Source organism: Pseudomonas sp. MWU12-2345 (genome assembly GCF_023242385.1).
Classification (GTDB): Bacteria; Pseudomonadota; Gammaproteobacteria; order Pseudomonadales; family Pseudomonadaceae; genus Aquipseudomonas; species Aquipseudomonas gingeri_D.
Genome location: NZ_JALLJA010000001.1, coordinates 400,027 through 515,369 on the forward strand (window position 1 = coordinate 400,027; position 115,343 = coordinate 515,369).

96 protein-coding genes, 1 tRNA gene and 4 pseudogenes (2 of these 101 only partly in view) are annotated in these 115,343 nt (G+C 61.3%); 57 read left to right on the plus strand and 44 right to left on the minus strand.

Annotation, left to right across the window (positions count from 1 at the left end; all coding sequences use genetic code 11):
• From M5C71_RS01815 to M5C71_RS01860, 10 genes are all read left to right on the plus strand, one after another.
• Positions 1-377 carry the end of a purine nucleoside permease gene (locus tag M5C71_RS01815; protein ID WP_248767069.1) on the plus strand. The gene continues 661 nt to the left of window position 1, outside the view, so 377 of the gene's 1,038 nt are visible here — the last part of the coding sequence; its start codon lies off the left edge, out of view; its stop codon occupies positions 375-377.
• 67 nt (positions 378-444) lie between these two features.
• Complete coding sequence (locus M5C71_RS01820) at positions 445-1,167, plus strand: dienelactone hydrolase family protein (RefSeq protein ID WP_177099022.1); 723 nt, start codon at positions 445-447, stop codon at positions 1,165-1,167.
• An 82-nt stretch (positions 1,168-1,249) separates the two neighbouring features.
• A complete protein-coding gene (locus M5C71_RS01825; protein WP_248767070.1) occupies positions 1,250-2,731 on the plus strand; it encodes a helix-turn-helix transcriptional regulator in 1,482 nt (493 codons plus the stop codon).
• Positions 2,732-2,872: 141 nt separating this feature from the next.
• Entirely contained in the window at positions 2,873-3,115 is a 243-nt protein-coding gene (locus M5C71_RS01830) for a DUF1652 domain-containing protein (RefSeq protein ID WP_103497467.1), read from the plus strand.
• A gap of 215 nt (positions 3,116-3,330) precedes the next feature.
• Entirely contained in the window at positions 3,331-3,999 is a 669-nt protein-coding gene (locus M5C71_RS01835) for a GntR family transcriptional regulator (RefSeq protein ID WP_103497466.1), read from the plus strand.
• Between the two features lie 72 nt (positions 4,000-4,071).
• The gene (locus tag M5C71_RS01840; RefSeq protein ID WP_248767071.1) at positions 4,072-4,878 is read left to right on the plus strand and encodes an ABC transporter substrate-binding protein; all 807 of its coding nucleotides are present in this window, start codon (positions 4,072-4,074) and stop codon (positions 4,876-4,878) included.
• A gap of 12 nt (positions 4,879-4,890) precedes the next feature.
• The gene (locus tag M5C71_RS01845; protein WP_248767072.1) at positions 4,891-5,667 is read left to right on the plus strand and encodes an amino acid ABC transporter permease; all 777 of its coding nucleotides are present in this window, start codon (positions 4,891-4,893) and stop codon (positions 5,665-5,667) included.
• A 2-nt stretch (positions 5,668-5,669) separates the two neighbouring features.
• Entirely contained in the window at positions 5,670-6,449 is a 780-nt protein-coding gene (locus M5C71_RS01850; RefSeq protein WP_152739156.1) for an amino acid ABC transporter ATP-binding protein, read from the plus strand.
• Positions 6,450-6,479: 30 nt separating this feature from the next.
• Positions 6,480-8,090, plus strand: a complete 1,611-nt coding sequence (locus M5C71_RS01855) for a gamma-glutamyltransferase family protein (protein WP_248767073.1) — start codon at positions 6,480-6,482, stop codon at positions 8,088-8,090.
• A gap of 164 nt (positions 8,091-8,254) precedes the next feature.
• Complete coding sequence (locus M5C71_RS01860; protein WP_248767074.1) at positions 8,255-9,553, plus strand: chloride channel protein; 1,299 nt, start codon at positions 8,255-8,257, stop codon at positions 9,551-9,553.
• A 173-nt stretch (positions 9,554-9,726) separates the two neighbouring features.
• On the opposite strand, the gene M5C71_RS01865 is transcribed toward M5C71_RS01860, so the two are convergent.
• Positions 9,727-10,146 (minus strand): hypothetical protein, encoded by a 420-nt coding sequence (locus M5C71_RS01865; RefSeq protein ID WP_103497461.1) that lies wholly within the window; start codon positions 10,144-10,146, stop codon positions 9,727-9,729.
• Positions 10,147-10,228: 82 nt separating this feature from the next.
• Positions 10,229-11,101 carry a LysR family transcriptional regulator gene (locus tag M5C71_RS01870; protein ID WP_103497460.1) on the minus strand — a complete coding sequence of 291 codons (873 nt, stop codon included), beginning with the start codon at positions 11,099-11,101 and terminating at the stop codon, positions 10,229-10,231.
• A gap of 102 nt (positions 11,102-11,203) precedes the next feature.
• On the opposite strand from M5C71_RS01870, the gene M5C71_RS01875 reads away from it, so the two are divergent.
• From M5C71_RS01875 to M5C71_RS01960, 18 genes are all read left to right on the plus strand, one after another.
• The gene (locus M5C71_RS01875) at positions 11,204-12,325 is read left to right on the plus strand and encodes a muconate cycloisomerase family protein (RefSeq protein WP_103497459.1); all 1,122 of its coding nucleotides are present in this window, start codon (positions 11,204-11,206) and stop codon (positions 12,323-12,325) included.
• 24 nt (positions 12,326-12,349) lie between these two features.
• A complete protein-coding gene (gene catC / locus M5C71_RS01880; RefSeq protein WP_103497458.1) occupies positions 12,350-12,640 on the plus strand; it encodes a muconolactone Delta-isomerase in 291 nt (96 codons plus the stop codon).
• A gap of 53 nt (positions 12,641-12,693) precedes the next feature.
• Complete coding sequence (gene catA, locus M5C71_RS01885; RefSeq protein WP_103497457.1) at positions 12,694-13,599, plus strand: catechol 1,2-dioxygenase; 906 nt, start codon at positions 12,694-12,696, stop codon at positions 13,597-13,599.
• 99 nt (positions 13,600-13,698) lie between these two features.
• Complete coding sequence (locus tag M5C71_RS01890) at positions 13,699-14,667, plus strand: AraC family transcriptional regulator (RefSeq protein ID WP_103497456.1); 969 nt, start codon at positions 13,699-13,701, stop codon at positions 14,665-14,667.
• A gap of 85 nt (positions 14,668-14,752) precedes the next feature.
• Positions 14,753-16,129, plus strand: coding sequence for a Rieske 2Fe-2S domain-containing protein (locus M5C71_RS01895; protein ID WP_103497455.1), 1,377 nt, complete (start codon positions 14,753-14,755; stop codon positions 16,127-16,129).
• A complete protein-coding gene (gene benB, locus M5C71_RS01900) occupies positions 16,126-16,614 on the plus strand; it encodes a benzoate 1,2-dioxygenase small subunit (RefSeq protein WP_103497454.1) in 489 nt (162 codons plus the stop codon). The genes M5C71_RS01895 and benB overlap by 4 nt, the downstream gene beginning before the upstream one ends.
• A gap of 10 nt (positions 16,615-16,624) precedes the next feature.
• Positions 16,625-17,647 carry a benzoate 1,2-dioxygenase electron transfer component BenC gene (gene benC / locus M5C71_RS01905; protein ID WP_103497453.1) on the plus strand — a complete coding sequence of 341 codons (1,023 nt, stop codon included), beginning with the start codon at positions 16,625-16,627 and terminating at the stop codon, positions 17,645-17,647.
• A gap of 10 nt (positions 17,648-17,657) precedes the next feature.
• Complete coding sequence (locus M5C71_RS01910) at positions 17,658-18,419, plus strand: 1,6-dihydroxycyclohexa-2,4-diene-1-carboxylate dehydrogenase (protein ID WP_103497488.1); 762 nt, start codon at positions 17,658-17,660, stop codon at positions 18,417-18,419.
• Positions 18,420-18,594: 175 nt separating this feature from the next.
• Complete coding sequence (locus M5C71_RS01915; protein WP_248745972.1) at positions 18,595-18,948, plus strand: DUF2946 domain-containing protein; 354 nt, start codon at positions 18,595-18,597, stop codon at positions 18,946-18,948.
• A gap of 85 nt (positions 18,949-19,033) precedes the next feature.
• A complete protein-coding gene (locus M5C71_RS01920) occupies positions 19,034-20,059 on the plus strand; it encodes a hypothetical protein (protein WP_103497451.1) in 1,026 nt (341 codons plus the stop codon).
• A 26-nt stretch (positions 20,060-20,085) separates the two neighbouring features.
• A complete protein-coding gene (locus M5C71_RS01925; RefSeq protein WP_103497450.1) occupies positions 20,086-20,589 on the plus strand; it encodes a TlpA disulfide reductase family protein in 504 nt (167 codons plus the stop codon).
• Between the two features lie 335 nt (positions 20,590-20,924).
• A complete protein-coding gene (locus M5C71_RS01930) occupies positions 20,925-22,409 on the plus strand; it encodes a carbohydrate porin (protein ID WP_218171191.1) in 1,485 nt (494 codons plus the stop codon).
• Between the two features lie 110 nt (positions 22,410-22,519).
• The gene (locus M5C71_RS01935) at positions 22,520-23,659 is read left to right on the plus strand and encodes a hypothetical protein (RefSeq protein WP_103497448.1); all 1,140 of its coding nucleotides are present in this window, start codon (positions 22,520-22,522) and stop codon (positions 23,657-23,659) included.
• Positions 23,656-24,960, plus strand: a complete 1,305-nt coding sequence (efeB, locus tag M5C71_RS01940) for an iron uptake transporter deferrochelatase/peroxidase subunit (RefSeq protein WP_103497447.1) — start codon at positions 23,656-23,658, stop codon at positions 24,958-24,960. Before M5C71_RS01935 ends, efeB begins: the two co-directional genes overlap by 4 nt.
• Positions 24,961-25,038: 78 nt before the next feature.
• A complete protein-coding gene (locus M5C71_RS01945; protein ID WP_103497446.1) occupies positions 25,039-26,064 on the plus strand; it encodes an iron ABC transporter substrate-binding protein in 1,026 nt (341 codons plus the stop codon).
• Positions 26,065-27,645 carry an iron ABC transporter permease gene (locus M5C71_RS01950; RefSeq protein ID WP_103497445.1) on the plus strand — a complete coding sequence of 527 codons (1,581 nt, stop codon included), beginning with the start codon at positions 26,065-26,067 and terminating at the stop codon, positions 27,643-27,645.
• A gap of 8 nt (positions 27,646-27,653) precedes the next feature.
• Entirely contained in the window at positions 27,654-28,712 is a 1,059-nt protein-coding gene (locus tag M5C71_RS01955; protein ID WP_103497444.1) for an ABC transporter ATP-binding protein, read from the plus strand.
• Positions 28,713-29,007: 295 nt separating this feature from the next.
• Positions 29,008-29,673, plus strand: a complete 666-nt coding sequence (locus M5C71_RS01960) for an alpha/beta family hydrolase (protein WP_103497443.1) — start codon at positions 29,008-29,010, stop codon at positions 29,671-29,673.
• A gap of 47 nt (positions 29,674-29,720) precedes the next feature.
• Here M5C71_RS01960 and M5C71_RS01965 read toward each other — a convergent pair whose 3' ends face one another.
• Positions 29,721-30,797, minus strand: a complete 1,077-nt coding sequence (locus tag M5C71_RS01965) for an alpha/beta hydrolase (protein WP_103497442.1) — start codon at positions 30,795-30,797, stop codon at positions 29,721-29,723.
• 297 nt (positions 30,798-31,094) lie between these two features.
• Here M5C71_RS01965 and M5C71_RS01970 point away from each other — a divergent pair, with 297 nt between their 5' ends.
• From M5C71_RS01970 to M5C71_RS01985, 5 genes are all read left to right on the plus strand, one after another.
• Positions 31,095-32,081, plus strand: a complete 987-nt coding sequence (locus M5C71_RS01970; protein ID WP_103497441.1) for a universal stress protein — start codon at positions 31,095-31,097, stop codon at positions 32,079-32,081.
• Between the two features lie 95 nt (positions 32,082-32,176).
• A complete protein-coding gene (locus tag M5C71_RS01975) occupies positions 32,177-34,573 on the plus strand; it encodes a phosphoketolase family protein (RefSeq protein WP_103497440.1) in 2,397 nt (798 codons plus the stop codon).
• Positions 34,574-34,602: 29 nt separating this feature from the next.
• Positions 34,603-35,571: a propionate kinase gene (locus M5C71_RS01980; RefSeq protein ID WP_283093891.1), complete on the plus strand. Its 969-nt coding sequence runs from the start codon at positions 34,603-34,605 to the stop codon at positions 35,569-35,571.
• Positions 35,510-35,809, plus strand: a complete 300-nt coding sequence (locus M5C71_RS33630; RefSeq protein ID WP_283093892.1) for a hypothetical protein — start codon at positions 35,510-35,512, stop codon at positions 35,807-35,809. The genes M5C71_RS01980 and M5C71_RS33630 overlap by 62 nt, the downstream gene beginning before the upstream one ends.
• A gap of 227 nt (positions 35,810-36,036) precedes the next feature.
• Positions 36,037-37,014: a 2-oxoglutarate and iron-dependent oxygenase domain-containing protein gene (locus tag M5C71_RS01985; RefSeq protein ID WP_152739086.1), complete on the plus strand. Its 978-nt coding sequence runs from the start codon at positions 36,037-36,039 to the stop codon at positions 37,012-37,014.
• A 54-nt stretch (positions 37,015-37,068) separates the two neighbouring features.
• On the opposite strand, the gene M5C71_RS01990 is transcribed toward M5C71_RS01985, so the two are convergent.
• From M5C71_RS01990 to tkt, 6 genes are all read right to left on the minus strand, one after another.
• Positions 37,069-37,833 carry an ABC transporter substrate-binding protein gene (locus M5C71_RS01990; RefSeq protein ID WP_152739083.1) on the minus strand — a complete coding sequence of 255 codons (765 nt, stop codon included), beginning with the start codon at positions 37,831-37,833 and terminating at the stop codon, positions 37,069-37,071.
• A 136-nt stretch (positions 37,834-37,969) separates the two neighbouring features.
• Complete coding sequence (locus tag M5C71_RS01995) at positions 37,970-39,358, minus strand: heavy metal sensor histidine kinase (RefSeq protein ID WP_248767075.1); 1,389 nt, start codon at positions 39,356-39,358, stop codon at positions 37,970-37,972.
• Positions 39,355-40,026 carry a heavy metal response regulator transcription factor gene (locus M5C71_RS02000; protein ID WP_103497435.1) on the minus strand — a complete coding sequence of 224 codons (672 nt, stop codon included), beginning with the start codon at positions 40,024-40,026 and terminating at the stop codon, positions 39,355-39,357. Before M5C71_RS02000 ends, M5C71_RS01995 begins: the two co-directional genes overlap by 4 nt.
• Before the next feature lie 145 nt (positions 40,027-40,171).
• The gene (locus M5C71_RS02005; RefSeq protein WP_103497434.1) at positions 40,172-40,426 is read right to left on the minus strand and encodes a DUF2790 domain-containing protein; all 255 of its coding nucleotides are present in this window, start codon (positions 40,424-40,426) and stop codon (positions 40,172-40,174) included.
• Between the two features lie 190 nt (positions 40,427-40,616).
• A complete protein-coding gene (locus tag M5C71_RS02010) occupies positions 40,617-40,850 on the minus strand; it encodes a hypothetical protein (protein ID WP_248767076.1) in 234 nt (77 codons plus the stop codon).
• 3 nt (positions 40,851-40,853) lie between these two features.
• Positions 40,854-42,935: a transketolase gene (gene tkt / locus M5C71_RS02015; RefSeq protein WP_248767077.1), complete on the minus strand. Its 2,082-nt coding sequence runs from the start codon at positions 42,933-42,935 to the stop codon at positions 40,854-40,856.
• A 360-nt stretch (positions 42,936-43,295) separates the two neighbouring features.
• Between tkt and M5C71_RS02020 the strand changes: the two genes are divergently transcribed.
• From M5C71_RS02020 to M5C71_RS02065, 10 genes are all read left to right on the plus strand, one after another.
• Positions 43,296-45,950, plus strand: a complete 2,655-nt coding sequence (locus M5C71_RS02020; protein ID WP_248767078.1) for a glycosyltransferase — start codon at positions 43,296-43,298, stop codon at positions 45,948-45,950.
• Positions 45,950-47,389, plus strand: a complete 1,440-nt coding sequence (locus M5C71_RS02025) for a radical SAM protein (protein WP_248767079.1) — start codon at positions 45,950-45,952, stop codon at positions 47,387-47,389. Before M5C71_RS02020 ends, M5C71_RS02025 begins: the two co-directional genes overlap by 1 nt.
• A gap of 12 nt (positions 47,390-47,401) precedes the next feature.
• Positions 47,402-48,205 (plus strand): hypothetical protein, encoded by an 804-nt coding sequence (locus M5C71_RS02030; protein ID WP_248767080.1) that lies wholly within the window; start codon positions 47,402-47,404, stop codon positions 48,203-48,205.
• Entirely contained in the window at positions 48,202-49,365 is a 1,164-nt protein-coding gene (locus tag M5C71_RS02035) for an MFS transporter (protein WP_248767081.1), read from the plus strand. Before M5C71_RS02030 ends, M5C71_RS02035 begins: the two co-directional genes overlap by 4 nt.
• Before the next feature lie 45 nt (positions 49,366-49,410).
• Positions 49,411-50,196, plus strand: a complete 786-nt coding sequence (locus M5C71_RS02040) for a hypothetical protein (protein ID WP_103494135.1) — start codon at positions 49,411-49,413, stop codon at positions 50,194-50,196.
• A 177-nt stretch (positions 50,197-50,373) separates the two neighbouring features.
• On the plus strand, positions 50,374-51,120 hold the full coding sequence (locus M5C71_RS02045; RefSeq protein WP_103494134.1) for a substrate-binding domain-containing protein: 747 nt from the start codon (positions 50,374-50,376) through the stop codon (positions 51,118-51,120).
• A 5-nt stretch (positions 51,121-51,125) separates the two neighbouring features.
• Positions 51,126-51,380, plus strand: coding sequence for a hypothetical protein (locus tag M5C71_RS02050; protein ID WP_248767082.1), 255 nt, complete (start codon positions 51,126-51,128; stop codon positions 51,378-51,380).
• 160 nt (positions 51,381-51,540) lie between these two features.
• Complete coding sequence (locus M5C71_RS02055; protein WP_248767083.1) at positions 51,541-52,323, plus strand: SDR family oxidoreductase; 783 nt, start codon at positions 51,541-51,543, stop codon at positions 52,321-52,323.
• Between the two features lie 404 nt (positions 52,324-52,727).
• Positions 52,728-53,804 (plus strand): DNA/RNA non-specific endonuclease, encoded by a 1,077-nt coding sequence (locus tag M5C71_RS02060; RefSeq protein ID WP_177098998.1) that lies wholly within the window; start codon positions 52,728-52,730, stop codon positions 53,802-53,804.
• 336 nt (positions 53,805-54,140) lie between these two features.
• The gene (locus M5C71_RS02065; RefSeq protein ID WP_248767084.1) at positions 54,141-55,367 is read left to right on the plus strand and encodes an MFS transporter; all 1,227 of its coding nucleotides are present in this window, start codon (positions 54,141-54,143) and stop codon (positions 55,365-55,367) included.
• 30 nt (positions 55,368-55,397) lie between these two features.
• Here the strand turns inward: M5C71_RS02065 and M5C71_RS02070 are convergent, their stop codons facing one another.
• The 4 genes from M5C71_RS02070 to M5C71_RS02085 all read right to left on the minus strand — a co-directional run bounded on the left by M5C71_RS02070 (position 55,398) and on the right by M5C71_RS02085 (position 60,195).
• Entirely contained in the window at positions 55,398-56,318 is a 921-nt protein-coding gene (locus M5C71_RS02070; protein ID WP_103494120.1) for a substrate-binding domain-containing protein, read from the minus strand.
• A 17-nt stretch (positions 56,319-56,335) separates the two neighbouring features.
• Entirely contained in the window at positions 56,336-58,321 is a 1,986-nt protein-coding gene (locus M5C71_RS02075) for a methyl-accepting chemotaxis protein (protein ID WP_248767085.1), read from the minus strand.
• Between the two features lie 246 nt (positions 58,322-58,567).
• Positions 58,568-59,170: a histidine phosphatase family protein gene (locus M5C71_RS02080; RefSeq protein ID WP_248767086.1), complete on the minus strand. Its 603-nt coding sequence runs from the start codon at positions 59,168-59,170 to the stop codon at positions 58,568-58,570.
• Complete coding sequence (locus M5C71_RS02085) at positions 59,167-60,195, minus strand: class I fructose-bisphosphate aldolase (RefSeq protein WP_248767087.1); 1,029 nt, start codon at positions 60,193-60,195, stop codon at positions 59,167-59,169. The genes M5C71_RS02080 and M5C71_RS02085 overlap by 4 nt, the downstream gene beginning before the upstream one ends.
• Before the next feature lie 457 nt (positions 60,196-60,652).
• Here M5C71_RS02085 and M5C71_RS02090 point away from each other — a divergent pair, with 457 nt between their 5' ends.
• The 6 genes and pseudogenes from M5C71_RS02090 to M5C71_RS33720 form a co-directional block, all read left to right on the plus strand.
• Entirely contained in the window at positions 60,653-62,329 is a 1,677-nt protein-coding gene (locus M5C71_RS02090; protein ID WP_103494117.1) for a bifunctional sulfate adenylyltransferase/adenylylsulfate kinase, read from the plus strand.
• A gap of 66 nt (positions 62,330-62,395) precedes the next feature.
• The gene (locus M5C71_RS02095) at positions 62,396-63,451 is read left to right on the plus strand and encodes a sulfotransferase (RefSeq protein ID WP_218171190.1); all 1,056 of its coding nucleotides are present in this window, start codon (positions 62,396-62,398) and stop codon (positions 63,449-63,451) included.
• A gap of 72 nt (positions 63,452-63,523) precedes the next feature.
• On the plus strand, positions 63,524-63,904 hold the full coding sequence (locus M5C71_RS02100; protein ID WP_103494116.1) for a RidA family protein: 381 nt from the start codon (positions 63,524-63,526) through the stop codon (positions 63,902-63,904).
• A 122-nt stretch (positions 63,905-64,026) separates the two neighbouring features.
• Positions 64,027-66,027, plus strand: coding sequence for a U32 family peptidase (locus M5C71_RS02105; RefSeq protein ID WP_248767088.1), 2,001 nt, complete (start codon positions 64,027-64,029; stop codon positions 66,025-66,027).
• Between the two features lie 295 nt (positions 66,028-66,322).
• Positions 66,323-66,679, plus strand: coding sequence for a DUF1640 domain-containing protein (locus M5C71_RS02110; protein ID WP_248767089.1), 357 nt, complete (start codon positions 66,323-66,325; stop codon positions 66,677-66,679).
• Positions 66,680-67,045: 366 nt separating this feature from the next.
• Positions 67,046-67,183: pseudogene (locus M5C71_RS33720) on the plus strand (type VI secretion system protein TssA); the annotation flags it as partial.
• Positions 67,184-67,258: 75 nt separating this feature from the next.
• Here M5C71_RS33720 and M5C71_RS02120 read toward each other — a convergent pair.
• The 4 genes from M5C71_RS02120 to M5C71_RS02135 form a co-directional block, all read right to left on the minus strand.
• Positions 67,259-67,717 (minus strand): copper chaperone PCu(A)C, encoded by a 459-nt coding sequence (locus tag M5C71_RS02120; protein WP_248767091.1) that lies wholly within the window; start codon positions 67,715-67,717, stop codon positions 67,259-67,261.
• A 29-nt stretch (positions 67,718-67,746) separates the two neighbouring features.
• Positions 67,747-68,352: an SCO family protein gene (locus tag M5C71_RS02125; RefSeq protein ID WP_103494112.1), complete on the minus strand. Its 606-nt coding sequence runs from the start codon at positions 68,350-68,352 to the stop codon at positions 67,747-67,749.
• Positions 68,353-68,477: 125 nt separating this feature from the next.
• Complete coding sequence (locus tag M5C71_RS02130; protein ID WP_103494111.1) at positions 68,478-68,888, minus strand: DUF2946 domain-containing protein; 411 nt, start codon at positions 68,886-68,888, stop codon at positions 68,478-68,480.
• 80 nt (positions 68,889-68,968) lie between these two features.
• Complete coding sequence (locus tag M5C71_RS02135) at positions 68,969-69,409, minus strand: hotdog fold domain-containing protein (RefSeq protein WP_103494110.1); 441 nt, start codon at positions 69,407-69,409, stop codon at positions 68,969-68,971.
• A gap of 146 nt (positions 69,410-69,555) precedes the next feature.
• On the opposite strand from M5C71_RS02135, the gene M5C71_RS02140 reads away from it, so the two are divergent.
• Positions 69,556-70,170 carry a TetR/AcrR family transcriptional regulator gene (locus M5C71_RS02140; protein WP_103494109.1) on the plus strand — a complete coding sequence of 205 codons (615 nt, stop codon included), beginning with the start codon at positions 69,556-69,558 and terminating at the stop codon, positions 70,168-70,170.
• Between the two features lie 101 nt (positions 70,171-70,271).
• Here M5C71_RS02140 and M5C71_RS02145 read toward each other — a convergent pair.
• From M5C71_RS02145 to M5C71_RS02180, 8 genes are all read right to left on the minus strand, one after another.
• A tRNA-Sec gene (locus tag M5C71_RS02145) sits at positions 70,272-70,367 on the minus strand.
• Between the two features lie 114 nt (positions 70,368-70,481).
• Entirely contained in the window at positions 70,482-72,407 is a 1,926-nt protein-coding gene (gene selB / locus M5C71_RS02150) for a selenocysteine-specific translation elongation factor (RefSeq protein WP_248767092.1), read from the minus strand.
• The gene (selA, locus tag M5C71_RS02155; protein ID WP_248767093.1) at positions 72,404-73,891 is read right to left on the minus strand and encodes an L-seryl-tRNA(Sec) selenium transferase; all 1,488 of its coding nucleotides are present in this window, start codon (positions 73,889-73,891) and stop codon (positions 72,404-72,406) included. The genes selB and selA overlap by 4 nt, the downstream gene beginning before the upstream one ends.
• 83 nt (positions 73,892-73,974) lie before the next feature.
• Positions 73,975-74,898: a formate dehydrogenase accessory protein FdhE gene (gene fdhE, locus M5C71_RS02160; protein ID WP_248767094.1), complete on the minus strand. Its 924-nt coding sequence runs from the start codon at positions 74,896-74,898 to the stop codon at positions 73,975-73,977.
• A gap of 4 nt (positions 74,899-74,902) precedes the next feature.
• On the minus strand, positions 74,903-75,556 hold the full coding sequence (locus M5C71_RS02165) for a formate dehydrogenase subunit gamma (protein WP_103494105.1): 654 nt from the start codon (positions 75,554-75,556) through the stop codon (positions 74,903-74,905).
• A complete protein-coding gene (gene fdxH, locus M5C71_RS02170; protein WP_103494104.1) occupies positions 75,553-76,494 on the minus strand; it encodes a formate dehydrogenase subunit beta in 942 nt (313 codons plus the stop codon). The genes M5C71_RS02165 and fdxH overlap by 4 nt, the downstream gene beginning before the upstream one ends.
• Positions 76,494-79,559, minus strand: a complete 3,066-nt coding sequence (gene fdnG / locus M5C71_RS02175) for a formate dehydrogenase-N subunit alpha (RefSeq protein WP_248767095.1) — start codon at positions 79,557-79,559, stop codon at positions 76,494-76,496. The genes fdxH and fdnG overlap by 1 nt, the downstream gene beginning before the upstream one ends.
• Positions 79,560-79,735: 176 nt before the next feature.
• A complete protein-coding gene (locus M5C71_RS02180) occupies positions 79,736-80,491 on the minus strand; it encodes a TetR/AcrR family transcriptional regulator (RefSeq protein WP_177098979.1) in 756 nt (251 codons plus the stop codon).
• Between the two features lie 466 nt (positions 80,492-80,957).
• On the opposite strand from M5C71_RS02180, the gene M5C71_RS02185 reads away from it, so the two are divergent.
• From M5C71_RS02185 to M5C71_RS02205, 5 genes and pseudogenes are all read left to right on the plus strand, one after another.
• Positions 80,958-81,662 (plus strand): ABC transporter ATP-binding protein, encoded by a 705-nt coding sequence (locus M5C71_RS02185; protein WP_248767096.1) that lies wholly within the window; start codon positions 80,958-80,960, stop codon positions 81,660-81,662.
• Positions 81,659-82,858 (plus strand): ABC transporter permease, encoded by a 1,200-nt coding sequence (locus M5C71_RS02190; RefSeq protein ID WP_248767097.1) that lies wholly within the window; start codon positions 81,659-81,661, stop codon positions 82,856-82,858. Before M5C71_RS02185 ends, M5C71_RS02190 begins: the two co-directional genes overlap by 4 nt.
• Complete coding sequence (locus M5C71_RS02195; RefSeq protein ID WP_248767098.1) at positions 82,851-84,341, plus strand: TolC family protein; 1,491 nt, start codon at positions 82,851-82,853, stop codon at positions 84,339-84,341. Before M5C71_RS02190 ends, M5C71_RS02195 begins: the two co-directional genes overlap by 8 nt.
• Positions 84,331-85,608: an HlyD family efflux transporter periplasmic adaptor subunit gene (locus M5C71_RS02200; protein ID WP_248767099.1), complete on the plus strand. Its 1,278-nt coding sequence runs from the start codon at positions 84,331-84,333 to the stop codon at positions 85,606-85,608. The genes M5C71_RS02195 and M5C71_RS02200 overlap by 11 nt, the downstream gene beginning before the upstream one ends.
• 365 nt (positions 85,609-85,973) lie before the next feature.
• A pseudogene (locus tag M5C71_RS02205) lies at positions 85,974-86,111 on the plus strand (type VI secretion system contractile sheath small subunit); the annotation flags it as partial.
• 24 nt (positions 86,112-86,135) lie between these two features.
• On the opposite strand, the pseudogene M5C71_RS02210 reads toward M5C71_RS02205, so the two are convergent.
• Positions 86,136-86,465: pseudogene (locus M5C71_RS02210) on the minus strand (LysR substrate-binding domain-containing protein); the annotation flags it as partial.
• 9 nt (positions 86,466-86,474) lie between these two features.
• Here M5C71_RS02210 and M5C71_RS02215 point away from each other — a divergent pair.
• Both M5C71_RS02215 and M5C71_RS02220 read left to right on the plus strand, forming a co-directional pair.
• Positions 86,475-87,212 (plus strand): annotated as a pseudogene (locus M5C71_RS02215) (polysaccharide deacetylase family protein); the annotation flags it as partial.
• A gap of 198 nt (positions 87,213-87,410) precedes the next feature.
• Positions 87,411-88,583, plus strand: coding sequence for an MFS transporter (locus M5C71_RS02220; RefSeq protein WP_248767100.1), 1,173 nt, complete (start codon positions 87,411-87,413; stop codon positions 88,581-88,583).
• Between the two features lie 194 nt (positions 88,584-88,777).
• Here M5C71_RS02220 and M5C71_RS02225 read toward each other — a convergent pair whose 3' ends face one another.
• The 18 genes from M5C71_RS02225 to M5C71_RS02310 form a co-directional block, all read right to left on the minus strand.
• Positions 88,778-90,268, minus strand: coding sequence for an efflux transporter outer membrane subunit (locus tag M5C71_RS02225; protein WP_103494090.1), 1,491 nt, complete (start codon positions 90,266-90,268; stop codon positions 88,778-88,780).
• Positions 90,265-93,372: a multidrug efflux RND transporter permease subunit gene (locus M5C71_RS02230; RefSeq protein ID WP_248767101.1), complete on the minus strand. Its 3,108-nt coding sequence runs from the start codon at positions 93,370-93,372 to the stop codon at positions 90,265-90,267. The genes M5C71_RS02225 and M5C71_RS02230 overlap by 4 nt, the downstream gene beginning before the upstream one ends.
• Complete coding sequence (locus tag M5C71_RS02235; protein ID WP_103494088.1) at positions 93,369-96,470, minus strand: MdtB/MuxB family multidrug efflux RND transporter permease subunit; 3,102 nt, start codon at positions 96,468-96,470, stop codon at positions 93,369-93,371. The genes M5C71_RS02230 and M5C71_RS02235 overlap by 4 nt, the downstream gene beginning before the upstream one ends.
• Complete coding sequence (locus M5C71_RS02240; protein ID WP_177098972.1) at positions 96,467-97,771, minus strand: MdtA/MuxA family multidrug efflux RND transporter periplasmic adaptor subunit; 1,305 nt, start codon at positions 97,769-97,771, stop codon at positions 96,467-96,469. Before M5C71_RS02240 ends, M5C71_RS02235 begins: the two co-directional genes overlap by 4 nt.
• Positions 97,772-97,960: 189 nt before the next feature.
• A complete protein-coding gene (gene tpx, locus M5C71_RS02245) occupies positions 97,961-98,461 on the minus strand; it encodes a thiol peroxidase (protein ID WP_248767102.1) in 501 nt (166 codons plus the stop codon).
• Between the two features lie 194 nt (positions 98,462-98,655).
• A complete protein-coding gene (gene tpx, locus M5C71_RS02250) occupies positions 98,656-99,156 on the minus strand; it encodes a thiol peroxidase (RefSeq protein WP_100943143.1) in 501 nt (166 codons plus the stop codon).
• A gap of 161 nt (positions 99,157-99,317) precedes the next feature.
• Complete coding sequence (locus M5C71_RS02255) at positions 99,318-99,812, minus strand: hypothetical protein (RefSeq protein ID WP_103494085.1); 495 nt, start codon at positions 99,810-99,812, stop codon at positions 99,318-99,320.
• Between the two features lie 186 nt (positions 99,813-99,998).
• Positions 99,999-100,517 carry a GNAT family N-acetyltransferase gene (locus M5C71_RS02260; RefSeq protein WP_177098971.1) on the minus strand — a complete coding sequence of 173 codons (519 nt, stop codon included), beginning with the start codon at positions 100,515-100,517 and terminating at the stop codon, positions 99,999-100,001.
• Between the two features lie 113 nt (positions 100,518-100,630).
• The gene (gene pelG / locus M5C71_RS02265; RefSeq protein ID WP_177098970.1) at positions 100,631-102,001 is read right to left on the minus strand and encodes an exopolysaccharide Pel transporter PelG; all 1,371 of its coding nucleotides are present in this window, start codon (positions 101,999-102,001) and stop codon (positions 100,631-100,633) included.
• Positions 102,002-103,519: a GT4 family glycosyltransferase PelF gene (gene pelF / locus M5C71_RS02270; protein WP_103494082.1), complete on the minus strand. Its 1,518-nt coding sequence runs from the start codon at positions 103,517-103,519 to the stop codon at positions 102,002-102,004.
• A complete protein-coding gene (locus tag M5C71_RS02275; RefSeq protein ID WP_103494081.1) occupies positions 103,516-104,505 on the minus strand; it encodes a HEAT repeat domain-containing protein in 990 nt (329 codons plus the stop codon). Before M5C71_RS02275 ends, pelF begins: the two co-directional genes overlap by 4 nt.
• Positions 104,483-105,853, minus strand: a complete 1,371-nt coding sequence (locus M5C71_RS02280) for a PelD GGDEF domain-containing protein (RefSeq protein WP_248767103.1) — start codon at positions 105,851-105,853, stop codon at positions 104,483-104,485. The genes M5C71_RS02275 and M5C71_RS02280 overlap by 23 nt, the downstream gene beginning before the upstream one ends.
• Positions 105,854-105,858: 5 nt before the next feature.
• Positions 105,859-106,380, minus strand: coding sequence for a penicillin-binding protein activator LpoB (locus M5C71_RS02285; protein WP_177098967.1), 522 nt, complete (start codon positions 106,378-106,380; stop codon positions 105,859-105,861).
• Positions 106,381-106,408: 28 nt separating this feature from the next.
• Entirely contained in the window at positions 106,409-109,999 is a 3,591-nt protein-coding gene (locus tag M5C71_RS02290) for a tetratricopeptide repeat protein (RefSeq protein ID WP_103494078.1), read from the minus strand.
• Positions 109,977-112,787 carry a bifunctional glycoside hydrolase 114/ polysaccharide deacetylase family protein gene (locus tag M5C71_RS02295; RefSeq protein WP_103494077.1) on the minus strand — a complete coding sequence of 937 codons (2,811 nt, stop codon included), beginning with the start codon at positions 112,785-112,787 and terminating at the stop codon, positions 109,977-109,979. The genes M5C71_RS02290 and M5C71_RS02295 overlap by 23 nt, the downstream gene beginning before the upstream one ends.
• Positions 112,788-112,866: 79 nt before the next feature.
• Positions 112,867-113,799 (minus strand): NAD-dependent epimerase/dehydratase family protein, encoded by a 933-nt coding sequence (locus M5C71_RS02300; protein ID WP_177098964.1) that lies wholly within the window; start codon positions 113,797-113,799, stop codon positions 112,867-112,869.
• Positions 113,800-114,130: 331 nt separating this feature from the next.
• Complete coding sequence (locus M5C71_RS02305; protein ID WP_248767104.1) at positions 114,131-115,108, minus strand: LysR family transcriptional regulator; 978 nt, start codon at positions 115,106-115,108, stop codon at positions 114,131-114,133.
• Positions 115,109-115,165: 57 nt separating this feature from the next.
• Positions 115,166-115,343: the 3' portion of a peptidylprolyl isomerase gene (locus tag M5C71_RS02310; protein ID WP_248767105.1), read on the minus strand. Its footprint extends 776 nt past the window's final position; the window shows 178 of its 954 coding nt (coding positions 777-954); its start codon lies beyond the right edge, outside the window; the stop codon is at positions 115,166-115,168.

Below are 115,343 nucleotides of genomic sequence, written 5' to 3' on the forward strand. Positions count from 1 at the left end.
GCTGCGACACCCTGGCGGGCAACACCTGGTTCTCCGGGACACGCCTGAGTGAACGGGCCGAGGTCTGGACCCGCTTGCTGACGGACAACAAGGGCGTCTACTGCACCACCCAGCAGGAAGATAACTCCACCTACGAAGCCTTGCTCCGCGCGAGCAAGGCCGGGCGGGTGGATATCAATCGCCTGGCCGTGGTCCGTGCCGGTTCGGATTTCGACCGGCCGTATCCGGGCTACAGCGAAGTCGACAACCTGCTCAAGTATGCCGACCAGGGCGGTTTTGTCCCGGCCCTGGAAAACCTGTACCGCGCGGGTAACCCGTTGGTGCAGGCGATCCTCGGCAACTGGAAAGCCTGGGAGCAGGGCGTTCCCGAGAACTGAGTGATTCGGTGGGGCGCGCCGCCAGTGCTAAGCTGGGCGCCCACCGATCGCCCGGAGAACCCCGACCATGCTCAAACCCCTGGCCCTGGCCTTGTTGCTGGCCTGCACCGCGTCGGCGGCACAAGCCGAACTGCTCGCCGATATGCCGTTGACCTACCAGGCCCAGGCCAATGCCGATACCCACGACCAGCCGTTGGTGATTTTCCTGCATGGTTACGGCAGCAACGAAGACGATCTGTTCGGCATCAAGGACGACCTGCCGGCCAACTACACCGTGCTTTCGGTGCGCGGCCGCCTGGAACTGGACCTGGGCGCCTACCAGTGGTTCCACAAGAAGGTCGGGGAGGCGCAGTACGACGGCGACAGCGGCGATCTGTTGCAGAGCGCCGCGGCCATCACCGACTTTGTCACCCGGGTCACGGAGAAATACCACACCCAGCCCGACAAGGTGTTCCTGGTGGGTTTCAGCCAGGGCGCAATGATGACTTATGAGGTTGCGCTGCGGCATCCCGAGGTCCTGCGCGGTATCGCCTCCCTCAGCGGCCGGGTGTTGCCGGCGTTGCGTTCGGAACTCAAGGGCGGGGCGAAGTACTCTGGGTTGAAGGTCTTTATCGGTCACGGCACCGCCGATCCGCAGGTGCCTTATGCCGGGGCGACCGAGGCCCTGGGCGTGCTGAAGGGCCTGTCCATCGAGCCGCAGTTTCACTCCTATCCCGGCGTCGGCCACACCATCAGCGCCACGGAAGTCGAGGATCTGAAAAACTGGATCAGTGCTTCGTTGCAACACTGACCGGCCCGACGTTTTTCCAATTGCACTTGCGCGTTGCTCGGGGGTCAGATGTTTGACCTAACCGGGCCACTTGGGATAAACGATGAGCCAGGATGTCCTCGCGACCGAAACCAACCGCCGCCAGTTGCAGCAGATCATCGCCGGCCTGTCCGAAGGCGTGATCCTGATCGAGGTCGACCAGAGCATTCTCTGGGCCAACGATGCCGCACTGGCCATGCATGGCGTCAGCCAGCTCAGCGAACTGGGCGCCAATGCCGAGCAGTATCAGGAACGCTTCAACCTGCGTTATCGCAACAATCATCCCCTGAGCGCCGACCAATACCCCATCGTCCGGGTTGCCAATGGCGAGACCTTTGACGATCTGGTGGTCGAGATGAGTGTCCAGGCCGATGAGCAGACGCCCCTGTGCGTGCTGCGTATCAGCAGCATGATCCTGACCAATCGCGCCGGCGACCCCGAGTCCCTGGTGCTGATCATCAGCAACGCCACCGACTGGGCCAGTGCCGAACAGCGCTTCGAGAAAGCCTTCAGTGCCAACCCGGCACCGGCGGTGATCTGTCGGCTCAGCGACCTGCGCTACGTCAAGGTCAACCAGGGCTTCCTGGAGATGACCGGCTACAGCCGCGAACAGGTCATCGGTCGCTCGGTCTACGAACTGGATGTGCTCGAAAACGCCGAGCGCCGGGACCTGGCCATCCAGCGCCTGGGGGAGGGCGCCACCATTGCGCAGATGCAGGCGGAGATCAGGCTGGCGGACGGTGGCAGCAAACTGGTGATCGTCGCCGGCCAGCCCCTGGATATCCACGAGGACAACTGCATGCTGTTTTCCTTTATGGACCTGGAGCCGCGGCGCAAGATCGAAATCGCCTTGCGCCAGAGCGAGGAGCGTTTTGCCAAGGCCTTTCGCCTGACACCGGTACCGACCCTGCTCTGCAGTGCGGACAACCAGCAACTGATGGACGCCAATGAAGCCTTCCTGAACATCACCGGTTATGCCGCCGAAGAATTGCTTGGGCACAGTGTCCAGGCCGTGGGGTTTATCGAGGATGGGGTGTTGTGCGAACGACTGTTCGTGGCCCTGGAAAAAACCGGACGCCTGGAGAGCCTGGACCTCCGGATCCGCCAGAAAAACGGTGAGCCCATCGATTGCGTGCTGTCGGCCGACACCGTGCTGATCCAGGATGCGCCCTGTTACCTGCTGGTGCTGACCAATATCACCGAGCGCAAACGTTCGGAGCTGGAGCTGGTGACGGCCATCGAAGCGGTGATGCAGGACGCCTCCTGGTTCAGCCAGAAGCTGATCGAAAAGCTCGCCACGGTGAAAAGTGTCAGTGCGCCCAACCTGCCGGGCTTTTCCCTCGCCGACCTGACGCCGCGCGAACGCGATGTGCTGGGCCTGATCTGCGAGGGCCTGGCGGACAAGGAAATCGCCGCACGGCTCGAACTGGCCCTCAATACCGTACGCAATCACGTAGCCACGGTGTACTCCAAGCTCGACGTGCACAGCCGCAGCGAGGCGATTGTCTGGGCGCGCGAACGTGGCTTGTTTGTCACCAGGCGTTGAGGGTGCAAATGCACCAGTGCCACCAGTGCATATACGGGTGTAGAGCTTCCACGGTTTTTCTTAGCATGGTTGCCTGACGCGCGGGCGGGTCGCCCGCGTGACGAATAACCAGGTACGGGACTCACCGGTGTGCTCTCTCTAATGGAATTACGCAGCTTGCTCGAAAGCGGCTTTGCGCCCCTTGCCTGTGAATGCCTGCTGGGCGAAGCGTCGCTGAGTGTCAGGGTCTATGACCCCGAGAGCGGGCGGGTCGACCTGATGGTCACGGGCATAGCCCTGAACCTGTTGCACCGGCGCGAAGGGGCACTGCGGCTACTTGAGGAACTGCGCGAGGAACTTGAGTCCAATACGCTCAAGGTCGAGCGCGCTTCCGGCGCCCGTTAGCCGAGGTGTTACCGGATACTTTGCTTCACCTCTTTGGCGCGTCCCTGCGCTCTTTTGTAGCAGTCAGCCGTTACGCCACGCCCTCCTGAATAGCCCTGTTTCTGACAAAAGCCTATTCCTATCAAACCCTTGAATGCATTTTCAGGAAGCTGGCACGCGTTATGCTTTTTTTGTATTCATGGATAATTGGATACAAAAAGACAAAGGTGCTTCCCATGCAATTCGCTCCCGCTTACGTTGACCGTCAGCCCCGGACCGCCGAGGAGGAGGCCTACACCTTTCTGCTGGAGGCGATCTGTGGCGGTCGTTACCGCAAAGGCGACCGGCTGATCGCCGAGGACATCGCCGGCGAGATCGGCATGAGCCGCATGCCGGTGCGCGAGGCCTTTCGTCGCCTGGACGCCCAGGGCCTGGTGACCCTGCGGCCCAATCGCGGGGCGATTGTCAGCGGCCTGGAGTTCGACGAGCTGCAGGAAGTCTTCGATATGCGCAGTGCCCTCGAAGGCCTGGCGATCCGCGTGGCCGTGCCGAAGATCGGCGAACGCCAGTTGGCGGCCCTGGAACGGATGCTCGACGAGATGGACGACTACCGCGACGAAAGCGCCGAGTGGGTCAGCCGGCATCGGGCCTTCCATGAATACCTGTGCAGCCTCAGCGGCCGGCCACGGCTGATGAAGCAGATATCGGCCCTCTATTCACTGATCGAGGCGCCGATGCGCCTGTGGTTGCAACACAGCGAAAAGCCCTTGAGCGCACGCCAGGAACACGCGGTGATCCTCGACGCGATTCGCGCGGGCAATGCCGCGCACGCCGAGGCCGTGGTGCGCCAGCACATCGAGGGCACGGTGCCGGCGCTGATCGATTTTCTGCAAACGAAAAAATAGAACCGGGCTCAAGCCCGGCCGTGTCTTGACTTTGAGAACTGCCCCGTTATCAACGAACAGGAGTGTCTGGTCATGCATAAACCTCGCGTGTTGTTTGCCGCTGTATCCCTGGTGCTGCTGGTGCAGGGGGCGGTCGCCGCGCCCCAGGTGCCGGAGCGTTTGCAGAAGGTCGCAAAACTGACCTATTGCTCGGGCATGGATTCACCCCCGCTGGTGTCGTTCGACGAGGCCCAGAAGCCCAGGGGCCTGACCGTCGACCTGGGTCTGGAAATTGCCAAACGGCTGGATAACAAGACGGTGCAATGGCGGGTCATTCCCTTCTCCGGGCTGCTGCCGGCGCTGCTGGCGCAACAATGCGACATGATCGTCGACCAACTGTTCGACAAGCCCGAACGGCGGGAAGTGATCGACATCGTCAACTACATGTATTCCAGCCAGTCGGTGGTGGTGCCCAAGGGCAATCCGAAGCACATCAAGGCCCTGGACGATCTCTCGGGGCACAAGGTGGCGGTGCTCAACGGCTCGACCATCAAGACCCTGCTTGACGCCGAGAACGACACCCTGGCCAAGGCCGGCAAGACGCCGATGAAGCTGGTGGTCTACAACACCGACACCGATGCCTTCCAGGCCCTGCGTATCAGCCAGGTCGACGCCTACGGCACCACCGTGGAAACCGCCGGTTACTACGCCGCCATGGCCCCCGATCTGTTCGAAGAGGGCGTGCCGGCCTTCAGCCGGATTCTCACTGGCCTGGGGATTCGCAAGGACGATCCGCAACTGGGCAAGGCCGTGCAGCAGATCGTCACTGATATGCGCAATGACGGCAGCTACGCCCAACTGCTGGGCAAATGGCATGTCGCCAGCGACACACTCGACTGAGGCGGGCGCCCGATGAACTTCAATTGGCAAGTGTTCTGGCAGTACCTGTTGCAGCCCAGCGGGGTCTACCTCACCGGGCTCTGGCTGACCTGCCTGATCAGCGTGCTGGCGATGTCGCTGGGCTGTGTACTCGGGCTGGCCGCGGCATTGCTGCGGCTGTCACGCAGTCCCTTGCTGCACCTGCCGGTACGTTTCTACGTGTGGCTGATGCGCGGCACGCCGTTGCTGGTGCAGATCGTCTTTCTCTACACCGCGCTGGCGGCCGGCGGGATCTTCCGTTTCGAGGACCTGGAACTGTTCGGCCTGGTGATACCGGGCAATATCCAGGCGGCGATCATCGCCCTGGGCCTGAACGAAGGCGCCTATATGGCCGAGATCATCCGCGCCGGGATCGGTGCGGTGGACAAGGGCCAGTACGAGGCCGGACGTTCGCTGGGCATGACCTTCGGCAAACTGATGCGGCGCATCGTCCTGCCCCAGGCCTTCCGGGTGATCGTGCCGGCGCTGGGCAACGAGTTCAACGTGATGCTCAAGAACACCACGCTGGTCAGTGTGATCGGGGTGCAGGAGTTGTTGCTGAGTACACAGATGGTGACCTCGGCGACCTTCCGGGTGTTCGAACTGTACCTGGTGGTGGCGATCTATTTCCTGTTGCTCACTACACTGTGGGGCTTCTTCCAGCGCTGGCTCGAAGCACGCTTCGGTCAGTCGGACCGGCCGTCGTCACCGCCGCCGGCCTCCAGCCGGATGTTTGGTCGCAGTGCCTTTAAACTGCTGAGGGGGCGTTGAACATGGCGCACAAGAGCGAAGAACTGATCATCGAAGCGCTGGACATTCAAAAGTCCTTTGGCGATTTGCAGATCCTCAAGGGCATTTCCCTGCAGGTACGCCGCGGTGAAGTGGTCGTGCTGATCGGCGCCTCGGGCTCGGGCAAGACCACCTTCATCCGCTGCATCAACCTGCTGGAAGATATCCAGGGTGGGCGTATTCGCGTCAACGGCCGGGCCATGGGTTACCGCGAGCGTGCCGACGGCAGCCTGGTGCGTGACTCCGAACGCAATATCGCCCGTCAGCGCCGGGATATCGGCATGGTCTTCCAGCGTTTCAACCTGTTCCCCCATATGACCGCCCTGGAAAATATCATCGAGGCACCGATCCAGGTGCTCGGCATGTCGCGGGCCGAGGCGCTGGAGCAGGCGCGGGCCTTGCTCGCCCGGGTCGGCCTGGCGGACAAGGCGGGGCATTACCCCTCGATGCTTTCCGGCGGTCAGCAGCAGCGGGTGGCGATCGCCCGGGCCCTGGCGATGAAGCCCCAGGCCATGCTGTTCGACGAGCCCACCAGCGCCCTCGACCCGGAAACCGTCGGCGAGGTGTTGCAGGTGATGAAGCAGTTGGCCGAGGAGGGCATGACCATGGTGGTGGTGACCCACGAAATGGGCTTTGCCCGGGAAGTCGCCGACCGCGTGGTGGTCCTTGACCAGGGCGAACTGATCGAGCAGGGGCCACCGGAGCAGATTTTCAGTCGGCCCGCGCATCCGCGTACCCAAGCTTTTCTCAGCCGTGTGTTGTGAAACCAACCCTTGTTTGGAAGAACTTTTGCCATGTTGAAATTTTCTGCCCACGAATATCCTTATCCGTCGCAACGCCAGAGCGTGTTTGCCCGCCGTGGCATGGTGGCGGCCTCGCAACCCCTGGCCGCCGAAGCCGGCATCGAGATCATGCGCAAGGGCGGCAATGCGATTGACGCTGCCATCGCCACGGCGGCGGCGCTGACGGTGGTCGAGCCCACCGGCTGTGGCCTCGGTGGCGATGCCTTCGCGCTGGTCTGGTGCAAGGGCAAACTGCACGGCCTCAACGGCAACGGCCAGGCCCCGGCGGCCCTGAGCATCGAGGCGGTCAAAGCGGCGGGGCATACACAAATGCCGCTGTATGGTTGGACCCCGGTAACCGTACCGGGCTGCCCGTCGGCCTGGGCCGAATTGTCGAAACGCTTTGGCAAGTTGCCCTTTGCCGAGCTGCTGCAGCCGGCCATCAGCCTGGCCCGGGAGGGTTTTCCCGTGTCGCCGGTCATCGCCTACAAATGGCAACAGGCGCTGGTCGAGTTCAGTCCGCAGCGCGACGCGGTGCTTGAGCCCTGGTTCGAGACGTTCCTGATCGAGGGCCGTGCACCCCGGGCCGGTGAACTGTTCCGCAACCCGGCCCAGGCCCGGACCCTTGAAGAACTGGCCGCCACGGCCTGCGAAAGCCTCTATCGCGGCGAACTGGCCGCGCGCCTGGATGCCCATTCCTGTGCCACCGGCGGCTACCTGCGCAGCAGCGACCTGCAGGGTTATCGCGCGCAGTGGGTCGAGCCGATCCATATCAACTACCGCGGTTATGACGTCTGGGAAATCCCGCCCAGCGGCCAGGGGCTGGTGGCGTTGATGGCGTTGAAAATCCTTGAAGGCTTCAGCTTTGACCATCGCGACAGCCAGCAGACCTGGCATCGCCAGCTGGAGGCCATGAAGCTGGCCTACAGCGACGGCCTGCACTACATCACCGACCCCTTGCATATGCGGGTAGCGGTGGCGGACCTGCTCAGCGACGACTACAGCGCCCGACGCCGCGGGCAGATCGGCGAGCAGGCGCTGCCGCCCGCGCCTGGCGATCCCCATGCCAGCGGCACGGTGTACCTGGCCAGCGCCGATGCCGAAGGCAATATGGTTTCGTTTATCCAGAGCAACTATCACGGCTTCGGTTCCGGCGTGGTGCTGCCCGACAGCGGCATCGCCTTGCAGAACCGTGGGCAGGAATTCAGCCTCGACCCGAGCCATGCCAACTGCCTGGTGCCCGGCAAGAAGACCTATCACACGATCATCCCCGGCTTTCTCAGCCAGGGCAGCGAACCCCTCGGGCCGTTCGGTGTGATGGGCGGCTATATGCAGCCCCAGGGCCACGTGCAGATGGTGATGAACCTGGTGGACTTCGCTCTCAACCCCCAGGCCGCCCTGGATGCACCGCGCTGGCAATGGCTGGGGGAGATGAAGGTGGGTATCGAGCAGGGCGCTTCACGGGACCTGGCGATGGGGCTGGCGCGGCGCGGCCATCAGGTGCAAATCACCTGTGACCTCACCGAATATGGACGTGGCCAGATCATTCTGCGCGACCCGCTCAGCGGTGTGCTGTGCGGCGGTACCGAACCGCGTACCGATTCCCATATCGCCGTGTGGTAAAGGTGCTCAGATCCTCAAGGTGACTGCCCAATACCGGAAGGACGGAGGTGCTTGAGGATAGGATGGCTGGCAGAGCGGGATGTGCAGATGTCGCGACAGGCGACATAATCACCTCCGGCGTGCGGCCATCCGGTCGTTGTGCACCAGACCTCGCGGAGTCTTGAATGGCCTTGCCGGAATCGTCGCTACACACTGAAACCAAGGTTCGTTCCAGAGTCCACGCATTATTCGTTCTCTCCCTCGTGGTCATCCTCACCGGCATCGGTGCGGGTCTCGGCGGCACGCTGCTGGCGATGTTGTTGCACGCGATCCAGCACCTGGCCTACGGCTATGGCCAGGACAGCCTCACCAGCCATGAAAGTTTCCTGATCGGCGTGAGCAGCGCCTCGACGTCGCGACGGATCCTGGCCCTGGCGCTCTGCGGTCTGGTGGCGGGCCTGGGCTGGTGGGCGATCTATCGATTCGGCAGTCCGCTGGTCGGTATCAAGAAAGCCGTGGCGCCCGACGGACCGGCGATGCCGCCCAAAACCACGGTGTGCCATGCGCTGTTGCAGATTATCACCGTGGCCCTGGGCTCGCCGCTGGGCCGTGAAGTCGCGCCCCGGGAGGTCGGCGCACTGGTCGGTGCCTGGTTATCGCGCAAGGCGCAGTTGCCCCCCGAAACCCACCGGCTGCTGATTGCCTGCGGGGCAGGGGCCGGGTTGGCGGCGGTCTATAACGTGCCATTGGGGGGCGCGGTATTTGTCCTGGAAGGCTTGCTGGCGGTGTTCAGTTGGCCGGCGGCGATCATGGCCCTGGCGACTTCGGCGATTGGCGCCGCCGTGGCCTGGGTTGGACTGGGCGCGCAGGTGCAATACGTGGTGCCGAGCCTGGCGCTGACACCCGGGCTGCTCGCCTGGTCGATGCTGGCCGGGCCGCTGTTCGGGCTCGCCGCTTATGGTTTTGTGCAACTGACCGGTCGCGCCCGGATCCAGGCTGCCCGCGGCTGGCGCTTGCCGGTGTTGTCCTTGATCAACTTCACCCTGATCGGTTGCGTGGCGGTCTATCTGCCCCAGGTGCTGGGTAACGGCAAGGGGCCGGCGCAGTTGGGCTTTGACAGCGAACTGACGTTGGGGCTGGCGGCCGCGCTGTTGGTGGCCAAGGTGCTGGTGACCAGCGCCAGCTTGCGGGCCGGGGCCGAAGGCGGGCTGCTGACGCCCGCCCTGGCGATTGGTGCGCTGATGGCGATTCTGCTGGGGGGATTATGGAGCCTGGCATTTCCAGGTGTTGCCCTGGGGGCCTTTGCCATTGTCGGTGCGGCGGCATTCCTGGCGGCCTCCATGAGCATGCCGCTCACGGCCATTGTGCTGGTGGCGGAGTTCACCCGGATCGATCACGACTTCCTGGTGCCGATCATTCTCGCGGTGGTGGGCTCGGTGTGCATGAGTCGCTTGTGTGAGGTGATCAACAGGTCTAAGCGCTGACTCCCCTGGCGTCGGTGCCGTAGCTCTGCGGTGAATGGCCGCTTGCAGCGGTTCGCGAGCAAGCTCTGCTCCTACAGGTTCATGTCGTACGCAAGATCTGTATTCAACAGCCCACTGTAGGAGCAGGGCTTGCCCGCGAAGAGGCCCTCAAGGCTGCCAACGCTTCGCTGCTCCTACTCTCGTGGCGCGGCGACTGGGCGCAAGCCGCTGGCAAGTATCTTGCTGGCTCTCTTGGCCTTGGCCAAACCATCCGGATCGCCATTCAACAGGCCTTGCAGCGCACCGGCACACAGCCGCGACTGGAAGTCATCGCGCCCGGCGAATTGCTGATGCAGCAGCTCGACGCCTTGTAGCGCCATGGCCAGGATCGCCTCGATACCGCCCGGACCCTGGATCGAACTGATCATCACATGCCGCAAGGCCTTCTTGTACTGGCTCTGGGTGTGGATCGCGGTGATATCGACGCCGCTATCGGCAAAGACTTTCTCCAGCAGCCCGCGCACGGCGTCGTCCTGCAGAAAGGGTTCGCCACAGTCATCCTCGAACACCAGGCCCTTGGCAGTGAGTGTGACCCCCGTGCTGTGCTCGGTCATTCTGGCTCCTTGTAGATCACGGCAGATTTGCAGTTTGCAACCAACCGTGGGATCAGACAAATGAAAAGCGCTCGAAAAAGTGCTACTCGTCATGACTGTTCAACAGGTTCAGACAACGCTGCAACACCTCCGAGACGTCGCCCGCCCGGTAGCTGAGCACGATGGGCGAGGTGATGCTGCTGTCCTGCAACGAGGTGTAACCAATGTCATCCCGGTGCAAGCGCTGAACCGAGGCCGGTACCAGGGCAATGCCGACCCCGGCGGCCACCAGGCCGATGGTGGTCTGCAGTTCGTTGGCCATCTGCGCCACGTGGATACTCAGGCCATGCCCGGCGAACACCCCCAGGACATGGTCGGCATAGCTGGGGCGCGGGCTGGCGGGGTAGAGGATAAACGGCTGCGCGGCCAACTCCTTGAGGCTGACCGGTCGCCCGAGCAGCGGATGCCCGGCCGGCAAGGCTGCGACCAGGGGATCCTGGCGGAGGACTTTCTGGACGATGGCCGGATCATCGAACAGCATCCGCCCAAAGCCGATATCGATCCGCCCGCTTTTCAGCGCCTCCAGTTGTTGCAGGGTGATCAGCTCCGACAGGCCCAGCTCGATATCGCCAAAACTGCGCAGGCGGCGGATCAGGTCGGGCAGGGCACCGTAGAGGGTCGAAGGCGCAAAGCCGATACCCAACCAGCGCTTGCGGCCGGCGGCCACGCGCCGGGTATCGTCACAAACCCGCTCAAGCTGTTCGAGCAGCTGGCTGGAATGCTCCTGGAAAAAACGCCCGGCCTCGGTCAGGCGCAAGGGCCGCGAACGCTCCAGCAGCGCCACCCCCAATTCATCTTCCAGTTGCTGGATCTGCCGGCTCAGGGGCGGTTGGGCGATGTTCAACAACTCGGCCGCACGGGTGAAGTTCAAGGTCTGGGCGAGCACCTTGAAATAACGCAAATGACGAAGCTCCACGATACCTCCTGGGTATGAAGCGAGACTTATTCAATATTGGACCGGCACCGCCTTGAGCGTCAATCATGGCGGAAAGACCAATACCACGTAGATGGATACGCCATGAGCGCTGTAACGATCGAACACTTCGATACCCAGATTGTCGATTTGCCCACCATTCGTCCTCACAAACTGGCGATGCACACCATGCACGGCCAGACGCTGGTGATCCTGCGTATCCGTTGCAGCGACGGTATCGTCGGCATCGGCGAGGCCACCACCATTGGTGGCCTCGCGTATGCCGGGGAAAGCCCGGAAAGCATCAAGGTCAACCTCGATACCTGGTTCGCGCCGCTGCTGATCGGCCAGGACGCCAGCAATGTCAACGCCGCCATGCAACGGGTCGACCGGGCCATTCGCGGTAATACCTTCGCCCGCTCGGCGGTGGAGACCGCGTTGCTCGATGCCCAGGGCAAACGCCTCGGGCTGCCGCTGGCCGAACTGCTCGGTGGTCGGCTGCGGGACGGTGTGGAAGTGGCCTGGACCCTGGCCAGCGGCGACACCGGCAAGGACATCGAGGAAGCCGAGCGTATGCTCGACCTGCGCCGCCATCGCCATTTCAAACTCAAGATCGGTGCCGGCGAACCGGCGCGGGATATCGCCCATGTCGCGGCGATCAAGCGCGCACTGGGTGACCGCGCCAGCGTGCGGGTGGACGTCAACCAGGCCTGGAGCGAGGCCGTGGCGGTGCGTGCCTGTCGCCAACTGGCCGAGGCCGGGGTCGAGCTGATCGAGCAGCCGCTGTCCCGCCATGATCGTGCCGGCATGGTGCGTTTGAGCGCCCATAGCCCGATCCCGCTGATGGCCGACGAAGCCATCGAGTCGGTGCAGGACAGCTTTGCCCTGGCGCAGATGGGCGCCGCGAGTATTTTTGCCCTGAAGATCGCCAAGACCGGCGGCCCGCGTGCCGTGCTGCGTACGGCAGCGATTGCCGAGGCGGCGGGTATCGGCCTGTACGGCGGCACCATGCTCGAAGGCAGTATCGGCACCCTGGCGGCCGCGCATGCTTTCGCCACCCTCGACAGGCTGGAGTGGCACACCGAACTGTTCGGCCCGTTGCTGCTGACCGAAGACATTCTGGTCGAACCGCCGACCTATCGTGATTTCCAGTTGCTGATCCCGAAGACTCCCGGGCTCGGCCTGGTCATCGATGAAGAACGCCTGGCGCGTTTTGCCCGCCACTGACTTCCTGAACCCAGAGGACACACCATGCTTTTTCACGTACGCATGACCGTCAAACTGCCCACCGACATGCCGGCCGAACAGGCTGCGCGACTCAAGGCCGATGAACGCGAACTGGCCCAGCGTCTGCAACGGGAGGGCACCTGGCGCCACCTTTGGCGCATCGCCGGGTTGTATGCCAATGTCAGCGTCTTTGATGTGCCGGATGCCCAGGCGCTGCACGATACCCTGATGCAACTGCCGCTTTATCCCTATATGGAGATCGAGGTCATGGCGCTGTGCAGGCATCCCTCTTCGGTCCATGACGACGACCGCTGAGCCGGGGTTTTCCAAGGTTTGCATCCACAAGAACAATGATGAGGAACAGCAGCATGACCGTTCGTATTTCCCAAACCGCCGAAGTCCAGAGCTTCTTCGAAGGCGCCGCCGGCCTTGACCAGGCTGCCGGCAATCCACGGGTGAAGCAGATTGTCCACCGGGTGTTGAGCGACAGCATCCGCCTGATCGAAGACCTGCGGATCTCGCCGGAAGAGTTCTGGAAGGCCGTGAACTACCTGAACGAACTGGGCAGCCGCCAGGAGGCCGGCCTGCTGGTCGCCGGGTTGGGCCTGGAACACTATCTCGACCTGTTGCTGGATGCCGAAGACGAGCAGGCCGGTCATGTCGGTGGCACGCCACGGACCATTGAAGGACCGCTGTATGTGGCCGGTGCGCCACTCTGCGAAGAAGAGGCCCGGCTGGATGACGGCCTTGATCCGGGCACCGTGCTGTTTATGCGCGGTCAGGTCCGCGGCCTCGACGGCAAGCCACTGGCCCACGCGCTGGTCGATGTCTGGCATGCCAACACCGGTGGCACCTATTCCTACTTCGATCCTTCGCAGTCGGAGTTCAACCTGCGCCGGCGCATCCGTACCGACGCCGAAGGTCGCTACCGCTTCCAGAGCATCGTGCCCTCCGGCTACGGTTGCCCGCCGGACGGCCCGACCCAGCAGTTGCTCGATCAACTGGGCCGGCACGGCCAGCGCCCGGCGCATATCCACTTCTTTATTTCCGCCCCGGGTCATCGTCACCTGACCACACAGATCAACCTGGCGGGCGATCCCTACCTGCACGACGACTTTGCCTACGCCACCCGCGACGAGTTGATTGCCGAAATTTTCTTCAAGGAAGACGCGAACGGGCGGCATGCCGAGATCGACTTCGATTTTGCCTTGCAGTCGACCGATGCCGCCAAGGAACAGGACAAGGGTGAGCGGGTGCGGGCACTCGAAGCCTGACCCTCGCCGCGTTCCGGCGTTACAGGTCCCGCGTGCGTCTGCCCGCGGGACTTTTGTCGTCCTGCCAGCCTTGATGGAAAAACAAGAGAGGCTTATCCCATGACCACTTTGTTGAGTGAGCGCAGCCGGATTTTCGAACAGGCCGATGCCCATGCGGTCTCCGAGTATGTCAACCAGCATGTCGGCAGCCATTGCATTCGCCTGCCGCCCAGGGGCCGCCCGCAAGCGAGTATCAAGCACCGGACCTTTTCCAGCCTTGACCTGTGCCGCATCAGCTACGGCGCCCGGGTCCAGGTAACGTCGCCGGCCCTGGAAACCATCTATCACTTGCAGATACTGCTGAGCGGACACTGCCGTTCAAGCTTCCGGGGCGAGGAGCGGATCTATACGCCCGGTGAGATCCTGCTGATCAACCCGGATGATCCGGTGGACCTGACCTATTCGGCCGATTGCGAGAAATTTATCGTCAAGCTGCCGGTGCGCTTGCTGGAAAATGCCTGCCTGGATCAGCACTGGCTGCTGCCGCGCCAGGGCATTCGCTTCGACAGCGAGCGCTGCGACCTGGCCGGGCTGGACGGTTTCGTACCGTTGCTGACGCTGATCTGTCACGAAGCCGAGAGCTGTGCGGGGCCTGAAGTGCAGGCGCTGTATGAACGCATCGTTGCCAGCAAGCTGCTGGGCCTGCTGGCAAGCAATGTGCAACGGGTCCGCCCCGAGGCGGAGAGCGCTGGTGGCTTCGAAGCGGTCCGCCAATTTATCGAGGCGCATCTGCACGATGAGATCGGTGTAGAGCAATTGCGCGAGGTGGCGCGGGTCAGCGAGCGCTCCCTGTATTTACTGTTCGAACGGCATGTCGGTCTTTCGCCCCGCGACTATGTGCGCCAGCGCAAGCTGGAGCGGGTGCATGCGCTATTGCAGCTACCGGGCGCCCGCAGTGTCACCGAAGTGGCGCTGGACCATGGTTTTGTTCACCTGGGGCGCTTCTCCGAAACCTATCGCAAACGCTTTGGCGAGCTGCCTTCGCACACCTGGCGCCGCCAGCGGGAGGGGGCTGCACGTAGCGGATAGCGATTTGCAGGGGGCGGATATTGTGACAGTCAGGGCAGGCATAAGGTGAGGGCGCCTGAGACAAGAACAATGGAGGGCCCAGCCCATGACCGACACACTCGACAGACTCGCCTGCCAGATCCGCGAGTCGGTTCAGGAAGACCCCGCCAGCGGAACGTTCCGCTGCCGCCGCGACATCTTCACCGACACCGAACTGTTTTCGCTGGAAATGAAACACATCTTTGAAGGCGGCTGGGTCTACCTGGCCCATGAAAGCCAGGTCCCGGAGATCAACGACTACTTCACGACCTTTATCGGCCGCCAGCCGGTGGTGATCACCCGCGACAAACAGGGCCTGCTCCATGGCCTGGTCAACGCCTGCGCCCACCGTGGCGCCATGCTCTGCCGCCACAAGCAAGGCAACAAGGGTTCGTTTACCTGTCCGTTCCACGGCTGGACCTTCAGCAACACCGGCAAGCTGCTCAAGGTCAAGGATGGCAAGACCGGCGCCTACCCGGACCGCTTCGACTGCGACGGTTCCCATGATCTGCGGCGCCTGGGGCGCTTCGAAAACTATCGCGGCTTCCTGTTCGGCAGCCTCTCGGAGCAAGTCCCGACGCTGAACGATTACCTGGGGGAAACCCGGGTCATCATCGACCAGATGGTCGACCAGGCACCCGAAGGCCTGGAGGTGCTGCGGGGCAGCTCGTCCTATGTCTACGACGGCAACTGGAAGCTGCAAATCGAGAACGGTGCCGACGGTTACCACGTCAGCTCCGTGCACTGGAACTACTCGGCGACCATGCAGCGGCGCAACTACGAGTCCCAGGGCACGCGCACCGTGGATGCCAACGGCTGGTCGAAAAGCCTGGGCGGCGTCTACGCCTTCGAGCATGGCCATATCCTGCTCTGGACCCGCTTGCTCAACCCGGAGGTCCGTCCGGTGCATGCTCATCGTCAGGCTCTGGCTGAGCGCTTGGGTCAGGAACGTGCCGACTTTATCGTCGATCAGACCCGCAACCTGTGCCTGTACCCCAACGTCTATCTGATGGATCAGTTCTCGACGCAGATCCGTGTGGTGCGGCCGATCGCGGTGGACAAGACCGAAGTGACCATCTATTGCATGGCGCCCAAGGGTGAAAGCGCCGAGGAGCGCGCAACCCGTATCCGCCAATACGAGGACTTCTTCAACGTCAGCGGCATGGGCACGCCCGATGACCTGGAGGAGTTTCGCTCCTGCCAGACCGGCTACCAGGGCTCGATCCCGTTGTGGAACGACCTCAGCCGTGGCGCCAAACAATGGCTGGAAGGCGCCGACGAGAATGCCCGGGCGATGGGCATGCAACCGCTGCTCAGCGGTATCAAGACCGAGGACGAAGGTCTGTTCGTGCGCCAGCACGCGCATTGGGCCGAGAGCCTGCTCACGGCGCTGGAGCGCGAGCGCAAAGGTTTGATCGCCACGGACAAGGAGGGCCAGGTATGAACCTTTCACGTGATCGTTTGCTGGATTTCCTCTACCGCGAGGCCCGACTGCTCGACGACCGCCAGTGGGACGAATGGCTGCAATGCTATAGCCAGCAGGCGCAATTCTGGATGCCGGCCTGGGATGACCACGACAGCCTGACCGAAGACCCGCAGCGCGAGATTTCGCTGATCTACTACCCCAACCGCGACGGCCTGGAAGACCGCGTGTTCCGGATCAAGACCGAACGCTCCAGCGCCAGCACCCCGCAGCCGCGCACCGTGCACCTGATCGCCAACCTGGAAGTGCTGGACAGTGATGAGCGTGAAGTCGAGCTGCGCTTCAACTGGCATACCCTCAGCCATCGCTACAAGACCACGGATTCGTACTTCGGGACCTCGTTCTATCGCCTGGATATCAGCGGCGAGCAACCGCTGATCACCCGCAAGAAGGTGATACTCAAGAACGACTATATCCACCAAGTCATTGATATCTATCATATCTGAGGGCCGGCCCATGACGTATCGCATCGCCCTGAACTTCGAGGATGGGGTCACTCGTTTTATCGACTGCAAGGCCGGCGAGAAGGTGCTCGACGCCGCCTTTCGCCAACGGATCAACCTGCCCATGGACTGCTCCGACGGCGTCTGCGGTACCTGCAAATGCCGTTGCGAAAGCGGCGCCTATGACCTCGGCGAAGATTATCTCGAGGAAGCGCTGGGGGCCGATGAGGTCGAGCAGCGCCAGGTGCTGACTTGCCAGATGATTCCCGAAAGCGACTGTGTGCTGGCCGTGCCGGTGCCGTCCGGCACCTGCAAGACTGGCACCTCGCGGTTCGACGCGACCCTGGCGGGGATCACCGCTCACGCCGACGCAGCTCTGGAAGTCCGTTTCGAACTTGATCAGGCACCAGCGTTCCTGCCGGGACAGTACGTGAATATCGGCGTCCCCGGCAGTGAACAGACCCGCTCGTATTCGTTCAGCAGCCTGCCCGGCGAGCACCATGTCAGCTTTCTGATCAAGCATGTCCCGGGTGGGCTGATGAGCGGCTGGCTGGGTCGGGCCCAAGCCGGAGAGAAAGTGTCGATGGCCGGGCCGCTGGGCAGTTTCTACCTGCGCACGGTGACCCGGCCGTTGCTGTTCCTGGCCGGTGGTACCGGACTGGCGCCGTTTCTGTCGATGCTCGAAGTGCTCGCCGAGCGCAACGAACGTCAGCCGATCCATCTGATTTATGGGGTTTCCCGGGACCAGGACCTGGTCATGGTCGAGACGTTGCAAGGGTTCAGCGAGCGCTTGCCGAATTTCACCTTCGTCACCTGTGTCTCCGACCCGCGGACCCTGCACCCGCGCCAGGGTTATGTGACCCGGCACATCGCGCCCGGGTTGCTCAACGGCGGGGAGGTCGACGTTTACCTGTGTGGCCCGCCGCCGATGGTCGATGCCGTACGGCAGCACTTCAAGGCAGAGGGCGTGACCCCAAGCAGCTTCCACTACGAGAAATTCACCGCCAATACCCTGGTGACCGGCGATGCCGCCTGAGGAGATCGTGATGAACCCACGTTTCAAGGACAAAGTCGCGCTGGTCACCGGCGCGGCCCAGGGCATCGGTCGGCGAGTGGCCGAACGCTTGCTGGAGGAGGGCGCCTGGCTGGTGGCCGTGGACCGTTCCGAACTGGTCCACGAGCTGCATGGCGAACGGGTCCTCAGCCTGACTGCCGATCTGGAGCAGCATGCTCCTTGTACAGAGGTCATGCGGGCCGCCCAGAAACGTTTCGGGAGGATCGATATCCTCGTCAACAACGTCGGCGGGACCATCTGGGCCAAACCTTTCGAGCATTACCAGGAAACCGAGATCGAAGCGGAGGTGCGCCGCTCACTGTTCCCGACCCTCTGGTGCTGCCATGCGGTATTGCCCTACATGCTGGAGCAGGGCGGCGGGGCGATCGTCAATGTCTCGTCGGTGGCTACGCGCGGGATCAATCGGGTGCCCTATGGCGCGGCCAAGGGCGGGGTCAATGCCCTGACTGCCTGCCTGGCCTTCGAGACCGCCGGCCGCGGGATTCGGGTCAATGCCACGGCACCGGGCGGCACCGATGCGCCGCCGCGGCGTATCCCGCGCAATGCCCAGGCACCCAGCGGCGATGAACAAGCCTGGTATCGACAGATCGTCGAGCAGACCGTGGACAGCAGCTTGATGAAGCGTTATGGCAGCATCGACGAACAGGCAGGGGCGATCCTTTTTCTCGCCAGCGACGATGCTTCCTACATTACTGGCGTGACCTTGCCAGTAGGAGGAGGTGATCTGGGCTGAGCTGACGCGCCGGGCCGTTATATAAGCTATATATAGACTGTTGCCTGAAACGTGTTGCGGCACAATGTCGCAACCGTTGCCGACACGTTGTACTGGTGACCGTTGTTTGTCACCCTTGGCGCCAATAATAATCAGCGACGTCACTTTCGTGTCCATGCCCCGGTTTTCCCACTCATTGCGTCAGCTTGCCATTTGCCTGGCCATGCTTGCGGCGTTGCTGCCGAGCGTGATGCTGTTGCTGCCGGCTGCCCATGGGCAGTCGATGATGATGGGCGAGCATTGCAACATGGTCGGCATGACCGGACACGACACGTCCTCCGGCAGCCGCGATCCCTCGCCGGACCAGTACCATGAATGCCATTGCCTGCTGTGTGTCGTCCATGCGGTCGATATCGGTTTACCGCCCAGCGTCGTTCAGTGGCAGCTTTCCGGTCGCACTGACGTCGTACTGGCACAAGCGATCTACCCTCCCTACGCCAGCACAGTCTGGCTGGTCTCCGAGCCGCGCGGCCCGCCTGCTTTTTCCTGATTCTCCTTGCAATGGCAAATCCTCCCCAGTCTGTTTGGGTGGTTTGCCCCTATGCGTTGCAACTTAATCCAGGAATGCCAACCCCATGGTCATGCCATCACTGCGCCGTACCCGTCGGAGCGTATTGCCGCTCGCGGCTTTGTCTGTCACCGCTTTATTTCCGCACCTCGCGTTGGCTTGTGCCAGCTGTGGCTGCACCCTCAGTTCCGATTGGGACAATCTGGGCATCAGCAGCTCGTCGGGGCTGAAACTGGACCTGCGTTACGACTATCTGAACCAGAACCAATTGCGTAGTGGTAGCCACAGCATTTCTCCAGGTGCCGCGAGCCAGATCTCCAACAACGGCAACCCACAGGAGGTGGAAAAGTACACCCGCAATGACTACCTGACGATGGGCCTGGACTACAGCTTCAATGCGAGCTGGGGCGTGGATCTGCAAGTGCCGTATATCTTTCGCAGCCATAACACCCTGGGCACGGCATCGGATGGTGTGACCCCAGGTGATGGTGGGGGCCAGTACAGCTCCAGGACCTCCAGTCTCGGCGACGTCAAGGTCATCGGTCGTTATCAGGGGTTCACACCGCAGCACAACCTGGGAGTGTTGTTCGGCTTGAAACTGCCCACGGGGGCCCATGACGACACCGCCCCGTCCACCGACCCCACCGCCCCAGGCCCTGTGGCGATAGACCGTGGCCTGCAACCGGGTACCGGGACCACCGACGGCATCCTGGGTGTCTATTACATGGATACCCTGAACAAGAACTGGGACTACTTCGGCCAGGCCTTGCTGCAGAAGGCGCTTGATTCCAGTGATCACTATCGCCCAGGCGATGGCGTCAACCTGAATGTCGGCCTGCGCTACATGGGCAACGCCTACGTCACGCCGCAGCTCCAGCTGAATGTGCGACATGTCGAGCGCGACGTGGGTGCCAATGCCGACACCGTCAGCACCGGCGGCACTCTGGCCTACCTCAGTCCGGGTGTGACGGTGCCGGTCGGCAAAAAGACCTCGCTCTACAGCTTCGTGCAGGTGCCGGTCTACCAGAATGTCAACGGCGTGCAGCTTGCTCCGCGCTATACCGCGACCATCGGCGCCCGATACGCGTTCTAGTGATCCATGAGACGGAGGGAAACTTGATGAGCACAAAAAGACTGCTGCCCTTGTTCGCGCTCTGTTGCAGCCTGGTTGGTCTGCCCGCCTGGGCGATTGATGTAGGCGAGCACGCGCCGAATCTGACGGCGAAAACCCTGGATGGCGAGACCTTTGATCTGCGCAAACAGGCCGGCCAGGTGGTGATCGTGAATTTCTGGGCTTCCTGGTGCGAGCCGTGCCGGGCAGAAATGCCCGCCATGGAAGCCTATTACCAACAGCACAAAGGCGAAGGGCTGAAGATTATTGCGATCAGCATGGATGAGCCGGAGGACGACGCCATGGTGCACAAGGTCATGGCCGGCTACAGCTATCCCGCAGCGTTCCAGCGGGACGCCGATTTCAAGGGGTTTGGCCGGGTCTGGCGGATGCCCATGACCTACGTCATCGACAGGCAGGGGGTGGTGCGCAAGGACGGTAGCGTGGGCGATCCGAAAATCGATCGGGCGCTGCTGGATCAGTTGGTGAACCCGTTGCTGGCGACGCATTAGCACTGACAGCCTGAAAACCGCCGAGTGCTTTGGCACTCGGACCGGCCATGCTCCGCTATAGCGGAGCCAATTACAGATATCACATCGTGCTTTTCTCCGGCCGGCGCCGAGAAGGGCGGGGGGATATCGTCCTGTGAGGCCCGAACCAGAGCCTGGGGAAAAAGTTTCATGTTCTGGAGGCGAAGTTTCATCTGAAACAAATTGTATTAAAAAATTCCCAGGCCTAAGATGCGCGCAATTCGAGACCGGTTCTCATTTCGATTCTCATTTTGATCCTTTCCCGTGGCCCGAGCCTGTTGCCGCAGTGTGAGGATCAAGTCCTTATGGAGTCATCGATGCGCGCAATGTCGTACCACCGATCCACCCAGCGTGTTGTTCTGTCGACCGCCCTGGCTTGCTCTGTCGCCTGGCTGTGGGTCGCTCCCGCCAACGCGGCGCAAGCAGTGCCGACGGCCAATCCGTCCATGGCGACAGATGACGTCAACCCTGCGGACCTGCCTGAAGCGGATCTGGCGATCAAGGCCGCGCCAGCCGGTCAGTGGACCGGTTTCTGGACGCGCCAGAACATGCTCGGCGATATCGGCGGGCTGCGCTCGAGCCTCGCGGCCTATGGCGTGACCCTGGGCCTGACGGAAACCAGCGAATACCTGAACAATGCCAAGGGCGGCTTGAATCGCGGTGGGGACTACGACGGTCTCACCACCATGACCCTGAAGCTCGACACCCTCAAGATGTTCGGCCTGGCCGGCGGTACCCTGAACATCAGCGCCATAAGCGTCCACGGGAAAAATCTCAGCGCCGACAAGCTGGGCACCCTGCAGACCGCCAGCGGTATCGAAGCGGACACCGGCACCCGTCTGTGGGAAGCCTGGTACCAGCAGAAATTCCTCGACGAGACCCTGGATTTGCGCGTCGGCCAGCAGAGCATCGACCAGGAGTTCATGGTCAGCCAGTACGCCAGTACCCTCGTCAACACCATGTTCGGCTGGCCGGCGGTGCCGTCCTACGACATGCCGGCCGGTGGCCCGGCCTATCCGTTGTCGGCCCTGGGTATCCGTGTGCGGGTCCATCCGACCGATGCGATCACCGTCCTCGCGGGCGTCTATGACGGTAACCCGGCGGGCACCAACGACGGTGACCCGCAACGGCAGAACGCCCACGGCACCAACTTCGACCTGCACACCGGCGCGCTGTACATCTCCGAGCTGCAGTACGCCGTCAATCCGGCTTCTCTGGGCCAGACGGAGACCGCCAACCCCGGTCTGCCGGGTCTCTACAAACTCGGCGCCTGGTACAACACGCAGAACTTCGCCGACCAGCGCTACGGCACCGACGGCCTGTCGCTCGCCGATCCGAACAGCAACGGCACCGCCACCGAGCACTCGGGCAACTACAGCGTCTACGCCGTGGCCGACCAGATGATCTGGCGCCAGGCCCCGGACAGCATGCGTTCGGTGGGCGTGTTCACCCGCCTGATGGGGGCGCCGGGCGATCGCAACCTGATCAGCTTCAGTGCCAACGCCGGTGTGACCCTGGCCGCGCCTTTCGAAGGCCGCGATGCCGATACGGTCAGCCTGGCGCTGGGCTACGTCAAGGTCGGCAGTGGCGCCGCGGGTCTGGATCTCGACAGCGGCAACCGCGTGCGCAATGGCGAGACCTTTCTTGAAGCGACCTATCAGTACCAACTGACCCCGTGGCTGCAACTGCAACCGGACATTCAGTACACGCTTAATCCAGGGGCGGGCCAGAACCCGAACGATCCGACGCTGCGAATGGGTGACACGCTGGTCTGGGGCTTGCGCACCAACATCACCCTCTAGACCGGACGCTGGCCGAGCGCTTTGCGCCGGCCCGAGCGCACCGATCCGCTTTGTTTGATTTCGGCCCTGCCCGACAGGGCCTGTCGACTTCGAGAAATCAGGAGTATTGCATGACGTATTCGAGCCTGCCGCGTCTGGGCAAAGGCCTTGTGGCCCTGGCCACGCTATTGACCTTCAATGTCGCCCTGCCGGCGCACGCGGATGATGCCCAGGGTTTCCTGACCGGCATCCACAAGCACCTGCCCCTGACGTCCACGGTCCCGGACAATGGCGACCAGAACCCGTACGCCATTGCCGTGGCGCCGGTGTCCGCCGGGAAAATCCAGAAGGATGACGTGCTGGTCGACAACTTCAACAACGCCGCCAACCTGCAGGGCGTCGGCACCACCATTGTCGATTACAACCCGACCACCAAGCAGCTGTCGTTGTTTGCCCAATTGCCCCATGACCTGCCGCAGTGCCCGGGCGGCGTCGGCCTCAGCACCGCGATGACCATGCTCAAGAGTGGCTGGGTGATCGTCGGCAGCACCCCGAGCAATGACGGGACCACCGACACCAAGGGCGCCGGTTGCCTGGTGGTGCTCGACCCGAACGGCAAGGTGGTGGATGTCTGGTCCGGGCCGAATATCAACGACCCGTGGGGCAATATGGCGGTGATCGACAACGGTTCCAGCGCGACCTTGTTTGTCAGCAACGCCGGTTTTGGTGTCGGCAGCGCCAAGGGCACGCCACCGGTGGTGATTCAGTCCACGGTACTGCGCCTGGACCTGAAGATCCCGGAAGGCAAGCCACCAGTGATCACCAACCAGACCGTGGTCGGCAGTGGCTTCAGCGCCCAGGCTGACAAAGGTGTGTTCCTCGTCGGCCCGACCGGCCTGGCGATGGGCAAGGACGACAAGCTGTACGTCTCCGATACCCTGGCCAACCGCATCAGCGAAATCTGGGATGCCACCACCCGTACCACCAGCGCCGGTGTCGGCCGCACGTTGACCAAGGACGGCATGTTGCTGCGTCCGCTGGCGCTGACCACCGCACCTAATGGCCACTTGCTGACCACCAACGGCTTGAACGGCAAGGTCGTGGAAATCGACCCGGAAACCGGCAAGCAGCTCTTTGCCCAGTGGATCGATGCCAACAAGGCCCAGACACCACCGGGTAACGGCGATCTGTTCGGCCTGGTCATGACACCGACCGGTGATGGCTTCTACTACGTGGAAGACGACGTCAACATGCTGGTCCTGGCCAAATGAGTACATACGACGACAGTGTTCCTGGCCTGTCCCGGCGTCGTTTCCTGAGCGCGGCCAGCAGCCTGGCCGTTGCCGCGGGAGTGATCGGCACCGGCGGCGCGGCCGCGGCCGAAAGCCTGGCAAAGCCCAAGGCCGGCCAGGCGTTGGCCGCAGTCGAGCCGTTCTATGGCGTGCACCAGGGCGGCATCGTCACGCCACAGCAGACCCATTCGCTGTTTGCCGCGTTCGACCTGGAAACCACTGCGCGGGCGGATGTGATCGCGCTGCTCAAGCGCTGGACCGCTGCGGCCAATCGCATGAGCCATGGCGAGACCGCGCAACCACTGGCGGTGCCCAAGGATGCCGCGCCACTGGACGGCGGTTCGGCCGAGGGGCTCAGGCCGTCTCGCCTGACCGTGACCTTTGGCTTCGGTCCCGGCTTGTTTGTCGGCAGTGATGGCAAGGACCGTTATGGCCTGGCATCGCGGCGCCCGGAAGCGCTGGTCGATCTGCCGAAATTCAACGGCGACCAACTGGTACCCGAGAAGTGTGGCGGCGACCTGAGCATCCAGGTCTGTGCCGATGATCCGCAGGTGGCTTTCCATGCCCTGCGTGAGCTGCTCGCCCTGGCGGATGGCGTGGCCCTGATCAAGTGGATGCAGTCCGGTTTTACCAGCCCCCCGGCTGGCGGCGGCACCACCCGAAACCTGATGGGTTTCAAGGATGGCACCAACAATCCGTCCACTCGCGACAGCAAGATGATGGACGAGGTGGTCTGGGTCGGCGATGAAGGCGGCTGGATGAAGGCGGGCTCCTATGTCGTGGTGCGGCGTATCCGTATCGCGCTGGAGCACTGGGACAGGACGGAACTGGGCTTCCAGGAAGAGGTGGTGGGTCGTGACAAGGCCAGTGGCGCGCCGCTGGGCAAGACCCACGAGTCCGACCCGCTGGATCTTGAAGCACAAGACAAGGACGGCAACCCGATCATTCCGGACAATGCCCATGCGCGGCTGTCCGCCGCCGCTGAAAACGACGGTGCGCAGATTCTGCGGCGTGCCTACTCCTACAACGATGGGGTGGGTTTTTATGCCGAGCGTTGGCCACCATGGCGCCAGGGCATGATGCTCGATGCCGGGTTGTTCTTCGTGGCTTACCAGCGCGACCCGCGCAGCGGCTTTATCAAGATCAACAAGAAACTGTCCACCCTGGACATCATGAACCAGTTCACCACCCATGTGGGGAGTGGGATCTTCGCCTGCCCACCGGGTGCCAGCGAGGGTTCGTTCATCGGTGCCGGGTTGTTCGAAGGGCTCGACAGCTAAGGGCTGTCGAGCAGGGCGCAGCCTGTATCGGGCTGCGCCTCTTTGGCTGTAATCATCGCTGTATTGGGAGTATTTCGAATGTCTTTCAAGGTTTTCAACGCCACGTTGCCGCGCACTGTCCAACTCGCCTGCCTGGCAGCCGCGATGCTGGCGTGCGGCGTCTCTCAGGCCGCCTCGCTGACCCTGTACAGTGCGCAACACGAGCAGACCGTCAATCAACTGGTCAAGGATTTCGAAAAGCAGACCGGCATTTCGGTCAAGGTGCGCACCGGTGAAGGTCCGGAACTGGCGGCGCAACTGCTGGCCGAAGGCAGTGCCTCGCCCGCCGACGTGTACTTCACCGAAAACTCTCCCGAGCTGATGTTGCTGGAAGAGAAGGGCTTGTTGGCCCCCGTGCAACCCGCCACTTTGTCGACTATCCCGGCCCGTTACAGCTCGCCGAGCGGTGATTGGGTCGGGGTGCTGGCCCGTGAAAACGTGCTGGCCTACAACACCAAGCTGGTCCAGGCCACTGAATTGCCGGCCTCGCTGCTCGACCTGGCCGAGCCGGCCTGGAAAGGCAAGGTGGCCATTGCGCCGGCCGATGCCGACTTCCTGCCCCTGGTCAGCGCGATGCTGGCGGTCAAGGGCGAAGCCACCACCTTGCAGTGGCTCAAGGGCCTGCGCACCAACTCGCAGATTTTCAACGATGACGAAGGCGTTACCGCTGCCGTCAACCGTGGTGGTGTTGCCGTCGGGGTGATCAACAGCTACTACTGGGCGCGCCTGCACACCGAAGCCGGTGACAAAGGGACCCACAGTGCGCTTTATCACTTCGCCAACGGTGATGTCGGGGCGCTGGTCAACGTGTCGGGCGTCGCGGTCCTGAAGACCACCCGCAACCAGGAAGCCGCCAATAAGTTTGTCGCCTACCTGACCAGCGAAGGCGCTCAACAGTTGATGGCCGGCAACAAGGTGACCTACGAGTATCCGCTGCGCGCGGGTGTTGCTCCGGACCCTGTGCTGCTGCCGTTCAGCAAGCTTTCGCCACCGGCCCTGGATATGAAAACCCTGGGTGACGATAGCCACGCGGTCAAGTTGCTGCGCCAGGCCGGCCTGCTGTAAATGGCCAATGCGACCATTGCGGTCAAGTCCGAACGGCGTACGCCGTTCGGACTTTTGTTTGTCTGTGTCGTCGTGGCGCTGCTGGTGCTGGCGCCGCTGGCCTTCACCCTGAAGCAGGCGGCGAGCTTCAGCTACGATGACGCGGTCGAATTACTGTTCCGGCCCATTGTCGGCGAGCTGGCGGTCAATACCTTATTGATTGTCCTGGCGGCGACGTTCGCCTCGGCCTTGATCGGTACGGCGGTGGCCTGGTTCGTCGAACGCACCTATCTTCCGGGACGAGGTGTCTGGGCGGTGCTCGCGGCGGTGCCGCTGGCCATGCCGCCCTTTATCACTAGCTATGCATGGGTTTCCTTGAGCCTGTCGTTGCAGGATTTCTCCGGTGCCTTGCTGGTGGTCACCACCGCCTACTTTCCACTGGTTTACCTGCCGGTTTCCGCTGCGCTCAGGGGCATGGACCCGGCGTTGGAGGAAACCGCCCGTTCCCTCGGGCTCGGGCCGTGGCGCTGCTTCTTTCGCGTGGTGCTGCCGCAGCTCAAACCGGCGTTGCTGGGCGGGGTACTGCTGGTCGCCCTCAGCGTACTGTCCGAGTTTGGCGCGTTCGCACTGTTGCGTTTCCGGACCTTTACCACCGAGATCTATGCCGAATATCGTGCCAGCTTCGACGGTGCCGGTGCGGCCTTGCTGGCCTGCGTGCTGGTGCTACTGTGCCTGATCTGCCTGGTGGCGGAGTTCAAGGTGCGCGGCCTCACGCGTTATGACCGGCTCGACCGTGGCACACGCCGATCGGCCACCCGCTACGAACTGGGCCGGGCGAAATGGCTGGTATGGGCCGGGTTTGCCGGTTTGACCGTGACCACCCTGGGCGTTCCCCTGGGCATGATCGGCTACTGGCTGCTGCAGCACAGCGAGGCCGCCGTGACGCCCTCCGAGTTCTCGCTGGAGCAATTGACCAGCACGACCTGTGCCTCCTTGGGCCTTGGCCTGGCCGGGGCGCTGCTCACCACCTTGCTCGCGTTGCCCCTGGGTTTTTTGTTGGCGCGCTTTCCAAGTCGTATCAGCACCTTGCTGGAGCGTATTGCGTATCTGGGGCAGGGCGTGCCGGGTATCGTCATCGCCCTGGCGGTGATTTCGATCTCGATCCGCTTTATCCAGCCGCTTTACCAGAGTGCGGCGTTGTTGGTCCTGACGTATTCGATCCTGTTCCTGCCGCTGGCACTGGTCGGTGTACACGCCACGCTGGTGCAGATCGAACCCCGTCTTGAAGACACGGCCCGCTCGTTGGGCCTGCGGTGGTGGCAAACGGCATGGCGGGTGATTCTGCCGCTGGCCGGCCCCGGTATCGGTGCCGCCGCTTCGATGGTGTTTATCACCATCGTCACGGAGCTGACCGCCACCTTGTTGTTGTCACCCATCGGTACCCACACGCTCGCCACCCAGGTCTGGGTCGATACCTCGGCGATGGCCTTTGCTGCCGCCGCGCCGTATGCCGCCATGCTGGTCGGTATTTCACTGTTTTCCACCTGGCTGCTGATGTCGCTGTTCGGCAAATCGGCGGTGCTGGGTAGCTTCCAATCATAGGGATCGACATGGCTGATGTAGAAATTCGCGGCCTGCGCAAGACGTTTGGCAACACCCCGGTATTGCGTGGCGTCGATCTGTCGGTGTCGTCCGGCAGCCTGGTGGCGATTCTTGGACCGTCCGGCAGTGGCAAGACCACGTTGTTGCGGCTGCTCTGTGGCTTCGAGCGCGGTGACGCGGGGACGATTCAGATCAATGGCCAGCGGGTCAGCGGTCCCGGCGTCTATGTGCCGTCGGAGAAGCGTCATATCGGTTATGTGCCGCAGGAAGGCGCGCTGTTTCCGCATCTGTCGGTGGCCGAAAACATCGTCTTCGGCCTGCCGCGGCAACTGCGAAAAGCCCACCACCGCGTCGCCGAGTTGCTCGAACTGGTGGGCTTGCCCGGCGATTTTGCCAATCGTTCACCGCATTCGTTGTCCGGCGGACAGCAGCAACGGGTAGCGCTGGCACGGGCGCTGGCACCGGCGCCGGCCCTGGTCCTGCTCGACGAGCCGTTTTCCTCGCTGGATGCCGCGCTGCGGGTGGAAACCCGGCAGGCGGTAGCGCAGGCCTTGTCGGCGGCCGGCGCCACTGCGTTGCTGGTCACCCACGATCAGTCCGAAGCGTTGTCCATGGGCAGCGAAGTCGCGGTGTTATGGAAGGGTGAACTGGTACAGGTGGCGAGCCCTGAGCAGTTGTACCGGATGCCGGTCAGTCCCGAGCTTGCGCGCTTTGTTGGCGATGCAATGTTGTTGCCGGGGATTGTCGACGGCGCCCGCGTGGTGTGTGCCCTGGGACCTTTGCGCCTGATGGCGGCCATGCCCGACGGGCCGGTACAGGTGTTGCTGCGGCCGGAGCAGATCAGGCTTTCAGCCGTGGAAACCGGCGTTGTCCAGGCGCGGGGCAGGGTGCTGAAAGTGGACTACTACGGGCATGATGCCTGTGTGCACCTGGGGCTGTCGGATGGTACGGGCCTATCGACCACGCTGATTGCGCGCGTGCCCGGCCATTTATGCCCGCGGCCGGGTGATGAGGTGGCCATCAGCGTGGAGGGGGAGGTACTGGCCTATGAAGTTTTCCGTGATTGATATGGGTCAAGCAAACCAGCCGATACCAGGCCGGAATCAAGCCATCCGCTGAATCTGTTGAAGCGCCCACCCCAGCTATCTCATGAAGGCTGCACGAGGTCGTACCTTTGTTGATCCAGGTCAACATTGCGATTGTCATTTCATGGAAGCTGCAAGGGCGCCATTGTTGCAGATCCAACCAGGGGAACACCCTGATAGTCCACCTCAACGTCCTCAGCATCCTGCTGTTGACCTGGACGACCACGACCGCTATTCCGGAAAAGGAACCTCTTGGATACGAACCGGGAGCACTCCGATGCTTGAGCCTCAATCTCGAACGCTGGACCTGATGGATGTCGAGTTGTCAGCCGACTTGTTCCTGCCGATGAATGCAAAGGGGCTGGTGATCTTCGTTCACGGCAGTGGCAGCGGCCGTACCAGCCCGGGTAATCGGCACGTTGCCCAAGCCCTTGCCAGGGAGGGACTGGGAACGTTGCTGTTCGACCTGCTCACGGAGACCGAGCAACGCCTGGACAACCTGACCCGCGAGTTGCGTTTCGATATCACCCTGCTGGGCAGCCGGTTGGTAGAGGTGATCGACTGGATCGGCCAGGATGTGGAGTTGCATTCGTTACGGATCGGTCTGTTTGGCGCCAGTACGGGCGCCGCCGCGGCGCTGTTGGCGGCGGCTGAGCGCCCGGACAGAGTGCACGCGGTGGTCAGTCGGGGAGGGCGGACCGACCTGGCAACAGTGGTGCTGCCACGGGTGAAGGCACCGACCTTGCAGATCGTCGGCGCACAGGACCCCTTGGTATTTGGCCTGAACTTCCAAAGCAGTCATGTCCTGCGCTGTGAGCAGCGGCTGGAGGTCGTGGCGGGGGCTACGCATCTTTTTGAAGAGGCCGGCACCCTTGGGGAGGTCGCCAGGCTCGCTGGCGAGTGGTTCGAGAAGTATTTGCAGATGGAGTTAGTCACCCTTTGACGGGGTTTGAACACCAAACCCAAGGGCGACGTCCCTTCAAATGGCTATCAAAGATGATCGGCGTCGATAATGGCCTTGGCAAAGGCCTGCGGATCCTCCTGCGGCAGGTTGTGGCCGATGCCACCCTGGATAAGCCGATACTCATATTTGCCGGTGAAACGCTTGGCATAGTCCTCGGCGGCGGGATGCGGTGCGCCGTTGGCGTCTCCCTCAAGGGTGATGGTCGGCACACCGATGGAAGGGGCCTTGGCCAACTTCTGTTCCAGAGGATCGTATTTCGTTTCCCCCTGGACCAGTCCCAGGCGCCAGCGGTAGTTGAAGACCGTAATGGCAACCTGGTCGGGGTTGTCCAGGGCAGCAGCGCTGCGATTGAAGGTGGCGTCGTCGAAGGCCCATTTCGGCGAGGCCGTCTGCCAGATCAGCCTGGCGAAGTCGTGGGTGTTCTTTTCGTAGCCGGCACGGCCCCGTTCGGTGGCGAAGTAGTACTGGTACCACCATTGCAACTCGGCCTTGGGCGGCAATGGGGTCTTGCCGGCTTCCTGGTTGCCGATCAGATAACCGCTGACCGAGACCAGCGCCTTGACCCGTTCCGGCCAGAGTGCCGAGACGATATCCGCCGAGCGCGCGCCCCAATCGTAGCCACCGAGCACCGCCTGCTTGATCTTCAGTGCGTCCATGAAGTCGATGACATCGCTGGCCAGCGCGGCGGGTTGGCCATTGCGCACGGTGTCGGCGGAAAGAAAGTGCGTATCGCCATAGCCGCGTGCGTAGGGCATAAGTACCCGGTAACCCTTTGCCGCCAGTAACGGTGCTACTGCGTCATAGCTGTGAATGTCGTAGGGCCAGCCGTGCAGGAGAATGACCACAGGACCATCGGCCGGGCCTGTTTCGGCGTAGGCTACATCCAGCAAACCGGCATCGATATGCTTGAGCGGGCCGAACGGGGTGGACTGGGCCGCACTGCTGGTGCCGCCAGTATTCACCGTTGCCGGGGCTGCTGCGTTGCTGGCTTGTGCGTGGGCGACACCAAGTGCACCGAACTGCATCAGCGTGAATGCGAGGACGGACGAGCCAAGCAGGCGGCGTTTTTTATCAACGGGGTGTTTCAACAGGGCTGTCTTCATGTTCCGGTGTCCTTTCAAACGAAGGGTCAGGTGTTCTGGCTGACTCTTATTTGAACGCGGAGACGTATCTGGCCTGTTTCAAGATTGCCCTGTGGGTGTAAATGCTTGTATCGAAACGGCTTGAGATACACGGTGATACACGACGGATTCTGCCGCGGACGGCGCGCTACAACAGCGTGCTTGTTGAGGGAGATCAAATTCGCCTGCTGCTTTGGGTCCACTATGGAAACAGACCATGAGCAGAACGGGCGTACATGGGTCAATCAACGGCGGGACTGCCAAATGCCGAGGTGAGTCATGATCCGATCATTGCGTCTACTGCTTATTGCACCTTCCCAACCGGTGCACACCCCTGCGTTGGAATATGCGGGGGGATTGGCGCAGACACTCAATTCGGCGTTGCATCTGGTTGCTTTCGTCCATGCAGCGGCACTTGATGTGGTCGGGCACGGCCATTCGGTCAATCTGGACAACGCCCGCAACGGCATGATGGATGTTTATCGGCAGTGGCTGAACAGCGAAGCGGTCTTGTTGCGCGAAAAGGGAGTTGAAGTGCAGTACGAGGTTATTTGGGGAAAACCATCCGCTTTTGAGCTGGCAGCCTACGCGCAGAACCTGAGGACTGACTTGATTATCAAAGACTTGCATGAGGAAGCTCATCTAAAACGTCTGGTGTTGTCGTCGCTCGATTGGGACTTGTTGTGTGCCAGCCAGACCTCGGTACTCTATATCAAGCAAGCACCAGCCCCTCGTCTGCGCAAGATCCTGGTGGCAGTGGACATTGAACTGGAGGGCGAGGCGCGCGCGACTGAAAATGACCAGATCATCAGCATGGCCCGGCAATTGGCGGATGCCTGTCATGCGTCGTTGCATCTGATTACGGTCTACCACTGCGACTCCGTAGGCTGCAAGAGCATTGCTGCAGCCCGCTCAAGTGCTGAGTTGCCGAGTTATGAGGCCCGCAGGAACGTATTCGATGCATTGGCGACTGAACATGGGTTCGCCAAGGAACATCGGCATTTCCTGGTGGGAGCACCGGCCAACGTCATTCGTAGCTATATCCAGCGTAATACTTATGATCTCCTGATCATTGGCTCTGCCAATCACCATCTTCTCAGTTCGACGATCGGGAGCACCGCGGAAGGGATTCTCGATAATCCCGTCTGCAATGTGCTTGCACTCAAACTGCCTCCCGCGTCCTGTAATGCATATGCGCAGACGCAAGAGGGCACGCAAGCCGATGGCGTGTCCCATCAATTGCAACCGGAATTGATGGCTCGGTAAAGGCCGGGGAAACCAACTGGCTTGATGTAGATCAAGCAGGAAAGTGCTCCGACTCCGATAGTAAACGCTCGTGTTCGCACCCATCGGAGTTCTTCATGAGTGACTTTCTGAACAAGGATCAATTGGAAGGGCTCGATGCCTACTGGCGGGCTTCCAACTATCTGGCCGTTGGGCAGATCTACCTCAAGGACAATCCGCTGTTGCGCAGGCCCCTGGCACTGACCGATGTAAAACCTCGGTTACTGGGGCACTGGGGAACCAGTCCTGGCTTGAATCTGATCTACGTGCACCTCAACCACCTGATCAAGACCCATGACCTGAACCTGCTCTTTGTCACCGGCCCGGGGCACGGCGCGCCGGCCATCATGGCGCAGGCGTATCTGGAAGGGACCTACACCGAACTCAACCCGCGGGTGGAACAAAACGCCGACGGATTGCTGCAGCTGTTTCGACAGTTTTCCTGGCCTTATGGTATCTCCAGTCATGTGTCGGCGCAGGTGCCCGGGTCCATCAATGAAGGCGGGGAGTTGGGCTATTCCCTGGCGCACGCCTATGGTGCGGCCTTTGATAATCCCGATCTGATCGTCGCCTGTGTGATTGGCGATGGCGAGGCCGAAACCGGCGCACTGGCGGCCAGCTGGCATTCGAACAAGTTTCTCGACCCGCGGCGTGACGGCGCCGTACTGCCGATTTTGCACCTCAATGGCTACAAGATTGCCAACCCTACGCTGCTCTCGCGCATCAGCGAGGAAGAGCTCAGCGCCTTGATGTATGGCTATGGCTATGAGCCTTACTTTGTCGAAGGCGATGATCCCGAGACGGTGCATCAGGCCCTGGCTAAAACCCTGGACACCATTTTATCGGAGCTGCGCGAAATTCAGCGTACTGCGCGTCGGCAGCCCAGGCAGTCGGTGCCGGAGCGTCCGCTCTGGCCGATGCTGGTACTACGCACGCCCAAAGGCTGGACCGGCCCCAAGTTCGTCGACGGCTTGCCCGTGGAAGGGACCTGGCGTGCCCACCAGGTACCGCTGGCGGACCTGCAACAACCCAGGCATTTGATGCAACTTCAGGAATGGCTCAAGAGTTACCGCCCGGAGGAGCTGTTCAGCGCCGGCGGCGCCTTGCTGCCCCACATTGCCGAACTGGCACCGGGCGGACACCAGCGCATGAGCGCCAATCCCCATGCCAACGGTGGGTTGCTGCTGCGCTCCCTGGAAATCCCGCGTTTTTCGGAATATGCGGTCAAACTGCCAAGCCCCGGGGCCTTACAGGCAGAACCGACACGTGTGCTGGGCGTGTTTTTGAAAGAGGTCATGAGAAGCAACCTGGCGTCTGCGAACTTCCGGCTGTTTGGCCCGGATGAAACAGCTTCCAACCGGCTCGACGCGGTCTATGAGGTCAGTGGCAAGACCTGGATGGCGGACCTGGAGCCGGGAGACAATCATCTGGCCGCCGATGGGCGGGTCATGGAAATACTCAGTGAACATGTCTGCGAAGGTTGGCTGGAGGGTTACCTGCTCACCGGGCGTCATGGACTGTTTTCCTGCTACGAAGCGTTCATTCACATTGTCGGTTCGATGGTCAACCAGCACGCCAAATGGTTGAAAACCGCCGCCAGTGTGCCCTGGCGCAAACCCATTGCCTCGCTCAACCTGTTGCTGTCTTCCCATGTCTGGCAGCAAGACCATAATGGTTTTTCCCATCAGGACCCGGGATTCATCGATCTGGTGGCCAACAAGAAAGCCGAGGTGGTGCGCATTTACCTGCCACCCGATGCCAATTGCCTGTTATCGGTGACGGATCACTGCCTGCGCAGTCGCAATTACATCAATGTCATTGTCGCGGGTAAACAGCCGGCCCGGCAGTGGCTGGATATCGAATCGGCCATCAGCCATTGCCTGCGTGGCATTGGTCGCTGGGCGTGGGCCAGTCATGACGATGAGGTCCCGGATGTGGTGATGGCCTGCGCCGGTGATGTGCCGACCCTGGAAACCCTGGCGGCGGTGACCTTGTTGCGCGATTACGTAGCGGATCTGAAGGTCAGGGTTGTCAATGTGGTCGACCTGATGGTGATCCAACCCGATAGCGAGCACCCCCACGGTTTATCGGAGGGGGCTTTCGAGGAACTTTTTCCCCGCGATATACCGGTTATCTTTGCCTTCCACGGCTATCCGTCGTTGATCCACCGGCTTTTGCACGGTCGCGGACAGCAGGAGCGTTTTCATGTCCGGGGTTTCAAGGAGGAGGGGGCCACCACGACGCCCTTTGACCTGACGGTGATCAACCAGCTGGATCGTTACCAACTGGCCCTGGATGTGATTGAACGTGTCCCACGCCTGCAGCCGCAGGTCGAGACCGCGCGTGCACGTTATTGGGCCTCCCGGGAAAGGCATGCCCTGTACCTGATCGAACATGGCCAGGACTTGCCGGAAGTGGCGCAATGGCAATGGACGCCGGCCTCCGAAAACGGAGCGGACGGCCCTGGCCAGTAACGGCTGCGGCAAAACAGGAGTGCACCACGATGGATGATCCTTGCCCCGCGTTGTTGGTGTTTAACGCGGGTTCTTCGACGCTCAAGTTTTCCCTTTATGACGCGAGCCTGTCAGCGCCCCACTGTCTGGGGCATGGCAGTGTCGAAGTGCGCGAACACAAGGCCAGCCTGAGTTATCAGGACACCCGGCTCAAGGCCGGGCGGCAGGCGCACTGGTCGAGTGCCGGTGACGGCATGGACGCTGCCACCTTGAGCCACCTGATGGGCTGGATCGACAGCAATACCCGGTGGCGTGTCCGCGCCGCGGCCCATCGCGTGGTCCATGGCGGCCAGCGGCGCGAGGTGGCGGCGCTGGTGGATGGGTCGCTGATCCGCGAGATGCAGGCGCTGACGCCGATGGCGCCGTTGCACCAGCCGTTGTGCCTGGCGCCCATGCTCCACTTGGCCCGTGAGTATCCCGGTATGCCCCAGGTGGCCTGTTTCGACACTGCGTTTCACCACACCCTCGATCCACTAGAAACCCTTTACGGACTGCCCAAGGCCCTGAGTGAGGCGGGCATTCGCCGTTACGGCTTCCACGGCTTGTCCTATGAGTATATTGCCGGTGTTTTGCCCGATTACGACCGCGATGCGGCACAAGGGCGGACGATCGTCGCCCACCTCGGCAACGGCGCCAGTTTATGTGCGCTGCATGACCGGATCAGCCGCGCGACCACCATGGGCTTCTCCACGCTGGACGGATTGCTCATGGGCAGTCGACCGGGAAGCCTGGATCCCGGGATCGTGCTGTACCTGCTGCGTGAGCGCGGCATGAGCGTGCAGGCAGTCGAACACCTGCTGTATCACGAGTGCGGCTTGCTGGGTGTCTCTGGCGGCGAGGCCAGCGATATACGCACGCTGATGGCCAGGTTCGGACGCCGCCAAACAGGCCATAGCGTTGTTTGTACGCCGCGTCGTCAAGGAAATCGGCGCGCTGGCCGCGGTGCTCGGTGGCGTTGACGCGCTGGTGTTCACCGGTGGCATCGGAGAACACGCGCATGAGGTGCGCGATGGGATTCTTGAGGGGTGCGCCTGGTTAGGCGTAGTTCGAAAAAGCGCCGGCAGTGAGAAGCCCGATCAGGCCGTGTCTGCCTGCCTTTCCCAGGCGCAGAGCAAAGTATCGGCATGGGTCATTGCCACTGACGAAAACGCGGTCATCGCCCGGCACAGCCTGGCCTTGCTGCCTCAGGGGGTGTAACCGAAAGCCGCACCTGATACGTGCTCATTGCACACTGTTGGGGCGTATGGAAATCAATGGTCACGGGGAAATCCACCCCACCGGAGGTATTGAACAGTGGGTAGGCGCTTTGGCGTGCGGTAAAGGGGTGTCGGGCGAGAGGGGCGGCACGGTAAATGCTTATAGCTGTATATACAGCTGAGCAATAAGTGCGTCATGTCCTCTCAACCACGCCCCCAGGAGTGCATATGTCTTCCAGCATCCGTCTTCCCCTGATTGATATGTCCGGTGTTCGCGAAGGTGACCAGGCGAGTATTCGTCGAGCCGCCGATGCCATCCGGACTGCCTGCTGCGATACCGGCTTTTTCTACATCATCAATCACGGTGTACCGCAGCCGGTGATCGACAGGGCGATGTCGGCTGCCGCGGAGTTCTTTGCCTATCCGACCGAGGTCAAGCGCGAGGCGGCCGTCAACAAGCGCCATCGTGGCTGGCACGCGCTGGGCGGGGCGACCATGTACGAAGCCAGCAAACCTGATCACAAGGAGTTTTTCAGTATCGGGCTCGAGTTGGCTGAAGACGATCCCAGCGTACTCGCCGGTGAGGCGCTGCGCGGCCCGAACCAGTGGCCGGCATTTATGCCGTCGTTGCGCGAGGTCCTGGCCGAGTACTATCAGGAAATCGGCAAGGCCGGGGCGGATCTGTTGAGGGTGGTGGCGGTGGGGTTGGGGATTGACGAACATTTCTTCATCGACAAATACACCAAGCCTTTGCAACGCACCCAGATGGTCTATTACCCGCCGCAACCGGCCCAGGCCGATGCCGATCAATTCGGGGTGGCGCCCCACACCGACTACGGTTGCATCACCTTGCTGTATCAGGACAACAGCGGCGGCTTGCAGGTCCGTGAGCTGGGCTCCAACAGCTGGATCGATGCGACGCCGATTCCGGGCAGCCTGGTGGTGAACGTCGGCGACCTGCTGGCGCGCTGGTCCAACAATCGCTTTCGCTCGACCTTGCATCGGGTGATCAACCGCTCAGGTCATGAGCGTTACTCCATTGCCACCTTCTATGATCCGACCTATGGCGCCCTGGTCGATCCCTGTGAGCTGGGGATCGATTCGGCGCAGAGCCTGTATCCGCCAGTGGCGGCGGGGGACTACATACTCAAGAGAATCGATGACTCGATGGCGTATCGCAAGGGCAAGGCGCCAGGCGTTGAGTGAACGCCGTAAACGGCAGGGAGGATGGCACGTACAAAAGGGGCACACCTTCGCGACTCACTGCGACAGGTAGTCCTTTTGTATCCGTGCCAGCGTCCCGTCACGGCGAAGCGCTTCAATCGCTTGGCGCAAGTCGTGGACCTGTTCGGAGGAGCATTGCTTCGAGCAGGCGAGATAGAGATCCACCGTGCTCATGACGGGGCTCATCAGCAGCTTGCGGCTGGAGACCTTGGGCCAGATGTACTGGCTTTCGGGGACACCGTTGAACCACGCATCGATGCGGCCTTTCAAAAGCATTTGCGCGGGATTTTCCCCAATGGTCAAGGGATGGATCTGCTTGTCGCTGAAACCTTGGGCACGCAGGATTTCCTCTTGCGCACTGCCCAGGCCCACGCCGATCACATGGTAGATCTTCCTGGCTTCGGCGAAGCTGCTCACCCGGTGCTCAAGGCTGAAAAAAGCGCGGTCCATGCTCATGATGGGCGCGATCCAGGTGAAGTGATCTTCGCGCTCGGGCGTACGTGACAACGGGGCGATCAAGAGGTCCTGCTTCTCACTGACGTATTTTTGCGACCTGGCCCAGGGCAGCGCCTGTATATGAGCGACATAGCCGGCTTTGGCAATGGCCATCAGGGCGGCATCTCCGACGATGCCGTGCCCCTTGGCGTCATCGACAAGCGTCAGCGGGGGCGCGTCGATGATAAACAGGTCGATCGGTTGTGGCGCAGCCCATGCGTGATAGCTCAGCAGCAGGAACGCCGGCAGACACAGCTTGGCAAGGGCCTGGGTACGAGTATGGGCTACGCGCGTGATCTGGCTCATGACCTGATATCTCAAGCACGGCTGGCAGCTCCCGGAAAAGCCCGGAGAAATCATGGCGACCGCTGACTTAGCGTAGCGCGGATTTGAGAGAAAGCCGGAGTTTGGCGCAAATGAACGGGTGATCGATCCAACCGATTTATTGCTCGCGCATCGGGAAGGACAGCTCGAAACAGGTCACGCCACTCTCGCTGGTAACGCTGTAGTGACCACTGTGCAATTGCATGATGGTCGCTACGATCGACAGGCCAAGCCCGTTGGATTGGGCCGAGCGCTCACGCGATTGATCAACCCGATAGAACCGCTCGAACAGTCTCGGCAGGTGCTCCGCCGGGATGGTGGTGCCTTGGTTGCACACACGCAGATGTATGCCAGTGTCCGACGGTATGGCCTGGATCAACAGTTCGGAATGAGGTGCTCCGTACTTGATCGCGTTGGCACACAGATTGGCCAGGGCGCGGCGCAGCAGGACGGGTTCGGCCCAGATGACCCCTTCACCTTCCGCGCGGATGCTGATGTCGGCGTCTGCCGCCAGACCTTCGAAATAGTCAGCCATGCGCTCCACTTCTTCAGCGGCGTCCAACTCCTGGCGCTGCTGACGGGCACTGCTGGGGTCGGTGCGCGCGAGGAAAAGCATGTTGTCGAGCATGCGCGCCAAGCGTTCCAGCTCTTCTACATTGGAGGCCAGTAGCTGCTGGTAATGTTCAACGCTGCGGTTCTGCTGCATGGCGACCTGGGTTTCACCCAGCAGGTTGTTGATGGGGGTGCGCAGTTCATGGGCCATGTCCGTAGAGACGTGAGCCAGTTGCTCAAAACCCTTGCCCAGGCGCTCGAGCATGGTATTGAAAGAGTCGATCATCGGTAACAGCTCCTTCGGCGCGCCCTGGCTGTCGAGTCGTTCGGTCAGGTTGCCGATGCCAATGCCATGGGCGTGGCGTGCCAGGCGCCGCAACGGCAGCAGGCCGCGGTGAACCATCAACCAGCCGGCCAGGGCCAGGACAATGGCCGCGACGCTGGCGAGGACATAGACGCTGAGACGGTAGCTGGCCAGCACCGCGGTGCGTTCGGTCATCAGGCGGCCGATGGTCAGTTGCAGCTTGCCCGAGTCGATATTCGCAGACACCGCGGCGAAGGGCGCACCATCGACTTCCGCTACTTTATGGACATCACTCAACTCCAGGGTGTGCTCCATCGCGACCGGAACCAACTGGGGAATATCGAGGTTCCCGGGATTGACCACGAGCAACGGAGGCCCCCCTGGAGCACCAATGCTGAGTACCGATTCGCGGTTGCCCATCATGTTCTGAAACAGCGCGGGCTTGGTTCTGATCAGATCCCGGGTGTTGCTGTCATTGAGCAGGTTACGCAACTGATTGACGCGGAAGACGAGGGCGGCTTCGTCACGGTGTATCAGCTCGCTCTCCAGTTCGCGGTACAGCTCGACCCCCATGGTCGCCAGCAGGGCAAAGGCCAGCAAGGCAAACACCAAGGCCAGGCGCAGTGTCAGGGAATAATGACGACGCTTCATGGTTGCGTATCGAAGCGGTAGCCAATGCCACGCACGCTGTGGATCAGCTTGAGCTGGAAAGGATCGTCTATTTTCAGGCGCAGGCGGCGCACCGCCACGTCCACCACATTGGTGTCGCTGTCAAAGTTCATGTCCCAGACTCGAGAGGCGATCAGTGAGCGGGATAACACCTGCCCCTGATGCGTGGCAAACAGGTGCAGCAGGGCAAACTCCTTGTTGGTCAGCGTCACTCGCACGCCAGCGCGGATGACGCGGCGTTTGATGACATCGATCTGCAGGTCATCGATCTGCAGTTGCTCTTCCTCCCGGGTCGGACCGCGTCGGGTCAGTGTGCGCAGGCGGGCGACCAGCTCGGCGAAAGAGAAGGGCTTGATCAGGTAGTCGTCGGCCCCCAGCTCCAGGCCTTTGATACGGTCGGCGATATCATCTCGCGCGGTCAGGAACAAGACCGGCGTGTCGGCCTCCTTGCGCAGGCGGCGCAGGACTTCCCAGCCGTCCATCTTCGGCATCATCACGTCCAGCACGATGACGTCGAAGGACGTTTCCAGGGCCTGGTGCAAGCCGTCAACGCCATCGCGGGCCAGGCTGACGGAGTAGCCTTGCTCCTGCAGGCCATTGAGTAAATAGTTGCCCGCCTTGGGTTCGTCTTCCACTACCAGGATATTCATGGGTATTACCTTGGTTCAGTTTCGGTATTCGATTCACGAAAGCGGACCAGAAAGCCGCGAGCAGGTGGCGCGAGTATAGCCCGATCATCAACTGATACTGCGTGTGGCCCCCGCTCCTTGTCAGCCATCTTCGTAAAGCTCCCCATCAGTTTTCGTTCGAGCAGTGCCCTTGAACCTGATAGTCCAACACATGCTCCCGACCCTGATGATCCAGGTAATCGAGCTTTGCCGGGATCACGCCGCATTGATCCGAGAGGTCGGTCATGGACAAGACTTTCGCCACGTCCATCTGGACGAAAAAACCAGTCTTGTCATGAATCACCGTTGGACTATCGGTGGTGCTGGCGAAGGCTGAACCGGTGGCGAGGAGGGCGGCGAATCCGAGCATAAGAAGTTTCATGGCATTGTCTCTCTGTCTGAGTGGGCTGCCTGTTGTCTGGCAGTGGGTTCACAATAACGAGGCCACTCAAACAGCCGACGAACAAAACAATGACAAAGTTGTAATGCAAGCTCGTCCGAAACCGGGGCCTGTGAGCGCCGGTTCGGATCGAGACGAAGGAGGAGAGGGTAGGATTTGGCTGGAAGTGCCTTTACCTGACGAGATGTTCTGCTGCCCTGCATTCCGCCAGGAAAGCTCTTCCCATGGGGGTCATTTGAGCACCGCTGTAGACCAGTTGCGGATGGCTGACGTCGGCCAGCGCTTGCGCATAGTTGAAGCTGATCAAGCGTTCCAGCGTGTCGACCTCGGCAGGATCCTTGATCTCACTTTTGCCCTGGGCGATTTCATTCAGGAGACTGTAGAAGGCGGTGTCTTGTTTGTTCACGATTTAGCCTCTTTCCGGGGTTGTGCCTGCTGATGACGGCCGTGCCAGCAATGCCTTGGCGCGGGCGCAGACATTGTCGAGGGTAAAGCCGTATTCGCGCAGCAGGACATCGGCCGGTGCCGAGGCGCCGAATCGCTCCACCCCCAACATGTCGCCATCACTACCAATATAGCGCTCCCAGCCTTGACGCACGCCCAATTCGACCGCCAGTCGCGCGCCGACCGAAGGCGGCAGCACGGCGTCGCGCTCGGCCTGGGGCAGGGCCTCGAACAACTCCCAGCTGGGCATCGAGACACAACGCACGGCGATGCCTTCACCCTCCAGGCGTTCGCCCGCCGCCAGGATCAAGGCGACTTCCGAGCCGCTGGCGATCAGGATCAACTCGGGCTCACGGCTCGCCTTGTCGTTCAACACATAGGCCCCGCGCCGCAACCCATCGGCCGCGGCATAGCGGTTGCGGTCCAGGGTAGGCAATGCTTGCCGGGTCAGGACCAGCAGGACAGGGCGGTTACGGGTAGTCATGGCGACCTGCCAGGCCACCGCGGTTTCATTGGCGTCGGCGGGGCGGATCAACAGCAGGTTCGGGATGGCGCGCAGGCTCGCCAGGTGTTCGACCGGCTGATGGGTCGGGCCGTCCTCGCCGAGGGCCAGACTGTCGTGGGTGAACACATGCACCACGTGCAGGCCCATCAGAGCTGCCAGGCGCAGGGGCGGGCGCATATAGTCGGAGAAGACCAGGAAGGTCGCGCCGTAGGCGATGAAACCGCCATGGGCGGCCAAACCGTTGACGATGGCGCCCATGGCATGTTCGCGTACGCCGAAGTGCAGGTTGCGACCGACCTGGCTCCAGCCGCTGGCGTCGGAGCCTTGTTGATCGGTGCCTGTCATTGGCGCAGGGTTGAAGTCGCCGAGGCCCTTGAGCACGGTTTTTGTCGAAGGATCGAGGTCGGCGGAGCCCCCGCTCAGTGCCGGTAGCCGCGGGGCGATGGCGTTCATCACCTTGGCGCCGGCATCGCGTGTGGCCAGGCCCTTGGCATCGGCGGGAAACACGGGAATGTCCGCATCCCAGCCTGACGGCAGTTCGCCGCCCAGGCGCTGCTGCAGTTCCTGGGAGAGTTCTGCAAAGGCCTGGGTGTAGGCGTCCATGCGCACACACCAATCCGCTTCATTGCGTGCCCCGCGTTCCACGGCCTGGCGAAAGTGCGCCAAGGCGGCGTCGGGTATCAGGAAATCCGGCTCGGTGGGCCAGCCCAGCTTTTCCTTGGTCTTGCGCACGGCGTCCACGCCGAGGGGCGAGCCGTGGGCCTTGAAACTGTCCTGCTCGGGTGAGCCGTAGCCAATATGGGTGCGCACCAGAATCAACGACGGCCGCGTCGTTTGCTCCCGCGCCGCCTGCAAGGCGGCATGTATTGCGCCGAGATCGTTACCATCTTCCACCGACACCGTGTGCCAGCCGTAGGCCTCGAAGCGCGCCGCGCGATTTTCGGAGAACGTCATGGCCGTGCCGGCGGCTAGGGTGACGGCGTTGTCATCGTAGAGGCAGGTGAGCTTGCTCAGCCCCAGGTGGCCGGCGAGTGAGGCGGCTTCGCTGGCCACGCCCTCCATCAGGTCGCCATCGCCGACGAGCGCGTAGGTATGGTGATCGACGACCGTGTGACCGGGACGGTTGTAGATCGCCGCCAGTTGCGCCTCGGCCATCGCCATGCCGACCGCGTTGGCCAGGCCCTGGCCCAGCGGCCCGGTGGTGGTTTCCACGCCGGGGGTGTGCCCGCGCTCGGGATGTCCCGGCGTCTTGCTGCCCCATTGGCGGAACTGCTTGATGTCGTCCAGCGTCAGCGCGTAGCCACTGAGGTGCAGCAGGCTGTAGAGCAACGCCGAACCGTGCCCGGCGCTGAGCACGAAACGATCGCGGTCAGGCCACTGCGGATTGTGCGGGTTGAACCTCAGCCAGCGGGTCCACAACACATAGGCCATCGGCGCGGCGCCGAGGGGCAAACCGGGATGGCCGCTGTCGGCCTTTTGCACCATATCCACCGATAGGAAACGCAGAGTGTCAATGCATTGCTGGTCGAGTTCGCTGGACATGGTGGTCTCTCGGTGAGGTGAAGAGAAGGTGGGGGACTGGTATGTCGCTTATCAGTGGATCAGTCAGGTGCCGAAGGGTTTCATTTATTTCAAGCCCGTTGGGCCATTCGGGAAGTCTGGCCGATTTACACCACTCTGGAAGCTGGATACGTCCTGTCCCCCATTTCCGGGCCATGAATAAATAAAACCAAAACTCGTCTGTATGAGTTGTTGATTCGACTCGTACAGACGAGTATTTTAATTTCGAGAGGTTACATATGACCCTCTCATAAAACAAAAAATGGATAAAGCATGATTCAAGGCTAGCCGTTTCGAGTGCGTGGTAATCAATGACTTCCTATTGGTTTGAGGGGTATGAGCATGCATGCTGGAGCCATATTTATATCATTTGATGCTGTCGCGGTATCGGGCATTACGGTTGAAGCATTAAAGATGGCCAAGTGCCTTGAGCAGAGTGAGATTACGTCCTATCTCGACCTGGGCTATGACATCAAGATCGACAAAGGCAATTTCAACAGGCCTTATGATCACGAGAAAAATATCTATCAGGGCGTGTTTACCCTGGTTCGCATCGAAGACATAGAGACTGTCCCGCATTACAGCCGGGATTTCATAGAGTATTCGCACAGTGTCTTGATCGGTCAAAAGACCGCGGTTTCTCCAGAAGAGCAGGAACGGCTTTTAATCGCCATTCGCGAGTCGTCACAGGCACTGGCTCATCGAATGGTGCAGTTTTGGGAAACACTGGATATCCGTTATGTGATCGTTGAAAACGGAACGTTGCCGGAAAACATTATTTACACCCAAGCCTTGTACCTGGCCATCGACGCCTATGGGCAAAAGCATGGCCTGGGGAATTTCGTTATCTGGCGCGATCATGACCTGATGTGGAACAGTGAGAAGACTGTGATGAAATACGGTCCGGAGCCGTATCCCCATGCCGTCAAGCCGGTTCAATCCCGCTACATTACCTATGTGACCCTCAATCAGCACCTGAAGAACAAACTCGAGGAATGGTGCGATCACGCCATCGACGTCAAGGTCAGGAAGAATACCTATGATTTCAGCGGGCAGGGGACCTGCACGAACATCAAGGAAAGCCTGGATATCCGCGACAGCGACGTCCTGATTGCCCGCACGACCCGCATCATTCCGCAAAAACGACAGGACAGGGATATCCACCTGGTCCATCGGTTGAACGCGCTTTTTGCCCGGAACGGTAGCCGCCGAAGAGTGTATCTCGCGGTCGCCGGCGATCCCCATGAACATCCTGGCTATTTTGAAGCCTTGAATAAACTGGCCCGGGAGCTACAAGTCGAGGGCTTTATCAAGTTCATCGGCTCACTGCCCCATGACTCTATGCCGACGAAGGAAAAGTCCACGACCATTGAGGATTTGTATTACTCCTGCGACTTGGTTTCCTTTCTCACTTCCTGGGGGTATGACAGCTACGGCAATCCCGTGGGGGAGGCGATCAGCAGCCGGCGCTGCTATATCACGAGCCGCTACGAATATTATCAGGAAGTCTATGGCCAGCATGGTTTTGAAGCGCCGGTCATGTCGATCGCGGAAGAGCAGGATGGCCTGCCTGATGATGACTTTATTGACGATGTCTATCAGTTGCTGAATAACAAGACGCTGATGGCTGAAATGGCTCATAAAAACTTCACCATCGGTCAGCAGGTGCTCTCCAATAACGTCATTGGCATGCTGGACTTGAGTCCTTCTGGAGGAAATATGCGTGAGGCTGTCTTTGTCTCGGTTGTGCTGCCGGTTTATAACGAAAGTGATCGCATCGATAGTGTGCTGGATTCTTTATTCAATCAGAAAACACGGGGTGGCCTGATTACCCACGCCACCTATGAACTGATCATCGTGGATAACAACTCCACAGATGACTCGGTAAAAAAAATCAACGCCTTCAAGGCTGAAAACCCGACCTTGGATATTCACGTTATCCAGGAGACCACCCAAGGTGTTTCATCTGCCAGAAAACGCGGCATGGACTATGCCTCCTTGCGCTCAAAACAGCGCGACATCCGCCTGGGAGTCAAGAATAAACACTACATTGCTTCCGCCGATGCGGACTGCACCGTGGACCCTTACTGGCTGCACGCGCTGATTGAAAAAATGCTCGAGGAGAACGGCGATCTGGGCACCTGTAATTACTATTACAACGAAGCGTCCTTTCGCCATCGGCCGAACCTGCTCAACGAGATCCAGAAGACCCTGCGCTGCCGCGAGATGTCATTTTCACTGTTCGGCGGTTTTCCGGACGGCAAGGGGTTTGCCGTCGAGCGGGGTCTCTACGACAAAGTGGGCGGCATCGAGATTTTCTACCAGTTGGACAAGGGCCGCTTTGTCGAACACCTCTCCGATGACTGGGATTTCGGGATCCGGGTGATCGCCTGGGGCGGCAAGCCGGTCTACGCCCACGATTCCCGTATCGAGATCAACAGCCGTCGTGTGGATACCATTCTGGATGAGGTGATTACCGGCAACGCCTATGGGCAGGACGGAATCATCATCATGAAGGACGTACGCCCCGACGTCGAAGAGCAAACCCCAACGCTGCGGGACACCACGCCTGTGCAGTCGCAACAGGCCTGGGACTACTCGATCAAGGACTATGTGCCCAAAAACATTGTGCTGCCGGCGCTGCTCAACCCGCGGATTCTGCTGGAAAGCCCGGCGGTACGTGAGTTCTTCAGCGGGCCGGTGGCCGATCGTATGTATCAGCGTATCGATGAAATCAAACAGGGCTCGCGGGTCATCGATTTCAAACCGATTCACGCCTACAAGACCCCGTCCTATCGCCTCTATTTCGAGTTCCGCGAGGAGATTTTCAGTGCCCTGCGCCGTGCCGTCGGCGAGGACATCGGTTTCCCGCCGCCATTGCCGGCCTGCTTCGATGGGGTCAAACCGGAAGACTTCGAGCGCTTTGTCTACTACTTCGCCGAAGACCGCGAGTCCGGTGAAGCCCATAACTACTTTGCGAACGGAGGGGTATTTTGATGAATGGCGAAGCGCTGGGCTCACTGAACGATATCGACTTGAACTATCCAACGCCGCGGGTCTACGACTTTCTCTCGCGTCCCGATAACAGCGCCTTTCTGGAGTACGTGTTCAACGACCCGTTCGGCTGCCATGTTTTTCCTGGCGATATCCCCGACTATCCGCTGTCCTCTTTTTTTGCCGACATGGATCGCGATATCAAGCAGGCCAGGCAGATTCACCTCTGGGCCTATATTCCCACCTGCCGCTACCGTTGCCATTTTTGCCAGTATCCGACGGTTATCCTGAACCCCAAGGCCGCCTCGTCGCAGCAGGTGTTCCGGGATCTGGTGGATTACAACATCAAAGAGGCCACGATGTGGCTCCAGAAAGTCCCCGGTCTGGCTCAGGCTGAAGTGGGCGAATTCAACATCTTTGGCGGTACGCCGTCACTGCTGCCTGAGCAGGAACTGCGTCGTCTGATGGCGTTCTACCGGAGCCATTTCAACTTCTCGGCCGCCACCCTGCGCTTTGAGGGCGAACCGGGCACCCTGAACAAACCCTACCTGTCGCTGTTGAAGGAGCTGGGGTTCAGCAAAATCAGCTTCGGCACCCAATCCTTCAATGACCGTATCATCTCGGCCTGCGGTCGCATGCACTCCGCTGACGAGTGCGTGGAAACCATCCATCACGCCCGTGAAATCGGCCTGGACTGGGTCAGCGTCGACCTTATCTACGGCATGCTCGGCCAAAGCGTGGATGACGTGAAATACGACATGGAGAAGTCCCTCGAGCTTGAGCTTTCCCATGTGGTCATCAGCAAGCTGCACATGGAAGAGTTCATGAAAACCCGTACCGGTGTGTCGGGAGAGAAAGAAAGCCATTGGCAGAGAAAAGGGCAGATCAGTGTCAACGACATGAGCTTCCCGGGTCTTGGCAAGCAGTATCAGATGCGCGAACTGGTGGAGCAGCACCTGTCAGCCGGTTATCGCGAACACCCGACCATGTACTTCCACCAGAACCATCGGCAGCCGGAGAAGTGGAAAGGGCTTATCACCGATCTCGATAAACAGTACCCGGAAGTGGCGATCGGTCTCGGTGGCAGCTCGAAATGCACGGGCTCCGAAGCCATCAATATCACCGGCTACAACAAGTACAAGCAGGCACTTGATGAAGGCCGCCTGCCGATTGATGAAAGCCGGGGGTTCTCACCGCTCCAGCGCGAAGTGAATGCTTTCAAAATGGCACTTTCCACGCTGATTCCAGTGAATGACCAGGTCTTCAAACAGCGTTTTGAAGGCAGAAGCTTTTACGACAATCCGATTATCGGCGGCACGCTCAAAACCCTGGTCGACAAGGCTCTCGTCAGTGTCGATGGCGATCTGGTCAGCCTGACGCCCAACGGCGTAACGCTGGTCGAAGCCGTTATCAACACCCAGTTCGTGACGCCGCAAGCCTGAGGGAGGTATCCGATGGAACAGCAAAAAAGCTCATCCGTGCCGGTCTTCAGCCTCTACTACATTGCTATCGACACTGAAGCCGGCGTGACGCCAGAACAGTTTGAGCACTTTGTTCGCCACAAGGGCGTACATATTCCCAGCTATCCGGGCTGGAGCTGGACCTTGTTACGCGGGTTGCGGGGCGAACGGGCAGGGCAATACCTGATGCTGTTTGAGATCGACAGCGCCGCGCAGCGCGATTGTTATATGGCCGCGGATGGTAATAAAACAGAACTGGCCCACCAGTTCTGGCGTGAACATCCCGAAGCGCTGGATATTCTCGGGGAGTGGAAGCGTTACGCTACCTTCAGCGAGCTACCCACCCTTTACACCGATTATCGGCTGCTGGCGGAAAACAGCAAAAGCACCGTGCCCCATGGCCCGCGTTACCAGGAGCGGGCAGGGGAGGAGCCTGTCGCGCGGGTTATCGGTATCCACAATCTCGCGTTGCGCCCCGATGTCCAGGCGCAGACCTTCGAGACCTTTATTGCGCAAAACCACCACCGCATCGAGGACTATCCGGACTGGAAATTCCGCTTGCTCAAAGGCGAGCGGGGCAACCGTCTGGACCAGTACGTGGTGCTGATGGAGATCGCGAGCCTGAAGGCGCTTGATGTGTTTTATCCGCAGCCGGATATCGCCACCGATGAAGCGGCGAAATTTGCCCGGGCACACCGGGACACCAAGCAGATGTACGAAGAGTGGAAGCAACTGGCCTCGTTTTCCGGCTCGCCGCAGATCTATACCGACTATCTGTCAGTGGCGCAAAGCCTGTGAGTACAAATGTATCCCTCTTGCAGAGCGGCTCGAATCTTCGTCAGCAGAACGCCACACGGGGCATCTTCTTTATTGCCGGGCTGGGCATGGCGTCCTGGGCGCCGTTGATTCCATTTGTCAAAGCCCGGCTCGATATTGATGACGGCACGCTGGGCCTGCTGCTGTTTTGTATTGCGGCGGGCTCCATGCTGGTAATGCCCTTTACCGGGCGCGCCATCGCCAGGCTCGGCTGTCGGACGCTGATCCTTGCCTGCGCAGCGGTCTTCTGTTTGATCCTGCCGTTCATGATGCACGCCACCTCTGCCGTGGAGATTGGCGGCGCATTGCTGGTTTTTGGCGCGGTGAACGGCCTGCTGGATGTGTCGATGAATGCCCAGGCGGTGATTGTCGAACGTGACAGCGGACAGGCGAGGATGTCCGGGTTTCACGGCTTCTACAGCATTGGCTGTGTCGCCGGGGCAGGGGGCGTCAGCCTGCTGCTGTGGGCGGGGCTGATGCCTCTGCAGGCCATTTTCCTGATCGTGCTGCTGATTGCGCTTGTGGTGATGACGGCTTCCGGTCATCTGCTCGCCAAGCGGCCGCAGGAAAGCGGTGAGTCTGGCGGTACGTTTCAGGCGCTCTCTCACCCGGGGATTCTGTTTATTGCCGTGTTGTGCTTTTTCATCTTCCTGATTGAGGGCGCGATGCTGGACTGGTCGGCTGTGTTCCTTCATACGGAGCGCGGCATGGAAAAAAGCCATGCCGGTTTTGGCTACACCCTTTATGCCATCGCCGTCGCGCTGGGCAGGTTGTACGGCGATAGCCTGGTCAACGCGTTCGGCCGGCAACGCATGCTGATGCTGGGCGGTTCATGTGCCGCAGTCGGGCTGCTGCTGATCGTCTCGGTCGATCTCCCTGGTGTGGCCCTCGCCGGGTTCATCCTGGCAGGCATCGGCCTGTCCAATATCATCCCGATTCTGTTCACCACCGCCGGCAACCAGCCGGATGTCCCGTCGAGCTTCGCGCTTTCGGCCGTGACCCTTATCGGTTACACGGGGTTGTTGAGCGGCCCGGCGCTTATCGGATTTGTTGCCCACCATTCCAGCCTGACCACGGCTTTCAGTGCGGGAGTGGTGATCATGCTGCTGGTCTGTTCCAGTGCCCGACGCATTGCGCGTTGAGGCTATGACAGGTCTGTCCTGACGTTGTCAATCCATGGAGTCTTTATGAGTCAATTATCCGGTCCGGTGTTCAGCCTGCATTACATTGGCCTCAATTTGAAAAAGGGCGTTACGGCTGAGCATTTCGAAAATTTCGTGCGCGAACGCGGTGTCGGGATCCCGGCTTATCCGGGCTGGCACTGGACATTATTGAAAGGGTTGCGCGGTGAAAGGGAAAATCAGTATCTGATGCTGCAGGAGGCACCCAGCGCGGAACAGTACGCCCAGTATATTGATCGCAACGGCGATCAGACCATCCGTGCGCGGGGTTTCTGGCGGGAACATTCGCAGGCACAGGCTCTGATTGCCGAGTGGAAAACCTTCTCAACCTTCGCCGAGCTACCGACCATCTTCTCCTACTATTCAACAGTGGCTGAGAACACCAACAGCTCACTGCCGGAAGGCCCTAACTATCAGGCCAAAGCGCTGGCCCGCGTGGTGGGGATTCACAACCTGGCCCTGCGTTCCGGCGTGGCGCCGGAGACCTTCGAGGATTTCATCACCGGCAATATTCACCGGGTGGAAGACTACCCGGGCTGGAAATTTCACATGCTCAAAGGGCAGGGCGGCAGTCGCCTCGACCAATACGCGGTCATGCTGGAAATCGAAAGCCTGGAGTCCCTGAACGCCTTCCACCCTGAGCTGGATGTTTCGACGGACAAGGCCCTGACGTTCGTACGCGAGCATCAGGAGAGCGAGCGTATGTACGACGAGTGGCGTGAACTGGCGTCTTTTTCTGGCGCGCCGCAGCTCTATACCGACTACATCACCATAGCCGGCAACAGTGGCTGAAAGGACGCTTGGCGAAGAGGTTTATTCCATCAGGCTGTGTGTGTTTTTCTGGCGGCTGATCAAGCGTAGGGGATTGGTTGAAATGCGCTTGCCCCAGGGCTAGTCTCATCCGGCCCCAGTGTTGTCTCAGCCGAGGGCGATGTCCCCGGGGTTCTAGCGTGATATTCAGGTGGGGTTATGAAGTCAAAACTTGCAGTCGCTGTTTTATTGCTGACAGCCTTCAACGGTGCGCAAGCCGCTGAAATCAAGGTGTTGACCACGGGAGCATTCAAACCGGTGTTATTGGCCATCGCGCCGGAGCTTGAGGCTTCGAAGCATATTACCCTGAATATTTCTAACGGTACTGCCGGGGAGCTGAACAAAAGGATTGAGTCAGGGGAACGTTTTGATGTGGCGATTCTTACGGATTCGCTGGTCAGCAAGTTCGAAGCCGCCGGGAGTTTGGACAAGGATACTGCGAAGAACGTCGCGAAGGTCGGTATCGGTGTGGCCGTCCCGTTGAACACTCCGAAGCCAGTGATTTCCACGGTCAACGACTTCAAGTCCATGCTGCATTCTGAGGCAAAAATTGCTTATATCGACCCCAAGTCTGGAGGCTCATCGGGGATCTACCTGACTGGGTTATTCGATAAGCTGGGCGTTTCTGAAGAGGTTGCCAGAAAGGCTGTCATGGTGAATGGTGGGCTGGTGGGTACGAAGCTCGTCGACGGTGAGGCAAGCGTTGCCATTCATCAAATCAGCGAATTATTGGCTGTACCCGGCATCCAGTTTGTTGGAGCGCTCCCGGCCGAAATCCAGAGCTATACGACCTACACGGCAGCAATGGCGAAAGGTTCTCGGCATGCAAAGGACTCGCTCGAGTTGATCAAGGCGTTGGGTGAAGAAAAAGCCGTGAGTTTATTGCAGGCCAAAGGGATGGAATGAGCGCCATGCCCTTGTTGATTGTGCAAGGTCTAGTGACCCGGGATCCCGAACGCGACTTTCACGTCGTGGATGTAGATCTGCCAGGCAATCAACGCAAGCACTGTTTGTATCGCAGCCAGTCCCAAACCACCCCAAATGATCCCAATCGCGATTTCGTAGGCCAGGCGGCGTTCCGGAGTCTTTCTGGTCACCCTTGGTTCGTCATCATCACGTTCAGCGCGCATTTTCTGTCCTTGGCGTTTTTTGAGGGCCGCTGCTGATCGTACAGCAATTGCTGAGATGCTCGAACGCTTCTGAGCTTTAATCCATGTGGCTCGAAACGCTCCTCACGGGTGGTACCAGTGCCAGGACGAAGTTTTTTGGCCTGGCCGCCGTAACGTCAACTCCCGTGTTCATCAACCATACGCGGAGGAAAACAACATGAATCGTTTCGCAGGCAAAGTTGTAGTCGTGACAGGGGCCGGGACAGGCATTGGGGCCGCTACGGCCCGCCGGTTCTTGTCCGAGGGCGCATCGGTGGTGCTTAACGGCCGCCGCGAACACAAGCTCGCCAAAACAGTGGAAGGAGCCGATCCGACCAAGGTGATGCTCCATCCTGGCGACATCTCGGACGAGACGTACGTCAAGTGGCTCATAGCCGACACCGTCGCAAAGTTCGGCCGGCTGGACGTACTGGTCAACAACGCCGGCTTCGCCATCTTTGGCCCATTCGCCCAGCTTTCCACAGAGGACTGGCGGCGACAGATCGCCACTGACCTGGACGGAGTCTATTTTGGCTGCCGGGAGGCGTTGCCTCACTTGCTCGCCACCAAGGGCTCAATCGTCAATGTATCGTCAGCCTCCGGCCTGGGTGGTGACTGGGGAGGAAGCGGGTACAACGCAGCGAAGGGGGCGGTCAGCAATCTGACCCGGTCGCTTGCCCTGGAGTACGCCGCTAGGAACGTCCGGGTAAACGCCGTCGCTCCCAGCCTCACCAGCACCGATGCGACGGCAGAGATCGAGAAGAACGAGGCCATCATGTCGGCGTTTCGCGCCCGTCTGCCGGCCGGTCGACAGGCATTACCGGAAGAGGTCGCGGCTGTCATTGCGTTTCTGGCCAGTGATGACGCCAGCTTCGTCAACGGGGTAATCATACCGGTCGACGGCGGTTTGGCCGCATCTAACGGCCAGCCAAACTTTCTCGCGATGTTCGGGGAGGACTGATACGCCTGGCACCGCGCCACGGGTGTCCTTGGCGTTTATCGTTTTCTGTGAGGAGCATCGGGCGAACGCTTGCTTGTCAGCTTGCTGACACCGTCGCTCGATGTTGCTGTGGAGTTTTTGCCTGTGGCGGTGAAGCGGCTCGGTTCAGAGCGCGGAACCGTCGCAAGCAGTCATGTCGGCGTAGTGGCTTGGCTTAGGTGCCTGAGGTTACGTCGATTTATGCAGGCCAGGGCCCGTAGGTCTCAATCCATAACTTCGCATAATGTATATTATGTTAAATTGAGTAATATGTTTCGAGTGTTACTGCTGCGGCGCACCTGCGCCACACACCTTGCTTCGCTGTTCACACTCCCTGTACGATTTCCCCAGTTTGTTTGGCCATCCACTCATTCCAAGGAAGGACCATGCGCTTCGTACAGTTCCTCAGCAATCCTCCTGAAAATTTCAAGGGTGGAGCCCGCCAGCGTGTGAAACGGCTCGTTGCCGAGATGTCACCGGGGGTGAAGCCTCACACGCCAACTCCACGAAACAACACGGTCCTGCCTCTTTCGATGTATGAAGGTGGAGTGGCTGACACCCGGCACGAAGACTGCCACCGAGGACACCTCATTGCTCTGGAGTTTGGTGGGCCCGAGTCCTCGAGCAACCTGGTTCCGATGTATGGCTCATTCAACTCGGGAGGTATATGGCGCCAATTCGAGCGTGAGCTTGAGAGCTGGGTGGATGCCGCTGGAGGTAATTGCGAAGTGGCCATCACCTGCGATTACGCTACCGAAATTTCCGAAGAACAGCGTGTGCCCACGCGGTTCACGATTATCACGAAAGTCCTGGCCGGCCTGCACGTCAATCGCACACGCACGTGGCCTATTCTGCATCCAAAGCCAGCGCCTATCATCGGCGGTGCCGACCCGACGAAGAAGGCCGAATACCTCGCACTCATCGACGAAATGACAAACGCAGGCTGGAACATCCAGGACCAGTTGAATACTGTAGGGTTTCCCTCTTACCGACGGCTCCCCGTTTTTCCTGCCGCGGCAAGGCCTTACGCGTTCCTCGATTATGCCGAGTGGAAGTCCGTCAAGGATGACCCCAAGCAGCTTGCGCATTGGAATGACCGCGTAATACTGTCGCAGGCAGCCGAGTTCTCAAGCACACAGATCGAAACTATCCGCGCAGTCAACCGCGTTCTCAACGATGGGTATCTTATAAGCGACGACATCGTTGACCCTGTGTACACCGACAAGTACCGCATTCCAGGCCAGCGGGTTGGTCTACTGGTCGAAGGTGGTCATGATCTCACACCTCAGGTCGATCACATTATTGCCAAGTCTGCCAGCGGAGCGGCCGTTTACAGCAATGCCATGTTGATCAGCGCCAAGCACAACAGCGACAAGCGCGCACGATTGGCGTTCGCAGACAGCAATGCTTTGAGCAGCATTGTTCGCGGTACCGGCAGAGTCAAAAGATATAAGCCTTACTGAACTTGATTTCGAAGACTCGATAGCTGCAGGCAAGCATCAGTGTCTGCCCTCCTCTCGGGCCTGTGAGCTACTTATGAACATCTGACATCGCCCACTTGTTAAATACGATATATTCATAAGGTCCCACCTGGTGTCAGCTTCAGACATTGCGCCTTAAATTTCTGTCGCCTCCTCAAATCGAACCCGCGGACGCTCTGCTTGGAGCCTCTCATCGATTGCACTGATGATTACTATCGAAGCCCCCGCCTATTGGGTTGCCAGAACCGATTCATATAATCGCCTCCAATTTCTCCCTTCCGCCTGGCTTCAGGCGAATTCCCCCCGGAACCCAACACCATGCCAAGCGCAAGCCAGGCCCCTCGAGGTCTTCCCGAACATAATCAACAGAGTGTCAAGCAGCAATGGCTGGCGATTCTCTCGGTCGCCGTGGGTGCCTTCGCCTTGGTGACCAGTGAGTTTCTCCCGGTGGGCGTACTCAACGACGTCGCCAGTGACCTGGGCATCAGTGCCGGCCACGCCGGGCTGATGGTTACCTTGCCCGGCATCATGGCCGCCCTCGCCGCGCCATTGCTGTCTGTCGGCATTGGTGCCATGGACCGTCGCTATCTGCTGATCGGCCTGACGCTGATAATGATCATTGCCAACTCGGTCGTGGCCTACGCCAGCGACTTCAGTCTGCTGCTGTTCGGCCGCGTGCTCCTGGGCATCAGTATCGGCGGTTTCTGGGCCACTGCCATTGCCCTCAGCGGCCGCCTGGCCCCCAAGGGAGTCGGCGTAGCCCAGGCCACCTCGATCATCATGGTCGGTGTGACATTGGCCACCGTACTGGGTGTGCCCGTAGGCACCTGGCTGAGTGGCCTGATGGGCTGGCGCATGACCTTCCTGGTCACCGCGCTGTTGGGCGTACCGGTGCTACTGGCGCAGATATCCCTGCTACCGCGGCTCACCCCGGAAAAGGCCATTCGCATCAGCGACCTGCCGGCCTTGTTCATCAATCCACAATCTCGGGTTGGCTTGATCGCTGTACTGCTGATTGGCCTGGCGCACTTTGCCGCTTACACCTATGTCGCCCCCTTCTTCAAACACAGCGCAGGCTTCGACGGGCCGACTATTGGCTCATTGCTGCTGCTCTATGGCGTGGCCGGGGTAATGGGTAATATTTTCGCTGGTTTCGCCGCCAACCGCAGTGTCCGTCACACCCTGTTGCTGGTCGCCCTGATGATCGGCACCAGCACCGCCCTGTTTCCCTACTTCGCCACGGGCATGACCGGCGCAGCGATGCTCATAGCGCTCTGGGGCTTCGCCTTCGGCGCCTTCCCGGCCTGCGCCAGCATCTGGATGTTTGTCGTAGCACCCAAGGATGTGGAGCGCGGCATGCCGCTCTTCGTCGCTTTGTTCCAGGTGATTATTGCCCTGGGCTCATTCTTTGGCGGGCAGATCGTCGACCAACTGGGCAGTTCGGTGCTGTTGAGCCTGGCGACGGCCCTGGTGGGCTGCGGTTTTGTTACGGTGCTTGTGCTGGGGAGTAACGTCAGTAATAGCCTGGCGGCCCAACCCAGCTAACCAAGAAGGCTGGTCAAGTGTGCACCTGGTTCATTCAAACTCCTGCCGATTCTCCGGAGTAATCAGCTTGAACGGCACCCAGATCAACGGTGAATCCAGACTCTCCCCCCGGGCCAGGCGCAATGCAACCTCCACCGCGCCATTCGCCTGGCCGATGGCGTCCTGGAACACACTCACGGCCATCTTGCCGTCGGCCATCAGCTTCAAACCGTCAGGCGTCCCATCAATGCCACCGACCCAATAGTCCTTGGCGTTTTTACCGGCCTTTTCCAGCCCCATGATCGCGCCAATAGCCATCTCATCGTTATTGGCCGCGATGATCGAGAAGTCCACGCCCGCCTTGACCCAATCGATAACAATGGCAGCCGCCTGGCTACGCTCCCAGTTACCGACCTTCTTCTGCACCACTTTCATGTTCGGGTATTTGGCGACGACCTTTTCCACATCTTCGGTGCGCATCAACGAGGACTTGTTGTTTGGGTCCCCCACCAGGATCACCACATTGCCCTTGTAGTTGGCGCGGCGGGCCAGCTCTTCCATTTGCAGTGTGCCCGACTCCAGCTCATCAGATCCGACGAACGCCGTCTGCCCCGGCCATTTGTCGGGGGCCGGGTTGCGGTTGACGAACACCAGCGGGATTTTCGCCGCAGTGGCCAAACGCAGCATTTCAGGGGCGCTCTTGGCATTGACCATCGCGACCACGATGGCGTCTACCTTGGAATTGACCAGGTTACGAAACTGGCGCATCTGCAACTCGGCGCTGTCATGACCATCTTCCATGAAGATATCGGTATCCAGCACGGCGGCATGCTTCTGCACGCCATTGCGCAGGATGGTCTGGAAGTTGTCGTCGTATTTGGCCATGGCCACGCCCAACAGCGGCGTAGCGGCCTGGGCCAAACCGGCAGTAAGGCAACTGATACCCAAGGCAAGCGTCAACCACTGTTTCATGTTCGGTCTCCCCGGCGTCATACGCTGAAATGATGGAGCAGCTCACGCTGCACCTTGGCCATGTCCGACAGGCCCTGGCTGCTGCTGGCCGTACGCTCGGCCCCCTCGGCGGCCTGTTGGGCGGAGTCGTTGATCTGGGTGACCATGCGGCTGGTTTCCTGCACCGTGGCACTCTGTTCCTCGGTGGCGGCAGCGATCTGGATGTTCATGTCACGGATGGTGCCCACCGCCTCCCCCATCGCCACCAGCAGCTCATCGGCGCCAGAGGCCAAGGTCACGCAGTTGTTGGATTGCACCTGGCTTTCGTTCATCACTTGCACGGCGGAATGAATCTTGCCCTGCATCTGGCCGATCATTTCCTGGATTTCGCTGGTCGACGCCTGGGTGCGGCTGGCCAGTGAACGCACTTCATCAGCCACCACCGCAAAGCCCCTGCCTTGCTCGCCGGCACGGGCCGCTTCAATGGCGGCGTTGAGCGCCAACAGGTTGGTCTGTTCGGCAATGGTGCGAATCGCATCGACGATACTGTCGATGTTCTGGCCATATTTCTGCAGTTCGTCGGTGACCGCCGAGGCCTTGTTCACCTGCTCGGCCTGCTGGCGGATATTGACGATGGTCTCGGCTACTCGCTGTTGCACCTTGTGGGTCAGCTCGCTGGTGTCGTCCACCGCGCTACGGGTGTCCTGCGCCCGCCGCGCGACTTCTTCGACGGTACTCTCCATCTCAGTCATCGCCGAAGCAGCGGAATGCAGGCGATCTTTCTGTTCATCCACTACCCGTGTGGTCTGCTCGCTGACCACCGCGTTATCGCTCGCGGACTGGGCCAAGGTATCGGCGGAGCCGATCAGCTCACGGAAGGTGGTCTGCAAGGACTGGGTCAGTTCGTTGAGGTAGCCGCCGAGTTCACCGAATTCATCTTTGCGACTGACATCGAAGCGCACCCGCATGTCACCCCGGGTAAGCTGCTTCAACACCTCGCGAAAGGCCGCCAACGGCCGACGCAGGCTGAAGGCCACCCACGTACCGATCACCAAGGCGGCCAACACCGCCAGCACACAGACGATCAACAGCAGGCTGAGGCTGTTGCTGATGGTGGCGTCGGCATCGCTCTTCGCCGCGCTGGCCACGTCAAGAGACTGGCTACCGAATTCGCCGATCTTGTCCAGCGTGGCCTGCAGGCGGGTTTCCGTCGCCTGGCGTTGTTCGCGAACATGGTCGGCCAGGCTGGCTTCCTGCTGAAAGGCACGGTACAGCCCATCACTGCCGGTCAGGTCGTTGAGCAAACGGTTGACCATGGCCGCGACGATGCGCCCTACCCTGGGGTCAACCACCAAAAATGCCTGGACCCGCGAGTTAATCACCTCGTCCTGCAGGTTAAGCAGGCGCTGCAAGGTCACGATATCCGGCTTGGCGGCGTGGGCGGCCAGACTGTCGTAGGACTTATTGACTTCCAGCAGCAACTTCTCCGCTGCGGCCAGGTGCTCATCGGCACCGGCACTGCGCTCACGGGCGATATAATCGCGCAGATAGCTGGTCAACTGGACTCCCTGGCTGCTGCTGTAACCTTGCAACTCGTGGGTCAGGGCAACTTGCGCCACATACTGGCGATGGGTCTCCATCAGGCTCTGGGCCTGTTCGACATAAGCCGCACTGAGTTGGCGTTGTTGAGTCAGGCTGTCGCGTAGCTGCGGGTGATCGCCGATATAGGTCGGAATACTCTCGAGCAATTGAGTAAAACGCACCAGGCTGTCGTTGAATGGCTGCTTACCGTCATCGATCTGCTTGGGGTCATTGCTGATAAGAACAGCCAGCAGCGCCTGGTTGGCCCTGAGGATATGAACGTAAAGCTCGCTGGCCGCCCGGCTCAACGGTGCAGATTGGCCGGTAATGATCGTCAAGCGTTCGCTGATCGAGTGGGTGCTTTGATAGCTGATGCCGACCATGGTGAGCAACACCACCAACAACACGGCAAAGCCGCCAATCACTCGCTGAAGAATGGTCATGGCTATCCTCTTTTATTTTTATACGGACTCAAGCGTGCGTTGCACAGAGCACCAATCTTGGCGGTTTCTTGGTAGCCTGGAATATTATCGGCGTGGCAATGACCAACTTTAGGCTCCGCCTGTTGGCAACGGTCGCTGATCGCGATGAATGACGCGCATCATTAACGACTGAGAATAGCCATACGCTAAGACACCTGAAGTTTCTTTTGAAAAAAGCGCGTAATCGCACTTTTTGAATAAGCTCTTTTAGCCGTTTCCACCCTGTGCCGATAACGCATTCCATCGCGCGATGACCGCCACCTCGGGGTGGTGGGCGTCGTAGGTGAGAATGCTCAGTGATGCCGTATCCAGTGGAAAATGCTGTGCTGAAACCACCGGCAACCCCACCCATCGCATGGCCAGGACCGAAGAAAACTGACCATGGGAGAACAGCGCAATATTGCCGTCCAACGCCTTCAGTTGAGCAATGATCCGGTCAGCACGACTGGCAATTTGCTCTGGGCTGTCGCCGTGCGGACAGCCGTCGCGAAAAAGATTCCAGCCCGGTCGCTGCTTGAGAATATCGACCGAGCGCTTCCCTTCGTAGTCGCCGTAGTCCCACTCCACCAAGTCCGGGACGATGACGGCAGATGCTCCCAGCCCCGCCAATGCGCAGGTTTGTTGCGCGCGCTTCAGCGGGCTGGTCAGGACATGGCTGAAGGGGATATCCCGCAGCTGCGCTGCAAGAGTCCTCGCCTCCTCCTCACCATGCGCCGTCAACGGGATATCCGTGCGACCGGTATGCTGGCGGGAAAGTGCCCATTCGGTTTCGCCGTGTCTCATCAGATAAATGTGTACGGGATCTTTCATACGGCCGGACTTTCCTGAGCAGCGTCATATTCACCCCGGCATGCCGCATGGTTACATCTGAGTCTGTGTAACAGCGCCTGTTGAGCGGCCACCACATTCGCCTCCTCACCGCGCCAGATCTCCAAAGCCGGCTGCTGAACGGCACGAGCGAAGGAAAACGCCAAAGCCCAGGGCAGCCGTGACTTGAACGCCAGATTCATGGCATTCAACCGGGCCGAGGCCAGCTCTGCCGATTGTCCTCCTGACAAGAATGTAACGCCCTGGACAGCGGCGGGAACGGTTCGCCGCAGACAGCTCACGGTTGCATCGGCCACTGCGGCCAGCGTTGTCGGCGTGGTGCATCCCAAGCCGGGAAGCACCATATTCGGTTTCAAGATCATCCCCTCGAGCAGCACCCGTTGGGCGTGCAGCTGTTTGAAAACAATGCGCAGAACCTCCTCCGTTACTTCGGCGCACCGTTGCAGGGTATGTTCACCGTCCATCAGCACTTCCGGCTCGACGATGGGCACCAGCCCCTCCTCCTGGCACAACGCGGCATAACGGGCCAGCGCCTGGGCGTTGGCCTCGATGCAACCGCTGCTGGGAATGCCGCTCCCCACGGTGATGACCGCACGCCACTTGGCAAACCGGGCGCCCATTTGAAAGTATTCCTTGAGCCGGTTGCGCAGCCCGTCCAGGCCCTCGGTGATTTTTTCTCCTGGATGAGCGGCCAGATCCGTTGCACCGATGTCCACTTTGATGCCTGGAATAACACCCGCGGCGCCCAGGGCGTCACTGAATGAGAAGCCGTCTTTTGTGTGCTGGCGAATGGTTTCATCGTAGAGAATCGCACCATTGATGTAGTCGCCCAGCCCCGGCGTTGTCACGATAAGCTCCCGATAGAGCCGCCGGGCCTCCTCGGTCTGGGGGATGCCCAATGGGGCAAAACGGCGGTTGCACGTCGGAGTGCTTTCGTCCATGGCCAGCAACCCTTTGTGGTCGGCGACCAGCCTTCTGGTGGTGTCTATCAGTGCTTGCGCATTCATGTTCAACTCCTTGTCAATAATGGAATCAGCGGCTCCCCGATCGTCCACGACCATGGGGGTCATGATTGCCCTTGCCTGAGCGTGCGATGATTTTCTCACCCGTGAATGAGGATTTCCGGCGGCTGGCCACAGTGTAGAAGATGACCGAAGCGCCAGATTCACCAAAGAGCTGCCCCAGCCCTGGACACCCGTTAATACTCAGGATAAAAAACATCAAGTCCGTTTTGTTCTATGCCCATGCATTGACAGCCATTTGATATCACGCTCTACTTCGGCTTACATAAAGCTATATCCATATAAGGAAATGAAAGCATGCGCAAGGACGCTGAGCAATCGAGCTTGCTCACCCTCAAAAGCGTCGTTAATTCGCATTCAACTCTTTGATTTTATTCTGCGCGCATCATGATTTTGGTGCGTTCTAAACTGGGTCGATTCGAATAAAGAGGGGCACCTTCTCGTGGAGAACTACAAAGAAAAGCATAACCTGTCCTCCCTGCCTTTCTGGGTGCTCTCCGCGAGACAACTCTGTGACCTGGAGCTTCTGGCTAACGAGGCCTTTTCGCCACTGACGGGTTTTCTCGGTTTAGAGGATTATCTCAGCGTCGTCCACCACATGAGACTGAGCTCGGGTGCCCTTTGGCCAATGCCGATCACCCTGGATATCCCGCAGGCATTGGCTGATCAGTTGGTACCCGGGGGCGAGTTGGCGCTACGTGATCCGGAAGGCCTCACATTAGCCGTACTGGCCATTGAGTCAATCTACCAACCGGACCATCACATCGAGGCGTTGCGGGTTTTTGGCACCCAGGACAAGGGCCATCCCGGTGTGGCAGCCTTGTATCGGCAGCATGCTTTCAATGTCGGCGGGATCATCAAAAAAGTCGACTCGGTGACGCACTATGATTTTTCTGATTTGCGCTTGTCGCCCGCGCAAGTCAAACGCGAAATAGCCCGTCGTGGCTGGGACGCGGTCGTTGCCTTTCAAACACGTAATCCGATGCATTGTGCCCATGTCGAACTGACCCTTCGCGCCATGAAACAGGCCAATGCGGCCTTGTTGCTACAGCCCGTCGTCGGGCTGACCAAACCGGATGATATCGATTATTACACCCGTGTCAGGTGCTACAAACACGCCCTGAAGTCTTACCCCGCCGATGCCGTCCTGCTGTCATTGCTGCCGTTGGCCATGCGTATGGGCGGCCCCCGTGAGGCCGTTTGGCACGCCCTGATTCGCAAGAACTTTGGTGCCACGCACTTTATCGTTGGCCGTGATCACGCCGGTCCCGGCAACGATAAGCACGGCAACGCGTTCTACTCCCCCTATGCCGCCCAGGAAATGGCGTTGGCACATGCGCAGGAAATCGGCCTGCAGATCCTGGCCTTCGAGGAAATGTTGTATATCAAGGAGGAGCGACGTTACGCGCCGGCCTCAGAGGTGCCACCAGGTGCCGCCGTGTTGAGCCTGTCGGGAACCGCCGTCAGGGAAAAGCTGGCCAGCGGCGCGGAAATTCCCGAATGGTTCAGTACACCCGATATCGTCGCAGAACTGCGTCGTTCATATCGTCCGAAACAACAGCAAGGCTTTGTGCTCTTTTTCACCGGGCTGTCTGGCGCCGGCAAGTCAACGATTGCCAATGGCATCGCCGTGCGACTGCGGGAGGACGGGAGACGAACCGTGAGTTTGCTGGATGGCGATGTGGTCCGACATAGCCTCTGCAAGGGGCTCGGTTTTTCAAAAGAGGACCGCGAGGCCAATGTAGAGCGTATTGGTTTTGTGGCTATCGAGATCGCCAGGGCCGGCGGGATCGCAATCTGCGCGTGTATTGCACCCTACGCGAGTACGCGCCAGGTCTGTCGAGAGTTGGCCGGCACCCACAAGACGGCCTTTTTCGAAATATATATAGCGGCGGATCTGGAGGTTTGTGAAAGACGTGACCGAAAGGGTTTGTATGCCAAAGCCAGGGCCGGGAAGCTACCGGGGATGACGGGTATTGATGCCCCCTATGAAGCACCGCTCTATCCCGACTTGCGAATTGACACCGCCTCCCTGAGTGCGGCCCAGGCGGTGGAGTTGATCATTGCCACCCTGGTCGAGCTGGACTATCTCCCCTCCTCTCTCCTTCATGAGCCCTGAACCACAACAGCCTTGTATACACCCATCCAAGTAGCCTGAGCCCGCTGTGTTTCCAAGGAGAACGACGTGAACGTGACCGACAAACCTGTGTCCACTGGCAATGCGCGCCCACGGCCCATCTTGATGATCCCGTTGCGTCGCTGCGGTAGTCATGCTCTGCGCCTACGTCTCAATCTTAATCCGCAGTTCTTTTCACCTTATCCGTTGCACATCGCCGACTATATGCCGATTGTTCCCCTGTACGGTGATATCGCCGATGACAACGCCTACTTTCGCATGGTGGTCGATGTTGTCGGTCTGCAGGCCGCCAGCATCGTCAAATGGCCCGGTAGCGCTTTCGATCCGATCGATATTTTCGAGCGGGTTCGCCACGAGCCGCGAAGCGTGCATCGGATTACCTGGGAGTTGCTGTTATGCGCGGCGGAACAGCAGCACGCCCATGTGGCGATGGACAAGTCGCTCGACGATGTGCACTACGCCCATGAACTCATGCAGCTTTTCCCCAATATGCTGCTGCTCAATGTTGTCCGTGACCCCCGTGCGCAGGTCGCTTCAATGAATCGCGCGATCATTCATGACTTCGACACCTTGATCAATGCACAAACCTGGGTGGCGGCGCATCGAGCGGCGCAATCCTTGATCGAGCGTTACCCCGGGCGCGTATTGACCATACGCTATGAAGATTTCCTGCTCGATGAAGAATCGACGCTCAAGCAGATCTGCCATTTTTTCGGCATTGAATTTCTCGACAAAATGCTCGACATCTCCGAATCCCGGGAGGCAAGGCAGATTTCGAAAATGTCGGCGCTTTGGTCATCCAACAGCTCTTCGCCGATCACCACGAATATTGATAAATTCAAAGGGCAACTGAGCACCCAGGAGATCGAGGTTATCGAGACCCTGGCCAAGGAGTTCATGTTGCGATATGGCTATGAGCCCATGACCGAGGCCAATTTCGCCTTTGACACGCACATGTTGGTGGACGCCGCCGAGCGCTCAGGTGACGCCCGCAAATTTGCCTGGCAAGACTTGGAACAGAAGAATTTCCAAGACTACATTTTGCGTCAATACCGCGTGGACTACCTGGCCTCGGTGCGCAGTCGGCTTGAGCGAAGTCGATAACGCCAGGCGGATGGCGGAGTAGCCGGGCAAATCGGCATAATCCGCCTATCCCACCTCAAGCAAGAGAATTTCATGGCGAACCAAGACATTACCTTCCTTCCCGACCCCGACGCGGATTCCATCTCCTCCGATGTTGCCGGTTTCGGCGGCCTGCTGGTCTCCACCCAGATCCCTACCCGTGCCGACGGCAGCCTGGAACTGGGCGACATCACCCTGCAGAGCGAGTGCACGCTACAGGCGCTCAAAGTGGCACTGGAAAAAGCCGGCAGTTCCATGGACCGGGTTCTGCACCTGACCATCTACCTCACCGACATCGCCGATCGCCCCGCCTTCAACGAAGTCTATAAACGCTTCTTCGCCAAGCCCTGGCCGGTGCGCGCAGCCGTTGGCGTGGCGGCCTTGGCGGTCGAAGGCATGCGGGTGGAAGTCACCGCGATGGCCGCCAAGGGCTGAGTTCGCGGTTTTATCCGGCGGCCGCGCTCAGCGAGTGGTCGCCGACTGGCAGCATTCGGGTGTCGGTCAGGCGTTTCGCCGCTACAATGCACGCCTTGACCGTGAAGCCTGACTAAAAAAACATGTCCCTACCCAAGCATCACCTGGAATTGCTCAGCCCCGCCCGCGACGTAGCTATCGCCCGCGAGGCCATCCTGCATGGCGCTGATGCCGTGTATATCGGCGGCCCGAGCTTCGGCGCGCGCCACAACGCCTGCAACGAAGTGAGCGATATCGCCGGATTGGTGGAGTTCGCCCGTCGTTACCACGCCCGGGTGTTCACCACGATCAACACGATCCTGCACGACAACGAACTGGAACCGGCCCGCAAGCTGATCCATCAGCTCTACGATGCCGGCGTCGATGCCTTGATCGTCCAGGACCTGGGCGTTATGGAGCTGGATATTCCGCCCATCGAGCTGCATGCCAGCACCCAGACCGATATCCGCACCCTGGCACGGGCGAAGTTCCTCGACCAGGCCGGCTTCTCGCAGCTGGTACTGGCCCGCGAGCTGAACCTGCAAGAGATCCGCGCCATCGCCGACGAGACCGATGCCGCAGTCGAGTTCTTCATTCACGGCGCGTTGTGCGTGGCGTTCTCCGGTCAATGCAATATCTCCCACGCGCAGAATGGCCGTAGCGCCAACCGTGGCGATTGCTCCCAGGCCTGTCGCCTGCCCTACACCCTGAAAGATGACCAGGGTCGTGTGGTCGCCTTTGAGAAGCACCTGCTGTCGATGAAGGACAACAACCAGAGCGCCAATATTCGCGCCCTGGTCGAAGCCGGCGTGCGCTCGTTCAAGATCGAGGGGCGCTACAAGGACATGGGCTATGTGAAGAACATCACCGCCTACTACCGCCAGCGCCTGGACGACGTCCTCGAAGACCGCCCGGACCTGGCCCGTGCTTCCAGTGGTCGTACCGCGCATTTCTTCTTGCCCGATCCGGAGAAAACCTTCCATCGTGGCAGCACCGACTACTTTGTCAGTGATCGCAAGATCGACATTGGTGCCTTCGACACCCCAACCTTCACCGGCCTGCCGGTGGGCGTGGTGGAGAAAGTCGGCAAGCGCGATATGCAGGTGGTGACCCATGAGCCGCTGTCCAACGGCGACGGCCTCAATGTGCAGGTCAAGCGCGAGGTAGTGGGCTTCCGCGCCAACATCGCCGAACCCAAGGGCGAATTCGAAGAAGATGGCGAGAAGCGCTATCGCTACCGCGTCGAGCCCAACGAGATGCCGGCCGGGCTGCACAACCTGCGGCCGAACCATCCGCTGAGCCGTAACCTGGACCACAACTGGCAGCAAGCCCTGCTCAAGACCTCCGCCGAACGCCGGATCGGCCTTTCGTGGGTGGCTCGTCTGCGCGAAGAACGCCTGGAACTGACCGCCACCAGCGAAGAAGGCGTCAGCGCCTGCGTTGCCCTGGACGGTCCGTTCGGTCTGGCCAACAAACCGGAACAGGCCCTGGAACAACTGCAGGACCTGCTCGGTCAACTGGGCACCACCCAGTACCACGCCACGGATATCAAGCTGGATGCGCCACAGGCGTATTTCATCCCTAATTCGCAGCTCAAGACCTTGCGCCGTGAAGTGATCGAAGCGCTGACCGTGGCCCGTGTGGCCGCGCACCCACGGGGCAGCCGCAAGGCCGAGACCACGCCGCCACCGGTGTACCCGGATTCGCATCTGTCGTTCCTGGCCAACGTCTACAACCAGAAGGCCCGCGACTTCTATCACCGTCACGGCGTCAAGCTGATCGACGCAGCCTTCGAGGCGCACGAGGAGACCGGTGAGGTGCCGGTGATGATCACCAAGCACTGCCTGCGTTTCTCCTTCAACCTCTGCCCCAAGCAGGCCAAGGGTGTGACGGGCGTGCGCACCAAGGTCGCGCCGATGCAGCTGATCCACGGTGACGAAGTGCTGACGCTGAAGTTCGACTGCAAGCCTTGTGAGATGCACGTAGTCGGGAAGATCAAGGGCCATATCCTTGACCTGCCGCTACCAGGCAGCGGCGTGCAGCAAGTCGTTGGGCATATCAGTCCTGAAGATCTGCTCAAGACGATTCATCGGGCGCCGCACTGAGAGTATGAGGGGCTGACAAAAGGACGGGGAGCTAAAGCTCCCCGTTTTCAGGCGTCTGAGTCATGCGGTACAACATCTGTTCGAGGGCGCTCCTAAATACACCCTCATGCTCCTCTCAAACCTACGCAACACCAGGAAATGTCCGACTATCTATCCTGGCAGGTTTAGTCGAGTCTATGGACTGGATCGCTGTTGTTCACAGCACACGGCCAGGAAGGCTATGTTGATGATAGCTACAAGCCCTTGGGGCAGCCGTCAAGATGTCTCCGGTCACTTGTCAATTGCAGGAGGCATGATGAAACTATCGCTTACCTTATACGATGCACTGACAGCTGCCACCATTCCGGCAAACAAGGCCAAGGCAGTTGTAGATGCCTGGGAGGCCGATGTGGAAAATCTCGCGTCAAAATCTGACTTGCAACAAACCGAGACACACCTCAAAGCCTCCATCTCGGAGCTGGGGTCAGCCATCAGGGAGCAAGGCGTCGAATTGCGCGCACTGATCAAGGAACAGGGCGCCGAACTGCGCTCTTCCATTTCGGGGCTGGAGTCGCAGAACAAAATCCTGCGCTGGCAGTTCGGCCTGATTTTTATTTGTGTCGCGGTACCGCTGCTGAAAATGGGGCTTGAGTTACTGGCCAGGTCATCCTGACCACCTACTATACAAATATCGCTCCGGCAACGTCGGCTGTTGTGAATGCCAGTCTTTCACCGGCGGTCCAGTTGACCGACGCCCCCGCGGTATTGTTGCGAATGGCGGTCACCGCGGCCTGTTGTGCTGCCGGTGTATTGCCCCAGACCGCGAGGGTGGCAGGCTCTGCCGGCAGTGCGGATTGGTTCCGTGCTGATCGGCGTCCAGCAGCAGCCGCGAACGCTGCCAAAGCCAACTGTCTGGTAAGCCGCATGGGCATTCCTCACCCAGTGATTGACCATCATGAGCTTCCAGCGGTTTCTGTTTCCCCTGGTCAATATCATGCCCTTCGGCATGTGCCAGAGCATGGCCAACCCCATGGCGGCGTCACCCCAGGCCGCCTACCGGCAGTTGAAGGTTATTTCCGACTATCTGAAACGGGTCGAGCCCCACAGCCCGGTGCCCTACCTGATCAACCGTGCAGTGGATTAGGGGAATATGGAGCTGCCGGAACTGCCTGGCTAGTTGATCAAGGCCGACCCCGATATCCAGCGGATCTGGCGATTGCTCTGGGTCTTGCCTTGAATACGGCGTCTACCTTCAGTGCATGTCGCCGTGATCGGCCACGCTGTTCAGTGCCCGGGCGCGGGCCTTGACTTCAATGGATTCCTTGACACCCTTGGCGTTTTCCACCACCAGGGTCAGCGGCACTTCGTCGCCCTCCTTCACCTGCCCCACCAAGTCGATCAGCATCACGTGATACCCCTCGGGCTCGATGGCCACGGTCTTGCCCGCCGGCAACGGTACGAACGCCACCGGCTGCATGCTCATCACGTCATTGTCCATCTTCGACTGGTGGATCTGCACGATCTTGGCCGCCGGCGATTTCGCCTCCAGCAGCTTGGCGTTGTCACTTGAGGTGATCCGCATAAAGGCCCCGGTCGAAGGCTGACCGGGTACGGTGGCGCGGACCCAGGCGTCATCCACGCGGGTTTGTGCAAAGGCCGGGCCACTCAGCAACGCGAGCAGGGACAACATCAGGACGTTCAAGGGTTTCATGGCCGCAACCTTATAAATTCGAGTATTCATCAGCAGACTTCCATCACCGTGAGCAAGTCTTCGGCGCACTGTTTGGCCGACAGCGATGGCGACAGTCCCAGGCGCAGTACGCCCCGCGTGTCATAGACAAAACTGGTCGCCGAATGGGACAGCGTGTAGGTCGAACCGCTGGGGATCTTTTCGTAGAACACCTTGAATTCCTTGGCGGTGGCCGCGGTTTCTTCCAGGGTGCCGTAGAGCGCGACAAAGCTCGGGTCGAAGGCCTTTACATAGGCATCGAGGACCTTGGGCGTATCGCGTTCCGGGTCCAGGGTGATGAAGATCACCTGCAATCGATCGCCGTCCACGCCCATCAGCTTCTTGGCCTGTACCGCCCTGGCCAGCGCGGTCGGGCAGACGGCCGGGCACTGGGTGAAGCCGAAAAACACCATCGGCATCATGCCGCGGTAACTGGACAGCGTTTTGACGTTGCCCGCGGTGTCCTTCAGCTTGAAGGTCCGCCCGAGGATCTCGTCGCTCAGGTCCTTGCCGTATTTGTACGACAAGCGGTTGGAGCTGTCGCAGCCGGTCAGCGCGCCGAGGCCGAGCAGGCCAAGGCCGGCAACGACCTGGCGGCGAGTCAGCAATTCATTCATGTTCTGTAGTCCTTCGTATGGAGCGATGTCGCGGCCTGGCGTTGCCGGATAAATGCACATTGACGCACATCAGGGCGTCGGGTTTATCGGCAGCAGATCGTTTCGACAATGATCGGTGCGGCGGATCAGACGCTGGCCTGAGGCGGTGCACGAGAACGGGCCCCCGGAAAAACCGGGGCCGAGGCTTGCTCGGGGATGAAGTGGTTGTGGGCAAAGCTGATCGGGACCAGTGCCAGGCGAGGTGCCAGGGCATGGGAGTCGCTCAGGGCCGGGTGTTGGAACAGCAGCGAGCAATAACCGCACTTTTCCCAGAGCATCGTCCCGTGATGATCCACCGGGACGGAGTCTTGCTGCGCCACCGGGTTCAGGCCGGGCACGGCGCCGCAGATATCCTCGATCGCCGGACCGGCACCGTGGGCCAGGCTCAGCCCCTGCCCGATCAGCGGGCCGGCGAAGACCAGCAGCATGGCCAGCAAGCTGAGCCAGGCACCGGTGCGGCGGCGGCCGGACGGTCGAAGGGACGGGATGGGTTTCATGGGCGCAGAATGTAACACCGTCGCTGTGGCCGGTGGTGCGACAAAATGGCACATCGGGCGCCGCACCACGGGTTCAACGCTTACGCCAGCTTGACGTTCATGGTGATCCGCGCCGTGAATACCTGCACACCCTCCTCGTCACGAATGTCCACCACGACGATCTTGTCTCCCGCCGTCGACCAGTCGACCGCACTGCCATCGGCCACGGCACGTACGTCGGTCTTGGCCTTGGCCAAGTACTCCACGCTCATGCCCTTGGGAATCCAGCGCGCACCCTCGGGAATCGACACATCGGTCATCACCCCGGCTGCCAGCTCGGCGGCGTTGCACAGGGCAATGGCGTGGACAGTACCCAGGTGATTGGTGATTTCCCGACGAAACGGCACCAGCACCTGCGAATGCCCGGCGCGTAGCTCGCTGATCAACGGATTGATGGTGCTGAAGTACGGGGCGATCTGGCAGGCCATCTGACTGAATTTTTCCGGACCTGCACTGGTGAACATACTCAGGAACTGGCTCATCGGGTGTACCTCGGTGGGTGTCTTGTTCGATTAACAGAATAATATTCTGTATAAGAACAATATTCTGTTAATGGAAAATCTGTCAAGCTCAGGCTTCTGTTTCATAAGATTGCTGCCTTGCCACCGGACTTCAGGTTGTTGCTTCCATGGAAAACCTCGATCTTCTCGAACGCTGTTACCCGGGCCGTCGGGCCGAACTGAAACGCGCGATCCTGGCGCAGGCCCTGTCCAGCTTTAACGAGCACGGGATCGAAGCCACGACCATCGAAACCATCCGCGCCGAATGCGACACCAGCGTGGGAGCGATCTATCACCACTTCGGCAACAAGGAGGGGCTGGTGGCGGCGCTGTTTTTCGCCGCACTGGAAGACCAGGCCGGTTTGCGTGAGCGTTATCTCTCGGCTGCCGAGACATTGCAGGACGGTGTGCAGGCGTTGGTGTACAGCTATGTCGATTGGGTCGACGCGCAACCGCAATGGGCACGATTCCAGTTCCAGGCGCGTTTTGTCGTGGCCCAGGGGCCCCATGCCACGGAGCTGGCCACCCGTAACAAGGCGCGTAACCGACAGTTGCGCGAATGGCTGGGCGAGCCGGCCCATGCCGACGGCCTCAAGAATGTTCCGGCCGAGCTGTTGCTGTCGTTGATTGTCGGGCAGGCGGAGAACTATTGCCGGGCCTGGTTATCCGGGCGGGTCCAGAGTCGCCCCGTGACTTTCCGGAACGAGTTGGCCGAAGCGGCCTGGCGCTCGCTGCAGATCTAGTCTTTCAAAGACTGATGCAGAACCTTTGGGAGCGGAGCTTGCCCACGAAGCTTTAAGCGACCTCACGGTCGTCTTCGCGGGCAAGCTCCGCTCCCACAAAGTGGCGGAAGGCAGCCGGAGTCGAACCTGCCCGGGAACGGATGCCGTCCCCAACCGGGTTTGAAGCCCGGCCGCGCCACCGGGCGCGATTGCCTTCCTTGAAATCTGTACGCCTGGACGAGGCCTTGGGCACGCTGCAAACCTGTAGGAGCCTGGCTTGCCAGCGAAGCTTTTAGCGCTCTCAAGGGCCTCTTCGCTGGCAAGCCAGGTTCCTACAGGTTTTGCGGCGCACTCCGGGCCAGTGCGTTGTCAGCACGAATAAAGCGCAAGTTGCCGACACGCCGGGTCAGGCCGATCCGATCGAAAAACTCCAATATCTGAATACAGCGTTTACGCCCCAGGCCCAGCCGATCACGAAAGGCGATCACCTGTACCGTCGGATTATCCGCCGCCAATTGCACCAGCATAGCCGCCAATTGCCGGACCGCCGCCTCCGTGTAAAAACGATCGTGCACCACCTGGTACACCTGCCCCAGCCTCGCCAGCTTGCGCAGCAGCAAGCGTACGGCGTTTTCATCCTGCCCGGTCGACAGTGCCAGGGTGCGTACCCACGGAGGATCGATTGCGCCCTGATCCAGCAGCGGTTGCAGCTGTTGCCGCAAGTTCTCGTCGTCTGCGCTCAGGCGGACCTGATGGTCGGGCAAATGCAACCAGGGGCCGCTTGCTGCAATCGCTGCGTCGTCGAGCAGCGAGTCCAGCAGGCTGATAAATGCCGGTCGTTCCAGCGCCAAGGCAGCGAAACGCCGCAGGCGATCGCGGTCCGGCCCCAGTTGATCGGGCTCCAGGCTGTGAAAACGTGCCAGTTGCGCGAGCAAGGCGTCCTTCTGGGCTTGCCAACCTGTGCTGCTGAACAACAACGAGCCTTGGCGCGTGGCGATCACACTGATATCGGCGGGCAGCGTCCAGCTGTTGCGCGGACGATTGAACTGACGCTCCAGGCGTTGCGGATCAAGACCCCCGGTGCTGCCGGCAAGTAATGTCGGCAATACCGTCTCCAGGCTTTGGGCCTGCGCCAAGGCCTGCAACTGCGCCAGGCGCTCGGGGCTGCGGCGCTGACGGGTTGGCGCAAAGGGATCCAGCACCCGGCCACCACCGAGGGTCCGTTGTGCGCTTTGATCACGCAACACCAGACGGTCACCGTGCACGGCCTGCAAGGGTGCATGGGTCAGCAACTGGGCAAAGGCTCGGCCTCCCGGCGCCAACTGCGTGGTATCCAGCAAAGCTACCCGGCCCAGTACATCCTGGGTGCCCAAGTGAATATGCACCGAACTGAAGTGTTCGAACCGGCGGGTTTCACTGGCGAGCAGTCGCAGTTCGATATCCAGCCGCTGGGTCGGGGCATGCAGCCACTCGGACAGCAGCCAGTGACCGCGATGAATCTGCTCGAGCGCCAGGCGCTCGGCACTCAAGTTCAAAGCGACCCGCTGCCCGGCGAACGCCTTGCTTGCCGCCTGATTCTGCGCGTGCAGACCACGGACCCGCACCGCTTTGCCGGTAGGTCCAAGGGCCAGGACATCACCGGCTCCAACGTGACCGGACAAAGCCGTGCCGGTGACCACGATACCGCTGCCCGGTACATTGAAGGCGCGGTCGATCGCCAGGCGAAAGCCGCCCTCATCACTGCGTCGCCGGACCTCGCCCTGGGCTTCGAGCAATGCCTGACGCAAGATCTCGATACCCTCACCGGTGACACTGGAAACCTCGATAAACGGTGCCCGGGCATAAGGGCCGGACGCCAGCAATGCCTGGATCTCGGTGCGCACCTGGGCCCTGCGCGCAAGGTCCACCCGGTCGCACTTGCTGATCGCCACCAACGCCCGGGGAATGCCCAGCAGCTCGACAATCGCCAGGTGCTCGCGGGTCTGGGGCATCACCCCGTCATCGGCGGCCACCACCAGCAACACCAGATCGATCCCCTGGGCGCCGGCCAGCATGTTATGGATAAATCGCTCATGGCCGGGCACATCGATAAAACCGGTCAGCGCGCAGCCGGGCGCCAGCGAGGCATAGAGGTAACCCAGATCGATGGTGATGCCGCGCTCGCGCTCCTCGCGGCGCTTGTCGCCGGCCTGACCGGTCAGCGCCTGGAGCAGGCTCGTCTTGCCATGGTCGATATGCCCCGCCGTGCCGACGATCACCTCGTCCGACTCCCCTGCGGCCCGCTTTTTGTAGGAGCAAGCTTGCTCGCGATGAACGATGACGCGGTCCCGAGGTTCAACCCCGCAAGCTGCGCCACCCAGACCGCCTCGTCATCCAACTGACGCAGATCCAGCCACAAGGCATCATCATCGATGCGCCCCAACACCGGAATCGGCAACCCCCGCAACGCGGCCTCCAGCCCATGTAAAGTGCGCCCGCGCAGGCGCTTCGAGGTATTGGCCCGCAGGCACAAGGCCGCGCTGGGCAGCCGCGCCACCGGTTGGCTACCGCTGCCGATCATGCCCAGCGCCGGCATCGCCGAGACGTTCCAGCCCTCCCCCAAGACGCCGGCCAACAACGGGCGCAGACGCTCGGCCTGGGCAAGGATCTCCGCCTGGGGTCGGGTCAGCAGGCGCAAGCTGGGCAAACGCTCAGCCAATCGGTCCGGGTTACGATACAACCCCAGCACCGCCTCCAGCGCGGCGAGGGTCAGCTTGTCGACCCGCAACGCCCGTTTCAGCGGGTTCTTCTTGATCTTCGCGATCAACTCCTTGCGCCCGACAATCAACCCGGCCTGGGGTCCACCGAGCAATTTGTCGCCGCTGAAGGTGACAATATCGGCGCCGTCTTCCAGCGCCTGGCGCACCGTGGGTTCGGCGGGCAGGCCCCAGCGTGTGAGGTCAAGCAGGCTACCGCTGCCCAGGTCTTCCAGCAACGGCAAGCCATGGCGATGGGCAATCTCTGCCAACCGGGCGGTGGGCACCTGGGCAGTAAAGCCCTGGATGTTGTAGTTGCTGGCGTGCACCCGCATCAACAGGCCGCTACGTGGGCCGATGGCGGTTTCGTAGTCTCGGGCATGGGTGCGATTGGTGGTGCCCACCTCATGCAGGCGGACACCGGCGCGGGCCATGATATCGGGGATGCGAAAGGCCCCGCCGATCTCGATCAACTCGCCCCGGGAGATGATGCCTTCCTTGCGTTGCCCGAGGCTGTTGAGGGCCAGCAGCACGGCGGCGGCATTGTTATTGACCACGGTGACGGCTTCGGCGCCGGTCAGTTCGCGAATCAGGCCTTCGATCAGGTCGTCACGATCGCCACGCTTGCCGCTGCGCAGGTCGAATTCGAGATTGAGCGGGTAACGGGCGGCGATTTGCATGGCGTCTATGGCTTCTTCGGGCAGCAGCGCCCGGCCGAGGTTGGTGTGCAGCACCGTGCCGGTCAGGTTGAACACCCGTTGCACACGGCTGCGGTGCTGGTTGAACAAGCGTTCACCGGCTCGGCCCGCCAGAACGGGCGGGGTCAGTTCGTTGGCCGTGAGCTGGCCCGAACGGACCGGTTCGCGCAGTTCATCGAGCAACTGCCGCAAGGTTGTCAGCAAGGCATCCCGACCATAGCGCTCGGCCAGGGGCTGGCAAGCAGGGTCGCGCAGCAGGCTATCGATGGAAGGCAGACGTGGCGGGACAGCGGCAAGGCTCGAGGACATCAGCGGTTTCCTGAAGACGCGATGCGGAAACCTGAGTGTAGACGCCTCGCTCGTTCCTTGAGGGAGGGGCACGACGCCATCGCCTAATCGCCCCCTGGCGCCAGCAACAGATTCGGTGCCTGGCGCAGATACCCTTCCTGATCGAGACGAATATCCAGCGCCAGGCTGGTGATATCAGCTGACAGCGCCTCGGCCTCGGCATCTTCTTCCAGATAGAGCAGCTTGAGATAGCTGTTACAGCCCGGGCAGATTTCCGCCCGTAACGGCGCATGACCGGCACCATGGCCGTCATCCCCCAGGCTCAGGTACTTGAGCCCCTTGCTCTGTTCGCAGTAGATGCATTTGACCCGTACCACATGCCACTCGCAGGCGCACAGTGAACACACCAGGTAACGCAGGCCATTGAACTTGCCCCGGTGGCGGATCACCCCGGCCATGGCCGGCGAACCGCAGGCCGGGCATTGGCTCAGGCTGTCGCCGGGTTTCAAGGCCAGGTTCGGCACGCTCAGCAGCCAATAGCTCCAGGCCGCCTGCAAGGCCGCACCAAGAAATGGCACCAGTGCTGCCGGCAACCCGGCATATTGACCTCCCAACAAGGCCAGCGCCCACACTTTGCGTTGTCCGGCCCGGCTATCCTGCAAGGTGCTGATGGCCTGCCGTACGGCTGGAGCTGTGGTCACATAACCCGACAGCAACGCATCCAGCCAAGGCAGCCAAAGATCCTCGCGCACCAGACTGTCAGCAGCCAACGGTGGCAGACCGTGCTCCAGGCACAACCGCTGGCGCTCAGGATCGGGAAGCGCGGTGCTTGGCGGTTGATCCAGCAGTTGCTGCTGCACCCGACAAAGCCCGGCCACCAGTCCGATATATTCGGCCAGCGGATGCCCGACCGCCAACTGCTCCAGCCGCGCTGCGCGCAGGGCGAACAGCGTTGGCGGCGGCAGATGCAGAAACGGCGGCGAACTGGCCGAAGCCTCGATCTGTCCAGGTTCCAATATCGTGCTCAAGCGCTTATCCCTTTTTCCGTGGCTCGGCGGTCGAGGCTTCGTTCCGGGTCACCTCGCGATACCACAACTCATGGTGTTTGCGTGCCCAGGCACGGCTGACCCAGCCATGCAGCATGGCCCCGACCGAGCCCTTGATCCAGATACCGGCATAAATATGCACGATGATGCTCAACACCAGTACGAACGCCGCCAGGGCATGGAGCAACACCGCCAGGCGAATGCTGCCGATGCCGAAGTACTGGCTGAAATACGCCCGCCAGATCACCACGCCGCTGAACAGCAAGACCAGCATGCAGGCCAGCAGCGTCCAGAACAGCAGTTTCTGCCCGGGGTTGTACTTGCCGATCGGCGGTACGCCCTCCTCCTCGTTACGGATCACCCGATCAACCCGTTTGAGCCACAAGCGGTCGTTGGCGATAAAGAAGTTGGCCCGCCAGAAGCGGATCACCAATCCGAGGAACAGCACGAACATCAGCAGGCCCATGAACGGATGCAGGATACGGGTCCAGGGACCGCCGCCGAACAGTTGGCTGAGCCAGAACAACGACGGGTGAAACAGCGCCAGCCCGGACAGGCCGGCCATAAAGAACAGGATCGCCACCAACCAGTGATTGGTGCGCTGGTTGGCGGTATAACGCAGGATCGGCTTGTCGCTCATGGCCGTGGCTCCTCACCGGTTTTCGGATCAAAGACATGCACGCTCGGATCGACCTGATGGACGCTGCTGTCCGGGGGCGCCGGATGCTCGTCCTCCTCCACCCGTTGCGGGCCGATGCGCACGTAGTGGAAAAAGCCCGCCAGCACCGCGGCGCCCATCGCCAGCAGGCCCAGGGGCTTGCTGATGCCTTTCCACAATTCGACAAAGGGGCTGATACTCGGCTGGTTCGGCAGGCCGGCGTACAGCGACGGCTGGTCGGCGTGGTGCAGCACGTACATCACATGGGTGCCGCCGACCCCGGCCGGGTCGTACAAGCCGGCCTGGTCGAAGCCGCGGGACTTGAGGTCGACAATGCGTTCGGCGGCGTGTTCCTTCATGTCCTCCTTGCTGCCAAAGACAATCGCCCCGGTCGGGCAGGTTTTCACACAGGCCGGCTCCAGTCCCACCGCCACCCGGTCCGAACACAGCGTGCACTTGTAGGCCTTGTGGTCCTTCTGCGAGATGCGCGGTATGTCGAAGGGGCAACCGGTGATGCAGTAACCGCAACCGATGCAATGGTCCTGGTTGAAATCGACGATGCCATTGGCGTGCTTGATGATCGCCCCCGGGCTGGGGCAGGCCTTCAGGCAGCCGGGGTCGGCGCAGTGCATGCAACCGTCCTTGCGGATCAGCCACTCCAAGTTGCCGGCGGCATTTTCATGCTCGGTGAAGCGCATCAGGGTCCAGCTTTCGGCACTCAGGTCCTGGGGGTTGTCGTAGGTGCCATGGTTATGGCCGACCTCGTCGCGCAGCTCGTTCCATTCCGAACACGCCACCTGGCAGGCCTTGCAGCCGATGCACTTGGTGGTGTCGATCAGTTTGGCGACTTCTTCCTGCTGGCGCACAGAGGGCGGCAAGGTGGTGGTCGCCGAACGGGCAATGATGTCTTGGCTGGCCATCAGATTTTCTCCACGTTGACCAGGAATGACTTGGATTCCGGGGTCTGTGAATTACCATCGCCGAGGAACGGCACCAGGGTGTTGGTCAGGTAGCCATGCCGCGCCACCCCGGTGAATCCCCAGTGCAACGGGATGCCGATGTGGTGCACGACCTGGTTGTTGACCTGCAGCGGCCGAATCCGTTTGGTCACCACCGCCACCGCCTCGATATGCCCGCGCTTGGAGCTGACCCGCACCCGGTCGCCGGCGGCGATGCCCTTCTCCTTGGCCAGGAGCTCGCCGATCTCGACGAACTGCTCGGGCTGGGCAATGGCGTTGAGCTTGCAGTGCTTGCTCCAGAAGTGGAAATGTTCGGTCAGCCGGTAAGTGGTCGCGGCATAGGGGAAATCCTTCGCCACGCCCAGACTGTCCCAGACCGAATCGAAGATCCGGGCCGCCGGGTTGCTGGTGACCTTCTTGTTGTCCGGGTGCAGCGGGTTGATGCCGATGGGGGTTTCGAACGGCTCGTAATGTTCCGGGAACGGCCCTTCGGCCATCTTGTCCACGGCAAAGAACCGCGCCACGCCCTCGGGGTTCATGATGAACGGGTTCATCCCGGCTTCCGGCGGTACATCGGGTTTGTAGTCGGGCACGTCAGTGCCGCCCCAGGCCTTGCCGTTCCACCACACCAGGCGTTTTTCCGGCGACCAGGGCTTGCCCTGGGTGTCGGCGGATGCACGGTTGTAGAGAATGCGCCGGTTCATCGGCCAGGCCCAGGCCCAACCCAGGTGCTGTTTCATGCCATAGGGATCGCTGTTGTCGCGCCGGGCCATCTGGTTGCCCTGCTCGGTCCAGCTGCCGCAGAAGATCCAGCAGCCCGAAGCGGTGCTGCCGTCGTCCTTGAGCTGGGCGAATCCGGCCAGTTGCTGGCCGGTCTTCATGGCAGTCCCCGTGGCATCGGTGAAGTCCGCGCTGGCGTAACCGTTGATTTCCCGCGCCAGTTCCTCCGGTGACGGTTCATCAGCGATCTTGTACGGCCAGCTGAGCTTGAGGATCGGCTCGGGGAAAGCGCCGCCATCGGCCTGATAACGTTTGCGCAGACGCAGGAACAGTTCGCTCATGATCTTCACGTCGGTGCGGGTTTCCCCAGGCCCCTCGGCGCCTTTCCAGTGCCATTGCAGCCAGCGGCTGCTATTGGTCAGCGAGCCATCCTCCTCGGCGAAGCAGGTGGTCGGAAAGCGAATGACCTCGGTCTGGATACTGCTGGTGTCGACATCGTTGTAAGGTCCGGCGTTGCGCCAGAACTCCGAGGTTTCAGTGGACAGCGGATCCATCACCACCAGCCACTTGAGTTTGCCCAGCGCCGCGGTCACCCGGTTCTTGTCGGGCAGCGCGGCAATCGGGTTGAAGCCCTGGCAGATATAGCCGTTGACCAGCCCCTGGCCCATCCGGTCGAACATGCGCAGGATGTCGTAGCCGGGGTTGTCGAGCTTGGGCAGCCAGTCGTAGCCCCAGTGGTTTTCGGCGGTGGCATTGGCGCCATACCAGGCTTTCATCAGGCTGACATGGAACTTGCCGTAGTTCTGCCAGTAGGACAACTGGCCGGGACGCAAGGGTTTGAGGGCGCGCTTGGAGATATAGGTGTCGTAGTCCTGCTCGGCATCGGAGGCCAGGGTCAGGTAGCCGGGCAGCGAATTGGACAACAGCCCGAGGTCCGTCAGCCCCTGGATATTGGAGTGACCGCGCAAGGCATTGACCCCGCCGCCGGGCATGCCGACGTTACCCAGCAACAGCTGGACCATGGCCGCACTGCGGATGATCTGCGAGCCGATGGAGTGCTGGGTCCAACCCAGGGCATAGAGAATCGTCATGGTCTTGCCCGGTTGCGAGCAGGTGGCGATTTCGTCCCAGATCTTGCGCATGGCGTCCTGGGGCATGCCGCAGGTCTGGCTCGCCAGTTCCAGGCTGTAGCGGCTGTAGTGCTGTTTCATCAGTTGGTAGACGCAGCGCTCGTGTTGCAGGCTCGGGTCGATCTTGGCGAAACCGTCCTCGCCCAGCTCATACCCCCAGGAGGACTTGTCGGTATAGGTGCGGCTGGCCGCGTCGTAGCCGCTGAACAGCCCGTCCTCGAAGCCGAAGCCGGCTTTGACGATAAACGATACGTCGGTGTAGTTGCGCACATATTCGTGCTGGATCTTGTCCTCGGTCAGCAGGAAATTGATCAGCCCGCCCATAAAGGCGATATCGCTGCCGGTACGGATCGGCGCGTAATAGTCGGCCACCGAGGCGGTCCGGGTAAAACGCGGGTCGACCACGATCAGGCGTGCCTGGTTGTGGGCCTTGGCTTCGGTCACCCATTTGAAGCCGCACGGATGCGCTTCAGCGGCATTGCCACCCATTACCAGGATCAGATTCGCGTTGGCGATATCGGTCCAGGTGTTGGTCATGGCGCCACGGCCGTACGTCGGGGCAAGACTTGCCACCGTCGGGCCGTGTCAGACACGTGCCTGGTTGTCGAACCCCAGCATGCCGAGACTGCGAATGACCTTGTGGGTCAGGTAACCGGCTTCGTTGGACGCCGCCGAAGCGGCGAGAAATCCGGTGGTCAGCCAGCGGTTGACCGTCTGCCCCTGGGCGTTCTTCTCGATGAAGTTGGCGTCGCGGTCGGCCTTGATCAGGTCGCTGACGCGGTCCAGCGCCTCATCCCAGGAAACCCGGGTCCATTCCTGGCTGCCCGGCTTGCGTACCTGCGGGTACTTGAGGCGATCAGGGCTGTGGATGAAGTCCAGCAGGCCGGCGCCTTTGGGGCACAGGGTGCCGCGATTGACCGGATGGTCGGCATCGCCCTCGATATGGATGATGTCCTGGACCACGTTCTTCGCGGTATCACCCTGGCTGTACATGATCAGCCCGCAACCGACCGAGCAATACGGGCAGGTGTTGCGGGTTTCATGGGTATGGGTGAGTTTGAAGTGGCGCACTTGCTCGGCGAAGGCAGGCGTCGGGGCCATGCCCAACGCGGCCAGACTCGAGCCTCCAAGGCCGATGGCGGCGACCTTGAAGAACTGACGACGGTTGAGATCCATCGCGTACTCCCGATCAGGTGAAGGTCCCGGTCAGGTGCCGGGCTCTTTGAAACGATCACGGTGGCGGCACAATTGCCGTCAGTTTCACTCTAGCCATGATTGGCGATTGTGCGACGTGACCTGATCATCGGTATCTGCTCAAACATGGGCGCGCCAATACACGAGGGATCAATCCGCTATGGTTTGCCGGCCACCTTGGCCGTGACCGGCACGCCCTGCTGGCGAATCGAGCGTTGGGTCTGCAGCACGCGCTCCAGCGCCTGCTCGGCTTTGTGGTCCTGCATCGGCGCATGGATGGCCGCCGAGACCAGGCTGATCAGCTTGGCCATGACTTCGGCATCCGTGGCCGGGCGCCCCAGGCTCATGGCCTGCATCAGGAAACGCAGCTCGGTCCCGGCAATCACCCCGGAAATCGCCTTGAGGGCGAATTGCAGGCGCACCCCGACTTCATTGCGCGGCATATCCGGCAGCGCCAGGGCGAAGGCCTTGAAGAAACGCTCGAAAACCGGCTGGTAATGCTCCTTGAGGTACTCCTGGATAAAGGGTGAGGTGTCGCTGTAGACCCGCCCCAGGAAACGAATGAAGGAGCGGCTTTCATCACCATCGCCGCTGCGTTCCAGGCCCATGGCCGGGGCGAACAGAACCCCCAGCAGGGTCTCGCAGTCCAGCGGGCCGTCCGCCTGTTCCTCGCATTTGGCCAACAGTTCCAGGCGCTGCTCGTTGAGCGGCCCGAGGCGCTGCATGAGCAAGGCGGTCATCAGGGAATCCTTGTCCCCGAAGTGATAGTTCACCGCGGCCAGGTTGACCTGGGCGCGCTCCGTGATCTGGCGCAATAACACGGCGTCGTAGCCGTATTTGATAAACAGTGCCTCCGTGGCATCCAGTAGTCGGGTCTTGGTGACATTCGGGGCACTGAGTTTCTTTGCGACCATATGTGAGGAGCCTTTGCGGGGTGAAAATTTGACCGGATGAACAGTGTTTTAAAAATAAATTTGATTTTTTATACCCGTGAAAGCCTTTGAAAGCAAGCCTCTACGCCGGGTACCGTGTCTTATCGGGTGTTTGAAAACCATTCTATTTGGGTTCAAAAAGACACAGTTGGAGGCAACTGTGTCCAGGCTGTCCCTCGTGAGCAAGGCTAGTGCCTGCACTCGTCGCGGCCGGCTTGACCGACCAATAAAATGTATCCAGTTGTCACAAAGCCCTGCCTGAAATGTCTTGGCCTTCCTTGAACCCGGCGGCTGGCGTCGCCCCAAGATCACGGTTACTATTCAAACAATTATTTGAAACAATAAAATAAACCTTGTGCTTGTCCCTGCCCCGAGAACCGCCTGAGCGTCCCACAAAGCGCCCGGGACGGAGGCTCCTGCCGGGTCAAGCCGGCCGGCGCGATCAGCGATGACAGACACGATTGCTCACGAAGGCTTCATCTCCCTGCAAGGCATCGCCAAGCGTTATCGCCTCGCCGAGCAAACCCTCACCATTCTCGACAATGTCTCGCTGTCCATCGAGGCCGGTGAAAGCTGTGCCATTCTCGGCGCTTCCGGTTCGGGCAAAAGCACCCTGCTCAATATCCTCGGGTTGCTCGACCTGCCCGACAGCGGCCACTATCGTTTTGCCGGCCATGACATCTTCCGCTCCAGCCCCGACCAGTTGGCGGCGATCCGCAACCGGCAGATCGGCTTCGTCTTCCAGAGTTTCAACCTGCTGGCGCGCCTCAGCGCCCTGGACAATGTCGCCCTGCCCCTGAGTTATCGCGGTGTCCCCCGCGGCGAGTCGCTGATCCGGGCCATGGCCATGCTCGAACAGGTCGGCCTGGAGGCGCGCGCGCACCATCGCCCCGCCGACCTCTCCGGCGGCCAGCGCCAACGGGTGGCGATTGCCCGGGCGCTGGTGGGGGAACCTTCGGTGATCCTCGCCGACGAACCCACCGGCAACCTCGACAGCAGCACCGCCCGGGAAATCATGGACCTGTTGCTGGAGCTCAATCGCGTCCGCCAGGTCACGCTGATCATCGTCACCCACGACCCGCAGATCGCCCAACGCCTGGGGCGGCAGATCCGGGTGCACAACGGCGTGATACGCGAGGCCTGCCCGGCATGAGCGTGCAGGTCGAACAAAGTGCCAGCCAGTTGCTCCACGAGGCCTTTGTCAGCCTGAGGACCTTGGGTAAACGCTCGCTCCTGGCCTTGCTGGGGATTGTCATCGGCAGTTCATCGGTGATCGCCCTGATCAATATCGGCCACAACGCGGCCCAGGAAGCCTCGGCGATCTTCAAGGACATGGGCACCGATACGCTGTCGGTGCAGTTTCCCGGCAATGCCGATGTGCGCACGCCGATGCCGGCGACCCTCGATGTGTCGTCGTTGAACACGGCGTTGCCAGGCCTGCTGGAGATCGCCCCGATCACCCTGTCCAGCGCCGCGGTGGTGTTTCACGGCCGGACCAGCAACGCCAATCTGGTGGGCAGCACCGCCCAGTTGATGGGGGCCATGCGCCTGCAACTGGATGAAGGACGCTTTATCTCCGACTTCGATCACGGCGAAACCTATGTCGTGGTCGGGCACAAGATCGCCCAGGCCTTGAGCAAACCCGGCGACCCGCTGCGCCTGGGCGAACGCATCCGCATCAATGACTACCTGTTCCAGGTGATCGGCATCGCCCGCAGCCAACCGCCGGCCATCCTGATTCCGGTGCAGGCCGACGACTCGCTGTTTCTCCCCCTTGAAGGCCTGGGGCGAATCATGAGCGACCCGCAGATCAGCAATCTCGTCGTGCGGGTGGCCCCCGGCCAGGACACCAATCAAGTCGCCGATGCCCTGACCCAGGCCTTGAAACAGCGCCTCAGGGGCCGCCAGGTCGAGGTCCAGGTACCGCAACAGATGATTGACGGCATGACCCGGCAAAGCCGGACCTTCGGCTACCTGCTGATGGCCCTGGGCGGCATCTCCCTGGTCGGCGGCGGTGTCGGGGTGATGAATGTGATGCTGATGAACGTCTCCGAGCGCCGCCGGGAAATCGGTGTGCGCATGGCGCTGGGGGCGCGGCGCAAGGATATCCGTAACCTGTTTCTGCTGGAGGCGGTCAGCCTGACCGCCGTCGGTGCGTTCTGCGGTGCGCTGCTCGGCATGGCCGCGGCCTACCTGTATGCACGGATATCCGCCTGGCAATTCTCCCTGGCGGTGCTGTCGCTGCCATTGGGGGTCGGGAGTACCCTGCTGGTGGGCCTGTTTTTCGGCCTTTACCCGGCGATTTCAGCATCACGACTGCAACCGGTGGAGGCCCTGCGCGATGAATAGACCCCGGCCATGGATGGCACTGCTGCTCTGCCTGTCGGGCTGCCCGGCGCTGGCCGCCGACGCTCTGGTCGGCCAGCCGTCAGCTCCAAGCCTGCGCAACAATCAGGCCCGTGGCGTATTGTTGAGCCAGCAGAATACCGACCTGACCCTGGGGGACGCGGTGTACCTGGGTCTGCGCAACAACCGCAGCATTCGCAGCGCCTACCTGCAACGGATCGCGCAGAAGTTCGACCTGCGGGTTTCCGAAGATGTGTTCAATCCCAAGCTGTTGCTCAGTGGCACCTATCAAGCGAACCGGGGGTCCAGGGACAGCTCGCGCAATACCACCCTCTCGCCGACCACCAGCCTGCTCAGCGAGTACGGCACTCGCCTGAGCATGGCCTGGACCCAACAACTGACCAATGCCGATGTCGCCGGTCGTTATCGCAGCGACGGCCTCGACCTGGCAATTATCCAGCCCCTGCTAAGGGGGGCCGGCTGGGATGTGACCACCGCCCCACTGCGGGTGGCGCGGATCGCCGAGCAGGTCAACCGCCTGAGCCTCAAGTCCAACGTCGCGCAGACCATCAGCGACATTATCACCGCCTACCGGGAAGTGCTCAGGTCCCAGGAACAACTGACCATTACCCAGGACGCGCTCAAGCGCGCCCGTGCCCTGCTCGACGTGAACAAGGCGCTGATCGCCGCGGGGCGCATGGCCGAGTTCGAAATCGTCCAGACCGAGGCCGATATCGCCACCCAGGAATTGGGCGTCGAGGAAGCCCGCAACCAGGTGGATATCAATCGCCTGTCGTTATTGCGCCTGCTGGCCCTCGACCTGTCCACGCCGATCCGCGCCACCGAGGCGCTGGAAGCCAACCGGGTCAACATCGACAAGCAGGACGCCTTTCGCGTGGCCCAGGTCCAGCAGCCGGACTACCTGGCGTCCTTGCTCGGCAGCCAGCAGGCCGACCTGAACCTGGTGATCGCCAAGGACCAGAGCCGTTGGGATGTGTCGCTGATCGCCGGGGCCAACCAGATTCGCGATCGCACCGACAACGACCTCGGCAACGTCGGTAGCCGCCGTTGGGACAGCTACGCCGGCGTGCAGGTGCAGATCCCCATCGGCGACCTCAGTACCCGCCAGGCCGAAGTGCATGCCCGGATCGATGTCGAGAATCAGCAGATCACGCTCGCCGATGCCAAGCAGACGCTGGAGCGCAGCGTCAATGACGTGGTACGCGACCTCGGCACCCGCTGGCGGCAATACGAGATCGCCCAGCGCGCCGTCGACCTTTCCCGGCGCAAGCTGGATATCGAGCGGGAAAAGCTCAGTGCCGGGCGCTCCAGCAACTTTCAGGTCCTGAGCTATGAAGGCGACCTGCGTAACGCCGAAAACGCCCGACTCAACGCCCTGATTGCCTATTTGAACGCCCAGACCCAGTTGGATCTGACCCTGGGCATGACTCTGGAGAGCTGGGACATTGCGCTCAATGACTACTGACACAACGACCCGCCGCAAACGCTGGTTGCAAGGCGGCGCACTGGGCCTGGTGGTCGTCGTCGCCGCCACGGTGATCGGCTATCGCGCCCCGGCTGCCGATCAGCCGAAGAACGGCCAGTGGATCCCGGTGCAGACCGCGCCGCTGGTCCACCAGATCGGCCTGGTGGGCAAGATCGAGCCGCAGAAAACCATCACCCTTACCGCGCCCTTCGACGGAAATGTGCGCGCCGTGCTGGTGGAACAGGGACAGCGGGTCGAGTCCGGGCAGACACTGGTGCAGATGGACCCGGCGCTGCTGGAAATCCAGCTGCGCGACGCCTTGTCCGCCCAGCTCAAGGCACGCCGCGCCGTCCAGGAGTTGCAGGACTGGAACAACAGCCAACAGGTGGCCCGCGCCCGGCGTTCGCTCAGGGCGGTGGAAATGACCGTCGGCAACAACGAGCGCAAGCTGCGCGAAAGCCAGACCCTGCTCCAGCGCGGCATCATCGCCCGTGGCGAGCTGGACGATCTGCAGCAGCAACTGCAAACCCAGCGCCTGGATCTGGCGGCGGCCCAGGGTGATCTGCAACAGGCCCTGGACCAGGGCAAGGGCGAATATCGCCAGATCGCCGATATGGAATTGACCAATACCACGGTCAAGTACGAAGCCTTGCGCACCCTGCTTGAGGGAAAGAATGTGTTGGCACCGTTTGCCGGTATCGTCGTGCCGGCTCCGGGGGCGTCCGGCCCGCAAGGCTCGACAGCCAGCAGCGCCGGGCCGGTGCAGAACGGCAGCCGGGTCACCCAGGGGCAGGTCTTGTTCGGCCTGGCCAATATCGAGCAGCTGAAGATCGTCAGCAAGGTCTCGGAGCTGGACATCAACCAACTGCATCAAGGTCAGAGCGTCGAGATCCTGGGAGACGGTTTCGACGGTGTGCGCCTCGACGGCGCCGTCGATATTGTCAGCAGCCTGGCGCTGCCCAGCGATGCGCCCGGCGGCGGCGCACAGTTCCCGGTGACGCTCTCGGTGCCGAAACTGAGCAAGGAGCAGTTGCAACGGGTCCGGCTGGGCATGAGTGCCCGGCTGACCATCATCACCTACCGTAACGAGCAGGCGATCGTGCTACCGCCCGCGGCGCTCCAGCATGTCGATAACGGCCTGGAGGTGGAATACCGCGAGGCGGTGGGTCAGCCGGTCAAGCGCGTGGCGGTCACCACCGGCCAGGCGACACCGGAAGGCGTCGAGGTGTTCGGTTTACAACCCGGGTTTGTGCGGCTGTTGGAGTGACGCGCTGACGACGGAGGGCAATGGACAACATGGGTTAAAACGTCCCGCTCTTTCCGATGAAGCTTCCTGTTGCTCAAGGCCGTTTTACCTACAAGAAGAGCGGCTTTCTAGAAAGCTCCTACGTATATATACGTAAATATGACGGCTATTAAAATCCGCTCATAACTAGCACCCGGCTGAGCCTGCTTTAGACTAAAAAGGTCGAGCTTTTTACCCTCTGTTCTCCTTACGCAGTGCGCCCATTCTGTAGAGAACCCGTCATGTCCAATGAAGATTGCGACCCATTACCGCCCGCCGCCATCAAGGCGAACACCCGGGGCACTCTCGGGCCAGGTCCCGGCAACGGTGCTGCGCCGAACTCGGGGCCCCCTTTGAGCAAGTTGATGGCACTGCGCGATGCCTTGGTCGCACTCAAGGGACCGTTGTACGACGAGCCCGGCTTTCGGCAAGTGATTGAAAGCGTGCTGCTTAACAATGAGGTCCATGAGCGGGTATTGGGCAAGCGGGTTGGCGGCTTCAGCTCGCCCCTACCGCTGCAACGGCGCTTTGAGATCTACCCCCAGGGCCTGGGCGAAAGCCTTGACCAGCGGGCTGCGCGTCGTGTTGTGGCGCAGGATCAGATTGAAGGGAGTGCAATAGCTGACCCGCTCCGGCATCAAGGCCCGCAATAAGCCTTTGGCCACCAACGGGGCGGCATAGTGCTGCGGCAGGAAGCCAAGAAAACGCCCGGTCTGGACCAGCATCGCCACAGCCTCCACCTGGGACGCCGAGGCGGAAAAACTGTCGTAGGTGACAAAGTCGAGTTTGTCGCGATGGATGGCATAACGGTGGTTGACGAACGGGTACTCACGCAGCACTTCGACACTGGGGTCGAGCGCCTGCTCGGTTTATTCGAGGAACTGGGGGTACGCAGCAGTTGGTGCATCCCGGGCATCGTCGCCGAGGAACAGCCGGCGCATATCCGGGCGATCCGGGCCGGCGGCCATGAAATCGCCTGTGCCGGTTACAGGCATCAGAACTACGACACTCTGACCCTCGAGGAACAGAAGGCAGCGCTCGCACAAGGTTGCAAGGCCCTGGAGGCACTGACGGGAGAGCGACCCAAAGGCTTTCGGATTCCGGCCGGCAATTGGCTACCGGGTTTCACCGAGGCCCTGCATGACGAGGGTATCCTCTGGTCGTCCTCCTGGCGTGGCGACGACCTGCCCTTCGCCCATCCAACGGCACCGCAGGTTATCGAACTGCCGCTGCACTATGAGCTGGAGGACGAACCCTACTTCGCTTTCAACCTCAGCCCGGCGGTGCCACCGGCACAATCACGGATCGCTTCCTACAGCCATACCCTGGGCAACCTGCAGATGGACTTTGCCGGCTTCCGTCGCTTCGGGCTGTGCTACGTGCTGCGCCTGCACCCGGAAGTCATTGCCACGCCGGGGCGTATCGGTGTGCTGCGGGAGTTGCTCAAGGGGATCCAGCAACATGACGACGTCTGGATTGCCACGGGCGCCGAAGTAGCCCAGTGGTGGGACGACAACGGTCGCGCCATGACGGCGGACCATCCGGCGGCGGTCTATGAGCGCCACTACCGCAGGTATCTGCCGTGATGTTGCAGCGGTCTTGCGGGCCTCTTCGCGGGCAAGCCGGGACGCCGGACCGCCTGCCCCTACAGGTTCGTGTCGTACACAAAATCGGTGAACGACTACGTATTGTAGGAGCAGGGCTTGCCCGCGAAGCTTTTGGCGGTCTCGAGGCCCTGTGGTGAAAGACAGAGACGTTTCCAAAACAAGGATATAAGCACCACCGTGGCCACCTATTCCCTCGTTATCCGTCGGCTGATGATCTGCTCCGTGACCATCGTCGTCAGCCGTGCCATCACCAGTCCGCTGCTGACCCTGTTCCTCAGCAGGAAGCTCGGGCTGAACCAGCAGGATGTCGGCCTGCTGATGGGGATCGCGGTGTTTATCGCCACCCTGCTCTCGTTATACGGCGGCTATATCATCGACCGTCTGGAAAAACGCCGGCTGATGATCCTCGCCATGCTCTCCAGCGGCATCGGTTTCACCCTGCTGACGTTCGCCCATGACCTGTACCTGACCACCCTGACCCTGGTGATGACCGAGACCGCATCGGCGCTGTTTCTGATCGGTTCCAAGGCCATCATCAGCGAGAACCTGCCCATCGACCAGCGGGCCAAGGTCTTTTCCCTGCGCTACACCCTGACCAATATCGGTTACGCCACCGGCCCGATGCTGGGCGTGGTGATCGCCGGGGTGCAACCCCTGGCGCCGTTCCTGATGGCCGCCGGTATCGCCTTTGGCAGTATTTTCCTGATGTTCGGCATCACCCCGACCGCCCAGGCCCAGATCGGCAAGCCCCCCAGTTTCATCAAGACCCTGGTGACGCTGCGCAATGATCGGACACTGATCCTGTTTACCTGCGGCAGCTTGCTGAGCACTATCGTCCATGGCCGCTTCACGCTGTACCTCTCGCAGTTCCTGCTGGTGACCCACAGCAGCCAGGATGCCCTGAGCACCTTGTCGGCGATCCTGGCCTGCAACGCCATCAGCGTGATCCTGCTGCAGTACCAGATCGGCCGTTTTCTCAAGCGTGAGCAGTTGCGCTACTGGATCGCCATCGGCACCAGCCTGTTTATCGTCGGGCTGATCGGCTTCAGTTTTGCGCAGAACCTGATGACCTGGTGCGCGGCCATGTTCATCTTCACCCTGGGGGAGATGATCATTTATCCGTCGGAATATCTGTTCGTCGACACCATCGCACCGGAGGATCTGCGGGGCAGTTACCTCGGCGCGCAGAACCTGGCGGCCCTGGGTGGTGCATTGAGTCCGGTGATCTGCGGTTATCTGCTGATCCATGCGGCGCCAGGGACGATGTTTTATGCCTTGAGCGGGCTCACGGCGGTTGGCGGCAGCCTGTGTTTCCTGGCGGGACGCGGTGTGCGCTCATTGCAGAAATGAGGCCGGGCGCGGTTTCTTCAGATAAAGGTTTTGTGACCTTGAGGGCCTCTTCGCGGGCAAGCCCTGCTCCTACAATACGTCGTCGTTTACCGATCTGGTGTACGACACAAAACTGTAGGAGCAGGGCTTGTCGGACCGCCGCACCGCCGCGAAGGCACCAGTAAACCCAACACCAGCCCCAAGCCGTATACCAATCAGCGCTTGCTGCTCAAATCGGTATTGCCATCCCAACCACCGCCCATCGCCGCGATCAACTGGACGCTTGCGATCAACCGGCTCTGCAGCAAGCTCAGCACGCTACGCTCGTTGGTCAACGCCGTGGTCTGCACCGTGACCACATCCAGGTAAGTGATCAGGCCCGCCTTGTACTGGTTGTCGGTCAAACGCAGGGATTCCCGGGCCGCGTCCAGCGCCTGGGCACGAACCGTCGCCTCGTCTTCCATGACCTTGAGCTGGACCATGTAGTTTTCCACTTCACGGAATCCATCCAGCACGGTCTGGCGGTACTTGGCCACGGTCTGGTCATACACCGCTTCGGTCCGGTCCACTTCCGCCGAGCGCTGACCACCGTCGAACAAGGTGGTCGCCAGTTTCGGGCCCACTGACCAGAAACGGTTCGGCAGGCTGATCCAGTTCTCAAAGGTACTGCTGCTGTAACCACCGGACAGGCTCAGGGTGAAGTCCGGATAATAAGCCGCCTTCGCCACGCCGATATTGGCGTTGGCCGCGATCACCGAGCGCTCCGCCGAAGCGATGTCCGGACGCCGCTCCAGCAGTTGCGACGGCACCCCCAGCGGAATCGCCGGCAAGGCCGGAACACTGTTGGTGGCCGCCAGCTGGAATTGCGCCGGGGGCAGGCCGATCATGACGGCAATGGCGTTTTCGAACTGGGCCCGTTGCCAGATCAGGTCGATCAGGTCGCCCTGGGCGCTCTTGAGCTGGGTCTGCGCCTGGGCGATCGCCGCTTTCCCGGAAACGCCAAAGCGGTACTGGCTTTCGGTATTTTTCAACGAGCGCTCGTAGGCCTGCACCGTGGCTTCAAGCAGGCGCTTCTGTTCGTCGATCACCCGCAGTTGCAGGTAGTTCTGCACCAGGCTCGACTGTTGGCTCAGGCGCATGGCCGCGAGGTCGGCAAAACTTGCCTGGGCACTGGCGTCGTTGGCTTCCAGGCCTCGGCGCAGCTTGCCCCAGACATCCGCCTCCCAACTCACCCCGAGTTGGGCGTTATAGGTGTCGACAATCCCGCTGGATGAACGGCTCAGGCTCGAGTTGCTGCTACCGGTGCCCTGGCTGGAGCGAGTTTTCCCGGCACTCAGGTCGACACTCGGAAAGAACGCCCCCCGGGCGCTCTTGACCAACGCCAGGGCCTGGCGGTACTGGGCTTCGGACTGCGCCACGGTCTGGTTGGCGCTGTTGAGTTTTTCCACCAGGCCATTGAGCGTCGGGTCGCCATACAGCTCCCACCAGGCACCACGGGCCAGAGAGTCACTGGGCTGCGCCTGACGCCAGCCGCTGGCTTCCTTGTATTGCGCCGGTGCGGCGGCGTCCGGACGCTTGTAGTCCGGGCCCACGGCGCAGGCGCTGAGCAGCAGCCCGCACAAGGCCAGGCTCAACAGGCGTGAGCCACGGATGGTCTCCAGGCGCTGGGCGGCCAGAGGCATTTTGCATTGCGATTGGTCAGTCATAGCGGAGTTTCCAGAGCACCATCGGTGCGTACGCCGCGCCACTTGTTGAAGCGGTGGCGCAAACGGTCGAGATAAAGGTAAACCACCGGGGTGGTGTAGAGCGTCAGGATCTGGCTGAAGATCAACCCGCCGATAATGGTCAAACCCAGGGGCTGGCGCATTTCCGCGCCTTCGGCACTGCTCAGCAGCAACGGCAGGGCTCCGAGGATCGCCGCCAGGGTGGTCATCAGGATCGGCCGCAGGCGCAGCAGGCAAGCCTGGCGAATCGACTCCAGCGGGTCCAGGCCCGAATGGCGCTCCAGTTGCAGCGCCAGGTCGATCATCAGGATCGCATTCTTTTTCACCACGCCGATCAGCAGGAACAACCCCAGCAGCGAGATCAGGCTGAACTCGCCGCCCAGCAGGTAGATACTGAGCAAGGCACCGACCCCGGCCGACGGCAGTGTGGAAAGGATGGTCAGCGGATGGATGTAGCTCTCATAGAGAATGCCCAATACCAGATACACCGCCACCAGCGCGCCAAGGATCATGAACGGCTGGCTTTTCTGGGTTGCCGCAAAGGCGTCGCTGGTGCCGGCCATCTTGGCGATCACCGCTTCCGGCAAACCGAGCTTGGCGACGGCCCGCTCGATAGCGGCAGTGCCCTGCTCCACCGTGACGCCGGGCGCCATGTCGAACGACAGGCTTTCGGAGGCGAACTGCCCCTCGTGGTCAACCCGGTCATCCTGCAGGCTGTTTTCGTAATGGGCGATGGTCGACAGCGGAATACGCTGCCCGCTTGAGCCGATGACCTTGACCTGATTGAGGGTTTCCGGCGACTGGGCGTATTTCGGATTGATCTCCATCACCACCTGATACTGGTTCAGGGTGTCGTAGATGGTGGAGATCTGCCGCTGGCTGTAGGCGTTGTTGAGCACCGTGGTCACCGTGTTCATGTCCACGCCGAGGCGTTTGGCGGTATCACGGTCGACCACCAGGGTGGTCTGCGGCGCCCCGCGGCCTTCCCGTGCATCGATGGCGGTCAGTTCCGGCAAGGCCTTGAGGGCCGCGACCACTTTCGGATACCACTCGCGCAACGCGCCAAGATCGTCGCTTTGCAGGATGTAGGAGTACTGCGCGGTCTGTTGCTCGCGACCGCCGCCGAACTGCAGATCCTGATCGGCCATCAGCATCAGTCGGGCACCCGGCACCTTGGGCATTTCCGTGCGCAGGCGCTCGATAACGTTCTGCGCCGAGACATTGCGCTCCTTGATCGGCTTGAGGCGCACCAGCATGAAGGCGTTGTTGGTGCCATTGTTGCCACCGATAAACCCGGCCACGCTTTGTACCGCCGGGTCGGCCAGTACCGCCTTGCGGAAGATTTCCATCTTCGGCTGCATATTGCCGAACGACATGCCGTCGTCGCCACGGACATAGCCGATCAGTTGCCCGGTGTCCTGTTGCGGCAGGAAGGTTTTCGGCACCACCACGTACAGGGCGACGTTCACCCCGATGGTGACGAACAGGCTGAGCAGGGTCAGGCGCTTGTGCCGCAGGACCCAGTCCAGGCTGACGGCATAGGCCGCGATCATGCGTTCGTTGGCCTTTTCGCTCCAGCGTTGCAGCCGGCTCGGCTCACCCTGCTGGTGCGGCTTGAGCCAGCGCGCGCAGAGCATCGGCGTCAGGGTCAGGGACACCACCAGCGAGACCAGGATCGAGGCCGCCAGGGTGATGGAGAACTCGCGGAACAGGCTGCCGATGATCCCGCCGATAAACAGGATCGAGAGGAACACCACCACCAGCGACAGGTTCATCGACAGCAAGGTGAAGCCGACTTCCTTGGCCCCCAGGTACGCGGCCTTCATCGGTGGAATGCCATCGTCGATATGCCGGGAAATGTTCTCCAGTACCACGATGGCATCGTCCACCACCAGCCCGGTGGCCAGGATCAGGGCCATCAGCGACAGGTTGTTCAAGGAGAAGCCGTAGAGGTACATGACCGCAAAGGTGCCGACCAGCGACACCGGCACCGCCAGGGTCGGAATCAACGAGGCGCGGAAGTTGCCGAGGAACAGATACACCACCAGCACCACCAGGGCCACGGCGATCAGCAGGGTCATCTCGGCTTCGTGGAGCGTGGCCTTGATCACCGGCGAGCGGTCCATGGCCAGGTTCAGCTTGACGCTGGCCGGCAAGACCGCCTGTAAAGTCGGCAGTTGCGCCTTGATCTCGTTCACCGTCTCGATGATGTTGGCGCCGGCCTGGCGGTTGATCACCAGCAGGACCGCCTCGTCATTGTTGAAGAACCCGGCGTTGTAACGGTCCTCGACGCTGTCGCTGATCTTCGCCACATCCCCCAGGCGCAGGGCCGCGCCGTTCTGGTAGTGAATGATCAGCGGTTCATAGTCCTTGGCCTTTTCCAACTGGTCGTTGGCCTGTATCTGCCAGTTGCGGCCGGCATCATCGAGCGAACCCTTGGGCCGGCGCACGTTGGCATTGGCAATGGCGGTCCGGACATCGTCCAGGGCCACGCCGTACTGGTTGAGCGCCTGGGGTTCGAGTTCAATGCGCACCGCCGGCAGCGAACTGCCGCCGATCTGCACCTCGCCCACGCCCGGGACCTGGGACAGGCTCTGGGACAGGATGGTCGAGGCCAGGTCGTAGAGCTGGCCCTTCTGCAACTGGTCGGAGGTCAGCGACAGCACCATGATCGGCGCCTGGGACGGGTTGACCTTCTTGTAGGTGGGCATGCTGCGCATGCCGCTGGGCAGCAGGTTGCGCGAGGCATTGATGGCCGCCTGGACCTCCCGCGCCGCGCCGTTGATATCGCGGTTGAGGTCGAACTGCAGGATCACCCGGGTCGAACCCTGGCTGGACCGGCTGCTCATGGTGTTGACGCCGGGAATCACGCCGAAGGAGCGTTCCAGCGGCGTGGCCACGGTGGAGGCCATGACTTCCGGGCTGGCACCCGGCAGGCTGGCCTGGACCACGATCACCGGAAAGTCCATTTGCGGCAGCGGCGAAACCGGTAACAGGCCGAAACTCACAGCGCCCAGCAGGACAATCGCCAGGCTCAGCAGCATGGTCGCTACCGGCCGGCGAATAAAAGGTCCCGACAGGTTCATGTTTCCACCTGCTCAAGACGGCTCGGATGCCGCCCCCAGCGCCGTCCGAGGCGATCGAAGTACAGGTAGATCACCGGCGTGGTGAACAACGTCAGTACCTGGCTGACCAGCAAGCCGCCGACCATCACCAGGCCCAGGGGTTGACGCAGTTCGGCACCGGAACCGGTGGCGAGCATCAACGGAATGGCGCCGAACAGCGCCGCCAGGGTGGTCATCAGGATCGGCCGGAAACGCAGCAGCGCCGCCTGGTAGATCGCCTGCTCCGGCAACATGCCCTGGTTGCGCTCGGCGTCGAGGGCGAAGTCGATCATCATGATCGCGTTCTTCTTGACGATACCGATCAGCAGGATGATCCCGATAATGGCGATCATGCCCAGGTCGTTGCCTGTCAGAATCAACGCCAGCAAGGCCCCGACCGCCGCCGAGGGCAAGGTCGAGAGGATGGTTACCGGGTGGATATAACTCTCGTAGAGCACCCCGAGCACGATGTACATGGTCACCACCGCCGCCAGGATCAGCAGCAAGGTGCTCGACAGCGAGGCCTGGAAGGCTTCGGCCGCGCCCTGGAACTGGGTCTGCACGCCCACCGGCATGCCGATCTCCTGCTTGACCTGGTCGATAACCTCCACCGCCTGCCCCAGCGCCACGCCCGGCGCCAGGTTGAACGACATCATCACCGCCGGGAACTGGCCGATATGGGAGATGGCCAACTGCGCCTGGCGCTCCTCGACACGGGCCAGGCTGGACAGGCGCACCTGTCCGCCGCTGGTGGTCTTGACGTGGATCTGCTCCAGCGCCTGCGGTCCGATCTTCTCCCCCGCCTGGGCTTGCAGCACCACGCGGTACTGGCTGGCCTGGGTGTAGATGGTGGAAATCTGCCGCTGGCCGAAACCGTCATACAGCGCATCGGTGATATCCGACACCGCCACGCCAAGGCGTGAAGCGGCGTCCCGGTCTATTACCAGGAAGACCTGCAGGCCCTTGTCCTGCAAGTCGCTGGCGACATCGGTCAGTTCCGGGCGCTGGGCCAGGGCGTCCACCAGCTTGCCGCTCCACTCGGCCAGCAGGTCGGGGTCCGGCGAGGACATGCTGAACTGGTACTGGGTGCGGCTGACCCGATCCTCGATGGTCAGGTCCTGCACCGGCTGCAGGTACAGGCGGATCCCCGACAGTTTGTCGACTTCCGGCTGCAGGCGGTTGATGATCTGCGTGGCGGTCTCACGGCGCTGGTGGCGCGGCTTGAGATTGATCAGGAAGCGGCCGCTGTTGAGCGTGGCATTGTCGCCGTCCACGCCGATATACGACGACAGGCTCTCCACATCCGGGTCGGTGAGGATGACCTTGGCCAGTTCCTGTTGGCGCTGGCTCATGGAGGCAAAGGATACCGACTGCGGTGCTTCGGAAATCCCCTGGATCACCCCGGTGTCCTGCACCGGGAAGAAGCCCTTGGGCACCATCATGTAGAGGAACACGGTCAGCGCCAGGGTGCCGACCGCCACCAGCAAGGTCAGCGACTGGTGCTTGAGCACCCACTGCAACTTGCGGCCGTAGGCCTCGATCAACCAGTCGATCCAGGCGCCGCTGGCACGGTAGAAGCGGCCCTGTTCTTCGGGTTTCGGCTCGCGCTTGAGCAAGCGCGCGCACATCATCGGCGTGAGGGTCAGGGACACCACCAGGGAAATCAGGATCGCCACCGCCAGGGTGATGGCGAACTCGCGGAACAGCCGCCCGACCACATCGGCCATGAACAACAGTGGGATCAGTACCGCGATCAGCGACAGCGTCAGCGAGATCAGGGTGAAGCCGATCTGCTTGGCGCCCTTGAGCGCCGCCTGCATCGGACTGTCGCCCTCCTCGATGAAACGCGAGATGTTTTCCAGCATGACGATGGCGTCGTCGACCACGAAGCCGGTGGCGATGGTCAGGGCCATCAGGGTCAGGTTGTTGACCGAAAAGCCCGCCAGATACATCACGCCAAAGGTGCCGATCAGCGACAGCGGTACGGCCACCGAGGGAATGATGGTGGCGCTGGCCCGGCGCAGGAACAGGAAGGTCACCATCACCACCAGGGCAATGGAGATCAGCAATTCATGCTGGACGTCGCTGACCGACGCACGGATAGTCTGGGTGCGGTCGGTCAGTACCTTGACCTCGATACCCGCCGGCAGGTTGTCGGTAATACTCGGCAGCAAGGCCTTGATCCGGTCCACCACCTCGATCACGTTGGCCCCGGGCTGGCGCTGGATATTCAGCAGCACGGCCTGGTTTTCGTTGGCCCAGGCGGCGAGACGCTCGTTCTCGGCGCCATCGACGATCTGCGCCACATCCTTGAGCCGCAGCGGCGCGCCGTTCTTGTAGGCGAGGATCAGTTCGGCGTATTCCTTGGGCGAACGCAACTGGTCGTTGGCGTCGAGCATCGACACCCGGGTCGGGCCGTCGAAGTTGCCCTTGGGCTGGTTGACGTTCGAGGCGCCGATCAGGGTGCGCACATCCGACAGGTTCAGGCTGTTGGCCGCCAGGGCCTCGGGATTGACCTTGATCCGTACCGCCTGGCGCTGGCCGCCGGCAATGCTGACCATGCCGACGCCGCTGATCTGGGCGATCTTCTGCGCCATGCGGGTGTCGACCAGGTCATTGAGCTTGGGCAACAGCATGGTTTTCGAGGTGATCGCCAGGGTCAGCACCGGGGTGTCCGCCGGGTTGACCTTGTTGTACACCGGCGGTGCCGGCAAATCCTTGGGCAGCAGGTTGGTGGCGGCATTGATCGCCGCCTGGACCTGCTGCTCGGCGACGTCCATGTTGATGTCGAGGTTGAAACGCAGGGTCAGGATCGAGGCCCCGCCGGAACTGGTGGAGGCCATCTGGGTCAGCCCGGGCATCTGCCCGAACTGGCGCTCCAGGGGCGCGGTGACCGCACTGGTCATCACGTCGGGACTGGCACCCGGGTAGAGGGTCATCACCCGGATCGTCGGGTAGTCGACCTGGGGCAGCGCCGACACCGGCAGCAACCGATAGGCGATCAGGCCGGCCAGGATAATGGCCAGCATGCTCAGGGTGGTCGCTACCGGGCGGAGAATAAACAGCCGCGAGAGATTCATGCGCCGACCTTTTTCGCCTTGTCGGCTTCAGCCGGTGCCTTGGCCGCCGCGCCGTCCTTCAACTGCCCGGCGGGCGCCTTGGGCACGTCCTGGGCGTCATTGACCACCTCCACTTCGCCGCCATCCTTCAAGCGGTCGGTGCCTTCCAGGACCACCCGATCACCGGCGGCCAGGCCATCCTTGATCACCGTGACATTGCCGTCGCTGGCGCCGACCTTCAGCGGCCGGATCTTGACCTTCTTGTCGCCGTCCATGACATAGACGAAGGTGCCGTCGTTGCCGAACTGGATCGCCGCGCTCGGCGCCAGCACCACGTTTTTCAGGGTATCGGCGAGCAGGTGCACATTGACGAACTGGTTGGGGAACAGGCTCTGCTCGCGGTTATCGTAAAGGGCCTTGAACTTGAGGGTGCCGGTGGTGATGTCGATCTGGTTGTCGATGCTCTGCAATACACCGCTGGCCTGTTGTTTCACATCGCCACGGTCCCAGGCTTCGGCGGGCAACTTCGCCCCGCCATGGAAGCGCGTGAGCACGGTGTCGAGGTTGTTTTCCGGCAAGGTGAAGGCGACGCTGATCGGCTGGGTCTGAGTGATGATCACCAGTATCTGGCTGTCGTTCGCCGCCAGCAGGTTGCCGACGTCCAGTTGGCGCAGGCCCAGGCGCCCGGAAATCGGCGCGCGGATCTTGGTGAAGTCCAGGTTCAGCTTGGCGGCATCGACCGCCCCTTGGTTGGCCTTGACCGTCCCCTGGTACTGCAGCACCGTGGCCTCGGCGGTGTCCAGGGTCTGCTTGGCGATACTGTCTTCGGCGAACAGCCCGCGATAGCGCTGCACATCCACCTGGGCGTTCTTCAATTGCGCCTGGCTTTGCAGGAGGGTGCCCTGGGCCTGGAGCAAGGCGCTTTCGTAGTTGCGCGGATCGATCTCGGCCAGCACATCACCGGCCTTGACCATCTGGCCGTCCTGGAAGTGAATCTTGACCAGTTGCCCGGCGACTTGCGTACGCACGTTGACCGTGTTGAGGGCCGTCACCGTCCCCAGGGCTTTGTAGTACACCGGGAAGTCTCCCACCGTCGCCGGTGCTACCCGCACGGGCACAGGGCCGGCGGACGCCCCGAAGCCCGGACGCGCCATGCCCGACTTGCCCGTGTGCGCGACGGACTTGGCTTGCGTGCCCTTGTGATGCGCGCCTGACGGCCAGAAATGCCAGCACAGTGCGCCAATAATCAACAGGATCAACAGGCCGAACAGCCAACGACGAGAAGTATGAGAAGCAGAAGATTGCATGGAGTGATCAACCATTTATGCGCGAGAACTTCTTTTGGGGAGGCTGCAAGATAAGCACTGAATTGTTTCAGGCAAAGCGCCTTTACCGGCAATTTACCTTGGAATGACCTTCGTCAGTGTCCAGTAAGACACTGAAGCACAAATAAAAACGGCCTGGACAGGGTCAGGCCGTGAATAATTGTAAACCACTTGTTTCAGGGCCGTTTATTTCAGGACCGCGAGTGCCGCGTCGTAATCGGGTTCTTGGCCGATATCTGCCACTAATTCGCTATGCAACACCTTGTCGTGCGCGTCGAGGACTACGACCGCACGGGTAGTCAGGCCTGCGAGGGGGCCATCGACGATTTCCACGCCGTAGTCGCGCATGAACTCGCGGCCGCGCAAGGTGGACAGGTTGACGACCTGGTCCAGACCTTCTGCGCCGCAGAAACGTGCCTGGGCAAATGGCAGGTCAGCCGAGATGCACAGCACCACGGTGTTTTCCAGCTGGTTGGCGCGTTCGTTGAACTGGCGCACGGACTTGGCGCAGGTCGGAGTGTCGACACTGGGGAAGATATTCAACACCTTGCGCTGGCCGGCAAGGCCGGCAAGGGTGATATCGGAGAGGTCCTTGGCCACCAGGGAAAACGCGGGAGCCTGGGAGCCGGGTAGCGGTAATTGTCCGTTGATCTGGACCGTTACGCCCCTGCGGGTGACTTGAGCCATGTGTTTGCCTCCTTGTAAACACGAAATCCTACCTTGAAGCGGGCTTTCCTAGATAGCAATGTCATCTTTAGCCCTGCTATTACCGGCTTACAAAATTGGCGTTTCACCGCTAACTATCGTCGAACTCAATAAATATGGGAGTCGGCCTGCTGGCGATAGCAGTCTCGCCTTCACCGCAAACCGACTCCCTGCCATTACTTCAGAACAGCCAGGGCCGCTTCGTAGTTAGGCTCTTCGGCAATTTCCTTGACCAGTTCGCTGTGCAACACGTTGTCGTTCTCGTCCAGCACGACGACGGCGCGAGCGGTCAGGCCGGCCAGCGGACCGTCGGCGATTTCAACGCCGTAGTCCTTAATGAACTCACGGCCACGCAGGGTCGACAGGTTCAGGACGTTTTCCAGGCCTTCGGCGCCGCAGAAGCGTGCCTGGGCGAACGGCAGGTCAGCCGAGATGCACAGCACCACGGTGTTGGCCACGTCGTTGGCCTGAGCGTTGAACTTGCGCACGGAGGTCGCACAGGTCGGAGTATCGACGCTTGGGAAAATGTTCAACACTTTGCGCTTGCCGGCAAAGCTGCCCAGCGTAACGTCAGCCAGACCTGCGCCCACCAGGGAGAATGCTGGAGCCTTGTCGCCGGCCTGCGGCAATTGACCGTTGACCTGAACCGGGCCGCCTTTGAGGGTGACTTGAGCCATGAACTGAATCCTTCTAAACGGTTTCGATAAGAAGGTCGGGGTTAAACATGAAAATGCCACCCGACCTATGGGGCAGATAAAGTGTCACAGGATTTGCGGCCCGGCAAACCCTCTCGGGCTTTTTTTCTTGTGGGAATCCGGGCGCGACCACAGCGGACGCTTCAGTGATATTCGCGGGGAATCAGGCTCTGCAACTGCAGGGCCAGGAAGTCGGCATCGAACGGATAGATGTCCGCGTCCTTGAGGCCGTTGGTCTTGCGCCACTGCCAATCGCCAGTTCCCGGCACACCCACCAGCGAAACGCTGCCATGCCGGGCCGCCGTATGGCCCATGACCGCGATGGAAATCGTGCCGCCAGTGCCCATGACCTCCGGGACAAACTCCATCACTCTGCCGGCGATCTGGATCGTCAACTTCTGGGTCTTGAAGGGCGAGACTTCCACCGCCAGGTTGGGGCCGAAAGCCACGTAGGCTTCGCGCTGGGTTTCCAGCAGGTTCGGGCTCTTTACCGGGGCCAGCCACTGTTCCATGCGATCGAACAACTCGACGATGCGCGCCGTCCAGTGTGCCGATTGCTTTTCAAACAGTTGCTTCTTGTGTGTTTCAGTCTCGGCGTAGTGCCGAAGCATTTCCCCCAGTTGCTGTACACCATTCATTGGAGCGCTCCGTGGGTGAACCTGAATCGAAGGCCCGATCATGGCAGATCGCACCACGGGATGTGCGATTAACTCGACCGGGCATTGTCGAACGCTGACAGCATGGCCTTCCGCGGGGAGTGGAGGATCGCTAAAAGCTTCGCGGGCAAGCTCCGCTCCCACAGTGGTTCGGCGCAAGGCGGATGTTCAGGCTGGCCGACGAAACCGCGCCATGTTCAGGGTATTCACCAGACCACCGTCGCGAATCGCATAATCACGCATCACGCCCTCCTCCTCGAAACCGAACTTGCGATACAGACCCTGGGCGGCGACGTTATCGGCATACACCGTCAACTCGACCCGATGCAGGTTCATCCAGTTATCGGCCACATCCAGCACGGCAGCCAGCAGTTTCGAACCGACGCCCTTGCCCTGCCAGGCGCTTGCCACGCCCATGCCGATGGTGCCGGCGTGGCTGCGGCGCACACGAGCGTATTGTTCCAGGGAGCAACTGCCGATCACCACACCCTGATGCAGCGCCACCAACGACAGCAAGCGTTCATTGTCCTGGCGCTGGAGCAGCCGCTGACGCCAGACTTCGGCAGACTGAAACGGCATTTGCAGTACCTGGCGGCAAACGGCGGGTTCGTTATAGAGAGCCGTTATGCCGTCGATATGGGCTTCGCGAAAACGCTCGATGACGATGGAGGGGGTGTCGGCTGGCATCGTTTTTTTATCCATAAAAATAACAAGGCCGGCCAGTGTAGAGTGATTCGCGGCAAGCTGGCAAAGCCTGCTCCGGCATCCGCTCTTGCGCTACCGCAAGACCGTTTTACCCCTTAGCGCGACAGCATAAAGGTTTCGTACTCCAGGTCATCCAGCGCGGTCGACAGGCGCGCCAACCCCAGCAGCACGCACGCCAGCAGCGAAAAGGTGAACCCGTAACCGAAGAAACTCGGCCCCAGGTAGAGGCTGAGAAAGGTCAAGGCGGCGTTGAGCACGACGAACAACAGGCACAGTTCCAACACGATCGCCCGTTTGTCGAGGTAGAAAAACACGTTGAGAATCGCCATGAACACCACCTGGATGCTCACCCCGATCAGGTCGATGTAGAACAGCGGCAAGTAGTAGCTGGACATGCCCAGCCACTCCAGCAGGCGCGGACCGAACAGGAACAGCAGGACCACCGTCAGCCCCTGGACCTTGCAGATTTCCAGCAGGCCCTGGCGAATCGAGAAGGTCATTTCGGCTTTCAACGAAGCGATATGGCGCAAGGTCTCGCCATCACGCACCGCGCGGAACAGGCGGTCGTACCATTCGGCGAAGTCGGTTTCGATCCGCACCAGGAACACCGCCATCCCGGGAATGATCGCCAGGTAGGCGAGGAAGATCGGCAAGTCATAGAGAATCGAGGCGCGCATCGGTCCGATCACCTGGCTCGAGGTGTCCGGGTTGAACCAGAAGATCAACTTGTCGATCCAGATCCCCAGGTTGTAGCAGAGCCCGGTGAGCAGCAGGCTGACAAATACCTGGCGTCGATCGAGGAAGTCGAAGGCCACCAGTTTCTCGGCGCGGTACTCACGCAGGATGTCGTAGAGAAACAGGAACAGCAGTGTGCTGTGGCCGAGCAACAACGCCAGCAGCAAGCCTTCCATCCCCAGGTAACGCAGGAAGAACGCGCTGCCGACCATCAGCGCATAACCCGCCAGCATCACCACCAGGATGCGGTTATAGGCCTTCATCCCGGAGAGGAAGATGATCACCAGCCACAAGTTGCAGAGCACCACGAAGTTGGCCAGCGTCAGCAACCGGTAGACCAGCGGCTGGTCGAACAGCGTGGCCAACAGGATGATGCCCAGCAGCCCGGAGCCCAGGGTCACCAGCAGCAGCACGCCGACCAGGTTCGGCAGGATCTGCTCGTACTTGCGCTCGAACAGGCGGTCAGAGACGAAACGGGTGAAAAACAGCTGCAACCCGCCGGTGAGGATCAGCGACGTGGCCATCAGGTAGGTCACCGTGATCAGGAACTGGCGGATCAACACCTCCGGGACCACCAGCCCAAGGCTGATGACCCCCACCAGCATCACGCTGAGAATCGACAGGACCCAGGGTCCGGAACTGATCAGGCCGGCGTAGACATACGCGTGCAGCGTCGCCGTGTAGGAGTCGCGCGAGAGAATCTTGCGCAGTTCGAAACCGATGCCGGCCATTTACACAGTCCCCATGGCAGCGTGATAAAGCGTGCGATAACGGTCGATCATCAAGGTCTCGCTGTAGTAACGGTGAACCCGCAGCAAACCCGCGGCCTGGGCCGACTTCCAGCGCTCGGGGCTGCGCAGCAGATCGGTGATCGCCAGGGACGTGGCCTGTGGATCAGCGATTGCCACCACCTCCCCGGCCAGCCCGAGATCACGGTCGGCCGCGGTGCCGCCCTCGATCAGTTCGCGGCAGGAGCCGACGTCGCTGCTCACCACCGGCGTGCCGGCGGCCCAGGCTTCGAGAATCACCAGGGGCTGCGCCTCGCTGATCGAGGTCAGGACCATCAGGCCCAGTTGCGGCAGGATCTCCTGGATTTTCTGGAAGCCGAGGAACAGCACCTGTTTTTCCAGGCCCAGACTGGCCACCAGGCTGCGACACTCGGCGACGTATTCGGGGTCTTCCTCTTCCGGCCCGACAATCCAGCCCTCGACCTGCGGCATCACGCTGACCACCCCGCGCATGGCGCGCAGGAAGGTCTTCACATCCTTGATCGGCACGACCCGACCGATCAGCCCGACCACCGGCGCGATCCCTGCGGCACGGGCGTTGAGGGCCTGGGTCCAGAGCTCCAGGTTGATGCCGTTGGGGATCACCTGGGTACGCGCCGGCGGCGCGCCGTCCTTGATCTGCCGCTGGCGGTTGCCATCGTACAAGGCAATGATCTGGTCGGCGCTCTCGTACACCAGATGGCCGATGCGTTCGAAGAAGCGCACCCAGAGCATGCGGATATAACCGGTGCCGGTAGCCATGCTGTCGTTGAGCGCCTGGTTGTTGCTTTCGGCGATCCAACTGGCCTGGGCCAGGTCGATCTTGCGCTCCTTGGTGTAGATCCCATGCTCGCTCAACAGCAACTGGCAACCCCACAACTGCTTGAGGATGCAGCCCACAAGCCCCGCATAACCGGTGGAAATCGAGTGCAGGACCCGTGCTCGCGGCATCCGTCGGGCGGCATCGGCCAGCATCAGCAGTGGCGACTGCATGGTGCGCAGGGTCCAGAAATAATTGACGAAGGACGGATCGGCGCAATGCTGCTCATAACCTTCGGTCAGGGCCTCCCAGCTGGGGCGGCTATAGAGCACATCGTCCAGGGTAATCCGCCCCTGGGCCAGGGCATCGAGCACGCCAAAGCCCAGCTCGGCGGGCGGCTTCTCGGGGTTGTGCAGATAGCGGTAGAGATTGCTCAGTTCTTCGAGGGACGCGCTGTGCGCGACCCGCTTGCGCTTCGGATTACGCCAGGCTTCCTCCAGGTACACCTCTTCGATATGCACCACGTTCGCCGGGATCTCATAGCGCCGCTGACCATAGGCTTCACGCTGGCCACCGATGAACAGCACCGAAAAGGTCAGTTGCGGCAACCCGAGGATCAGTTGGTGAATCCAGCCGGATACACCGCCGCGTACATAGGGCCAGGTACCTTCGAGCAGCAGGCAGACATCGGCGATTGGCGTTGGATTGGCGGGCTTTTTCATGTCCAGGTCCTTACCAGCCCGGCAAAGGGCGGGCGTTGTTGCAGCTCCGGCGGCAGGCTTTTCAACAGCCCGGGAATCTCGCTATAGCGTCCCGTTTCAAAGGCAATTTCAGCACTGAACGGCAGGACTTTGGCCGGGTCCATGCCCGCCTGCTCGGCCTGGTGCATATGCAGGCGCGCCTTGCCGATATCGCCGCGTTCCAGGGCAATACGCCCGGCCAGCAGCAGCAACTCACCGCCCTCACCCGCTTTCAGCGCCAGCTCGGCATGCTCGCCGGCTTGGCCGAGGACGTGCTGCTGGACGCTGCCCTGGGCCAGGCCCAGGTAGGCCAGCTCCCAGTACCAGCGAGCCAGCGTGGCGTGCAAGGCCCCGGCCTTCTGTGCGGGCGCGCCGGGCAACTGCGCGAGGGATGACTGGATACGCAGGTTGATATCGCTTTCCTGCTTGTCGAGCATCGAATACGCCAGCAGACGGACATCGTCGCTCGGATCGCCCAGGGCCAGCTTGAGAATCGGCACCGCTTCCTTGCCCGGCATCCGTCGAGTGGCGAGCAGTGCCGCCAGGCGCTGGTCCGGGTCCGACGCATGGCGCAACACATCCTGCAGGCCACTGTCGCCGAAGGTTGGCGAATGCAGCTGGATCTGCGCCCGAAACGGCAGGTCGGGAATGCCCACCGCCTGCCACATCTGCATCTCGCGCTTGCGTGGCAGGTACAGGGCCGGAAAGATCGCCGCGACCACCCCCACGGCACCGATCAGCGGCACAAAAAACGCCAGGCTGAAGATAAACAACGGGCTCCATGGCAACGGCGCGCGGTAACGCGCCGGCAGCAACAGCCACACCGCCGCGGTCAACAGGCCGCAGGCGATGCCATGGGTCATGGTGTACAGGAGCGCGATCTGCAGGTCGGGCAGGCGGGTCGTCAGACTGGCCCAGCTCCCGGCTTCGAAAAACAGCGCCCCGCTAAACAGCCACTTGCTGAACATTCAGGCCACACTCGTTATGCAGGAAGTTACGCAGCCCGTCCCGTTGCCGGGCCGACTCCAGATCGTAAGGCAAGACATTGACCCCAAGGCCGGACAGCTCCACGCTCATGCCGAAGTGTTCGTGGATCAGCTTGCCCAGACGCATCAGATAACCTTGGGCGCCCTCGGCGCTGGTCAGCGGCAGCAGCACCAGCAACAACGCATGCCCGCGGTTGTTGGCCAGGGTCAGGTGCAGGTCCAGTCCACGCTGGCTGCGTTCGAACAGCCGGGCCAGCTCATCGTTGCTCCGGGTCAGCTCGAAGGCATAGAGGCAGCCGGACAAACCGTGCCGCTCGACATCCAGCAACGAACGCTTGAGCTGGCGGGTGAAGTGCTGGGCGTCGGCATCCTCCAGTTGCAGCACCTGCGGGTCGTGGTGCAGCAGATCGGCAATATGCCCGGCCAGCAAGGCCAGCAGACTGAGGGTCCGTTCCTGGAAGGCAAAGAACGGCATCTGCCGGACCGCGAGGATTGCCAGCATCCGGCCCTCGGTATCCAGCAGCGGAATGCACGCCTGCAACGACGACACCGAGGCTTGGCCGCCAGCGTCGATCAGCTCTTCGCGCACGCTCACCAGTTCTTCGCGCTCCAGGCACAACTTGACCAGCAGGTCCTGGTTGTCCAGAGGCCCCATGACCCCGGTGGAGGCCAACAGGGTCAAGCTCGGTGCGGCGTCGCGCGGCGAGTCCAGACGGTACAGCCCGGCCACCCGCAACGAACCGTACTGGCCGAGCAAGGTCAGCACCGGTTCGGCCAGCAACGACAGCGAATCTTCGCCATTGGGCGCGGCACGCAGGCGCTCACGCAGGCCCAGCAACGAGCTGCGCAGGCTCTGGTCGCTGCCCGCCAGGCGCTGCTCCAGGCGATCGTGGGAGACCCGCAGTATCTGGTGCGCCCGGGTGAAATCGTCGAGCCGGTACTGGCGATACTCGTTGGCCATCTGCAAGCGCAACAGGCGCCGTTCCCACAGATCCCGCACTTCACCTACCAGCATCCCGCAGACCAGCACGCCGACAATGTAGGACGGCGCGATCTGCGCGTAGCCTTGCAGTCCCGACTGGCGCAGGACGAAGAACGTCGCCACCAGCAGGCTGGCACTGATCAGGCCACGGACAAAGCCGTAACGGACCCCCAGCAACAACGGCGCCAATAGCGACCAGGGAAACCCGCCGCGTACCTGCAACGGGTCTTCAGGGGTCAGCCAGAGACCGAAGCCGATGACCAGCGCGGTCACCAGGAAGGTTTCCAGCCAAGACGCCGGACCGCTGGCGCGCGGAGCCAGCGCGTAGTCCATGTGTGGAGAGTTCATCGCAGTCACTCGATCCGCAGGCCGCCGACAAGCTTGTCGAGGACCTTCTGGGCCGCGCCGGCCAGGCTTTCGCGGGACCAGCCGGCGCGGGCACCGCTATTGCTCCAGAGGACCTTGCCGGTGCCGGCTTCGACCACCCGCAGGCTGATACCCACCGCCGGTTCGCCATCCAGGCCGTTCTTGTACTGCCACTCTTCGACGCTGCCGGACACCACATAGTCGAGCTTCTGCTCACGGGCCCAGTCCATTGCCCCGGCGAGGCGCTCGTTATCGTCGAGCAGGGCCTGTTCGCCCTGCCCTGGCGCGCCGGCATAGACCTGCGGTTGCAGGCCACGGCTGCTCAACACGCTGAGCAGGATCTGCTCGCCGCGCTCACCGGCTTGTGGCGTCTGGGAATAGTTGACCAGCGGTAACACCCCCCAACGGGCCTTGCTCGACAGTTCCGGACTGTTTTGGCCGGTAAAGCTGCTGCAACCGGCCATCAACACGGCGACCATCGCCAGACTCACGCAACGAATCGTTTGCATAAGGTTAACTCCTCTTTGAATTCCATGATCAGCGTCCAAAACGCACGCTGTAACTGACGCCCGCGGTACCGCCAGACTTGCCTGTGCCGCCTTGCGGCGCCGACTGGTAGCCGAAGGTCACTGCCAATTCGTCATTGCCCAATACCTCGGTACCGACACCGGTACTGACGGCGTAGTTGATGGTGTTATCGGTCCACTGCCAGCCCGTGCTGAGATCCACCAGCCAGGTGTACTGCCCGCGCGTGCGGTTCAGTGCGCCGGGGAAACCGCGCCGCCAGGAACTGCCGAAGAACCACTGGCCGTACTGTTTCTGCAGCAAGGTCTGGCTGGTGATCTGACTCGGATCGTCCAGTTCGAGCCCGGCCAGGTCGATGCCCCCGCCCAGGGTATTGGCCAGATTGGCCAGTGAGCGGTTGTTCAAGCTGTTCTGCTGGTAGTCGATACCGCTGCGCAGTTCCCAGTTCGGCCCTTCGAACTGCAAGGTGTGGTCAAACTCGATCTTCAGTGCCTGGCCCTTGCCCAGATCATCGCCGCCGCGGGTCGCGAACCAGCGCTGGGCCAGGTTCCAGGACAACTGGTCGCGAGCCGAGTAGCGATGCCGTCCGCCGGCCCAGAGATCATCCTGGCGGCCGAACGCGCGCATCAACCCGCTGTCCTCGTTCTTGCGGTGCCAGTCGGCACCGGCATCCAGCTCGTTGCCGCTGTCCACCTGCCAGGTCCGGCTGACACCGAGCCCATTGCGGTCATCGTCCTGGCGCAGGCTGCTGTCGAAGATCAGCTTGTAATTGCCACTCTCCAGTTGCCGCTGCAAGGTCAGCTCGGTATTGGTCTCGCTGCCCAAACGCGACGGCTCCAGGGTCTCGCCACTGTATCGACCCTGCTCCAGCACCAACTTGGCGTACCAGTTGTCGTTCAGATAACGCGCGCTGGTCAGCCGTGGACCGTTGAATACCAGTCCACCGTAGTCCTGATGCTCCCAGGCGAGCAGCACGCCCTGCGGGGTGCGCTCGGTCATTTCAATGGCCTGGCGGCGCAATTGCTCACGGATCGCCGGCGGCTGATCGTCACCCAGTGCCGACAGGTCCACGGCCAGGGCTTCAGCGCCGCGTCCCAGGCTATTGAGCGCCTCGACCTGCTGCGCCGGATCCAGCTCGCCGCTGCTCACCAGGTGTTCCAATGCGGCCCGATTGCTGCCGCGCAGGGCTTCCTGGATCTGCTCGTAGCCATTGATCTTCAGGCCACGGCTACGGGCCCAGGCCAGCCAGTCGTCTTTCTGCGCCGACTGATTGAGGTTGTCCAGGCGTGCCAACAACTGGTCGAACCACAGTTGCAGCATCGGTTTGGAGCCATCCCGCCATTGCATTGCCTGGTTCAGCGCCTTGCGCGACGAATAGCTGCTGGCCAGCAGGCGTAACCAGGTGCTGTAGCCCTGCGGGGTGGCGCGAATCTGCTCCGGCGTCACCTCGCGGTCGAGCTTGAGCCGCAAGCGCTGGGCCGACTCGGCGTAACCGGCGCCTTCCAGCGCATCGGCATAGGCCGCCTGGACCATCCAGTCCCCGGCGTTGGCTTGCAGGTAGAGGCGATACCAGGCCAGGGCCTCGGTGTTGCGCCCGACCAACTGGCTGGCGGCGGCAAACGGCAGCCACAAGCTGCTGTCGCTACGGGCCAGGGCACGCCATTGCTGCAGCAACGGCTTGATTTCGCTGCTACGGCCCAGGTCGACGTACAGCCACAGCAGGCGCTCACGGAAGGTATTGTCATCCGGGAAACGGCTCAACCCCAGGCGATACAGGCGCAAGGCCTCCTCGCTCTGCCCTTGCTGCACGGCCAGCGCACCACGGGCCGCCAGCACCTGGGACCGCTCGGAAGCCTCCGGGTACTGCTCGGCATCCTTGAGCAGATCGATCACCAGCGGCCAGTCCTGAAGTTCCTGGGCCAGTTGCAAGGCGGCCACCAGGCGTTGCGGGGCGTGGCCCTGCTTCCAGCTGTCGACGGTCAACTGCAAGGCCTTGCGTGGATCCCGGGTTCGATAGAGAGCAATCAGCTCACTCTCGTCGCCGGTATTGAGCGAGCCCTTGATGGCGAGCATTTTCTCCAGCGCGAGCCGCAGCTCGTCGTCCAGCTCCAGGTCCCAGGCCAGCGCCGCGCGGGATTGCCAATAGTCGAGATCATTGATCTTGTTGCCATCGACCGCCGTGATCACCTTCCAGGCCGACGGGCTGTCAAACAGCTTGAGGTGGTTGTTGGCCCAGTCGACCCGTTCGGTACTGCTCAGAGGGAAGCGTTTGGCGAAGCTCTGCCAGACGTCCAGGCGCGCCGTGTATTGCTCGGTGTTTTCCAGGTTCTGCAACAGCCGGACCCAGGCCAGGCGATGTTTCGGATACTTGGCGACATAACGACGCAACCAGGCTTCAGCCTGCTCGGGAGTGCCACGTGACTCTTCGGCGTACACCAGGGCATCCAGCTCGACATTGGTCAACGCTCGCGTGTCCATGATCCCCGCCAGCACCGGAATACCCCGATCGAAGTCGTAGGTCTGCATCGCCAGGCGCCAGGTGTGCTCGAATTCAGCAGGGTTGTCGCGCAGTTTGCTCAGGGCGATCCAGTAGCCCAGCGCGGCTGCCGAGTCGTCCTGCCATTCGGCGATATGGGCCATCTGCTCCAGCAACGCCGGATCGTCCGGGCGCTGTTCGAGCAGTTGCAAGCCCGCCGCGTGCGCCCCCGGCAGATCGCCGAAGGCCAGGCGCTGCTTGAACTCCTTGGCCAGCACTTGCGGGCTGTCGGGCTGCAATTTGCGCCATTCGCTAAAAAACTGCTCAGCCAGGTCGGTACGGTTATGCGCCACCGCCACATCGACGCCCAGGTCAAGCAGCGCCGGATCGAATTGGCCATCCGGTTGCGCGAGCAACTCCCTGGCCAGCAGCTCGGCCGCCTGATCGCCTCGATCAGCGGCTACCAGGCCCTCGAAGGCGGCCTGGAGGAACTGGCGCCGCTCTTCGGGTTTCTGGCTACTTGCAAGCAGCTCGATATAGAGATCCGCCGCCCGTCCGGGCTGTTCACTGGCCAGGTACCATTTCGCCGCTTCGGTCAGCCGTTGGTCATGCTGTCGCGGATCGCGGCGCGCCAGTTCGGCATAGCTATCCGCGGCCAGGCCCGGTGCCTGGGCGCTCAGGGCCAACGGCGCCAGGTGTTCGAGTTGGGGCGTTGGCAACGACTTGTAGTCGAAGGCCTTGAAACGTTCGGCCAGCGCCTGCAATGCCGGGCTATCGCTGCTGTTGTTCAATGCCAGGGCATCGAGTTGCAGCCGATAATAGGTTTGCAGGGTCGAATCGGCTTGCGGCCAATCAGCCAGATGCTTTTCGGCGCGTGGGTATTCACCCAGCTGGATCAGCAGGTCGAGCAACTGGGTTCGCAGCTCGCTGTTCTGCGGGTGCGCCGCCAGCAGCACCTCGGCGTAGCTGGCCGAAACCTCGTCCGGCGCGCCACCCTTGGGACGAAAGGCTTCTTCATTATGAAAGGTCGCCCACAGCAGCACGCCGACGGCGATCGCCACCAGCAGCAGCGCCCAGGGATTGAGCAGCCGCGTGCTTTTAGCCTTAGTTGCAGAGGAGTTGGGCATCGCTCACCTGCTTCAGCGGAAGTTGGAAATGCCACAGGCCTTGTTCGGACCGGCCCGCGTAATGTTGCCCGTCAACCTCGACCCGGCAGGCGCCGGCCGAGCGTACCGAAAACTCCAGGTTGAATTCGCCGGCGAAGGCGAAGGTCACCTGCCGGTCATTCACATACCGCCAGTCAAGCAAGGGAATATTCGCCAGCTCCAGCGCCGGGCGCGGATCACGCTCAGGGCGCAGGGCCAGCAGCGCGCGGTCGCTACTCAGCGCCACATAGCGGCCCTGGGGCAGATCACGGACACCGGCCACGCCCTGGGAGCGGCCGAGGTCCGGCCAGCCGAGTGCCGGATCCAGGCGCAGGGTGCGCAAGCCATCCATCCCGCGCACCTGCCAGTCCCCCTCGCCGGTGCGGGCCAGGCTGGCCTGGTACAGACCGTGAAGCCGATCCAGGTAATCGCTCATCCATAACGACATCGGTTGCTGGCCGCGCATGAACTGGTAGATGTCGGTCATGGCCTTGATCGATGCCTGCTTGGTCCCCGAATAGAAGTGGTAATACAGATGAATACCGCGCAGGCGTCGTGGGCTGTCGGTCAACTCGAAGGTATCGATCACATCGCGAAAACCGTAGTACGGACCCTTCCACAGGTTGGTGTACATATTCTCGTTGATCACCGGCGCGTAGTACTGCAAGCCGCCCGCGGTGGGACGCAACAAGGGATACAGGCCGGTCAGCGACGGATTGGCCTTGGTCAGGATGGTCTGGCCACCGTTGACGTTCTTCAGCCCGGCGTCATAGGCCAGCTTGATGGTTTCCGCGCTTGGCAACGCATCACCCGGCCAGAAGATCATCTTCACCGGCTTTTTCGCGGTGGTCAGACGGCTATTGATGTAGTCCCGCGAGCCAACGATCTCGCGCTGGTAGTCGAGGGTCTTGTAGCCCGGGATATTCAGCCGCAAGCCGTATTCGGCATGAAAATCTTCGTCCTGCCTGGCCTTGTCCGGCTGCATATAGAACGGATGGCTGTAGGTGTGGGTCGCCACTTCGACCTTGGGATCGGCAAAGATCTCCTGGGCGATCGGTTCCAGCTCCCGGGCCAGGAAAGGCGACATGCCCTTGGGCCCGACCTCGCCTTCAATGATCGACACCGAGGTCAGGAACGGATTGGGACGAATGTAGTCGGCCAGCACCTGGCGCCCGGAATACGGCGTGCCGCGCACTTCGGCGTGGGACGGAAAACCATCGCCATCGATATGCACCGTGGCGATCCGCCGGCCATTTTCGGTAGTGCTGTCCGGGCGTGGCTGGGCCGGCAGGCGCAAGGCTTTCTGGATGAACGCGAACGGATCGAGAATCCAGCGGGTCCGTTCGACGTTGGCTTCCACGACATAGGGTGCCAGGGCCATGCCGCCCCAGTCGCCGGTGACCACGGGGGCGAACTTGCCGCCCTTGCCGTCACCCAGCAACAAGCCCGGTTGCGGTCCGCCGGGCAGCAGCGTCACCCGGGTCAGCTCGCGGCTGCGTGGGACCACTGGCGCCTCAAAGGCACCGAGCAGCGCCTTGTCCTGGCTGAGTACCTGCAAGGTATCGCGATCCCCCGGCGCGGCGAGGTTCAGGCCCAGGCGCTTGAGCAGCGAGCGGTCTTCGATCGGCAGGCCGGCCATGATCGCCAGGGGGACCTGTTCATCCAGGCGCTTGCCGATCCAGCTATAAAAGGCACGGCTGTCTTGCGGCGGGCCGCTGGTCATCCACACCACCACCCCGGCGTACAAACCGGCGAAGCTGTAGGACGGCAAGCTGTCGTCGACCGGCAGGTAATCCACCCGATAACCCAGGTATTCCAACAGGCCTCCGAGCATCCGGTGGCCGGCGTGATCATAGAGTTCACCTTCACGCGGGTCATAGAGCATGGCGATACGCCTCGGCTGCACCTCCACGGTGCTCATGCTGATGGCATTGAGGTCCGGGGTCGTGACCACCGGGATAAAGCCTTCCTGGCTCAACTGACGGACCAGTTTGCGGGCTTCTTCACGCCGCGTGGACGGCAGGTAGTCGATGGCCACCAGCGGGATATTCCGCGCCCGCAGCGGTTTGAGCTCACCTTCAAGCCAGTTGCGGTCGGACTCGGACACCGGGCGATAACGCTTGGCCGAGGCATCCCAACCGGCATGGATCGATTCGACGGCGACGGCCGAGGCTACGTCATCGAGCTCAGCCAGTACCTCGAAGCCGCGATTGAAGAACAGCTTGAGGTCTGGCTGGCGGCGGTGCAGCTCGCGCAGAAACGCTACCAGCGCCTTGCGCTGCGGTTCGCGGTTGGCTTCGGGGAGCAATTGAAAGCTGTCGAGGGTATCGAGGAACAGGCCGGCATAGCCCTGCTCCTGCAACGCTTTGGCGCGCTTGAACAGATGTTCCCGCCAGGCCGGCGTGGCGATGTCCATGACCTGGCTGTCCCAGGCCTTGTTACGGATGCTGCTGGCGCCCTGTGTCAGCGCTTCCTTGTCCAGGGCGGCACGGTCGCCGTCGAACTCACCCACCGACAGGTAGGCGAATGGCTGGCTGCCGAGTTTGCGCAAGGTGGCAACATCGGCACCGGTCATATGGCCGGGTTCGACCACGGCCCATTCGAACTGTGCCAACTCCTGCAAGGGCGGCTGCTCGGCGTACCAGAATCCGACGCTGGCGGGAGCCGCCGGAGCGGCCTGTAACGCTGAATTCGTTACACACAATGCCAACGCGGCGAACAGACGCCGCACCATTTTGCAGACGCGCGCCCTGGAAAACTCGATTTTCATAACTCACTCTTTAGTAGATCAATCCGCGCAACATCAGACTACCGGCGCCACGCAATCGGGCGCCTGCAAGGCGATGCAACTAAAGACTGCGATAGAGGCGTGCCAAACCGTCGGCCATGGCGGTCGACGCCCCTAGCTCAAAGCGTTCGCACAAACGGCGGTTGTCCGCCTTGGAGTGCCGGATGTCTCCGGAGCGGGCCGGGGCATGACTCAGGTTCAGGGACTTGCCGCTGATCTGTTCCAGGGCGGCAATCAGGTCATTGAGCGTAGTCACGCCACCGAGCCCGACATTGGTGGCATCGACGGGAGGCTGCGCACATTCGAGACCCTGGACGAGGATCTTCACCAGGTCTTCGACATAGACAAAATCGCGGGTTTGCCCACCGTCGCCGAACACCGTGATCGGCCGTGCGGCTTTCGCCCGCTCGCTGAAAATGCTGATGACTCCGGAGTACGGCGATGACGGGTCCTGGCGCGGCCCGAAAATATTGAAGAAGCGCAGGATCACCGGCTCCAGTCCATGCTGGCGGCGATAGAAATCCAGGTAGTGCTCGCTGGCGAGTTTGTCCGCCGCATAGGGTGTCAGGGGGGATTTGGGCGTGTCTTCAGCAATCGCGGTGCCCTCCCCGTTATTGCCATACACCGCCGCGCTGGAGGCAAACACCACACGCCGGATACCGGCGGCGACCATCGCCTCGCAAACCCGCAGGGTGCCAATGAAATTGCTCTGGTGGGTGCGTACCGGATCTTCGACCGAGGCCTGGACCGAGGCCACGGCGGCCAGATGCACCACCGCACTGCAACCCTGCATGGCTTCAGCCAGGACGGCGGCATCGGCGACATCACCGACCACCAGCTTCAGGGAAGCATTGTTCATCGGCAGGTTACTCACCTTACCGCTGGACAGATCGTCCAGGACCCGAACGGCATGGCCTTTGGCCAATAACGCATCCACAAGATGAGAGCCAATGAAGCCGGCGCCCCCTGTAACCAGTATCCGTTCGGCAGACATAAATCATCCCAAGAGAAAATGTGGCGCAATCTTCATCGTCTGATGCTGGCACTGCTGGAAGGGAGCCGAGGCTATTCGCCTTGATGGCTGATCTTCCCTGCGCCGCCCGCTCTCTTTTAAGGGCTGTGTCGCCTTTTCATGGAGAGCCTTCAGAACGATGGCGTCAAAAAAACATGAGTAAAGTCAATTACTCAGGCACGCCATAGTGGGATATCAAGCTGATATCGTCAAGAATATGTCTATGTTTTTTATATTTTTTAACCAACCCTCAAAAAAAGCCAATATTTTGGCTGCCCACTGCAAATCTCAAACCCACGAGCTGGCATCACCGCTACTCAAACCACTCCCGCCGCTCCTTGAACGTGCCCAGCACCAGATCGACGATCAACTGCACCTCTTCCCTGCCCTCGGCTTCACGGCGAGTCGCCAGCCAGGCCCGACGCTGCATGGGTTCCTCGAACAACCCCGGCAGTGCCACCAGCCCACGATCGAAACGGGTGATATAACAAGGCAACAAACCGATGCAGGCGCCGCACCGGATCATTTCCAGCATCAGCTCATAGGAATGCACCTGCACCACGCCCGCCAGGCGCTGCTCCACCAGATGGTTCCACGGTTGGAAGTCGTCGATCTGCCGGTCGTGCTGCCATTGCACCAACATGTAGTCTTCAAGATCGGCAATCACATCCGGGCGCGCCGCCACCCGCGAATAACGCTTGGCGATATGCGGCAGGTAATCCAGCCGTACCAGGGGCTGCGGCGGGCTGATGGCGAAGCTCGGCCCCGAGACCGGCGAGTCCGGGCCGCACAGCCAGACCACCACGTCGGCGCTCAAGGCCTGCAAGGACATCACGCTGTCCACCGGGATGATTTCCAGGCGGATGCTGGCATTGCGGCGCAACAGCGCGATCAGGTCGCGACCGAGGATGTCGTGCAGGATCGATTCGGCAATCGCCAGGCGTACCAACGGCTGTTCCATGATCGGCAGACGTCGTTCATGGGCCAAAGCGATCAGTTGCGCCTGCAACTGCTGGCCGTCGCGGCTGAGGATCAGGCTGCTGCCCTCATACACGAGCAGTGGTCGATTGGCGCGTTCTTCCAGCAACGCCAACTGCTTGCGCAGTTGGGTCGACTTGATATTCAAGCTGCGCGCCGCCTGCATAAAGCAGCCGCAGCGGGCACTGGCCAGAAAGACCTGGGCCGTCTGCGGTTCCATCAGCCTGGCCAAGGCCAGCCAGGGCTCGTGCGGCTCGCTCGGGCTGTGGTAGTCCATGACGCCCACTCGCGGGGCGTCTTCATTCAACGACATAATACTGACTCCCTGTCGGCATCCGGGGACGCCCAACCATCCAATGGCAATTTCTTGTCAGGGCTTTTCTTCCAGCACCTGGTTCAAGGCCGCACCGTCGATACTCAAGGTCGCGGTGTTGAGCATGCCTGCCAGGTAAGCCTTGGCAATCTGTTCCTGACGCTGGCTGCGCAAGGCTTCGCGCAGACGGTCACGCAGTTCGTCCAGGGTCGCGGTGCGCGCCGGCTGCATTTCG

Bases quoted from the DNA above. Each gene is read 5' to 3' on its own strand.
- M5C71_RS01820 (WP_177099022.1), top strand. From the start codon at position 445: ATGCTCAAACCCCTGGCCCTGGCCTTGTTGCTGGCCTGCACCGCGTCG.
- M5C71_RS01825 (WP_248767070.1), top strand. From the start codon at position 1,250: ATGAGCCAGGATGTCCTCGCGACCGAAACCAACCGCCGCCAGTTGCAG.
- M5C71_RS01830 (WP_103497467.1), top strand. From the start codon at position 2,873: ATGGAATTACGCAGCTTGCTCGAAAGCGGCTTTGCGCCCCTTGCCTGT.
- M5C71_RS01835 (WP_103497466.1), top strand. From the start codon at position 3,331: ATGCAATTCGCTCCCGCTTACGTTGACCGTCAGCCCCGGACCGCCGAG.
- M5C71_RS01840 (WP_248767071.1), top strand. From the start codon at position 4,072: ATGCATAAACCTCGCGTGTTGTTTGCCGCTGTATCCCTGGTGCTGCTG.
- M5C71_RS01845 (WP_248767072.1), top strand. From the start codon at position 4,891: ATGAACTTCAATTGGCAAGTGTTCTGGCAGTACCTGTTGCAGCCCAGC.
- M5C71_RS01850 (WP_152739156.1), top strand. From the start codon at position 5,670: ATGGCGCACAAGAGCGAAGAACTGATCATCGAAGCGCTGGACATTCAA.
- M5C71_RS01855 (WP_248767073.1), top strand. From the start codon at position 6,480: ATGTTGAAATTTTCTGCCCACGAATATCCTTATCCGTCGCAACGCCAG.
- M5C71_RS01860 (WP_248767074.1), top strand. From the start codon at position 8,255: ATGGCCTTGCCGGAATCGTCGCTACACACTGAAACCAAGGTTCGTTCC.
- M5C71_RS01865 (WP_103497461.1), bottom strand. From the start codon at position 10,146: ATGACCGAGCACAGCACGGGGGTCACACTCACTGCCAAGGGCCTGGTG.
- M5C71_RS01875 (WP_103497459.1), top strand. From the start codon at position 11,204: ATGAGCGCTGTAACGATCGAACACTTCGATACCCAGATTGTCGATTTG.
- catC (WP_103497458.1), top strand. From the start codon at position 12,350: ATGCTTTTTCACGTACGCATGACCGTCAAACTGCCCACCGACATGCCG.
- catA (WP_103497457.1), top strand. From the start codon at position 12,694: ATGACCGTTCGTATTTCCCAAACCGCCGAAGTCCAGAGCTTCTTCGAA.
- M5C71_RS01890 (WP_103497456.1), top strand. From the start codon at position 13,699: ATGACCACTTTGTTGAGTGAGCGCAGCCGGATTTTCGAACAGGCCGAT.
- M5C71_RS01895 (WP_103497455.1), top strand. From the start codon at position 14,753: ATGACCGACACACTCGACAGACTCGCCTGCCAGATCCGCGAGTCGGTT.
- benB (WP_103497454.1), top strand. From the start codon at position 16,126: ATGAACCTTTCACGTGATCGTTTGCTGGATTTCCTCTACCGCGAGGCC.
- benC (WP_103497453.1), top strand. From the start codon at position 16,625: ATGACGTATCGCATCGCCCTGAACTTCGAGGATGGGGTCACTCGTTTT.
- M5C71_RS01910 (WP_103497488.1), top strand. From the start codon at position 17,658: ATGAACCCACGTTTCAAGGACAAAGTCGCGCTGGTCACCGGCGCGGCC.
- M5C71_RS01920 (WP_103497451.1), top strand. From the start codon at position 19,034: ATGGTCATGCCATCACTGCGCCGTACCCGTCGGAGCGTATTGCCGCTC.
- M5C71_RS01925 (WP_103497450.1), top strand. From the start codon at position 20,086: ATGAGCACAAAAAGACTGCTGCCCTTGTTCGCGCTCTGTTGCAGCCTG.
- M5C71_RS01930 (WP_218171191.1), top strand. From the start codon at position 20,925: ATGCGCGCAATGTCGTACCACCGATCCACCCAGCGTGTTGTTCTGTCG.
- M5C71_RS01935 (WP_103497448.1), top strand. From the start codon at position 22,520: ATGACGTATTCGAGCCTGCCGCGTCTGGGCAAAGGCCTTGTGGCCCTG.
- efeB (WP_103497447.1), top strand. From the start codon at position 23,656: ATGAGTACATACGACGACAGTGTTCCTGGCCTGTCCCGGCGTCGTTTC.
- M5C71_RS01945 (WP_103497446.1), top strand. From the start codon at position 25,039: ATGTCTTTCAAGGTTTTCAACGCCACGTTGCCGCGCACTGTCCAACTC.
- M5C71_RS01950 (WP_103497445.1), top strand. From the start codon at position 26,065: ATGGCCAATGCGACCATTGCGGTCAAGTCCGAACGGCGTACGCCGTTC.
- M5C71_RS01955 (WP_103497444.1), top strand. From the start codon at position 27,654: ATGGCTGATGTAGAAATTCGCGGCCTGCGCAAGACGTTTGGCAACACC.
- M5C71_RS01960 (WP_103497443.1), top strand. From the start codon at position 29,008: ATGCTTGAGCCTCAATCTCGAACGCTGGACCTGATGGATGTCGAGTTG.
- M5C71_RS01965 (WP_103497442.1), bottom strand. From the start codon at position 30,797: ATGAAGACAGCCCTGTTGAAACACCCCGTTGATAAAAAACGCCGCCTG.
- M5C71_RS01970 (WP_103497441.1), top strand. From the start codon at position 31,095: ATGATCCGATCATTGCGTCTACTGCTTATTGCACCTTCCCAACCGGTG.
- M5C71_RS01975 (WP_103497440.1), top strand. From the start codon at position 32,177: ATGAGTGACTTTCTGAACAAGGATCAATTGGAAGGGCTCGATGCCTAC.
- M5C71_RS01980 (WP_283093891.1), top strand. From the start codon at position 34,603: ATGGATGATCCTTGCCCCGCGTTGTTGGTGTTTAACGCGGGTTCTTCG.
- M5C71_RS01985 (WP_152739086.1), top strand. From the start codon at position 36,037: ATGTCTTCCAGCATCCGTCTTCCCCTGATTGATATGTCCGGTGTTCGC.
- M5C71_RS01990 (WP_152739083.1), bottom strand. From the start codon at position 37,833: ATGAGCCAGATCACGCGCGTAGCCCATACTCGTACCCAGGCCCTTGCC.
- M5C71_RS01995 (WP_248767075.1), bottom strand. From the start codon at position 39,358: ATGAAGCGTCGTCATTATTCCCTGACACTGCGCCTGGCCTTGGTGTTT.
- M5C71_RS02000 (WP_103497435.1), bottom strand. From the start codon at position 40,026: ATGAATATCCTGGTAGTGGAAGACGAACCCAAGGCGGGCAACTATTTA.
- M5C71_RS02005 (WP_103497434.1), bottom strand. From the start codon at position 40,426: ATGAAACTTCTTATGCTCGGATTCGCCGCCCTCCTCGCCACCGGTTCA.
- tkt (WP_248767077.1), bottom strand. From the start codon at position 42,935: ATGTCCAGCGAACTCGACCAGCAATGCATTGACACTCTGCGTTTCCTA.
- M5C71_RS02020 (WP_248767078.1), top strand. From the start codon at position 43,296: ATGCATGCTGGAGCCATATTTATATCATTTGATGCTGTCGCGGTATCG.
- M5C71_RS02025 (WP_248767079.1), top strand. From the start codon at position 45,950: ATGAATGGCGAAGCGCTGGGCTCACTGAACGATATCGACTTGAACTAT.
- M5C71_RS02030 (WP_248767080.1), top strand. From the start codon at position 47,402: ATGGAACAGCAAAAAAGCTCATCCGTGCCGGTCTTCAGCCTCTACTAC.
- M5C71_RS02040 (WP_103494135.1), top strand. From the start codon at position 49,411: ATGAGTCAATTATCCGGTCCGGTGTTCAGCCTGCATTACATTGGCCTC.
- M5C71_RS02045 (WP_103494134.1), top strand. From the start codon at position 50,374: ATGAAGTCAAAACTTGCAGTCGCTGTTTTATTGCTGACAGCCTTCAAC.
- M5C71_RS02050 (WP_248767082.1), top strand. From the start codon at position 51,126: ATGCCCTTGTTGATTGTGCAAGGTCTAGTGACCCGGGATCCCGAACGC.
- M5C71_RS02055 (WP_248767083.1), top strand. From the start codon at position 51,541: ATGAATCGTTTCGCAGGCAAAGTTGTAGTCGTGACAGGGGCCGGGACA.
- M5C71_RS02060 (WP_177098998.1), top strand. From the start codon at position 52,728: ATGCGCTTCGTACAGTTCCTCAGCAATCCTCCTGAAAATTTCAAGGGT.
- M5C71_RS02065 (WP_248767084.1), top strand. From the start codon at position 54,141: ATGCCAAGCGCAAGCCAGGCCCCTCGAGGTCTTCCCGAACATAATCAA.
- M5C71_RS02070 (WP_103494120.1), bottom strand. From the start codon at position 56,318: ATGAAACAGTGGTTGACGCTTGCCTTGGGTATCAGTTGCCTTACTGCC.
- M5C71_RS02075 (WP_248767085.1), bottom strand. From the start codon at position 58,321: ATGACCATTCTTCAGCGAGTGATTGGCGGCTTTGCCGTGTTGTTGGTG.
- M5C71_RS02080 (WP_248767086.1), bottom strand. From the start codon at position 59,170: ATGAAAGATCCCGTACACATTTATCTGATGAGACACGGCGAAACCGAA.
- M5C71_RS02085 (WP_248767087.1), bottom strand. From the start codon at position 60,195: ATGAATGCGCAAGCACTGATAGACACCACCAGAAGGCTGGTCGCCGAC.
- M5C71_RS02100 (WP_103494116.1), top strand. From the start codon at position 63,524: ATGGCGAACCAAGACATTACCTTCCTTCCCGACCCCGACGCGGATTCC.
- M5C71_RS02105 (WP_248767088.1), top strand. From the start codon at position 64,027: ATGTCCCTACCCAAGCATCACCTGGAATTGCTCAGCCCCGCCCGCGAC.
- M5C71_RS02110 (WP_248767089.1), top strand. From the start codon at position 66,323: ATGAAACTATCGCTTACCTTATACGATGCACTGACAGCTGCCACCATT.
- M5C71_RS02120 (WP_248767091.1), bottom strand. From the start codon at position 67,717: ATGAAACCCTTGAACGTCCTGATGTTGTCCCTGCTCGCGTTGCTGAGT.
- M5C71_RS02125 (WP_103494112.1), bottom strand. From the start codon at position 68,352: ATGAATGAATTGCTGACTCGCCGCCAGGTCGTTGCCGGCCTTGGCCTG.
- M5C71_RS02130 (WP_103494111.1), bottom strand. From the start codon at position 68,888: ATGAAACCCATCCCGTCCCTTCGACCGTCCGGCCGCCGCCGCACCGGT.
- M5C71_RS02135 (WP_103494110.1), bottom strand. From the start codon at position 69,409: ATGAGCCAGTTCCTGAGTATGTTCACCAGTGCAGGTCCGGAAAAATTC.
- M5C71_RS02140 (WP_103494109.1), top strand. From the start codon at position 69,556: ATGGAAAACCTCGATCTTCTCGAACGCTGTTACCCGGGCCGTCGGGCC.
- selA (WP_248767093.1), bottom strand. From the start codon at position 73,891: ATGTCCTCGAGCCTTGCCGCTGTCCCGCCACGTCTGCCTTCCATCGAT.
- M5C71_RS02165 (WP_103494105.1), bottom strand. From the start codon at position 75,556: ATGAGCGACAAGCCGATCCTGCGTTATACCGCCAACCAGCGCACCAAT.
- fdxH (WP_103494104.1), bottom strand. From the start codon at position 76,494: ATGGCCAGCCAAGACATCATTGCCCGTTCGGCGACCACCACCTTGCCG.
- M5C71_RS02180 (WP_177098979.1), bottom strand. From the start codon at position 80,491: ATGGTCGCAAAGAAACTCAGTGCCCCGAATGTCACCAAGACCCGACTA.
- M5C71_RS02185 (WP_248767096.1), top strand. From the start codon at position 80,958: ATGACAGACACGATTGCTCACGAAGGCTTCATCTCCCTGCAAGGCATC.
- M5C71_RS02190 (WP_248767097.1), top strand. From the start codon at position 81,659: ATGAGCGTGCAGGTCGAACAAAGTGCCAGCCAGTTGCTCCACGAGGCC.
- M5C71_RS02195 (WP_248767098.1), top strand. From the start codon at position 82,851: ATGAATAGACCCCGGCCATGGATGGCACTGCTGCTCTGCCTGTCGGGC.
- M5C71_RS02200 (WP_248767099.1), top strand. From the start codon at position 84,331: ATGACTACTGACACAACGACCCGCCGCAAACGCTGGTTGCAAGGCGGC.
- M5C71_RS02225 (WP_103494090.1), bottom strand. From the start codon at position 90,268: ATGACTGACCAATCGCAATGCAAAATGCCTCTGGCCGCCCAGCGCCTG.
- M5C71_RS02230 (WP_248767101.1), bottom strand. From the start codon at position 93,372: ATGAACCTGTCGGGACCTTTTATTCGCCGGCCGGTAGCGACCATGCTG.
- M5C71_RS02235 (WP_103494088.1), bottom strand. From the start codon at position 96,470: ATGAATCTCTCGCGGCTGTTTATTCTCCGCCCGGTAGCGACCACCCTG.
- M5C71_RS02240 (WP_177098972.1), bottom strand. From the start codon at position 97,771: ATGGTTGATCACTCCATGCAATCTTCTGCTTCTCATACTTCTCGTCGT.
- tpx (WP_248767102.1), bottom strand. From the start codon at position 98,461: ATGGCTCAAGTCACCCGCAGGGGCGTAACGGTCCAGATCAACGGACAA.
- tpx (WP_100943143.1), bottom strand. From the start codon at position 99,156: ATGGCTCAAGTCACCCTCAAAGGCGGCCCGGTTCAGGTCAACGGTCAA.
- M5C71_RS02255 (WP_103494085.1), bottom strand. From the start codon at position 99,812: ATGAATGGTGTACAGCAACTGGGGGAAATGCTTCGGCACTACGCCGAG.
- M5C71_RS02260 (WP_177098971.1), bottom strand. From the start codon at position 100,517: ATGCCAGCCGACACCCCCTCCATCGTCATCGAGCGTTTTCGCGAAGCC.
- pelG (WP_177098970.1), bottom strand. From the start codon at position 102,001: ATGGCCGGCATCGGTTTCGAACTGCGCAAGATTCTCTCGCGCGACTCC.
- pelF (WP_103494082.1), bottom strand. From the start codon at position 103,519: ATGAAAAAGCCCGCCAATCCAACGCCAATCGCCGATGTCTGCCTGCTG.
- M5C71_RS02275 (WP_103494081.1), bottom strand. From the start codon at position 104,505: ATGTTCAGCAAGTGGCTGTTTAGCGGGGCGCTGTTTTTCGAAGCCGGG.
- M5C71_RS02280 (WP_248767103.1), bottom strand. From the start codon at position 105,853: ATGAACTCTCCACACATGGACTACGCGCTGGCTCCGCGCGCCAGCGGT.
- M5C71_RS02285 (WP_177098967.1), bottom strand. From the start codon at position 106,380: ATGCAAACGATTCGTTGCGTGAGTCTGGCGATGGTCGCCGTGTTGATG.
- M5C71_RS02290 (WP_103494078.1), bottom strand. From the start codon at position 109,999: ATGCCCAACTCCTCTGCAACTAAGGCTAAAAGCACGCGGCTGCTCAAT.
- M5C71_RS02295 (WP_103494077.1), bottom strand. From the start codon at position 112,787: ATGAAAATCGAGTTTTCCAGGGCGCGCGTCTGCAAAATGGTGCGGCGT.
- M5C71_RS02300 (WP_177098964.1), bottom strand. From the start codon at position 113,799: ATGTCTGCCGAACGGATACTGGTTACAGGGGGCGCCGGCTTCATTGGC.
- M5C71_RS02305 (WP_248767104.1), bottom strand. From the start codon at position 115,108: ATGTCGTTGAATGAAGACGCCCCGCGAGTGGGCGTCATGGACTACCAC.